Annotated in this window: 98 protein-coding genes, 4 tRNA genes and 1 riboswitch (2 of these 103 cut by a window edge); of the genes, 51 read left to right on the plus strand and 51 right to left on the minus strand. The window is 46.4% G+C overall.

From position 1 onward, the window contains the following. The 3 genes from hemW to serA form a co-directional block, all read left to right on the plus strand. A protein-coding gene (gene hemW / locus DK430_RS03775; protein WP_109077783.1) for a radical SAM family heme chaperone HemW crosses the window boundary here: on the plus strand, window positions 1–833 show its 3' portion. The gene continues 334 nt to the left of window position 1, outside the view; 833 of the gene's 1,167 nt are visible here — the last part of the coding sequence; the start codon falls outside the window, past its left edge; it ends in the stop codon at window positions 831–833. A 99-nt stretch (window positions 834–932) separates the two neighbouring features. Continuing rightward, a complete protein-coding gene (gene rpiA, locus DK430_RS03780) occupies window positions 933–1,589 on the plus strand; it encodes a ribose-5-phosphate isomerase RpiA (protein ID WP_109077784.1) in 657 nt (218 codons plus the stop codon). 19 nt (window positions 1,590–1,608) lie between these two features. Next, on the plus strand, window positions 1,609–2,841 hold the full coding sequence (serA, locus tag DK430_RS03785) for a phosphoglycerate dehydrogenase (protein ID WP_109077785.1): 1,233 nt from the start codon (window positions 1,609–1,611) through the stop codon (window positions 2,839–2,841). Between the two features lie 119 nt (window positions 2,842–2,960). Here the strand turns inward: serA and cysS are convergent, their stop codons facing one another. After that, a complete protein-coding gene (cysS, locus tag DK430_RS03790) occupies window positions 2,961–4,340 on the minus strand; it encodes a cysteine--tRNA ligase (protein ID WP_109077786.1) in 1,380 nt (459 codons plus the stop codon). A gap of 99 nt (window positions 4,341–4,439) precedes the next feature. Between cysS and DK430_RS03795 the strand changes: the two genes are divergently transcribed. After that, entirely contained in the window at window positions 4,440–4,952 is a 513-nt protein-coding gene (locus DK430_RS03795) for a peptidylprolyl isomerase (RefSeq protein WP_109077787.1), read from the plus strand. A gap of 43 nt (window positions 4,953–4,995) precedes the next feature. Further along, window positions 4,996–5,787 (plus strand): TatD family hydrolase, encoded by a 792-nt coding sequence (locus DK430_RS03800; protein ID WP_109077788.1) that lies wholly within the window; start codon window positions 4,996–4,998, stop codon window positions 5,785–5,787. A 28-nt stretch (window positions 5,788–5,815) separates the two neighbouring features. Here DK430_RS03800 and nrdG read toward each other — a convergent pair whose 3' ends face one another. The 4 genes from nrdG to DK430_RS03820 all read right to left on the minus strand — a co-directional run bounded on the left by nrdG (window position 5,816) and on the right by DK430_RS03820 (window position 18,135). Continuing rightward, on the minus strand, window positions 5,816–6,283 hold the full coding sequence (nrdG, locus tag DK430_RS03805; RefSeq protein WP_109077789.1) for an anaerobic ribonucleoside-triphosphate reductase-activating protein: 468 nt from the start codon (window positions 6,281–6,283) through the stop codon (window positions 5,816–5,818). A 565-nt stretch (window positions 6,284–6,848) separates the two neighbouring features. Beyond that, window positions 6,849–8,975: an anaerobic ribonucleoside-triphosphate reductase gene (gene nrdD, locus DK430_RS03810; RefSeq protein WP_109077790.1), complete on the minus strand. Its 2,127-nt coding sequence runs from the start codon at window positions 8,973–8,975 to the stop codon at window positions 6,849–6,851. A gap of 256 nt (window positions 8,976–9,231) precedes the next feature. Further along, the gene (locus tag DK430_RS03815) at window positions 9,232–16,038 is read right to left on the minus strand and encodes a YadA-like family protein (RefSeq protein ID WP_109077791.1); all 6,807 of its coding nucleotides are present in this window, start codon (window positions 16,036–16,038) and stop codon (window positions 9,232–9,234) included. A 309-nt stretch (window positions 16,039–16,347) separates the two neighbouring features. Continuing rightward, entirely contained in the window at window positions 16,348–18,135 is a 1,788-nt protein-coding gene (locus DK430_RS03820) for an AMP-dependent synthetase/ligase (protein WP_109077792.1), read from the minus strand. 190 nt (window positions 18,136–18,325) lie between these two features. Here DK430_RS03820 and dnaE point away from each other — a divergent pair, with 190 nt between their 5' ends. Next, window positions 18,326–21,802 (plus strand): DNA polymerase III subunit alpha, encoded by a 3,477-nt coding sequence (gene dnaE, locus DK430_RS03825; protein WP_109077793.1) that lies wholly within the window; start codon window positions 18,326–18,328, stop codon window positions 21,800–21,802. 95 nt (window positions 21,803–21,897) lie between these two features. On the opposite strand, the gene DK430_RS03830 is transcribed toward dnaE, so the two are convergent. The 7 genes from DK430_RS03830 to DK430_RS03860 all read right to left on the minus strand — a co-directional run bounded on the left by DK430_RS03830 (window position 21,898) and on the right by DK430_RS03860 (window position 27,289). Further along, on the minus strand, window positions 21,898–22,731 hold the full coding sequence (locus DK430_RS03830; protein ID WP_109077794.1) for a class II glutamine amidotransferase: 834 nt from the start codon (window positions 22,729–22,731) through the stop codon (window positions 21,898–21,900). 200 nt (window positions 22,732–22,931) lie between these two features. Next, window positions 22,932–24,281 carry an NADP-specific glutamate dehydrogenase gene (gene gdhA / locus DK430_RS03835; protein ID WP_109077795.1) on the minus strand — a complete coding sequence of 450 codons (1,350 nt, stop codon included), beginning with the start codon at window positions 24,279–24,281 and terminating at the stop codon, window positions 22,932–22,934. A 323-nt stretch (window positions 24,282–24,604) separates the two neighbouring features. Beyond that, on the minus strand, window positions 24,605–25,978 hold the full coding sequence (gene argH, locus DK430_RS03840) for an argininosuccinate lyase (RefSeq protein WP_109077796.1): 1,374 nt from the start codon (window positions 25,976–25,978) through the stop codon (window positions 24,605–24,607). A gap of 114 nt (window positions 25,979–26,092) precedes the next feature. Continuing rightward, window positions 26,093–26,881 carry a glycosyltransferase family 32 protein gene (locus DK430_RS03845; RefSeq protein ID WP_109077797.1) on the minus strand — a complete coding sequence of 263 codons (789 nt, stop codon included), beginning with the start codon at window positions 26,879–26,881 and terminating at the stop codon, window positions 26,093–26,095. 106 nt (window positions 26,882–26,987) lie between these two features. Further along, window positions 26,988–27,063: transfer RNA gene (locus DK430_RS03850), tRNA-Val, on the minus strand. A gap of 37 nt (window positions 27,064–27,100) precedes the next feature. After that, window positions 27,101–27,176 (minus strand) — tRNA-Val (locus DK430_RS03855). 37 nt (window positions 27,177–27,213) lie between these two features. After that, a tRNA-Val gene (locus tag DK430_RS03860) sits at window positions 27,214–27,289 on the minus strand. Between the two features lie 171 nt (window positions 27,290–27,460). On the opposite strand from DK430_RS03860, the gene gltX reads away from it, so the two are divergent. The 3 genes from gltX to DK430_RS03880 all read left to right on the plus strand — a co-directional run bounded on the left by gltX (window position 27,461) and on the right by DK430_RS03880 (window position 30,330). Then, the gene (gene gltX / locus DK430_RS03865) at window positions 27,461–28,897 is read left to right on the plus strand and encodes a glutamate--tRNA ligase (protein WP_109077798.1); all 1,437 of its coding nucleotides are present in this window, start codon (window positions 27,461–27,463) and stop codon (window positions 28,895–28,897) included. Window positions 28,898–28,984: 87 nt separating this feature from the next. Then, a tRNA-Ala gene (locus tag DK430_RS03870) sits at window positions 28,985–29,060 on the plus strand. A 589-nt stretch (window positions 29,061–29,649) separates the two neighbouring features. Then, on the plus strand, window positions 29,650–30,330 hold the full coding sequence (locus DK430_RS03880) for a hypothetical protein (RefSeq protein ID WP_109077799.1): 681 nt from the start codon (window positions 29,650–29,652) through the stop codon (window positions 30,328–30,330). A gap of 20 nt (window positions 30,331–30,350) precedes the next feature. Here DK430_RS03880 and DK430_RS03885 read toward each other — a convergent pair whose 3' ends face one another. After that, window positions 30,351–30,758: a hypothetical protein gene (locus DK430_RS03885; protein WP_162616803.1), complete on the minus strand. Its 408-nt coding sequence runs from the start codon at window positions 30,756–30,758 to the stop codon at window positions 30,351–30,353. A gap of 484 nt (window positions 30,759–31,242) precedes the next feature. On the opposite strand from DK430_RS03885, the gene cspE reads away from it, so the two are divergent. Then, complete coding sequence (gene cspE, locus DK430_RS03890; RefSeq protein ID WP_109077801.1) at window positions 31,243–31,452, plus strand: transcription antiterminator/RNA stability regulator CspE; 210 nt, start codon at window positions 31,243–31,245, stop codon at window positions 31,450–31,452. 97 nt (window positions 31,453–31,549) lie between these two features. On the opposite strand, the gene rbsK is transcribed toward cspE, so the two are convergent. The 5 genes from rbsK to rbsD form a co-directional block, all read right to left on the minus strand. Beyond that, complete coding sequence (gene rbsK, locus DK430_RS03895; protein WP_109077802.1) at window positions 31,550–32,482, minus strand: ribokinase; 933 nt, start codon at window positions 32,480–32,482, stop codon at window positions 31,550–31,552. An 81-nt stretch (window positions 32,483–32,563) separates the two neighbouring features. Continuing rightward, a complete protein-coding gene (gene rbsB, locus DK430_RS03900) occupies window positions 32,564–33,436 on the minus strand; it encodes a ribose ABC transporter substrate-binding protein RbsB (protein WP_109077803.1) in 873 nt (290 codons plus the stop codon). Window positions 33,437–33,453: 17 nt separating this feature from the next. Further along, window positions 33,454–34,422 (minus strand): ribose ABC transporter permease, encoded by a 969-nt coding sequence (gene rbsC, locus DK430_RS03905; RefSeq protein ID WP_109077804.1) that lies wholly within the window; start codon window positions 34,420–34,422, stop codon window positions 33,454–33,456. 11 nt (window positions 34,423–34,433) lie between these two features. Beyond that, window positions 34,434–35,927: a ribose ABC transporter ATP-binding protein RbsA gene (gene rbsA, locus DK430_RS03910; RefSeq protein WP_109077805.1), complete on the minus strand. Its 1,494-nt coding sequence runs from the start codon at window positions 35,925–35,927 to the stop codon at window positions 34,434–34,436. Between the two features lie 10 nt (window positions 35,928–35,937). Beyond that, entirely contained in the window at window positions 35,938–36,357 is a 420-nt protein-coding gene (gene rbsD, locus DK430_RS03915) for a D-ribose pyranase (protein ID WP_109077806.1), read from the minus strand. A 216-nt stretch (window positions 36,358–36,573) separates the two neighbouring features. Between rbsD and rppH the strand changes: the two genes are divergently transcribed. The 8 genes from rppH to hemN all read left to right on the plus strand — a co-directional run bounded on the left by rppH (window position 36,574) and on the right by hemN (window position 42,708). Continuing rightward, complete coding sequence (rppH, locus tag DK430_RS03920; RefSeq protein ID WP_109077807.1) at window positions 36,574–37,173, plus strand: RNA pyrophosphohydrolase; 600 nt, start codon at window positions 36,574–36,576, stop codon at window positions 37,171–37,173. Between the two features lie 2 nt (window positions 37,174–37,175). Beyond that, window positions 37,176–37,973 carry a sulfite exporter TauE/SafE family protein gene (locus DK430_RS03925; protein WP_109077808.1) on the plus strand — a complete coding sequence of 266 codons (798 nt, stop codon included), beginning with the start codon at window positions 37,176–37,178 and terminating at the stop codon, window positions 37,971–37,973. A gap of 8 nt (window positions 37,974–37,981) precedes the next feature. Next, window positions 37,982–38,779, plus strand: a complete 798-nt coding sequence (gene lgt / locus DK430_RS03930; protein ID WP_109077809.1) for a prolipoprotein diacylglyceryl transferase — start codon at window positions 37,982–37,984, stop codon at window positions 38,777–38,779. Further along, window positions 38,776–39,627 (plus strand): thymidylate synthase, encoded by an 852-nt coding sequence (locus DK430_RS03935; RefSeq protein ID WP_109077810.1) that lies wholly within the window; start codon window positions 38,776–38,778, stop codon window positions 39,625–39,627. The genes lgt and DK430_RS03935 overlap by 4 nt, the downstream gene beginning before the upstream one ends. A 70-nt stretch (window positions 39,628–39,697) precedes the next feature. Further along, on the plus strand, window positions 39,698–40,225 hold the full coding sequence (tadA, locus tag DK430_RS03940; RefSeq protein WP_109077811.1) for a tRNA adenosine(34) deaminase TadA: 528 nt from the start codon (window positions 39,698–39,700) through the stop codon (window positions 40,223–40,225). Between the two features lie 90 nt (window positions 40,226–40,315). Then, on the plus strand, window positions 40,316–40,876 hold the full coding sequence (gene yihI / locus DK430_RS03945) for a Der GTPase-activating protein YihI (protein WP_109077812.1): 561 nt from the start codon (window positions 40,316–40,318) through the stop codon (window positions 40,874–40,876). Between the two features lie 12 nt (window positions 40,877–40,888). Continuing rightward, window positions 40,889–41,323, plus strand: coding sequence for a DUF2489 domain-containing protein (locus tag DK430_RS03950; RefSeq protein WP_109077813.1), 435 nt, complete (start codon window positions 40,889–40,891; stop codon window positions 41,321–41,323). A 17-nt stretch (window positions 41,324–41,340) separates the two neighbouring features. After that, window positions 41,341–42,708 (plus strand): oxygen-independent coproporphyrinogen III oxidase, encoded by a 1,368-nt coding sequence (hemN, locus tag DK430_RS03955; protein WP_109077814.1) that lies wholly within the window; start codon window positions 41,341–41,343, stop codon window positions 42,706–42,708. A 130-nt stretch (window positions 42,709–42,838) separates the two neighbouring features. On the opposite strand, the gene DK430_RS03960 is transcribed toward hemN, so the two are convergent. Then, a complete protein-coding gene (locus DK430_RS03960; RefSeq protein ID WP_109077815.1) occupies window positions 42,839–43,282 on the minus strand; it encodes a GNAT family N-acetyltransferase in 444 nt (147 codons plus the stop codon). 173 nt (window positions 43,283–43,455) lie between these two features. On the opposite strand from DK430_RS03960, the gene tpiA reads away from it, so the two are divergent. The 10 genes from tpiA (at window position 43,456) to panF (ending at window position 53,186) form a co-directional block, all read left to right on the plus strand. Further along, entirely contained in the window at window positions 43,456–44,247 is a 792-nt protein-coding gene (gene tpiA / locus DK430_RS03965; protein WP_005704363.1) for a triose-phosphate isomerase, read from the plus strand. Between the two features lie 112 nt (window positions 44,248–44,359). Next, window positions 44,360–45,217: a 1,4-dihydroxy-2-naphthoyl-CoA synthase gene (menB, locus tag DK430_RS03970; protein ID WP_109077816.1), complete on the plus strand. Its 858-nt coding sequence runs from the start codon at window positions 44,360–44,362 to the stop codon at window positions 45,215–45,217. A gap of 77 nt (window positions 45,218–45,294) precedes the next feature. Further along, on the plus strand, window positions 45,295–46,323 hold the full coding sequence (gene menC / locus DK430_RS03975; protein WP_109077817.1) for an o-succinylbenzoate synthase: 1,029 nt from the start codon (window positions 45,295–45,297) through the stop codon (window positions 46,321–46,323). Window positions 46,324–46,428: 105 nt separating this feature from the next. Continuing rightward, entirely contained in the window at window positions 46,429–46,905 is a 477-nt protein-coding gene (gene aroQ / locus DK430_RS03980) for a type II 3-dehydroquinate dehydratase (RefSeq protein ID WP_109077818.1), read from the plus strand. A 123-nt stretch (window positions 46,906–47,028) separates the two neighbouring features. Next, window positions 47,029–47,493: an acetyl-CoA carboxylase biotin carboxyl carrier protein gene (accB, locus tag DK430_RS03985; RefSeq protein WP_109077819.1), complete on the plus strand. Its 465-nt coding sequence runs from the start codon at window positions 47,029–47,031 to the stop codon at window positions 47,491–47,493. Window positions 47,494–47,535: 42 nt separating this feature from the next. After that, entirely contained in the window at window positions 47,536–48,882 is a 1,347-nt protein-coding gene (gene accC / locus DK430_RS03990; RefSeq protein ID WP_109077820.1) for an acetyl-CoA carboxylase biotin carboxylase subunit, read from the plus strand. A 215-nt stretch (window positions 48,883–49,097) separates the two neighbouring features. Then, window positions 49,098–49,961 (plus strand): Slam-dependent surface lipoprotein, encoded by an 864-nt coding sequence (locus tag DK430_RS03995; RefSeq protein WP_109077821.1) that lies wholly within the window; start codon window positions 49,098–49,100, stop codon window positions 49,959–49,961. Between the two features lie 64 nt (window positions 49,962–50,025). Then, complete coding sequence (locus DK430_RS04000) at window positions 50,026–51,465, plus strand: surface lipoprotein assembly modifier (protein ID WP_109077822.1); 1,440 nt, start codon at window positions 50,026–50,028, stop codon at window positions 51,463–51,465. A gap of 21 nt (window positions 51,466–51,486) precedes the next feature. Continuing rightward, the gene (locus tag DK430_RS04005; protein WP_109077823.1) at window positions 51,487–51,762 is read left to right on the plus strand and encodes a YhdT family protein; all 276 of its coding nucleotides are present in this window, start codon (window positions 51,487–51,489) and stop codon (window positions 51,760–51,762) included. Beyond that, the gene (gene panF, locus DK430_RS04010) at window positions 51,759–53,186 is read left to right on the plus strand and encodes a sodium/pantothenate symporter (protein ID WP_109077824.1); all 1,428 of its coding nucleotides are present in this window, start codon (window positions 51,759–51,761) and stop codon (window positions 53,184–53,186) included. Before DK430_RS04005 ends, panF begins: the two co-directional genes overlap by 4 nt. A gap of 63 nt (window positions 53,187–53,249) precedes the next feature. Here panF and DK430_RS04015 read toward each other — a convergent pair whose 3' ends face one another. Both DK430_RS04015 and dpaL read right to left on the minus strand, forming a co-directional pair. Next, window positions 53,250–54,620: an alanine/glycine:cation symporter family protein gene (locus DK430_RS04015; RefSeq protein ID WP_109077825.1), complete on the minus strand. Its 1,371-nt coding sequence runs from the start codon at window positions 54,618–54,620 to the stop codon at window positions 53,250–53,252. Window positions 54,621–54,666: 46 nt separating this feature from the next. Then, window positions 54,667–55,869, minus strand: coding sequence for a diaminopropionate ammonia-lyase (gene dpaL, locus DK430_RS04020; RefSeq protein ID WP_109077826.1), 1,203 nt, complete (start codon window positions 55,867–55,869; stop codon window positions 54,667–54,669). A 157-nt stretch (window positions 55,870–56,026) separates the two neighbouring features. Here dpaL and DK430_RS04025 point away from each other — a divergent pair, with 157 nt between their 5' ends. From DK430_RS04025 to psiE, 8 genes are all read left to right on the plus strand, one after another. Beyond that, entirely contained in the window at window positions 56,027–56,482 is a 456-nt protein-coding gene (locus tag DK430_RS04025) for an Lrp/AsnC family transcriptional regulator (protein ID WP_204352509.1), read from the plus strand. A gap of 52 nt (window positions 56,483–56,534) precedes the next feature. Next, window positions 56,535–57,419 (plus strand): 50S ribosomal protein L11 methyltransferase, encoded by an 885-nt coding sequence (gene prmA / locus DK430_RS04030; protein ID WP_109077827.1) that lies wholly within the window; start codon window positions 56,535–56,537, stop codon window positions 57,417–57,419. Window positions 57,420–57,698: 279 nt separating this feature from the next. Beyond that, window positions 57,699–58,673, plus strand: coding sequence for a tRNA dihydrouridine synthase DusB (gene dusB, locus DK430_RS04040; protein ID WP_109077829.1), 975 nt, complete (start codon window positions 57,699–57,701; stop codon window positions 58,671–58,673). A gap of 4 nt (window positions 58,674–58,677) precedes the next feature. Continuing rightward, entirely contained in the window at window positions 58,678–58,977 is a 300-nt protein-coding gene (gene fis, locus DK430_RS04045; protein ID WP_032092358.1) for a DNA-binding transcriptional regulator Fis, read from the plus strand. 160 nt (window positions 58,978–59,137) lie between these two features. Next, window positions 59,138–63,028, plus strand: a complete 3,891-nt coding sequence (purL, locus tag DK430_RS04050; protein ID WP_109077830.1) for a phosphoribosylformylglycinamidine synthase — start codon at window positions 59,138–59,140, stop codon at window positions 63,026–63,028. Window positions 63,029–63,101: 73 nt separating this feature from the next. Then, window positions 63,102–64,790 carry an AIPR family protein gene (locus tag DK430_RS04055; protein ID WP_109077831.1) on the plus strand — a complete coding sequence of 563 codons (1,689 nt, stop codon included), beginning with the start codon at window positions 63,102–63,104 and terminating at the stop codon, window positions 64,788–64,790. Window positions 64,791–65,272: 482 nt separating this feature from the next. Continuing rightward, window positions 65,273–65,590 (plus strand): transposase, encoded by a 318-nt coding sequence (locus DK430_RS04065; RefSeq protein WP_239496781.1) that lies wholly within the window; start codon window positions 65,273–65,275, stop codon window positions 65,588–65,590. Window positions 65,591–65,705: 115 nt separating this feature from the next. Continuing rightward, on the plus strand, window positions 65,706–66,125 hold the full coding sequence (gene psiE, locus DK430_RS04070) for a phosphate-starvation-inducible protein PsiE (RefSeq protein WP_109077832.1): 420 nt from the start codon (window positions 65,706–65,708) through the stop codon (window positions 66,123–66,125). A 90-nt stretch (window positions 66,126–66,215) separates the two neighbouring features. On the opposite strand, the gene DK430_RS04075 is transcribed toward psiE, so the two are convergent. The 12 genes from DK430_RS04075 to DK430_RS04130 form a co-directional block, all read right to left on the minus strand. Then, on the minus strand, window positions 66,216–67,880 hold the full coding sequence (locus tag DK430_RS04075) for a bifunctional metallophosphatase/5'-nucleotidase (protein ID WP_109077833.1): 1,665 nt from the start codon (window positions 67,878–67,880) through the stop codon (window positions 66,216–66,218). Window positions 67,881–68,024: 144 nt separating this feature from the next. Next, entirely contained in the window at window positions 68,025–68,588 is a 564-nt protein-coding gene (locus tag DK430_RS04080; RefSeq protein WP_109077834.1) for a DUF5358 domain-containing protein, read from the minus strand. Between the two features lie 177 nt (window positions 68,589–68,765). Next, on the minus strand, window positions 68,766–69,554 hold the full coding sequence (locus DK430_RS04085; protein WP_162616804.1) for a DUF8095 domain-containing protein: 789 nt from the start codon (window positions 69,552–69,554) through the stop codon (window positions 68,766–68,768). A 15-nt stretch (window positions 69,555–69,569) separates the two neighbouring features. Further along, window positions 69,570–69,893: a ribosome-associated translation inhibitor RaiA gene (raiA, locus tag DK430_RS04090; protein WP_109077836.1), complete on the minus strand. Its 324-nt coding sequence runs from the start codon at window positions 69,891–69,893 to the stop codon at window positions 69,570–69,572. A gap of 224 nt (window positions 69,894–70,117) precedes the next feature. Further along, window positions 70,118–71,491: an alanine/glycine:cation symporter family protein gene (locus DK430_RS04095; protein WP_109077837.1), complete on the minus strand. Its 1,374-nt coding sequence runs from the start codon at window positions 71,489–71,491 to the stop codon at window positions 70,118–70,120. 103 nt (window positions 71,492–71,594) lie between these two features. Continuing rightward, window positions 71,595–71,717, minus strand: a riboswitch (glycine riboswitch). Between the two features lie 141 nt (window positions 71,718–71,858). Then, window positions 71,859–72,131: a GNAT family N-acetyltransferase gene (locus tag DK430_RS04100; protein WP_109077838.1), complete on the minus strand. Its 273-nt coding sequence runs from the start codon at window positions 72,129–72,131 to the stop codon at window positions 71,859–71,861. Then, window positions 72,131–72,343 carry a DNA gyrase inhibitor YacG gene (gene yacG / locus DK430_RS04105; RefSeq protein ID WP_005540704.1) on the minus strand — a complete coding sequence of 71 codons (213 nt, stop codon included), beginning with the start codon at window positions 72,341–72,343 and terminating at the stop codon, window positions 72,131–72,133. The genes DK430_RS04100 and yacG overlap by 1 nt, the downstream gene beginning before the upstream one ends. Beyond that, window positions 72,333–72,956, minus strand: a complete 624-nt coding sequence (gene coaE / locus DK430_RS04110; RefSeq protein WP_109077839.1) for a dephospho-CoA kinase — start codon at window positions 72,954–72,956, stop codon at window positions 72,333–72,335. The genes yacG and coaE overlap by 11 nt, the downstream gene beginning before the upstream one ends. Before the next feature lie 49 nt (window positions 72,957–73,005). Further along, entirely contained in the window at window positions 73,006–73,698 is a 693-nt protein-coding gene (locus DK430_RS04115) for a prepilin peptidase (protein ID WP_109077840.1), read from the minus strand. Beyond that, a complete protein-coding gene (locus DK430_RS04120) occupies window positions 73,695–74,918 on the minus strand; it encodes a type II secretion system F family protein (RefSeq protein ID WP_109077841.1) in 1,224 nt (407 codons plus the stop codon). The genes DK430_RS04115 and DK430_RS04120 overlap by 4 nt, the downstream gene beginning before the upstream one ends. Next, window positions 74,911–76,320: a GspE/PulE family protein gene (locus DK430_RS04125; RefSeq protein WP_109077842.1), complete on the minus strand. Its 1,410-nt coding sequence runs from the start codon at window positions 76,318–76,320 to the stop codon at window positions 74,911–74,913. The genes DK430_RS04120 and DK430_RS04125 overlap by 8 nt, the downstream gene beginning before the upstream one ends. Window positions 76,321–76,348: 28 nt before the next feature. Further along, window positions 76,349–76,801, minus strand: coding sequence for a pilin (locus tag DK430_RS04130; protein ID WP_109077843.1), 453 nt, complete (start codon window positions 76,799–76,801; stop codon window positions 76,349–76,351). Window positions 76,802–76,926: 125 nt separating this feature from the next. Here DK430_RS04130 and ampD point away from each other — a divergent pair, with 125 nt between their 5' ends. The 3 genes from ampD (at window position 76,927) to DK430_RS04145 (ending at window position 79,555) form a co-directional block, all read left to right on the plus strand. Continuing rightward, window positions 76,927–77,481: a 1,6-anhydro-N-acetylmuramyl-L-alanine amidase AmpD gene (gene ampD / locus DK430_RS04135; RefSeq protein ID WP_109077844.1), complete on the plus strand. Its 555-nt coding sequence runs from the start codon at window positions 76,927–76,929 to the stop codon at window positions 77,479–77,481. A gap of 625 nt (window positions 77,482–78,106) precedes the next feature. Further along, on the plus strand, window positions 78,107–78,652 hold the full coding sequence (locus DK430_RS04140; RefSeq protein ID WP_109077845.1) for a carboxymuconolactone decarboxylase family protein: 546 nt from the start codon (window positions 78,107–78,109) through the stop codon (window positions 78,650–78,652). Between the two features lie 111 nt (window positions 78,653–78,763). Then, window positions 78,764–79,555 (plus strand): formate/nitrite transporter family protein, encoded by a 792-nt coding sequence (locus tag DK430_RS04145; protein ID WP_109077846.1) that lies wholly within the window; start codon window positions 78,764–78,766, stop codon window positions 79,553–79,555. Window positions 79,556–79,628: 73 nt separating this feature from the next. On the opposite strand, the gene nanQ is transcribed toward DK430_RS04145, so the two are convergent. Further along, a complete protein-coding gene (nanQ, locus tag DK430_RS04150) occupies window positions 79,629–80,099 on the minus strand; it encodes an N-acetylneuraminate anomerase (RefSeq protein WP_109077847.1) in 471 nt (156 codons plus the stop codon). Window positions 80,100–80,374: 275 nt separating this feature from the next. On the opposite strand from nanQ, the gene pnp reads away from it, so the two are divergent. The 3 genes from pnp (at window position 80,375) to DK430_RS04165 (ending at window position 85,405) form a co-directional block, all read left to right on the plus strand. Then, window positions 80,375–82,504 carry a polyribonucleotide nucleotidyltransferase gene (pnp, locus tag DK430_RS04155; RefSeq protein ID WP_109077848.1) on the plus strand — a complete coding sequence of 710 codons (2,130 nt, stop codon included), beginning with the start codon at window positions 80,375–80,377 and terminating at the stop codon, window positions 82,502–82,504. 84 nt (window positions 82,505–82,588) lie between these two features. Beyond that, the gene (nlpI, locus tag DK430_RS04160) at window positions 82,589–83,491 is read left to right on the plus strand and encodes a lipoprotein NlpI (protein ID WP_109077849.1); all 903 of its coding nucleotides are present in this window, start codon (window positions 82,589–82,591) and stop codon (window positions 83,489–83,491) included. A gap of 111 nt (window positions 83,492–83,602) precedes the next feature. Next, entirely contained in the window at window positions 83,603–85,405 is a 1,803-nt protein-coding gene (locus DK430_RS04165) for a DEAD/DEAH box helicase (RefSeq protein WP_109077900.1), read from the plus strand. 80 nt (window positions 85,406–85,485) lie between these two features. On the opposite strand, the gene DK430_RS04170 is transcribed toward DK430_RS04165, so the two are convergent. From DK430_RS04170 to DK430_RS04195, 6 genes are read right to left on the minus strand one after another with little or no spacing between them, the layout of a single operon-like run. Then, on the minus strand, window positions 85,486–86,655 hold the full coding sequence (locus DK430_RS04170) for a nucleotide sugar dehydrogenase (protein WP_109077850.1): 1,170 nt from the start codon (window positions 86,653–86,655) through the stop codon (window positions 85,486–85,488). Between the two features lie 37 nt (window positions 86,656–86,692). After that, a complete protein-coding gene (locus tag DK430_RS04175) occupies window positions 86,693–88,975 on the minus strand; it encodes a phosphotransferase family protein (protein ID WP_109077851.1) in 2,283 nt (760 codons plus the stop codon). 22 nt (window positions 88,976–88,997) lie between these two features. Beyond that, a complete protein-coding gene (locus DK430_RS04180) occupies window positions 88,998–90,818 on the minus strand; it encodes an ABC transporter ATP-binding protein (RefSeq protein WP_109077852.1) in 1,821 nt (606 codons plus the stop codon). 23 nt (window positions 90,819–90,841) lie between these two features. Next, window positions 90,842–92,029, minus strand: a complete 1,188-nt coding sequence (locus tag DK430_RS04185) for a glycosyltransferase family 4 protein (RefSeq protein ID WP_109077853.1) — start codon at window positions 92,027–92,029, stop codon at window positions 90,842–90,844. 29 nt (window positions 92,030–92,058) lie between these two features. Continuing rightward, on the minus strand, window positions 92,059–93,309 hold the full coding sequence (locus DK430_RS04190) for a glycosyltransferase family 4 protein (protein WP_109077854.1): 1,251 nt from the start codon (window positions 93,307–93,309) through the stop codon (window positions 92,059–92,061). A 41-nt stretch (window positions 93,310–93,350) separates the two neighbouring features. Next, window positions 93,351–94,529, minus strand: coding sequence for a glycosyltransferase family protein (locus tag DK430_RS04195; RefSeq protein WP_239496782.1), 1,179 nt, complete (start codon window positions 94,527–94,529; stop codon window positions 93,351–93,353). A gap of 273 nt (window positions 94,530–94,802) precedes the next feature. Here DK430_RS04195 and DK430_RS04205 point away from each other — a divergent pair, with 273 nt between their 5' ends. The 3 genes from DK430_RS04205 (at window position 94,803) to DK430_RS04215 (ending at window position 98,449) form a co-directional block, all read left to right on the plus strand. Continuing rightward, window positions 94,803–95,906 carry a sugar diacid recognition domain-containing protein gene (locus DK430_RS04205; protein ID WP_109077857.1) on the plus strand — a complete coding sequence of 368 codons (1,104 nt, stop codon included), beginning with the start codon at window positions 94,803–94,805 and terminating at the stop codon, window positions 95,904–95,906. Between the two features lie 131 nt (window positions 95,907–96,037). Next, the gene (locus DK430_RS04210) at window positions 96,038–97,300 is read left to right on the plus strand and encodes a GntP family permease (RefSeq protein ID WP_109077858.1); all 1,263 of its coding nucleotides are present in this window, start codon (window positions 96,038–96,040) and stop codon (window positions 97,298–97,300) included. A gap of 9 nt (window positions 97,301–97,309) precedes the next feature. Then, window positions 97,310–98,449: a glycerate kinase gene (locus DK430_RS04215; protein ID WP_109077859.1), complete on the plus strand. Its 1,140-nt coding sequence runs from the start codon at window positions 97,310–97,312 to the stop codon at window positions 98,447–98,449. Window positions 98,450–98,520: 71 nt separating this feature from the next. On the opposite strand, the gene hpt is transcribed toward DK430_RS04215, so the two are convergent. Both hpt and pmbA read right to left on the minus strand, forming a co-directional pair. Beyond that, a complete protein-coding gene (gene hpt, locus DK430_RS04220) occupies window positions 98,521–99,060 on the minus strand; it encodes a hypoxanthine phosphoribosyltransferase (RefSeq protein WP_109077860.1) in 540 nt (179 codons plus the stop codon). Window positions 99,061–99,300: 240 nt separating this feature from the next. Beyond that, the gene (gene pmbA / locus DK430_RS04225; RefSeq protein WP_109077861.1) at window positions 99,301–100,662 is read right to left on the minus strand and encodes a metalloprotease PmbA; all 1,362 of its coding nucleotides are present in this window, start codon (window positions 100,660–100,662) and stop codon (window positions 99,301–99,303) included. Between the two features lie 116 nt (window positions 100,663–100,778). On the opposite strand from pmbA, the gene yjgA reads away from it, so the two are divergent. Next, window positions 100,779–101,312 (plus strand): ribosome biogenesis factor YjgA, encoded by a 534-nt coding sequence (gene yjgA / locus DK430_RS04230; protein ID WP_109077862.1) that lies wholly within the window; start codon window positions 100,779–100,781, stop codon window positions 101,310–101,312. Window positions 101,313–101,376: 64 nt separating this feature from the next. Here yjgA and DK430_RS04235 read toward each other — a convergent pair whose 3' ends face one another. From DK430_RS04235 to DK430_RS04245, 3 genes are all read right to left on the minus strand, one after another. Continuing rightward, window positions 101,377–102,768, minus strand: coding sequence for a DASS family sodium-coupled anion symporter (locus tag DK430_RS04235; RefSeq protein WP_109077863.1), 1,392 nt, complete (start codon window positions 102,766–102,768; stop codon window positions 101,377–101,379). A gap of 187 nt (window positions 102,769–102,955) precedes the next feature. After that, the gene (gene rraA, locus DK430_RS04240) at window positions 102,956–103,456 is read right to left on the minus strand and encodes a ribonuclease E activity regulator RraA (RefSeq protein WP_109077864.1); all 501 of its coding nucleotides are present in this window, start codon (window positions 103,454–103,456) and stop codon (window positions 102,956–102,958) included. Window positions 103,457–103,506: 50 nt separating this feature from the next. After that, window positions 103,507–104,412, minus strand: a complete 906-nt coding sequence (locus tag DK430_RS04245) for a 1,4-dihydroxy-2-naphthoate polyprenyltransferase (protein WP_109077865.1) — start codon at window positions 104,410–104,412, stop codon at window positions 103,507–103,509. A gap of 109 nt (window positions 104,413–104,521) precedes the next feature. Here DK430_RS04245 and tsaA point away from each other — a divergent pair, with 109 nt between their 5' ends. The 3 genes from tsaA to DK430_RS04260 all read left to right on the plus strand — a co-directional run bounded on the left by tsaA (window position 104,522) and on the right by DK430_RS04260 (window position 105,828). Next, window positions 104,522–105,238, plus strand: a complete 717-nt coding sequence (gene tsaA, locus DK430_RS04250) for a tRNA (N6-threonylcarbamoyladenosine(37)-N6)-methyltransferase TrmO (RefSeq protein WP_109077866.1) — start codon at window positions 104,522–104,524, stop codon at window positions 105,236–105,238. A gap of 70 nt (window positions 105,239–105,308) precedes the next feature. Beyond that, window positions 105,309–105,551 carry a type II toxin-antitoxin system RelB/DinJ family antitoxin gene (locus DK430_RS04255; RefSeq protein ID WP_109077867.1) on the plus strand — a complete coding sequence of 81 codons (243 nt, stop codon included), beginning with the start codon at window positions 105,309–105,311 and terminating at the stop codon, window positions 105,549–105,551. Next, a complete protein-coding gene (locus DK430_RS04260) occupies window positions 105,541–105,828 on the plus strand; it encodes a type II toxin-antitoxin system RelE family toxin (RefSeq protein WP_109077868.1) in 288 nt (95 codons plus the stop codon). The genes DK430_RS04255 and DK430_RS04260 overlap by 11 nt, the downstream gene beginning before the upstream one ends. Before the next feature lie 36 nt (window positions 105,829–105,864). On the opposite strand, the gene DK430_RS04265 is transcribed toward DK430_RS04260, so the two are convergent. The 6 genes from DK430_RS04265 to DK430_RS04290 all read right to left on the minus strand — a co-directional run bounded on the left by DK430_RS04265 (window position 105,865) and on the right by DK430_RS04290 (window position 114,475). Next, the gene (locus DK430_RS04265; RefSeq protein ID WP_109077869.1) at window positions 105,865–109,029 is read right to left on the minus strand and encodes a type I restriction endonuclease subunit R; all 3,165 of its coding nucleotides are present in this window, start codon (window positions 109,027–109,029) and stop codon (window positions 105,865–105,867) included. 64 nt (window positions 109,030–109,093) lie between these two features. Next, window positions 109,094–109,831, minus strand: coding sequence for a hypothetical protein (locus DK430_RS04270; protein ID WP_109077870.1), 738 nt, complete (start codon window positions 109,829–109,831; stop codon window positions 109,094–109,096). A 113-nt stretch (window positions 109,832–109,944) separates the two neighbouring features. Then, window positions 109,945–110,790, minus strand: coding sequence for an FRG domain-containing protein (locus DK430_RS04275; RefSeq protein ID WP_109077871.1), 846 nt, complete (start codon window positions 110,788–110,790; stop codon window positions 109,945–109,947). Then, window positions 110,783–112,135 (minus strand): restriction endonuclease subunit S, encoded by a 1,353-nt coding sequence (locus tag DK430_RS04280; protein WP_109077872.1) that lies wholly within the window; start codon window positions 112,133–112,135, stop codon window positions 110,783–110,785. The genes DK430_RS04275 and DK430_RS04280 overlap by 8 nt, the downstream gene beginning before the upstream one ends. Further along, a complete protein-coding gene (locus tag DK430_RS04285; RefSeq protein WP_109077873.1) occupies window positions 112,128–113,864 on the minus strand; it encodes a class I SAM-dependent DNA methyltransferase in 1,737 nt (578 codons plus the stop codon). Before DK430_RS04285 ends, DK430_RS04280 begins: the two co-directional genes overlap by 8 nt. A 224-nt stretch (window positions 113,865–114,088) precedes the next feature. After that, the gene (locus DK430_RS04290) at window positions 114,089–114,475 is read right to left on the minus strand and encodes a MerR family DNA-binding protein (RefSeq protein ID WP_109077874.1); all 387 of its coding nucleotides are present in this window, start codon (window positions 114,473–114,475) and stop codon (window positions 114,089–114,091) included. A 97-nt stretch (window positions 114,476–114,572) separates the two neighbouring features. Between DK430_RS04290 and DK430_RS04295 the strand changes: the two genes are divergently transcribed. Further along, a complete protein-coding gene (locus DK430_RS04295; RefSeq protein WP_109077875.1) occupies window positions 114,573–114,785 on the plus strand; it encodes a heavy-metal-associated domain-containing protein in 213 nt (70 codons plus the stop codon). A gap of 195 nt (window positions 114,786–114,980) precedes the next feature. After that, a protein-coding gene (locus DK430_RS04300) for a heavy metal translocating P-type ATPase (protein WP_109077876.1) crosses the window boundary here: on the plus strand, window positions 114,981–115,343 show its start. The gene runs 1,797 nt beyond the window's last position; only the first 363 of its 2,160 coding nucleotides appear in the window; its start codon is at window positions 114,981–114,983; the stop codon falls past the right edge of the window.

A 115,343-nucleotide genomic window follows, 5' to 3' on the forward strand; every position in this document is an offset into this window, starting at 1 on the left:
CCGGCACGGCGGAAGCCGAGCGTTTTTTAGGCTATGTGCAGGCGGGCGTGAATCGAATTTCCATGGGGATTCAAAGTTTTTCCGATGAAAAATTGCAAAAGTTGGGGCGTATTCATAATGCCGCCGAAGCAAAAAGTGCGGTGGGTTTCGCGAGCGTTTCGGGGCTACGCAGTTTTAATTTGGATTTAATGCACGGCTTGCCGAACCAAACTCTCAACGAAGCCTTGGACGATTTGCGTCAAGCCATTGAACTGGCGCCGCCGCATTTGTCTTGGTATCAGCTCACCATCGAGCCGAATACCATGTTCGCTTATCGCCCGCCGAAATTGCCCGATGACGATGAATTGTGGGATATTTTTGAGCAGGGACATCAATTACTCACCGCCGCAGGCTACCAACAATACGAAACCTCCGCCTATGCCAAGCCGGGCTTTCAATGTCGGCATAATTTGAATTATTGGCGTTTCGGCGATTATCTTGCCGTCGGTTGCGGCGCGCACGGTAAGCTCAGTTTCCCGAACGGCGGCATTTTGCGTTACAGCAAAACCAAGCACCCCAAAGGCTATATGCGCGGTGAGTATCTGTATGAAGAACGGGACGTGAGCGCCGAAGATCGTCCTTTCGAGTTTTTCATGAATCGCTTCCGTCTGTTGGAACCCGTGCCGAAAAGCGACTTTGAACAGCTCACCGGCTTGCCCCTAAGTGCGGTGGAAAATCCAATTGTTTGGGCTAAGACACAAAAATTTATCACGGAAACCGACCGCACTTGGCAAGTAACCGAACATGGCAAGTTGTTTTTAAACGAATTATTGGAACGTTTTTTGCCGGAATAAAATTTCCCCGCCACTTGTTTATCCTCAGAAAACTGATTAAAGTAAACGCAAACGTTTACGCGATAGAAAATCGCGTAATTTTGTTACTAAGGAGTAAAAATGGATCAACTCGAAATGAAAAAAATCGCCGCGCAAGCGGCTTTGCAATTTGTAAAGCCGGATATGATCGTCGGCGTCGGCAGCGGTTCCACCGTAAATTGTTTTATTGAAGCCTTGGGCGCGCTAAAAAATCAAATTAAAGGCGCGGTGGCGGCATCGAAAAAATCGGAAGAATTATTGCGCCAACAAGGCATTGAAGTGTTCAGCACCAATGATGTTTCCGGTTTGGATATTTATGTGGACGGCGCCGATGAAATCAATCCGCAAAAAATGATGATTAAAGGTGGCGGTGCGGCATTGACACGTGAAAAAATTGTGGCTGCGCTTGCAAAAAATTTCATCTGCATCGTGGATAGCAGCAAGCAGGTAGATGTGTTAGGCTCTACTTTCCCGTTGCCAATCGAAGTGATCCCGATGGCGCGTTCGCAAGTGGCGCGTAAATTGGTCGCATTAGGTGGCGCGCCGGAATATCGCGAAGGCGTGGTGACCGATAACGGCAATATCATTTTGGATGTGCATAATTTTGAAATTATGAATCCGGTGGCGATGGAAAAAGAATTGAACGACATTGCGGGTGTGGTAACCAACGGTATCTTCGCCTTGCGGGCGGCGGACACCGTGATTGTCGGCACCCCGAACGGCGCAAAAATAATTTAAAAATAACTGGAGAGCAAACATGACAGTCAAAGTTTCCTTGGATAAATCCAAAATCAAATTTGTGTTGTTGGAGGGCGTTCACCAAAGCGCCTTGGACACCTTGCACGCCGCAGGCTACACCAACATCGATTATTACAAAAAGGCCCTGGATGGCGACGATTTGAAAGACGCCATCAAAGACGCCCACTTCATCGGTTTGCGTTCACGCACCAATCTCACCGCCGACATGATTGCTGCCGCGCCGAAACTCATTGCGGTAGGCTGTTTCTGTATCGGAACCAACCAAGTGGATTTAAACGCCGCTAAAGCGCGCGGTATCCCGGTGTTTAATGCGCCGTTCTCCAACACCCGCTCTGTCGCCGAATTGGTGCTGGGCGAAATCCTGCTATTAATGCGCAATATCCCGCAAGCGAACGCGGAAGTGCATCGTGGTTTGTGGAATAAATCCGCCGTAGGCTCACATGAAGTACGCGGCAAAAAATTGGGCATCGTGGGTTACGGTCATATCGGTTCCCAACTGAGCATTATTGCGGAATCATTGGGTATGGACGTACATTTCTACGACATTGAAAACAAACTTCCGCTCGGCAACGCCAAACAAGTGCGCAGTTTGGAAGAATTGCTCGGTTCCTGCGATGTGATTTCCCTGCATGTGCCGGATTTGCCGTCCACCCGCAACTTAATCAGCGCGGAACGCATTGCCCAATTAAAACAGGATTCCATTTTAATTAACGCGGCGCGCGGCACGGTGGTGGACATTGAGGCTTTAGCGAAAGCCTTAGAAGACGGCAAAGTACGCGGTGCGGCAATCGATGTGTTCCCTAAAGAACCGGCATCTATTAACGAAGAGTTCGTCTCACCGTTACGCCAATTCGACAATGTATTACTGACCCCGCACATCGGCGGTTCAACTGCCGAAGCGCAGGAAAACATCGGCTTTGAAGTGGCGGGTAAATTTGTGAAATATTCCGACAACGGCTCCACCCTGTCTTCCGTCAACTTCCCGGAAGTTTCCTTGCCGGAACACGAGGGCTCCAAACGTTTGTTGCACATTCACGAAAATCGCCCCGGCGTACTCAACAGAATCAACCAGATTTTTGTTGAGGCGAACGTCAACATCGCCGCACAGTACTTACAAACCGACCCGAAAATCGGCTATGTGGTCATCGACGTGGAAACGGAAGACACCGCCCCGTTATTGGCTAAACTCCGCGAAATCGACGGCACGATCCGTGCGCGGGTGTTGTTTTAGTCTTACGTGAATAAAAAAGTGCGGTGAAAATTCATTGTGTTTTCTCACCGCACTTATGACGAGTAATAAGAAAAAAGGAAAGTGAATTGCTCACTTTCCTTTTGTTTTTTAATTATCGGTTACTGTTTCCGCCAAGTCGTCCCGTTCGGGCCGTCTTCCAATACAATGCCCATTGCCGTTAAGGCGTTGCGGGCGGCGTCGGCGGTCGGCCAGTCTTTGGCGGCGCGGGCTTCGTTGCGTTGTTTGATAAGCGCTTCGATTTTTGCCACTTTATCTTCGTCGGAGCCGGCTTGCAGGAATTGTTCAGGATCCAGTTGGAGAAAACCGAGAATGCTGGCAAGTTCGCGTAAGCGTGCCGCTAAACCGTTGGCTTTTGCCATGTCTTCGCTTTTCAGTTTGTTTAATTCGCGCGCCATTTCGAACAGCACGGAAAGGGCGTTTGGCGTGTTGAAATCGTCATCCATGGCTTCGCGGAAAGCGTCCACAAAATTTTCGCCGCCAAAAGCCACTGCACTTTTATCGGTGCCGCGTAATGCGGTGTAGAGCCGTTCCAGAGCCCCGTGGGCGAGGTTGAGATTTTCTTCGCTGTAATTTAGTTGGCTGCGGTAGTGGGCGGTGAGCAGGAAGTAGCGCACGCTTTCCGCGTCGTAGTGGCTTAATACGTCACGAATGGTGAAGAAGTTGCCGAGGGATTTCGACATTTTTTCTTTATCCACCATAATCATGCCGGAATGTAGCCAGTAGTTTACATATTGGTTGCCGTGGGCGCAGCAGGATTGGGCGATTTCGTTTTCGTGGTGCGGGAACATGAGGTCGGAGCCGCCGCCGTGGATGTCAAAATGTTCGCCAAGCTGTTTGCAGTTCATGGCGGAACATTCGATATGCCAGCCCGGGCGACCTTTGCCCCAAGGCGAATCCCAGCTCGGTTCGTTCGGTTTGGACATTTTCCATAGCACGAAATCCATCGGGTTTTTCTTGATTTCGTTGATTTCAATGCGAGCGCCCGCTTGTAATTGTTCCAAATCTTGACGGGACAATTTGCCGTAATCTTTGAAGCTTTCCACATCAAACATCACATCGCCGTTATCCGCCACATAGGCGTGTCCGCGCCGGATTAATTTCTCTACAATTTCAATGATTTCGGGAATATGATGGGTGGCTCGCGGTTCAAAATCCGGATGCAAAATGTTCAGCGCGTCAAAATCTTTGTACATTTCCACCACCATGCGATCCACTAATTGATCGCAGGTTTCTTTGTTTTCCAACGCACGTTTAATGATTTTGTCATCTACGTCGGTGATGTTGCGCACATAGGTTAAATCGTAACCTAAATAACGTAGATAACGGGCGATGACATCAAAGCATACAAAAGTGCGTCCGTGCCCGATGTGGCAGAGATCGTACACGGTGACGCCGCACACATACATGCCGATTTTGCCGGCGTGAATGGGTTTGAAAATTTCTTTTTCACGGGTGAGGGTATTGAAAAGTTTTAACATATCAGGATCCAAATCTTTTTGAAAACGCACCGCACTTTATGGCGATTTGGGGCGGATTATGAAATAATGACGCTCTTTAATTCGTATAGGAAAAGCACAATGATTACACTACACACTAATTTCGGCGACATTAAAATTGCCTTAAATCACGAAAAAGCACCGGTAACGGCGGAAAACTTCTTAACTTATTGTAAAAACGGCTTTTATGATAACACAATTTTCCACCGCGTGATTGACGGTTTTATGATTCAGGGCGGCGGCATGGAAAGCGGTATGCGCGAAAAAGCCACCAACGCGCCGATTAAAAATGAAGCCAACAACCGTTTAAGCAACAAACGCGGAACTATCGCCATGGCGCGCACCTCCGATCCGCATTCCGCTACGGCACAATTCTTCATTAACGTTGCCGATAACAATTTCTTGGATTATCGCGCGAAAGAATTACACGGTCGCGAAGTGGTGCAGGAATGGGGCTACGCGGTGTTCGGCGAAGTGGTTGAGGGCATGGACGTAGTGGATAAAATCAAAGGCGTAAAAACCGGCAATAAAGGTTTCCATCAAGATGTGCCGAATGAAGATGTGGTGATTACCTCCGTTACCGTTGACGAATAATGACATAGGCAACTCATTGAGTTGCCTGCTTTTTTAGGTTGCTATGTATTCTTTTTTCGACACTCACACCCACCTTGATTACCTGTACCAATTCACCGGTGAGCCGTTGGCGCAGCTGATGCAAAACGCGCAGGCGGCAGGCGTGCGGAAGATGTTGATTGTCGCCGTGTTGCAGCGGGATTTCAAAACGATTGAAAACATGACCGCACTTTATCCTGATAATCTGTATTACGGTTTGGGTTTGCATCCTTTGTATATCAAAGAACATCAGATCGGCGATTTAGATTTATTGGATCAGGCGTTGGCGGCACGTCCGGCAAATTGCACGGCAGTGGCGGAAATCGGTTTGGAGCGCGCCGTGCCGGAATTATTAAGTGAAGAATTGTGGCGCAAACAATGTGATTTTTTGGAGGCGCAACTGCATTTGGCGAAAACCCATGATTTGCCCGTTAATTTGCATTCCCGAAAATCTCACGAACAATTATTTTCTTGTCTCAGACGCATTGACGTACCAAAACGCGGCGTGGTGCATGGTTTCGCCGGCAGTTATGATCAAGCGAAACGCTTTGTGGAGCTAGGCTATAAAATCGGCGTAGGCGGCACGATTACTTACGAGCGCGCCAATAAAACCCGCCAAACTATCGCCAAATTGCCCCTAGACGCGCTGCTGTTGGAAACGGATTCGCCGGACATGCCGGTATTCGGCTTTCAGGGGCAACCGAACCGCCCGGAACGCGTGGTGCAGGTGTTCAATGCCTTGTGTGAATTACGAAGCGAAACGCCGGAAATCATCGCCGAGACCATTTGGCAACACAGCATCGCAAAATTTGCTTGAAAAAATCACCGCACTTTTGGGCGCCGGATTAAATCTTAAACCGATGAATCACCTGATTCGCGGAACCTCGCCAAACCAGGCTGGGATCCGCCTGTTCCTGAATGAATTTACCGTCAATTAACACGTCGATATAAGGCAACATTTGCCGTTGATAATCATCCAGTTCATCTAATTTGTAGCCCGTCCACACCCAAATGTCTTTATCGGGGCATTCCCGTTTGATGCGTTGTACCAACGGCAACAGCGTTTCCACGTTGCGCGGATGAAGCGGATCGCCGCCGGAAAGGGTTAGCCCTTGGCGTTTAATGCGGGTATCTTTGAGATCCTTGAGAATTTGTTCTTCCATTTCAATACCGAAAGGCACTCCCGCACTGAACGACCAGCTTTTCTGGTTGTAACAGCCTTTGCAGGCGTGGGTACAACCGCTGACGAAGAGAGTGCAACGCGTGCCTTCACCGTTGACGATGTCGACGGGGTAGTATTGGAGGTAGTTCATTTTGGTTTTATTTAGTTTAAATTTTTGTTTTGTAGAAATATCGGATTTCGCCGATGGCGACTTACTTTCTTTTGAATGCACAAAAGAAAGTAAGCAAAGAAAAGTGCACCCCGGATAAGCCGCTATTCTTCGCTTGGTTGCAATTTTCTTCACGGAAATTTTCGAACTCGCTACGCTCAGACAGACGAAAATTTCCTAAAAATTGCAAGTCACTCAGGCGCCTTATACGGGGACCCGTTTGTTTGAGCGTTATTTAAGAAAAGTGCGGTCATGTTTTTAGATGTTTTTTTTGATAGGGAATCTATTCTCCACCCTCGCCCGTTTACGGGCGAGGGTGGAGAAAATCCGTAGGATTTTCGGAGGGAGAGGGGAAAATATTATCCGTTTCCCCTCTCTCTGGCTTCAAGTGCTAAACGCACTTTTCGCCTGTCTCTCTCCCGTAAACGGGTGAGAGGAATGTAATGTAAAACACCTAAAAAAATGACCGCACTTTTCTTAATTAACGCTCACAAAATTCCCCTCTTTAGCAAAGAGGGGCTAGGGGAGATTTGGCAGAACCTTAAGATCACATATGTTTAACTCTACGCTTCACTTCCTCCTGTTTCCCCGCATTAAACGGACGGGCGTCCGGGCTGCCTAAGTAGCCGCAGACGCGGCGGGTGACGGAGACTTTTTCGCTGTCGTGGTTGCCGCATTTCGGGCAGGTGAAGCCTTTGCTGGTGCATTCGAATTCACCGGTGAAGCCGCATTCGTAGCATTCGTCAATGGGCGTGTTGGTGCCGTAGTAAGGCACGCGGTCGTAGCTGTAATTCCAGACATCTTCCAACGCTTTGAGGTTGTGCTGGATGTTCGGGTATTCGCCGTAGCAAATGAAACCGCCGCTGGCGAGTGGTGGGTACACCATTTCAAAGTCCAGTTTGTCGTATGGATTGACTTTTTTCTCTACGTCCAAGTGATAGCTGTTGGTGTAGTAGCCTTTGTCGGTGACGCCGTCGATGACGCCGAACTGTTTGGTGTCTAAGCGGCAGAAGCGGTCGCACAGGTTTTCACTCGGAGTGGAATATAAACTGAAGGCATAGCCCGTTTCGGCGCGCCATTGTTTGGTGGCGTTGCTGAGGTATTCCACGATGGCGCGGCCTTTTTCACGCAACATCTCGCTGTCGTAAATGTGCCCTTGGTGATACAGGGCGTTGACGGTTTCATAAATGCCGATGTAGCCGAGGGAAATGGAGGCGCGCCCGTTTTTGAAGATTTGTGCTACGTTGTCGTCCGCTTTCAAACGTACGCCGCAAGCGCCTTCCATGTATAAAATCGGCGCGACGCGGGCTTTGGTGTGCTCCAAGCGGGCGATGCGGGTCATCAGGGCTTTTTTCGCAATGGCGAGGCGTTGATCTAAAATTTCATAGAACCGTTTCTCATCGCCTTTAGCTTCAATGGCAATGCGCGGCAGGTTGAGGCTCACCACGCCGAGGTTGTTGCGCCCGTCGTGAATTTGTTCGCCATGTTCTTCGTAAGCACCTAAGAAACTGCGGCAACCCATCGGCGCTTTGAAGGAACCGGTGACTTTCACCACTTGGTCGTAATTCAAAATGTCCGGATACATACGTTTTCCGGAGCATTCTAAGGCAAGCTGTTTGATGTCGTAATTCGGATCGTTCGGCTCCAAATTCACGCCTTTACGCTGCGTAAACACCAGTTTTGGGAACACCGGCGTTTTGTGATTTTTACCCAAGCCGCGAATGCGGTTTTGCAAAATTGCTTTTTGAATCAAACGCGCCTGCCAGCTGGTGCCTAAGCCGAAACCAAAGGTAACGAACGGGGTTTGACCGTTAGCAGTGTGCAAGGTGTTCACTTCATATTCCAAAGACTGGAAGGCGTCAAAACAGTCTTTTTCGATAAGTGCCTGCGCGTATCCTTGCGCATCGGGCACATTCCATTGCGCGGCATTTTTCAAATGTTTTTCATAACTCAGCTGAACGTAAGGCGCCAGCACTTCGTCAATACGATTGATGGTGGTGCCGCCGTAAATATGGCTTGCCACCTGCGCGATAATCTGCGCGGTGACTGCGGTAGCGGTGCCGATGGATTTCGGCGGTTCGATTTCCGCGTTACCCATTTTAAAGCCTTGTGTCAGCATGCCTTTCAAATCCACCAGCATACAGTTGAACATCGGGAAGAACGGTGAGTAATCCAAATCGTGATAATGGATTTCGCCTTTTTCGTGGGCTTCTACCACATCGCGCGGCAGAATGTAACGTTTGGCATAATGTTTCGCCACAATGCCCGCCAATAAATCGCGCTGGGTCGGGATCACTTTGGCGTCTTTATTGGCATTTTCATTGAGCAATTCTACGTTGCTTTGTTCAATCAACCCTTCGATTTCTTGGGTTAATTGACTGCGTTTTTCACGCGCCAAATCACGATCGTGACGGTATTCGATATAAGCGCGCGCCACTTGCGGATATTGACTAATCATTAACTGATTTTCGACGATTTTTTGAATGTCGTTAATGTCAATTTCCTGTTGGTAGCGACTGAAAATATCATCACTGACTTTTTGCGCCACGGCATAGCAATAACGATCGTCCGTAATGCCCACTGCCAGCGCCGCTTTTTTAATGGCGTCCACGATACGTTGAAGTTCAAAACTAATGCGTGAACCGTCACGCTTAATAACGAAAAATGTGCCCATTTGAGATGTCCATATTTAGTGTTATAAAAAATTGAACAATACTATATATAGTTATTTCGTGTATTTCAAGACACAAGATGTGGTATTTTTGTGGTTGTTTTGTTAATGCGTTGTTACAGCAAAAGTTTAGTGATTGGTTTCGCTGGAAATTTCATTTGAGGGGGAAAATCAGTCTCTGGAAAATAAAAAAGTGCGGTCGAAAAACATTTTATTTTTTGACCGCACTTTGGGTTAAGACTGCCTCAGTGAGCGCGTTTTACCAGAAGTAACCTGCGCCTGCCGTGCCGCCAACCTCTCCTTGGGAATTGGTGCTGAAGGACACCTTCACGCCGTATTTTCCGTTGTCGGAAATGCGTGAATAGCCCACCGCGACGGCAGTTTCACTTTGATATTGTCCCACTGCCGCAACCAAAGCGGATTGTCCGTCTCTGTGCGGTTGCATTAAGCCTGCGGAGGCGAGGGCGGAAGCCGCGCCTGCTTTGCGACGTTTGTCCATTTTATTGACACGATTGTCGATGTTATCCATTCGTTGGTTGATGGCATTGCCGACTTCTTGAAGCTGGCTCATGTTCACGGCATCTGTCGGGGCTTTACCTCTTGCAACATTGCTGATTTGCTTGCCGCCGGCATTAATGCCTTGATTTGTCATACTTGGGCCGCCGTTGATGGCAACACCGTTATTGTTCACTTTGGTATTACCTACAGTGAGACTACCGTTTGCGCCAAGATTGACGTCTTTCGCCAATTGAACGGTCATTGTGCCGTTTTTGTCTGCTGTTACGCCGATATTATTTTGCGTTAATTTCTTTGGATCTGCGCCGCCGCGAAGGTTGAGTCGTTCCCCTAATTGGCGGTTAACGGTGACGTCTTGGTTATCGCCTTGTAAATTCAGCCCTTTATGCATATTGTCGGCTAAATTCGTCACATGTTGATTGGTTTGATGTAATTGGCTACCGTTTACCGCCTCTTTGCTGTCCGCTGAAATTTCACCGTCTTTAACGCCGGTTATTTTCTTGTTATTGGCATGAATGCCGTCCTTGGTGATGCTTGGACCGCCTGTAATATGAATGCCGTTGTCATCCATCGTGGTATCACCGCTTTTCACGCGGGTGAATTCAACCTCATCTTTGGTTTCGACGGTGTATGTTGTGCTTCCGTCGGCATTCTTTTGCGGGGTAATAGTCATGTTTTTGCCGGCGTTAACACTGGATTTGGCTTGTGCAATGCTTTTATCCAGTTGTGATTTATTCACGGCATCTTTGTCATTTACCCCATCGGCAACGTTAGTGATACGACCATCTTCTAGGAAAGAAACGCCTTCTTTGCCGTCTTTGTCTTTGAGGGTCAATGCGTCTTTACCATCGGCGCTACGCGTAGCGGTAATGGACATACCATTTTGCCCCTCTTTAGCAAACGTAATGGAGGCATCTTTGCCATTAATCGCTACGGCAGATCCATCTTTGCCATTCACTTTAATGGAAGCATCTTTGCCGTTTACGCCGTTAGCCTCTTGTTGACCGAGTTCCAAGTTATCTTTCAGGTTCACTTTAAACGGATTCGCCGTCGAACCGTCGCCTTCAATTTCCGTATTTTTGCCGGCAGCCATGGCTGTTTTTTCCGGTGTCGGAATATTGGCTTTGATTTTATAGGTTTTTTGACCGGTAGCATTATCGGTTTCATCCGTGACGGTAATGGTTCCGTCGGCGGCTTTTACAATGGAGCTTAAATCGGTAATGACTTTCTTGCCGTCATCGGTAATGTTGGACAGATGTCTATTCGCCGCATTATCGATCTTATCTTTTATTGCTTGGGCAAGATCTACCGTAACATCATCGCCGGAAGCGGTAGTCGTGACATATTTTTGGCTGTCTCCGCCCTTAATATTAAATTTGATCCCGCCGGTGTCGGACAACGCTTTTTCTGTGGTGCTACCGCTATTGCCACCTAAAGACACTTTATTATCAAATTTTTTATCGACCGCAGAGAGTTGATCTTCTGTTGCGGCACGACCGCTTGTGGGCGATCCTGTCCAAGTTGTGTTAGTTAAGCCGGTAATGTAACCATCGGTTCCGTTAATCGTAATCGGATGACCGTTTGTCTTTGGTCCGACGGTTAAGCTTGGGTTTAACGCCACTTTGTAGTTTGTATGTCCATCCGTTGCGGTTTCCGGAGTGATTTGGATATTGTTGTCGCCGTTCTCAACGGTGGCTTTGGCTTTTGCCGTTTGTGCGAATAACTGAGCGCCATTCACCGCCTCTTTACTGTTCGCCGCGATAGTGCCGTCTTCAACACCGGTAATTTTCTGATTGCCGGCATTGATACCATGACTATTAATGCTTACCGAACCGACAGATAATTCATCTGTGGTTACCTTAGTAAAAGTTGGTGTCATTGACGTGCCGATGGTAATCTCTTTTCCATTCTTGCTGATTTCAATGTTATTGCCTTTTTTCAAAGTGACTGTATCGCCACCTGAAATTTTTTCAGCAGTGCTACCATCGACTTTTAGGCTCCAGGCAGCGGCACCTTTTGCAATTTCCGCGACTTTATTTTTAGAGACACCTACTTGATATTCTGCATTTGCCGCACCTTGTGTACCTGTTTTTACACTGACATCGGCAATGTTTTCATCACCTGTCGTCGCAACGGCTTTTACTACGCTTTCAACTTGCGATTTGGCGTTGATTGTGTAGGTTGTGTTGTGCTCGGCATCCTGTGTTGCACTCACAGAATCAATATTTGCACCTGCCGCAACCTTAATGATGTCGGCAAGCTTATCTTTGCCTTCATGTGTGATATTGGATACGTTGCTATCTAACGCGTTGTTAATTTTGGATTTGGTATCATCGTTCAAATCAAAGGTAACCGCGCCATTTGCCGCCGCTGTCGCTACGGTCATGGTACCGTTGGTGAAGTTTAAGCCTTCGTTTAAGTGAACGGTTTGGGCATGATTGCCGTTGGCTTTATAGGTTAAAGGAATGGATTTCGCCGCTTCCGTGCCGTTAAAGCTAATTGCATAATCATCTACGCCATTGTTCGTTGTTTTATTGACACTAATTACCGGTGTGCCACTGACTTTAATGGCTTCTTGCACCGCTTTTTGTACCGCTCTTTTGGAAACGGATACTTCATATTTTGCACCCATATCGCCGGCATTTTTACCGTTTGCTACCGTAATATCCGCCAGGTTGTCATCACCGGCTTGTGCTGCTTTTTTCTCAACAATTTCGGTGGAGACAGCGCCCGCAACAATGCCTTTTAATTGGGCGTAGTTAACGGCATCCGTGTCTTCTGTACCTGCGACAACACCGGTAATTTTATTATTCCCTGCGTTGATACCGGTTTTATTTATACTCGGACCGCCGGTAATCGCTAAGCCATCACTGGATAAAGTGGTATCGCCCGTTTTCACACTGGTGAATGTCGGGGTCATTGAGGTCGCGATGGTAATCTCCTTACCGGTATTAGTCATTTTTATATTATCACCGTCTTTAAACGTAACGGTTTCACCGCCCGAAACGGTTTGTTCTGCATTGGTATTGGTTTTGATTTTCCATGCAGCTAAGTCTTTAACTTTCTTTTCGCCCGGAGAAGACAGATTGGATAAATCTTTATTGGCAGCATTATTGATTTTTTGTTTTGTGCTGTCGGTGAGATCGATGTTTACGGCAGAACCTTGTGCTTTAGTCGTCACATAAGTGCCGTCGCCGTTCACATTAAACTTAATGCCATCGGCTTTATTTAAATTTTGTGCATCGGTGTTGCTATTATTATCCGCCCCTAGTTGAATGCTGTTGTTTCCAATTTTGCTATTGATGGTATCTCTCATGTCTTGGGTTAAACCCACTTGGAGACCTTGAGCATTGGCGGTCGTTTCAATGCCGTTTTCACCGTTTATTGCCAATGTTTGATTAGATAGAGTGACATTGCCGACAGTGTTTTTATTACCGGAAAAATTAAGTTTTACTGCCCCGACCGCTTTCTTTACATCAGCAATATTTGCCGCATTGGTATCCACATCACCGCCGCTTGTCACGTTAGTAATTGACTTATTGCCCGCATTAATACCGGCAGTTGTTATGCTTGGACCATTGGTTAAGGTTAAACCACCGGAATTTAGTACGGTATTACCGATAGCAACGCTACCGGCAGTAGTAAGATCTAACGTATTGTTTAAATTAATCTTAATTTTGCCTGCATCAACAGTAGTATTCAGATTGCTGTTACCGCCGACAACCTCAACTTTCTCGCCCGGTTTTTTATTCACATGATTACCGTCTTGAGCCTGTAAGCCAAAGCCTTTCGCAATTTCAGCCGTATTATTGGTGATATTTTGGGTATTGGTCGTAATTTTATCGGCATTATCAGCAATCTTTTGTTTATTATCCGCAATGTCTTGCGTATTTTTATCGAGATGGTTTTTATTCGTAGCAATATCGGTGGTGTGTTTTGTAATGGTGTCTTTGGTGGTTTGTGCCAAATCCACTTCAATGTTATTACCGCTGACTTTCGTTGCGACATCATTTACACCAACAATATCAAAACGTTTATTGGTTTGATTGAAGGAAATGCCTGCTGCATTATGGGCGTTATCGACACCCACGGTGAATCCCTGCATTGCGCTATCGGCTTTCGCCAAAGAGGCTTTGGCGTTCTCTGCCAAGGCAAAGGAGATTTTTCCGTTTTCCGCTTTGGTGACGATTTCATTTGTTGTCCCTGCAAAGGTGGTTTCTGCACTTAATAGATTTTCTCCCTTGCTGGCGTTATCGGCAGCATATTTAAACTTCAAATTATCAACATACTGTTTGTTTACGGCATCCGTATTATCGGTAGGCGAGCCCACACCGGTAACCCGATTGTTACCCATATTGACGACCCCGCCGTTCTGAACGGTAAAATTCTTAACGGTCGTGTTACCGGTTGCGGTGAAATCTTGAGTGGTGACATGAGCAAATGAAACGTTTTCTTTGGTTGAGAACGTAAAGTTTGAACCATTTTGGTGAATATTCAGATTTTTTCCGGCTAACAATTTGACCGCACTTCCCGGTTTGATGGTTTGCGCGATGTTGCTTCCTGACACCGTTCCATCCGTCGCAGCGGCAGAAGAAATATTCCAGCCTTGTTCTATACGGCTCACAACGGAGAATAATTGGGAACCATTGATAGCATCCGTTGAATCGACGGCGATATTACCCGCCGCCACATTTTTAATTTGACGTTCATTGCCTTTGGCGCCGACGCTAACGAAATGACCGGCGTCTTTGACGGTGCCGGCAAAACCGCTATAAGCATGACCGTTAACAACCACACTACTGACATTGGTGGTTGCATGGGATCCCGCTGTTGAAGACGAATCCCCTAAAACCACCGAGCCGTTGGTTGCCGCAGTGATATTTGCACCCAGCGCAATCGTATTATTGCCGGTGACATTCGCATTTAAACCGATAGCAATCGAATTTGTCGCGGCTGTGCCTGCGGCCGCTTTTTCCCCCAAGGCGATAGAACCGACGGCTTGCGCCCCTTTATTGTCGTAGTTGCTCCCCGTTGCCGTATTTGAGCTGTTCACACTCACATAGTTTGTTTGTGCCGCTTCAACTGCCGCTTTGACGTTGTTATAGGCTGTATTTTTGATATTGAATACCGGGGCTTGGTAGCTATGTCCGTCCGCATCGCTATAACCGGTATAGTTGTCCCCGCTGATGGATTTCGCTAGATTTTTATTCACGTATTGCAATTGGGCGACATTGACGGCATCGGTATCATTACGCCCTGCAGCTAAATTGATAATACGGCGTTCTTTGCCCACATTGGCAATCGAGATTACGCCGTTTCCCACATCATAATTTTGTGCGGTAAATTTAGATTGTCCGCCATCCACATGATTAACAATGGTACCAGTACCTAATGCCAATGAATTTTTAAAGGCGGACTGCGCTCCCTGACCGATTGCCATTGAGCCGGATTGTGTCGCCGTTGCGCCTTGACCGATTGCCACAACATTATCTTGTGCCGCCTTTGCATTGGCACCAATTGAAATGGCGTTAACGCCTGAGGCGTTGGCTTCATAACCAAATGCGATGGAGGATTCTTTTTGGGCAAGAGAGCTTGTTCCGACGGCAATGGCTTTATTGGCTTTTTTAGACTGATTAGGAGACATGATATTCTCGTTTAGATAGCTATCATGCTCAATGTTGAACTCACCGGTATGAGCCTTATAACCGATAGCAAAGGAGTCGTCACCGTTAGTTTTGGCTGCCGTGCCCAATGCCATGGAGCGATCACCGTTGGTTTGCGTATTGTCTAAACCGCTGTATTTTGTAATGGGGACGCCCGAACCATCTGCCGATTTTTTTTGTTCCAAACTACCGATTGCAATGGATTGATTGCCTTTTGCCGTAGCGGATGCACCTAAAGCAAAGCTGGATTGACCGGCTGCCCAAGCAACGGAACCAATTGCCGTAGCGTAATCTCCCGTTGCGGCGGATTGACGCATCATCGCAAGAGAGTTAACCCCTGCGGCTCGAGAGGCGGTGCCGATAGCTACTGTGCCGTTTTTTTCTGCACGGGAAAATGTCCCCAATGCCATTGCAAGCCCGCCCGTTGCTCTGGAAAAGTCGCCCACTGCAATCCCATTGGACGCGTAATTAGCATCATAAACATACGTTTGGTTTCCGATAGCAACACCGGAAGCATATCCGTTGTAATACAAGGTCGATGTGCCGGTGTTAGGCTGATCCTTATTTTCATAAGATTTGCTACCGGGATTCATATAGTTATAGGGAGGGGTACCCAGATCGCTTGAATAAGATGCCGCACCGGCGCCTGTTGAAATCGCATACCCGTTATTATCAGTTGAACCAATTGCTACATAGGCGTTGGCAGCGTATGGAACCAGTAATAAAGGGAAAAGTGCGCTGACGGCTTTCAACGAGAAAAAGGGGATAAGTGGCGATTTTTTATTGTTTTGAGCCACAGAAGAAACAGGTTTGATCTTACATAATTCGGAAACGGCAACCCAGGTTTGAGAAGATTTACACCAAATCACTTTAAATATCTTATTCATTATTTTTCCTTTTGGTTTCATTAGGGAAATTACTCAGGAAATGTATTTTTAAGAAATGGTATATAAGGGGAAAAATGTATTTCCTGGTAATTTTATTTATTAATATTCTTTATGATTCGCTGTTGTTTTATATTCAAACAACAAACTGATCTAATGAGATTAGGATAATGTTTTGAATTTTTGGAGCAAGTGGATTTGCATTGCTTTACATAAAGTTACAATATTGATAAATCCTTTAATTATAATAGGATAAGAAAAGTGCGGTGAAAAAATACATTATTTTTTTACCGCACTTTAAGGCTGAAACGTTTAATTATACATTGCTTCAATTTGTGATTTATAACGTTGCAAAATCACTTTTCGGCGTAATTTTAGGGTGGGCGTAATTTCTTCAAGTTGGGTGCTGAAGGCTTGAGGTAAAAGGGTGAAACGTTTAATTTGTTCCCAACCGGCTAATTCTTTTTGTAATTCATTAATGCGGCGTTCTAACATTTGAATAATATCCGAATTGCGTAGCAGTTCCAGGCGATCCTGATATTTAATATTTACCTGTTTGGCGTAGTCCTCTAACGCGGCATAGCAAGGCACAATAAGGGCGGAGACATATTTTTTCGCGTCAGCGATGACGGCGATTTGTTCGATAAATTTGTCTTTGCCGATTTTGCTTTCCAATACCTGCGGCGCGATGTACTTGCCGTTAGAGGTTTTCATCAGTTCTTTTATGCGGTCGGTGATGAATAAGTTGCCGTCGGCGTCAAATTCGCCCGCATCACCGGTCTTCAGGAAGCCGTCGGCGGTGAAAGCATCAGCGGTTTCCTGCGGTTTTTTGTAATAGCCTTTCATCACCATGCCGCCACGCACCAGAATTTCGTTATTGTCGCCGATTTTCACTTCCGCGCCCGGCATTAAGTTGCCGATGGAATTGGCGTTAAAGTTGAAATCGCCCCAACAGGAGACGGTGGCGGTGGTTTCCGTCATGCCGTAGCCGAGTTTAATGTTCAAGCCGATACTGTGGAAAAATAAGCCGATGGTCGGTTCCAGTTTGGCACCGCCGCACGGCATCATACGAATGCGTCCGCCGAGCAAGGCACGTAATTTGCCGAGCACCAGTTTGTCTGCAAGGGCATATTGTTGTTTTAACAGAAAGCCGATTTGCTGTCCGCGGGCTACGGCGTCAAAATGCTTTCTTCCAACGGCAATCGCCCAATTAAAAATCCGTTGGCGCAGTTTCGGTGCACTCTGCACTTTATCTAAAATCGCCGCGTAGATTTTTTCATAAAAACGCGGCACGGCGCACATTAAGGTTGGGCGAATCTCCGTTAAAGCCGACCGCACTTGATTAGTATCTTCAATGTAGCAGTTGGTGGCGCCGCGATGGAGCACATACGCCACCCATGCCCGTTCGAAAATGTGGGATAGCGGCAGGAAAGAGAGGGAGACATCGGTATCATCCACCTGCAACGCTTGATCGTGTGCTTTGAGTTGGTGTGCCAGATTGGCGTAATCCAACATCACGCCTTTCGGCTCGCCGGTGGTGCCGGAGGTGTAAATGAGGGTGAACAAATCGTCGAGGCATTTACCGTCCAGTCGTTGTTGTAACGCCGCCCGATATTGCTCGCCTGCCGTAACGATAAATTCCTGCCAGTGACAGGCTTTGGCATGCTCGTGCAAATGAATGGTGCTTTTCATCGCCACGATTTTTTCCAGTTGCGGGCATTCATCGGCGATCTCCAACACCTGATCATATTGTTCCTGATCGCCCACGAAAATGATCTTCATGTCCGCGTTATTCATAATAAATTGCGCCTGTTTTGCCGTGTTGGTGGCATAAATCGGCACGGTTACCGCACGCACCTGCAACGCACCGATATCGGTGATCGTCCAACGTGGCATATTGTGTGCAAAAATGCCGATTTTATCTTGCACGTCAATACGATGGGCTAACAGCGCGAGGGAAATTTGATCGATTTGTTGTTGTAGCTCCGCCCAGGAAATGTCCAGCCAGTTATTGTCTTTGAAATAGCGAAGTGCGGTGCGATTTGCCAGCGTTTTTGCCTGCTGACGAATTCGGTTGATAAAGTGAAAATTGAGGTCCATGGTTAAAAATCCAAAAATCAGCTAACAGTTGTGCGCTAATATAGCCGATTGAAGATCAAAACTCTAGCAATAAAACCGCGTTTTATGGGGATTTATTGTGTAGCCGCGCCAAGACAAATTATCCCTACAATTCCCCGCAAAATACCGCTAAAATACACCGCACTTTTGTCTGATTTTCCCAAGGATTTTTATGTCGCAGCCACGTTTCGTTCATTTGCAGGTTCACAGTGATTTTTCCATGATTGACGGTATCGCCAAGGTGAAGCCGTTGGTGAAAGCCTGCGTGGAAAACAACATGGTGGCGATGGGCTTGACGGATTTTACCAACTTTTGCGGCTTGGTACGGTTTTACGGTGAGGCGTTGTCTTCCGGCGTGAAGCCGATTATTGGGGCGGATGTGTTGGTGCAAAGCGAGCTGTGCGGTGAGGAAAAATTCCGTTTAACCCTGTTGGCGAAAAATAATGAAGGCTATAAAAACATTACCTTATTGCTGTCCAAAGCCTACGAGCGCGGTTATGCGGATTTGCCGTATATCGATCAGCAATGGTTGGTGGAACACCGCACCGGCGTGATTGTGTTGTCCGGCGGCGTGAACGGTGATGTGGGCAAAAAATTGCTCCGCAGCAATCCCGACGAGCTGAAAAGTGCGGTGGATTTTTACCGTGAATTTTTCCCCGATCATTTTTATCTCACCCTCACCCGCACCGGCCGTCCCGATGAAGAACGTTACATTAAAGCGGCGTTAGATCTGGCGGAACGCGAGCAGTTGCCGGTGGTGGCGACTAACGACGTATGCTTTTTGCAGGCGGAGGATTTTGAAGCCCATGAAATTCGCGTGGCGATTCATGACGGTTTTACCTTAGACGATCCGAAACGTCCGAAACTTTATACTTCGCAACAATATTTTCGCTCCGAACAGGAAATGTGCGAGCTGTTTGCCGATGTGCCGAGTGCCTTGGAAAATACGCTACTCATCGCCCAGCGTTGTAACGTCACCATTCGCTTGGGCGAATATTTCCTGCCGCAATTCCCGACGGGGGATTTAAGCACCGAAGATTATCTGGTTAAGCGTGCGAGAGATGGTTTGGAAGAGCGTCTGAAAGTGCTGTTCCCCGATGAAAAAGTGCGCGCCGAACGTCGTCCGGAATATGACGAACGGTTGCAGGTAGAGCTGGACGTGATCAACCAAATGGGGTTCCCCGGCTACTTTTTGATCGTGATGGAATTTATTCAATGGTCGAAAGATAACGACATTCCGGTGGGTCCGGGACGCGGTTCCGGCGCGGGATCTTTGGTGGCGTATGCGTTAAAAATCACCGATTTGGATCCGTTGGAATTCGACTTGCTATTCGAACGTTTCCTCAATCCGGAACGGGTTTCCATGCCCGATTTCGACGTGGATTTCTGCATGGACGGGCGCGACCGCGTGATTGACCATGTGGCGGAAATGTACGGGCGGGGTGCGGTGTCGCAGATTATTACTTTCGGTACCATGGCGGCGAAAGCGGTGATTCGTGATGTAGGGCGGGTGCTTGGGCAGCCTTACGGTTTCGTGGATCGCATTTCCAAACTGGTGCCGCCAGATCCCGGCATGACGTTGGCGAAAGCCTTTGAGGCGGAGCCGAAGTTGCAGGAAATTTACGATGCCGACGAAGAAGTGCGCGCCATTATTGATATGGCGCGTAAATTGGAAGGGGTGACGCGTAACGCCGGTAAACACGCCGGCGGGGTGGTGATCTCGCCGACGTTGATTACGGATTTCTCACCGCTATATTGCGATTCGGAAGGCAAACATCCGGTCACTCACTTCGATAAAAATGACGTGGAATATGCCGGCTTGGTGAAGTTCGACTTCTTGGGGTTGCGCACGTTAACCATCATAAAATGGGCGTTGGATATGATCAACGCGCGCATGGAAAAAGAAGGCAAGCCCTTGGTGGACATCAGCGCCATTCCGTTGGACGACCAACAATCCTTTAACGTGCTACTTAATGCGGAAACCACGGCGGTGTTCCAGCTGGAATCGCGCGGCATGAAAGATTTGATTAAACGCCTAAAACCGGACTGTTTTGAAGACATTATCGCGTTGGTGGCGTTGTTTCGTCCCGGTCCGTTGCAATCAGGCATGGTGGATAACTTCATCGACCGCAAACACGGGCGCGAAGAAGTGTCGTACCCTGATGCCAATTATCAGCATGAATCCCTCAAGCCGATTTTGGAACCGACCTACGGCATTATTTTGTATCAGGAACAGGTCATGCAAATCGCCCAAGTGCTGGCGGGTTATACGCTGGGCGGGGCGGATTTATTGCGTCGTGCCATGGGTAAGAAAAAACCGGAAGAAATGGCGAAGCAGCGCTCCGTGTTTGAAGAGGGGGCAATCAAAAACGGTGTAGACGGCGATCTTGCCATGAAAATTTTCGACTTGGTGGAAAAATTCGCCGGCTATGGTTTTAATAAATCGCACTCCGCCGCTTATGCGTTGGTGTCTTATCAAACCCTGTGGCTGAAAGCGCATTATCCGGCGGAATTTATGGCGGCTGTGATGACTTCGGAAATGGATAACACCGACAAAATTGTCGGCTTATACGACGAATGTATGCGCATGGGCTTGAAAGTTGTGCCGCCGGACATTAACACCGGCAAACATCATTTCAGCGTGAATGAAAACGGTGAAATCGTATATGGCATCGGCGCCATTAAAGGCGTGGGCGAAGGCCCCATTGCTGCCTTGGTGGAAGCGCGCGAAAAAGATGGCATCTTTAGAAACCTATTTGATTTATGCGCCCGCGTTGATTTAAAGAAAATCAACCGCCGCACTTTTGAAAGCCTGATTAAATCCGGCGCCTTCGACAAACTCGGTCCGCACCGTGCCGCGCTACAACAGAATCTGGAAGATGCCCTGCGTGCCTCCGATCAACACGCTAAAGACGAAGCCTTGGGGCAAGCGGATATGTTCGGCGTGCTGACGGAAACCAACGAAGAAGTGGAAAATTCCTACGCCAACATTCCGCCTTGGACGGAAAAGACCATTTTGGACGGCGAGCGGGAAACTTTGGGGCTGTATCTCAGTAGCCATCCGGTGAGCCGCTATTTGAAAGAATTGTCCCATTACAGTCCTGTACGCCTGAAAGAATTGGTGCCGAATTATCGCGGACAAATGAGCACTGCCAGCGGGTTGGTGATTAACACGCGCATTGCGGTGACGAAAAAAGGCAATCACATCGGCATTGCCACTATTGACGATCGTTCCGGACGGTTGGATTTAACCTTATTCGGCGAGGCGTTGGAAAAATTCGGTGAAAAGCTACAAAAAGACACGGTAATTGTGGTGTCCGGGCAAGTGAGTTTCGACGATTTTTCGCAAGGTTTACGTATGTCCGTGCGCGATTTGATGACCATCGACGAAGCTCGCGCCCGCTATGCGAAAAGTCTTGCCATTTGCCTGTCGCAAGAGCAAATCACCCCGCAATTCATTAAGCAATTCAAAGGTATTTTGCAACCTTACAGTGGCAATTCATTGCCGGTGCATATTTACTACCAGAGCCCGCAGGGCAGAGCCTTAGTGAAAATGGGCGTGCAATGGTCGGTCAACCCGACGGACGAACTGCTCACCGAATTGGTGGCATTGCTCGGTGAAAGTGCGGTGGAATTGGAGTTTGAATAGATAAGTCATAAAAAAGTGCGGTCGATTTTCAGATTGTTTTTCAGTTAAAAAAACACTTGAAATTTCGACCGCACTTTTTGTTTGTTTTGTTTGAATTATGCCGCTTTTGCTGCCGTTCCCAGCGTGCCGTCGTCAATCACTTCCGTTCTTGGTGTGCCGATGACTTCCCAGACTTTATCGCCGTTTTTGAAGAACACAAAACCGCCGTTTTCCATTTTGGTCCAGACTTCGTCTTTGGTGAGCGGCGCGGTGGTGATAATGGTGACTTTGTCGCCGTCTTTGGCGTAGTTACTGAAATCAATCACACCATCGTCATCAATGCGCTGTGCTTTGCCGAAAGGGGCTTGGCGGGTTAAATAATGCAAGTTGGTGGCGCAACGGGCGATCATCCATTCGCCGTTGGAAAGGATAAAGTTAAAGGTGCCGTGCTCCGCCAATCGGTTGCTGATTTCTTGAATAGCTTGGAAAATTTGTGCTTCGCTTGGTTTTTTGCGGAAGCGATTTTTTAATTGCTCCGCCATATAACAAAATGCGGTTTCCGAATCGGTGCTACCGATGGGTTGGCAGAAGGATTCGCTCATGTCGGGTAATTCGGTTAAATTGCCGTTATGGGCAAACACCCAGTTTTCGCCCCAGATTTCGCGAATAAACGGATGCGTATTTTCAATGTTTACTTCCCCTTGGGTGGCTTTGCGAATGTGTGCGATGACGTTGAGAGATTTGATGTTGTATTGTTTGACGCAATCGGCGATAGGCGAAATGTGTCCCGGTTTATTGTCGCGGAAAATGCGCACGCCTTTGCCCTCAAAAAAAGCGATGCCGAATCCGTCGGAGTGGGAATCGGTGAGCCCGGCGCGATGACGAAAACCTTCAAATGAAAACACAATATCCGTCGGCGTATTGCAATTCATTCCCAATAATTGGCACATAAACTTGTTTTAACCTTACTTAGAATAACCATAGAATAGGTGCAGATTTAACACCATAATCGCGCGCATTTCAATATCCGCAAGCCGCCATTTTTAGAACAAAATGTTTGGTTTTATAACGGATTCGGCTTAAAAAGTAACCGCACTTTTCGGCGAACCCAAAAAGTGCGGTCGTTTTCAGCAACGTTTTTTATTATCGATTAATATACGCCTTGCGCCAGCATAGCATCGGCGACTTTTACGAAGCCGGCGACGTTGGCACCCACGACATAGTTGATGTTGCCTTGGGCATCGGAACCGTATTTTTTACAGTTGGCGTGAATGTCTAACATAATGCTGTGTAATTTCGCATCCACTTCTTCGCGAGTCCAGCTTAAACGCTGTGCATTTTGTGACATTTCTAAGCCTGACGTGGCAACCCCGCCTGCATTCGCCGCTTTGCCCGGTCCGAATAATACGCCGGCATCAATGAAGGCGTTGGTGGCGTCGATAGTGGTCGGCATATTGGCGCCTTCCGCGACCACTTGTACGCCGTTGGCGATAAGCGCTTGAGCGTCGCTCAACTCCAATTCGTTTTGGGTAGCGCAAGGCAAGGCGACATCCACTTTTAAGTTCCATGGACGAACGCCGGCAACGTATTTCAAACCGAATTGATCCGCGTAATCTTTCACACGACCGCGTTTCACGTTTTTGATTTCCATTAAGGCAGCGAGTTTTTCGGCGGTGAAGCCTTCTTCATCGATGACGGTGCCGGAAGAATCGGAGCAACTGATTACTTTCGCGCCTAATTGTAAGGCTTTTTCGATAGCGTATTGCGCTACGTTACCTGAGCCGGAAACCGCCACGGTTTTGCCTTTCAGATCCTGACCTTTTTCCGCCAACATAGCTTGTACGAAATACACCAAGCCGTAACCTGTGGCTTCCGGACGGATTAAGCTGCCGCCGAAGGTTAAGCCTTTGCCGGTGAACACACAGCCGGTTTGGTTAGAGAGTTTTTTCATCATACCGGTTAAGTAGCCCACTTCACGGCCGCCTACGCCGATGTCGCCTGCCGGTACGTCGGTGTCCGGGCCGATGTGGCGATAAAGTTCCGCCATCAACGCTTGGCAGAAACGCATCACTTCCGCATCGCTTTTACCTTTCGGATCGAAGTCGGAGCCGCCTTTTGCGCCGCCCATCGGCAAGGTGGTTAAGGCGTTTTTAAAGATTTGTTCAAACCCTAAGAATTTTAAAATGGATTGGTTTACGGACGGGTGAAAGCGCATACCGCCTTTGAACGGTCCGATGGCGCTGTTAAATTGAATACGGAAAGCGCGGTTGACTTGCACTTGTCCTTTGTCATCCGTCCATGCTACGCGGAATTGGATGGCGCGTTCAGGTTCGACTAAACGTTCTAATAGGGCTTCGGAGCGGTATTTCGGGTTTTGTTCGAGAAATGGCCAGATAGAGGTGAAAACTTCGCGAACCGCTTGTAAAAATTCAGGTTGGTTACCGTCACGTTGTTCGACTTTGGCTAAGAATGCTTCTAAGGAAGGAACCGAGCTAGACATAATAAATCTCCTGTAAGTTGAATATTGTTGTTTGCATTTGGGTATCTAAGTTGTGTGTTGCTCAACTATGTTGTTAAGTCGGGTTTCAATATGCAACAGCTAAGGAGATAATTTCAAATATTTTTCCTAAAAATAGCTAAAATATTCTAAATTAAGATGCATAGATTAAATTTTTTTTAATATATCTTGTATTTTATTAAATAATATTTAATTTTGGCTGGATTTTATGGGTTGACGGTAAAGATAAACAAAAGCGCGGTTCTTTTTTCAGGCGAATTTAAAAACATCTGAAAAAAGAACCGCACTTTACGCCATGAATGCGTTTAAGCAAATCGACTTTTCGCGTCGGCAATGGCTTCGGCAATGCGCAACGGCGACACGCCGCCTTTTGCTGCGCGTTTATCCAAGCAGGATTGCAAGGATAGGATGTCGTACACATCATCCGACACTTTTTCGCAGAATTGACGGAATTCCGGAATGGTCAGTTCTTCTAATGCCTTGTGTTGCTTGATGGCGTACACCACAGTTTCACCTACGATGTGATGGGAATCACGGAATGGCACGCCTTTGGCGACCAGATAATCCGCCAGTTCGGTGGCGTTGGAATAGCCTTTTAAGGCGGATTCACGAGTACGTTCCACGTTCACTTTGATGTCATCGAGCACTAATGACGCCATGTCCAAGCAATCCTGCCAAGTATCCAGCGCATCAAAAATGCCTTCTTTGTCTTCCTGCATATCTTTGTTGTATGCAAGCGGTAGCCCTTTTAACGTCATCAACATGCCGTTTAACGCACCGATGACACGCCCCGCTTTACCGCGAATTAACTCGCAAGCATCGGGGTTTTTCTTTTGCGGCATAAGAGAAGATCCGGAAGTCACACGATCGGAGAGTTCGACGAAATTGGATTCGCCGCTGTTGAAAATAATCATATCTTCGGCGAAACGGGACAAATGCACCATGCTGAGGGAGGCGGCGGACAGCAGTTCCACGATATGATCGCGGTCAGATACGCTGTCTAAGCTGTTACGGGTGGCGAAAGCAAAATCCAGATCTTTGGCGAGTTGCTCGCGATCAATCGGATACGCCGTGCCGGCAAGGGCGCCGCTACCCAGCGGGCAACTGTTCATGCGACGGTAGGCGTCGGCTAAACGGGAATAATCGCGATCCAGCATTTCCACATACGCCATACACCAGTGGGCAAAGGTAATCGGCTGGGCACGTTGCAGATGGGTGTAGCCCGGCATCACGGCATCCTGATTATTTTCGGCAGTGAGCACCAATTTGCGTTGTAATTCGCGAATGGAATGTTGTAATTCAGCAACCCGCTGTTTACACCACATTTTGATGTCGAGAGCCACTTGGTCGTTACGGCTACGCCCGGTATGCAGTTTTTTACCTAAATTCCCCACTTTGTCGATGAGCTTACTTTCTACCCAGCTGTGAATGTCTTCCGCGTCATCTTGCAAAATCGCTTGCGGATTTGACCGCACTTCAATTAATAATTCGTTCAGTGCCTGTTCAAGTTGCTGCTGCTCCTGCGTCTCTAAAATGCCGACAGAAACCAACGCTTTTGACCAGCCGATAGAGCCTTCAATGTCTTGTTCCGCCAAACGGTAGTCGAAGCGTAATGAGTCGTTAAAGTTTTTAAAACGCTTATCCGCAGCCTGCGTGAAGCGTCCACCCCAAAGTGCCATAGAATCCTCTGATTGTTATTTGTGAAATCGGTTAAAAAATATATCACAGAAACAAAAAAGGCGATCAACAAAAAATTTGCTTTTTGGTGACCGCACTTGTTGTTTAACGGACGGTTATTTTAATAAATCTTCATTTTTTGCGTGAATCCATTTGCCGCGTTTTTTATCCATATACTGAAAATATTCGTTGGCAAAAGTCCCTTGCGCGCAGGTGAGTTTGTCACGTCGGGTATTCACGTCTTTGTTTTTCAAGGCTTTATTTAAGGTATCCGGGCCGGTCAACACAAACACACCACCGTCGATACGGCGATTTTCAATATTATCAATAATAATATCCAGTGTTTCTTTCAAAAACGGATTGCCTTTGCGGCTTGCCATGAAGAAATTGGTGTAGCGGTCGCGACGGGTAATCAGCACTTCATCGTCTTCCGGATCGATCATGTTGTCCAGATCGCCGACCAAATGACCGTCAATGTCCATATAAATGCCGCCGTCGTGATAAAGCGTAAATAAACGCCAGAAATCCGCCTGTGCCGCGCCGTCCGTGAGTTTGCTATAGGCGGCGAAGGTGCGTGCATCGGCATTTTTTTCGATGTATTCGCTGCGCGCTTCGGTGCTTACGTAACGGTAATCATAACCGGGCGAAAACAAGCGGTTGATCAAATAGTTGCAGTAAATAGGCAAGGTCACTTTGTTGCTGTAATTGGTTTGCCAGATGACTTTATTGATTTTGCCGGGTTTGTTAGATGGGCATCTCGCCGGGCTGAATTCCGGAATAGTGAAGCGTTTTTTCGGGAAAATCGCGTGGAACGGATAACTTAGGATTTTGACAATATTGCCGGCTAAACGTAACAAGCCGTTGGAAATGAAAAGTGCGGTCTGATTTTTTATTGGTTTATTCATTCAATGAATCCGGTTATGCAACTGAAAAATTGGGTGTACTTTATCACTTTACGCGGTAAGAATAAACGTTCTGAAGCTATTGAAATAAAATAAAAAGAGAAATGCGTGGTGGGCGATACCGGTCTCGAACCAGTGACCCCCTCCTTGTAAGGGAGGTGCTCTCCCAACTGAGCTAATCGCCCACGTTAGAATCTTAAAATAGGGAAGTATGTAAAGAAGTGGTGGGCGATACCGGTCTCGAACCAGTGACCCCCTCCTTGTAAGGGAGGTGCTCTCCCAACTGAGCTAATCGCCCACGTTAGAATCTTAAAATAGGGAAGTATGTAAAGAAGTGGTGGGCGATACCGGTCTCGAACCAGTGACCCCCTCCTTGTAAGGGAGGTGCTCTCCCAACTGAGCTAATCGCCCTCAATGTTGTGAGCGAGCATTATAATTGCTCAATGATTTCAGTCAACAAATTTTTGCCAAAAATCCGTCGGTTGTTTCAAAAATAGGCATAAATCGTGATTTTTCCTTATGAATTCAAACAACTCGTAGTACAATGTCGCACAATTATTTGCACAGAAAAAAGGTTATAAAATGAAATTAGAAGCATTATTTGATTTGGATCCGAATGTAAAAGTGCGCACCCGTTTTGCGCCGAGCCCGACCGGTTATTTACACGTTGGCGGTGCCAGAACTGCACTGTATTCTTGGTTGTATGCCAAACATAACAACGGCGAATTTGTCTTGCGTATTGAAGACACCGATTTGGAACGTTCCACGCCGGAAGCGACACAAGCCATTTTGGAGGCCATGGAATGGTTAGATCTTGCTTGGGAACACGGTCCGTATTATCAAACCAAACGCTTTGATCGTTACAATCAAGTCATCGATCAAATGATCGAACAAGGCTTGGCATACCGTTGCTACTGCACCAAAGAACGGTTGGACGCATTACGTCATACACAGGAACAAAACAAAGAAAAACCACGTTATGACCGCCATTGCCTGCATGATCACGCCCATCATTCCGCCGATGAACCCCATGTGGTACGTTTTAAAAACCCGACGGAAGGCACCGTGGTATTTGATGATGCCGTGCGCGGACGCATTGAAATCAGCAACAGCGAATTGGACGATTTGATTATTCGCCGCACCGACGGTTCGCCGACCTACAATTTCTGCGTGGTGGTGGACGACTGGGACATGGGCATTACTCACGTCGTACGCGGCGAAGACCACATCAACAACACCCCGCGTCAAATTAATATCTTAAAAGCTCTGGGTGCGCCAATTCCAGTGTACGCCCACGTTTCCATGATTAACGGCGACGACGGACAAAAACTTTCCAAACGTCACGGCGCGGTGAGCGTTATGCAATATCGCGACGAAGGTTATTTGCCGGAAGCGCTCATCAACTATCTGGTGCGTTTGGGCTGGGGGCATGGCGATCAGGAAATCTTCACCCGCGAAGAAATGATCGAATTATTCGATTTACATTCTGTCAGCAAATCTGCCAGTGCTTTTAATACCGAAAAACTATTGTGGTTGAATCATCACTATATCCGTGAATTACCACGGGAATATGTGGCAAAACACTTGGCGTGGCAATATCAGGATCTGGGCATCGACACTGCCAATGGTCCGGCATTAACGGAAATCGTTGGTATGCTGGCGGATCGTTGCAAAACCTTACGCGAAATGGCGCAGGCAAGCCGTTATTTCTTTGAAGAATTTGATGCATTCGACGAAGCCGCCGCGAAAAAACATTTTAAAGCCGGTGCTGTGGAAGCGCTTGAAAAAGTAAAAGAAAAACTGACCGCACTTTCTCGTTGGGATTTGCATTCTACTCACGAAGCCATTGAACAAACCGCCGCTGAATTGGAAGTTGGCATGGGCAAAGTGGGCATGCCGTTGCGTGTTGCCGTTACCGGTGCAGGACAATCGCCGTCAATGGATGTCACCCTGGTGGGCATCGGGCGCGAACGTGTTCTGAATCGCATTCAACGTGCCATTGATTTTATTAAGGCGTAAAACGCTTAATATTTAATCTGATGACATTGAATTGAAAATTTAATATTGACAGACCAAGGGGCGGAATTTATTATAGCCGCCACTTACGGGGATATAGCTCAGTTGGGAGAGCGCTTGAATGGCATTCAAGAGGTCGTCGGTTCGATCCCGATTATCTCCACCAAATTTTTAAACCTTATCAATGAGTTATCAGTTGGTAAGGTTTTTTGCTTTTTGGTATTGTGCCAATTTTGTGTCAAAAAGTTGAATATTATCTGCATGACTTTTCAAATGCTCAATAGATAGGTGTGCATATTTCCGCACTGTATCTGTTTTAGTCCAACCTCCAAGTTCTTGTAATACATATAATGGATGGCGTGCCTGACATAATATGTCTTGTCGCCCATGTATGTCGCAAGTCATGAAAGTGGAAGTCTTTGATTTTTGCTCGTCGATTAAGGCTTTCCTCAAAGTTCTAAGCCAAATAAAACGCCTTAACGTCCTTAAAAAACACTATTTGCGGGTCGTAATATGCGGAAATTTATCACTTAATGAAAATCTTTTGGGCATTAGCACAATTTATTTATGGTGGATTCTTAGTACCATTGCTATGAGGAAATGAGTGACGTGGAAGAGGTGATTAAGCGGCAGTTAAATAGTGAATTGTCAAAATTGTAAATTATTATTAAACATAGAGAATCTTTGAATTGGGTCACAGACAAAAACCAAAGAAACTCCTATAATTTAAAGAGATTTAGTTATAGGAGTTTTTTATGAAAAAGAGTTTGTTGGTGGCTTTGGTTGGTGCGGTTTTATTGAGTGGATGCGTGAATAAAACAAATACTCTTGATGAGCGAAGTGATTTTTATAAATTGGACAGAACGTGGAATAATTCTCTAACAGGTGATGGGCTTAATAAGTTTAAGTTATTCAAGAAAGATGAGATCTTAATATCCGAGAAAGGCAATCTTAGCATATACGATGACATGTATTCGTTTCGTGTAGACAGTAATGATTCAGCCGGCATTAAAATCCCAACATATAGCGACTTAATTGGTGCGGCTGGCGGTTCGCAGAAGAAAGTTACCGTGGAATCTTATTTGCATATAATGGATGGAGGCAAATATCCTAGAGTGGCGATATATCAAAAACTTTTGGCGAGTAATAATATTGAGTTAAAGGATGGCGAGCGAGTTATTTTGGTTAAGTTTAATTGCCCAACATCTACGCATGATAGAATCACCGGTGAACTGACAAGATTTTACAGCAATGGTCAGTTGGTGTATGGGAAAATATTGGAAGTAATTAACATAAACGGTGGGCAATCTGGAATGATGAGATATTCATCACAAGATGGGAAAAATATTGATATACCGCTGTATGCTTCAAAAGAACAAGCAAATAATAGATCAGATTTGTTTGATAAAGCAAAACAGATTGCTTGTGGATTTTAATCTACTAAGAGCCCGTGAATTTAGCGGGCTTTATTATTGCTATCAAGACAAAATTTGCACCATTTAGACAAGCCGTCAGCATATCTACTGGATGGGTAAAAACTACTTTTCTTTCTATTTTGACCGCACTTTTCACAAACTTTTATGCCGGACATATCATGCGGCATTGGCGCGCCCTCTGTCATACATAAGGAGCACCATTTTGTTAATCCATCAGGCTGATTGGCATTCTTCCCAAATTCGCTTATCGGTTGTACGCGTCGGCAGCCTTGGCATTTTTTAACTGAAATTGATGTCGCCGCTTGGCGTAATTGACTTTGGAGGGAGGTGTTTAATTGCGTTAAGTCGGTGACTTGTCTTTTCAGATCATTAATTTCACCGGTATTAAAAAATACCTCCATTACTGCCTTGTTGAGACTATCTTCCAATTCATGCAACTCGACCGTCTTTTTGTGAATATAGCTGTCTCTTTCTGAAAGTTGGTGTTCGTAGTCTTGTAATTTTGCGACAAGAGCTTCTTTTATTTTGAGGTTGTCTTCATCAATAAAAGAATCTATTGAGGGCTGGCGTTACTAGATATTATGAGACGGTTTGCGGCTGGTGACGAGGTATGTTTAATAAATATTAGTGGTAAGGTTTACACTGATTATCAATGTGCCAATTTTGTGTCAAAAAGCTGATCGGACAAGCGTGTAAATTCAATAAAATAGATTGTATTCAGGTCGTCGGCGTGTTCTAATGTGCCCACGCTAGACAATCACTTCAGTAAGTTAGTTATTTCGGTTCTTCCTCATTCAAGTTTTAAATTTGTGCCTCGAAGATTCAATTTATCCATCTCTGTGTAAGTCAAATCGCTAGCGGTTCGTGCTTAATGTAAGCATACAATTTCATTACTTTAAAAAGGAAGACAACATGTCTAAATTAAACGGCACCGTAAAATGGTTCAATTCAACAAAAGGTTTTGGTTTTATCGCTCCGGCAGATGGTTCTAAAGATGTTTTCGTGCATTTCTCCGGTATCGTCGGTAACAATTTCCGTACCTTAAATGAAGGCGATCGCGTTGCTTTTAACGTACAAGATTCCCAACGCGGACCGACAGCGGTTGAAGTTGAAGTGATTTAATCAAATTTCCAATAAAATAAGCCCTTTATTAAAAGGGCTTATTTTTTATCTGAGGCTTCCCAAGGTTTAAAAAACACTCTGAAAACCCACCGCACTTTTAAGGCTGTTGCGCCAAAAACGTCAGGGTTTCGGCACGGCTTGGGATGGACGGTTGTGCACCTGCGCGAGTTACACTGATTGCCGCAGCCGCGTGGGCAAAACGAATTGCCTCCATCAATGTTTTCCCTTCCAGTAACGCTACCGTTAATGCACCGTTGAACGTATCGCCCGCCGCTGTCGTGTCTTTGGCGACGACGCGAAATCCACGGATTATTTGTCCTCGATTGTTTTCACTCACATAAACGCCATTCGCACCAAGAGTAATGAGCACAATTTGCACGCCCAACTGATGTAACTTTTCTGCCGCCTGCGCTGCCGAGCTTTCATCTTCTACTTTAATTCCCGTCAGAATTTCCGCTTCTGTTTCATTCGGCGTAATCATATATAAATGTCGTAATAATGCCTCCGGCAAAGACTGTGCCGGAGCAGGGTTCAGAATCACTTTCGTACCGTTTTGATGAGCAATGTCCACTGCCTCACAAATCGCCGGCAAGGGCGTTTCCAACTGCATGAGCAAGGCATCCGCTTGACGAATATGATTGGCATAGCGGGCAACGATGTGTTCATCTAAACAGGCATTGGCGCCGGCGGCAATTACAATACTGTTTTCGCCGCTATCCGCCACTTGAATCATGGCGATGCCGGTCATTTCCTGTTCAATACAGCTAATGGTATCGGTGTTTATACCGTCTTGTGCAAAGGCGGTTTTCATCGCCTTGCCGATGTCATCGTTACCGATACAGGCAATAAAATCCACCTGTGTATGCGGATCTTTTAGGCGTGCCGCCGCCACTGCCTGATTAGCACCTTTTCCGCCGTAAGCGATACGATAATCGGAACCACTCAAGGTTTCGCCGGCACGAGCAAAGCGGGGAACGCGAATCACATGATCGACGTTAATACTACCGAGTACAACGAGTTTGGGGCACATAATTCCTCCTGTAAAAAGGAACGCATTAAGCGTTCCTCAAAAACGTTTACGAAAATAACCGCACTTTTATGTGGCGGCACATCATTCGCTGATAACTTTCAGATCCACCGGGATTTTGGCTTCTACTTTTTCACCTTTCATCAGCTTGTCGGCGGTTATCACGCCAAGCTCACCGATAAGTGCGGGCTGTTGAGCGATGGTTGCCGCCATTTTGCCGCTTTTTACCGCTTTCATACCGTCATCCGTGCCATCAAAACCGACCACGAGAACCTTTTTATTGGCGGCGGATAGGGCGCGTAATGCACCGAGTGCCATTTCGTCATTTTGTGCAAATACGGCTTGTACCGTGCCTTTAGATGCAAGCAGATTTTCCATCACATTCAGGCCTTTTGTGCGGTCGAAATCTGCAGGTTGGCTGGCGAGCACCTCAAATTTATGTTCCGCGATTGCCTGCTTAAAGCCTTCCCCACGCTCACGGGCGGCGGAGGTGCCGGCTAAGCCTTCCAATTGAATGACTTTAGCATTGGCGCCGAGTTTTTGCGCGATGAAATCACCCGCCATTTTGCCGCCGGCAATGTTATCGGAAGCAATGTGGCTGACCACTTCACCTTTTGCCGCACCACGGTCTAAAGTGATGACCGGGATTTTATTGCGATTGGCAATGGCAACGGCGTTACTCACCGCTTCCGAATCCGTCGGATTAATCAACAATACTTTTGCACCACGTACCAACAAATCTTCCACATTCGCCAGCTCTTTTGCCGGGTCATTTTGTGAATCCAGTATGACCAACTTGTAACCCAGTTCGTCGGCTTTTTTCTGTGCACCTTCTTTTAAGGAAACGAAAAACGGGTTGTCTAATGTGGATACCGTGAGAGCGATCGTGTCCTGTGCCAGTGCCGAGGTGCTGAAACCCAGTAAAAGTGCGGTGGCTAATGTGGTTAATTTTTTCATATGCTTCTCCTTGAATGTCAATTAACGTTTTTGCTGCCTAAATAGTTATCTGCTAAAACTGCAATCAGAATAACCAATGCTTTTGCTATCATTTGATAGTAAGAGGAAATGTCCAATAAATTCAGGGCATTATTTAAGAAACCGATAATCAGCGCGCCGATGAGTGTTCCCATCACACGTCCTTTACCGCCCATTAAACTGGTGCCGCCCACCACAACCGCCGCGATAGCATCTAATTCGTAAGACACACCGGCAGTAGGTTGCGCGGATGAGAGACGTGAGGTGACGATTAAGCCGGCAAGCGCAGACAAAAAACCGCTGACGGCAAATACGAAAATTTTTACTTTATTCACGTTAATGCCCGACAATTGGGTTGCCGCTTCGTTGCCACCGAGTGCGTAAATATATCGCCCCATTTTGGTGTGTTTTAGCACATACCAAGACACCAGAAACACGATTGCCATGAGCCAAATGGGGAGAGGAATGCCGAACAAATAGCCGGTACCGAGAAAAGCGAAAGTGTCGGCGGTATCGGAAAAGCCGGTGCTAATCGGGCGTCCGTCCGTATAAACCATGGTGACGCCTCGCAATAAGGTCATGGTCACTAAGGTGGCGATGAACGCCTGCACTTTTCCCTTTGCCACAATTACGCCGCTGAGAGTACCGAGTAATGTGCCGATAAGTAATACCATCGGAATAACGAAAATCACCGGCAATTCCGCGCCGATCATGCTTGCTGCGAAGGCACCGGTTAATGCCAGAATAGAACCCACGGAGAGATCAATGCCGGCAATTAAAATGACGAATGTCATGCCCACTGCAATAATCGCATTCACGGACGTTTGGCGCAGAATATTGAGAATATTGTCTACGCTGAAAAAATCGGGATTAATTGCCGATACCACGCCGATGAGCACTAATAAGGCAATAATTGAACGTTGTTCCAGTAAAAATTTGCCTAATTTAACATTGTGTTGCGTAGTCATGTTCTCGCCTCTTATGAATTGAGTTTGCCAATGGCGGCTGCCAATAATTTTTCTTGAGTGGCTTCAGCCCGTTCAAATTCGGCGCTGATACGTCCCTCCCGCATAACCAAAATACGATCGCTCATGCCCAAAACTTCCGGCATTTCGGAAGAGACCAAAATAATACTCATGCCTTCTCCTTTGAATTTGTTAATGAGTTGATAAATTTCCTTTTTCGCACCCACATCTACGCCACGTGTCGGTTCATCTAAAATTAACACCTGCGGGCGGATCATCAAGCCTTTGGCAATGGCGACTTTTTGTTGATTACCGCCGGAAAGCAGACCGACAGGTTGCTCCCGCGTCGGCGTTTTAATGTTAAATAACAAAATAAAATCATCCACCGCCATGCGTTCAGCCGTTTGATTGATATGCAGAGATTTGGCGAAATTGTCTAATGCGGAAAGGGACATATTTTCTTTCACCGACATACCTAAAATCAGCCCATCGCCTTTGCGATCTTCGGAAATATACACAATGCCATTGCGCAGTCCGTCTTGCGGGCAACGGTTCAAAATCGCCCGCTGATTTAGCCGCACTTCGCCCGATTCCCGTGGCAACGCGCCGTAAAGCACTTTCATCAATTCGCTGCGACCGGCGCCCATTAAACCGGAAACACCGAGAATTTCACCGCTACGTAATTCAAAAGACACATCATATATACCGCTGCCACTGAGATTTTTTACGGATAAACGAACATCCCCCGACGTCTGTTCCAAGCGCGGATATTGTTCTTCTAAACGACGACCAACCATCATTTCGATGAGACGATTTTCATCTAAATTTTCTACCGCACTTTCGCCGATAAACTGGCCGTCGCGTAATACGGTGACATCATCGCAAATCTGAAAGATTTCTTTAATGCGGTGGGAAATATACACAATGCCGCGATTGTCCGCCTTGAGTTCGCGGATTACTTTAAATAAGGCTTCCGTTTCCGTGTCGGTGAGGGCGTCGGTGGGCTCGTCCATAATAATCACTTTGGATTCAAAACTAAGGGCTTTGGCGATTTCCACCATTTGTTGTTCACCGATAGAAAGTGCCGAACACAGCGTGTGGCTACTGTGTGTTACGCCTAATCGGGCTAAAAGTTTATCCGCTTCCCGATACATTCGTTGCCAGTCGATAGCACCCCAAGGTTTGGTAAATTCCCGCCCGAGAAAAATATTTTCTGCAATGGTTAAATTGCCTACTAAATTGAGTTCTTGGTGAATAATGCTGATGCCGGCTTCTTGGGAGTCTTTCGGTCCTTTAAATGCCACCGGTTGCCCTAAATATTCAATATTTCCCGCATCTTTGGCGTAAATTCCGGTGAGTACTTTCATCAGCGTGGATTTGCCTGCGCCGTTTTCGCCCATTAACGCCATTGCCCGCCCTGCATATACGGACAAACAGGCGTTGCTTAAGGCTTTCACGCCGGGAAAGGATTTATCAATGCCGCTGATTTTTAACAGAGGTCGCTGCATAATGCCTCCGTCAAAACGGCACGCCGGAGTACAAAATGATATTGGCGTAGGGCGAGCATTCTCCGCTGCGCACGATGGCTTTGCTGTAGGTGGTAGCGCGTTTGAAATCTTCGTGGCTGACATATTCCACGGCGATTTTGTTGCCTTGTTGCTGTTCCAGTTCATGCAGGCGGGCTAAAAGTGCGGTCAGAATTTGGGGATTTTTTTCGTGGATTTCCTGCGCCAGTAACACCCGCTCCACAAACATTTCGCTAAGTATGGCGTTCAGGCAGGCGAGAAAACTTGGGATATTTGGGGTTAAGGCGAGATCAATGCGTTCTATTTGATTAGGGATCGGCAGACCCGCATCGCATAAGGTTAAGCCGTCGGTGTGTCCGAGTGTGGCGATGCAGTGAGACAGTTGCGCGTTGAGAATGACGGTTTTTTTCATTATCCCTCCTTTCGATAAATTGAAAGCAGTGTAGAAGAAATCGCCGAAAAGCGAAAATGGATAAAGCGGGTTTTGTGAAGCAGATCAAAAAACAGTATAGGAATCCGACTGTCCGATCCTGCGGTTTTATAAGAATAAGTTGTGCTAACGGGCAGTTTGTGAAACAATTTGCCGTTATTTGAAGCTAAAAAATTAATAAGATTTAAGGATACGATAGTGATCGATTTCGATGGCTACCGTCCGAATGTAGGCATTGTGATTTGCAACGACAAAGGACAAGTGCTGTGGGCGAAGAGATACGGACAAAATTCCTGGCAATTTCCGCAGGGCGGGATTAATGACAATGAAACGCCGGAGCAGGCAATGTACCGCGAATTGTTTGAGGAAGTGGGTTTAACGCACAAAGATGTGCGGGTGTTGTACGCCTCCAAGCATTGGTTGCGCTATAAATTGCCGAAACGCCTGTTGCGTTATGATTCCAAGCCTATGTGCATCGGACAAAAACAGCGCTGGTTTTTATTGCAACTCATCGGCGACAGTAAAAATATCAATATGCAATGCAGCAAAACGCCGGAATTTGACGGTTGGCGTTGGGTGAGTTTTTGGTATCCCGTGCGTCAGGTGGTGTCTTTCAAAAAAGAGGTGTACCGCAAAGCCATGAAAGAGTTTGCGACGGTATTATTCGATAGCAATAACAAAGGCTTATTGCAATCTGTGGAACAGCGTGAGCCGGAAGAAACTAAGCGCGATTTCCCGTCCAAAAAACATAACAATTCAAAACACGCAAAACGCCCATCATATAAATACAAAGGATAATTATGTTAACCTTTTTTCTCTTTTGCTTACTCGCCGGTTGTATCGCCGGCTTTTTAGCCGGTTTATTCGGTATCGGCGGCGGCTTGGTGATTGTGCCGATGTTGGTTTATTTATTGCCTATCGTCGGCGTGCCCGATTCGTTGTTAATGTCCACCGCACTTGGCACGTCTTTTGCCACCATCGTGATTACCGCATTTTCTTCCGCCCAGCGGCATAACAAGCTCGGCAATGTGGTGTGGTCAACGTTAAAATATTTCGCCCCGGCGTTGATGATCAGCGCTTTTATTTCTGGTCAATATATCAGCAAATTACCGCACGAAATTTCCAGTAAATTATTCGCCTGTTTGGTGGTGTATTTGGCGACGAAAATGGTACTTTCCATTAAACAGAAAAACATCGATCCGAACAAAAAAATTACGCCGTTAGCATCCGTTATCGGTGGTTCGTTAATCGGCATGGCATCCAGCGTAGCAGGCATTGGCGGTGGCGGTTTTATCGTGCCGTTTTTAAACTCGCGCAACGTGGACATTAAAAAAGCCATCGGCACTTCCGCCTTCTGCGGGATGTTGATGGGTATCGCCGGGATGTTGAGCTTTATGGTGAGCGGTTGGAACGCACAAGGTATGCCGTCTTATTCCATCGGTTTTGTGTATTTGCCGGCGGTGTTAGGCATTACCGTCACCTCATTTTTTACCTCCAAACTCGGCGCCAACGCCACCAATAAACTGCCGGTGTCCACCTTGAAAAAAGCCTTTGCCGCCTTTTTAATTGTGGTGGCGATTAATATGTTGTTGAAATAAGGAAAGTTATGAATTCAGATTATCTTGTGTTGCCGCATTTCGATCCCGCCATTTTTGAATTTGGTCCTATCGGCTTACGTTGGTACGGCTTAATGTATCTGCTCGGCTTTATTTTTGCCCGCTGGTTGGGTGTCCGTCGCGCCAAACAACCGAACAGCGGTTGGACTGTCGATCAAGTGGATTCCCTGTTATTTAACGGTTTTATGGGCGTGTTTTTGGGCGGGCGTATCGGCGACGTGTTCTTTTATAACCTCGATCATTTCTTGCAAGATCCGCTGTATTTATTCCGTGTTTGGGAAGGCGGTATGTCTTTCCACGGCGGTTTAATCGGCGTGATTATCGCCATGCTCATCACCTCCAAAGTGCAAAAACGCAGTTTCTGGGCGACGGCGGATTTTGTGGCGCCGTTGATTCCCTTCGGCTTGGGCATGGGACGTCTTGGTAACTTTATTAATCTGGAATTATGGGGGCGCCAAACGGATGTGCCTTGGGCGATGATTTTCCCAACGGATCCGCTCCTGCTGCCACGTCACCCATCCCAGCTTTACGAAGCCTTTTTAGAAGGTTTGGTGCTGTTTTTGATCCTCAATTGGTTCGTTCGCAAACCGCGTCCGATGGGCTCGGTGGCGGGCTTATTCCTTATCGGTTACGGCGTCTTCCGCTTTATTGTGGAATATGTGCGTGAGCCGGACGTAGATCTTTTCCTTGATGTGATCACGCGCGGGCAATTGCTTTGCTTGCCGATGATTCTCGGCGGCATCTTAATCATGCTTTGGGCATACAACAAAAGTGCGGTGAAAAAATGAAACAATATTTAGACTTGTGCCGACGCATTATTGACGAAGGCGTTTGGGTGGAAAACGAACGAACCGGCAAACGCTGTTTAACGGTGATTAACGCCGGTTTAACTTATGACGTGGCAAACAACCGATTCCCGTTGATTACCACCCGCAAAAGCTACTGGAAGGCCGCTATCGCCGAATTTTTGGGCTATATTCGCGGTTACGACAACGCCGCCGATTTCCGCAAGCTCGGTGCCAAAACTTGGGACGCCAACGCTAACGAAAATCAAGCATGGTTAAACAATCCACACCGCAAAGGCAGCGACGATATGGGACGCGTGTACGGCGTGCAGGGCAGACGTTGGCGCAAACCGAATGGCGAACATTTGGATCAATTACGCAAAATCGTCAACAACCTGAGCAAAGGTATCGACGATCGTGGCGAAATTTTGACGTTCTATAATCCGGGCGAATTTGATTTAGGTTGCCTGCGCCCTTGCATGCACACACATACTTTCTCGTTGCTTGGCGATACGCTTTATCTCACCAGCTACCAACGCTCCTGCGACGTGCCGCTCGGTTTGAATTTCAACCAAATTCAAGTGTTCACTTTCTTGGCATTAATGGCGCAGATTACCGGTAAAAAAGCCGGGAAGGCGTTCCACCAAATCGTCAACGCCCATATTTATGAAGACCAGTTGGAACTCATGCGCGACGTACAACTAAAACGCGAACCGTTCCCGTCGCCGCAACTGGAAATCAATCCGGATATTAAATCGCTGGAAGATCTGGAAACTTGGGTCACCATGGACGATTTTAAGGTGACGGGCTACCAATGCCACGAACCGATTAAATATCCGTTTTCTGTGTAACCAAAAAGTACGGTCGATTTTAAAAACGTTTCTAAAACCAACCGCACTTTAACTCCAAATAAACGCAACCATGACCGATTCCCAAAACACCCTTGACGAAAAATTTATGCGCCATGCCCTGATGCTGGCAGACAAAGCCGAAGCCTTGGGTGAAATCCCTGTGGGCGCGGTGTTGGTGAGCGAGGCGGGCGAAATTATCGGCGAAGGTTGGAATCTCTCCATTATTCATTCCGATCCCACCGCACACGCGGAAATCGTCGCCTTGCGCCAAGGCGGGCAAGCGTTGCAAAATTATCGCCTGCTCAACACCACCTTATATGTCACACTCGAGCCTTGCACTATGTGTGCCGGGGCGATTTTACACAGTCGCATTAAACGTTTGGTGTTCGGCGCCGCCGACTACAAAACCGGTGCGGTGGGTTCGCGTTTTCACTTTTTCGATGATTACAAAATGAACCACGTCATCGAAATTACTGCCGGCGTGCTGCAACAAGAATGCAGCGCAAAACTCAGCGCCTTTTTCCAAAAACGCCGCGCTCAACAGAAAGAGGCGAAATTGGCGCAGCAATCGACTTCGGAAAACGTGCCTGACGCCTAAAAAGTGCGGGCGTTTTTCAATACCCCTCGTTAAATTGCCCGCAGAGTGATACAATCGCCGGTCAATTTTATTAGCCAAAAGAGAGAGTCTATGTCCCGTCAGAAAAAGACCCGTCGCCTTACGGATATTATGCCGACCCGAAAATCCGATAAGAAACCGGAGCCGTCGCATTCCGGTCGCAAAGCCACGCGTTATGAACTGGATGCGAAAGCCCGTGAAGAAAAGAAAAAACGCAAACACAAAGGCTTGAGTTCCGGTTCCCGTCACAGCGCGGCGGAAAATAAAGCGACGAATCAAGTAAAGGAAGTGCAGGATCCGCGCCTTGGCAGCCGTAAAAAAGTGCCGTTGATGGTGGAATTTGTGAATAAACCGCAAAAAGATCAAACTATTGCGGCGCCGAAGTCCGAACCGAAAACCAAATTGGATCCGATGCGGGAATTAGAACAATTGGAAAATAACGAATGCCTGAATCAGTTGTTGGATCAGTTAGAGGAAGGTAAAAAACTGTCTGCCGAAGATCAGCAATTTGTGGATGAATGTTTGGCGCGCGTCGAGCAATTAATGACCGAATTGGGTATTGCGGAGGACGACGAAAACACCGAAGATTTATACCGCACTTTCGAGCGAATCGACATCAATCAATTCAAATAACGCCTTTAAACTATGTGGAAAACCTTTTTATTCATTGCGGCAGTGGTGATCATTGCAGGCATGATCGGCTATGCCGTGTATTTGTTGCTTGCCCTGCAAAAACAGAAAAAAGCCTTGCAACAGGCGCGCCGAAACCGCATCAATCGCATTAAAGAAAGCCTTGATATTATCGCCAAAGCCATGCTGAACGGCGATTGTAATTTGTCGGAAGGCGTGTTGCGTTTGAAAATGTTGCTGGAGCCCGTGGGCATGCGTCTTAAAAATTATTCCGCCATGTGGCAACTGTATGAAACGGTGGAGGATATGCCGACGCACGAAGCGCGTAAAGAATTGAAAAAGAACGAAAGAATGCGTTTGGATTTGCGTCGCGAAAGTGCCGAAGCGGAGCTTGAAAGTAACATTAAGTTGGAGTTGAATCGGCTATTGAGCGAGATTCAAACATTATAAAAAGTGGGGAACATTTAATGTCCGAGATTATTTGGGATTTGGCATTAATTCAAAAATATAACCAATCCGGCCCGCGCTATACCTCTTATCCGACGGCGCTGGAATTTAATGAAAATTACACTAACGACAACTTCATCGCCGCGGCGCAACGGTATCCCGAGCGCCCGTTATCCTTATACGTCCACATTCCCTTTTGCCACAAACTTTGCTATTTCTGTGCGTGCAATAAAGTCATCACGCGCCATCAACACAAAGCGGATATTTATCTGGATTTTCTGGAACGGGAAATAAAAGAGCGGTCGAAATTATTTGTAAATCGTGTGGCGACCCAAGTGCATTGGGGCGGCGGTACGCCGACCTATTTAACGGAGGCGCAATCCGCCCGTTTAATGCAAATGCTGCGCGATCATTTCCATATCGCCGACAACGCGGAAATCAGTATTGAGATGGATCCGCGCGAAATCGAGCTTTCCATGTTGGAACATTTGCGCAAAATCGGCTTTAACCGTATCAGCATGGGTGTGCAGGATTTCAACAAAGAGGTGCAGAAAGCGGTTAATCGCGAACAGGACGAAGCCTTTGTCAACGCTCTGTTGGTACGCGCCCGCGAGCTGGGTTTTCAATCCACCAATCTGGATTTGATTTACGGCTTACCGTTCCAAACAGTTGAGAGTTTTATGTTCACGTTGCAAAAAGTGATTGAGCTCAATCCCGATCGCTTAAGCGTGTTCAACTACGCCCATTTGCCAAGTCGTTTTGCCGGGCAGGCGAAAATCAAAGATTGGCAGTTGCCGAAACCGGAAACCAAGCTGGACATTCTGCAAAAAACCATCGAAACCTTAGGCAACGCCGGCTATAAATTCATCGGTATGGATCACTTTGCCAGACCCGACGACGAACTTGCCATTGCGCAACAAAAGGGCGTATTACATCGTAATTTCCAAGGTTACACCACACAGGAAGAATGTGATTTACTGGGCTTGGGCGTATCGGCAATCAGCTTGTTGGGCGACACTTACGCGCAAAATCAAAAGGATTTGAAAGCATATTACACGGAAGTGGATACCCACGGCATTGCGTTGCACAAAGGCTTGGCGATGACGAAAGAAGATTGCTTGCGTCGTGATGTGATTAAACAGTTGATTTGTAACTTTAAACTGGCGTATGCGCCGATTGAGCGGCAATACGACATTCATTTCAAACAGCACTTCGCCGAAGATTTAGCCTTGCTGGCACCTTTGGCTGCGGATGGTTTGTTAGAGATTGGGGACGAGCAAATTACCGTATCCGCCAGAGGACGTTTGTTGATTCGCAATATTTGTTTGTGTTTCGATACCTATTCCCGCGCGCAAGCGAAACAACAGCAGTTTTCTAGGATTATTTAATGTGTAGGGTGGGCTTGCCAGCCCACCATAGAGTAATCTGGTGCTTTCGGTGGGTTAGCAAACCCACCCTACGTCAACAAAAGTGCGGTTGAAATTCACTGTAAATTTCAACCGCACTTTTTTATGCTCATCAACCCGCCAAACTCAATTCAAATACCGATTTCTTCGGATTCAAGCGGAAGCCTTCCTGTTCCAGCAAATGATGTTGCTGATTATCTTGTTCGATCACTAAACGGGTAGATTGGGTGTAGCTCACGAATTCTTTGGCTTTGGCGATAAGTGCGGTGTAAATGTTGTTCGTTTGATTGCCGTTGCGTACGAAAATATCCGTTAATTGCCAATAACGTTGTAATTGAAGCGAGGAAAGACGCGGGTAAAGCTGAATAAAACCGACTGCCTGTTGGGATTGATCGAGGGCGAGAAAAAAAATGCTTTCGCCGAAACGAATACGATTGGAAAGAAAAGTCAGCGTGCGCTCGGGGTTTTCCGCCATGCCGTGGGAAAGACGATATTCTTCAAATAACGGCAGGAGGCTTTCTACGTTCCATTGTTCAGCTTTAAAAATTTTAATCATGAGGCAATCGGTCATTTTTTGTTAAATTTATACAGTAGATTGTATCTTTTTACCCCAAAAGAATCATCTGTTGCAAAGAAAATTTTTTAGAACGGTAATTTTTTTACCGAAAAAGCAGATGTTTTTTGGTATAGTAAGCGCAGTTTTTATTCAATTAAATTAAGGAGAAAAAAATGGCTCGTCGTCCTTTAGTTATGGGTAACTGGAAATTAAACGGTAGTAAAGCGTTCACCAGAGAATTAATTACCGGCTTAAAAGAAGAGTTACACGGCGTGACCGGCTGTGATGTGGCAATTGCCCCGCCGGTGATGTATTTGGCGGAAGCGGAAAAACTATTATCCAACTGCGGTTGTAGCTGCGGTGGCGAAAATATCATTCAATTAGGCGCGCAAAACGTTGATGTGAACGTGAAAGGCGCATTTACCGGTGACATTTCCACCGAAATGTTAAAAGACTTCGGCGCGAAATACATCATTATCGGTCACTCCGAACGTCGCACTTATCACAAAGAAAGCGATGAATTCGTGGCGAAAAAATTCGGTGCGTTAAAAGAAGCGGGTTTAGTGCCGGTGTTGTGTATCGGTGAATCCGAAGCGGAAAACGAAGCGGGTAAAACCGAAGAAGTGTGCGCCCGTCAAATTGATGCGGTGATCAATCTGTTAGGTGTGGAAGCCTTCAACGGCGCCGTCATTGCTTACGAACCGATTTGGGCAATCGGCACTGGCAAATCCGCCACTCCGGCACAAGCGCAAGCGGTACACGCGTTCATTCGCGGTCACATTGCGAAAAAATCCCAAGCGGTTGCCGATCAAGTGATCATTCAATACGGCGGTTCCGTTAACGATGCCAACGCAGCGGAATTATTCACCCAACCGGATATTGACGGTGCATTAGTGGGCGGCGCGTCCTTAAAAGCCCCGGCATTTGCGGTGATCGTAAAAGCGGCGGCAAAAGCCAAAAATTAATTTAATTTTGCCTTTGAAGGGTCGGTATTTGCCGACCCTTTTCATTTTCAGATTTCACAAACTTCCGCTATAATGACCGCACTTTTTTAACCTGAAATTAAAGGAATTTCTCATGCAAAATCCAAAAGATGATGTGCTTTACGCGCCGGTAGAATGGGTCGATCACAGCGCAGGCTACACCGATATTTGTTACCACAAATCCACCGACGGCATTGCCAAAATCACCATTAATCGCCCGGAAGTGCGCAACGCGTTTCGTCCGCAAACCGTGAAAGAAATGATTAACGCTTTTGCCGATGCGCGTTTCGACGAAAAAATCGGCGTTATCGTGCTCACCGGTGAAGGTGAAAAAGCCTTCTGTTCCGGCGGTGACCAAAAAGTGCGCGGCGATTACGGCGGTTATAAAGACGACAGCGGCGTGCATCATCTGAACGTATTGGATTTCCAACGTGACATTCGTACCTGTCCGAAACCGGTGGTGGCGATGGTGGCAGGCTATGCTATCGGCGGCGGTCATGTGTTACACATGATGTGCGATCTCACCATTTCCGCCGATAACGCTATTTACGGACAAACCGGTCCGAAAGTGGGCTCCTTCGACGGTGGCTGGGGCGCAAGCTACATGGCGCGTATCGTCGGTCAGAAAAAAGCGCGCGAAATTTGGTTCTTATGCCGTCAATACAATGCGCAGGAAGCGTTGGACATGGGCTTGGTGAACACCGTCGTGCCTTATGCCGATTTGGAAAAAGAAACCGTGCGTTGGTGTCGTGAAATGTTACGCAACAGTCCGATTGCCTTGCGTTGCCTGAAAGCGGCGTTAAACGCGGACTGCGACGGTCAATCCGGCTTACAAGAACTCGCCGGCAATGCCACCATGTTGTTCTACATGACCGAAGAAGGGCAGGAAGGCCGCAACGCCTTCAATGAAAAACGCACCCCGGATTTCGGCAAATTTAAACGTAATCCTTAAGCGAAAAGTGCGGTTGAAATTCACAGTGTTTTTGACCGCACTTTTTATTTCTCCCGTTCCATCAGGCAAGGTGAAAAATGACTTCCTCAGATAAATTAGATTGTACCGTGCAAAAGCGCCGTTATTCCCTTTATCGCTATTCCATTCCCGTCGATTCCCAACTGATTCTGCGCAACCGCTTTTTGAAAAAGCGCGAAGGCTTGTTGGTGAAAGTGTGCTGCGGGGAACATGAAGGTTGGGGGGAAATTGCGCCGTTGCCGGAATTTAGCCTGGAAACCTTAGACGAAGCGCAGGCGCAGGCGATTGCATGGCTGAAAAAATGGGATGAAGCGCGCAGTTGTAACGTTAAACTTGAGCTAACGGGGTTGTATCCTTCCGTGGCGTTCGGGTTAAGTTGCGCCTTGGCGGAAATGAAAGAAAAATTAGGCGAGGAAGGTAACTATCAGGTGGCGCCGTTGTGTTACGGCGATCCTGACGAGCTCTATGAGCCGTTGAATCAAATGCAGGGCGAAAAAGTGGCGAAAATAAAGGTGGGGATGTATGAAGCCAACCGCGACGGCATGATCGCCGATATGTTGCTGGAAGCCATTCCCGACTTGCAACTGCGTTTGGATGCGAATCGCAGTTGGACGCCGGCAAAAGCGCAGTTATTCGCTAAATATGTCAAACCGGAACATCGCGCACGCATCCAATTTTTGGAAGAACCGTGCAAAACCCGCGACGAAAGTCGTCAATTTGCCCGTGAAACCGGCATTAATATCGCCTGGGACGAAAGCGTGCGCGAGCCGGATTTTCGTGTGGAAAAAGAACCGCACTTGGCGGCGCTCGTGATTAAGCCAACCTTGGTGGGTTCTATCGAACGCTGTGTTGAGCTGATTGAACAGGCGCACGCTTTGGGAATTAAGGCGGTGATCAGTTCCAGTATTGAAAGCAGTTTCGGCTTAACCCAATTGGCACGCATGGCGCAGCAATACACGCCGAATGTGACGCCAGGCTTGGACACCTTGAGTTTGATGGATTATCAAATGGTGAGAACCTGGCCGGGCTCTGATTTGCCGCTGGTCGGGTTGGATTCGGAATTCGTCACCGAAGTGAAATGGGATTAAAGTGCGGTCAATTTTTCCGACGTTTTTTACAGAGGCATTTTCACAGATTAGACCAGCCCAAAGTGAAAAGCCATTATAATGCGCAACAATGAAAAGGAGTACAATATGTCATCAAAATACAACATTTTGCTGTTAAATGGTCCGAACTTGAATATGTTGGGTGTGCGTGAGCCGGCCCATTACGGGCATTTGTCTTTAGGCATGATCGAAGCCAAAATGCACCAACTGGCAGGACCGCAAGGCGTGGCATTAACCTGCTTTCAAGCTAATAGCGAAGAAAAGCTCATCGAACAAATTCACCAAAGTTTTCAAAAAATTGACTTTATCATCTTCAATCCAGCTGCCTACACCCATACCAGTGTCGCTCTGCGCGATGCCTTATTGGCGGTAGCCATTCCCTTTGTAGAAGTGCATTTATCGAACATTCACAAACGTGAGCCGTTCCGTCATCATTCCTATTTCAGCGATGTGGCGGAAAGCGTGATTTGCGGTTGTGGCGCACAAGGTTACGAATTTGCTTTGCAGTTTGCGTTAAATTACCTGGCAGACCATGAAAACTCCACGAAAATTGACGAAAAATAGCAGAATTTTGTCGCCAAAATGATTATTTTCAGGTAATCTCTCGGGCGAAAATTTAAACTTAATCCTGACCGCACTTTTTTCATGAAAAGTGCGGTCGAAATTTGCATCTTTTAGGAAACAATTATGGACATTCGTAAAATTAAAAAATTAATCGAACTTGTTGAAGAATCCGGCATTATGGAGCTTGAAATCTCCGAAGGTGAGGAATCGGTTCGTATTAATCGCGGTTCGCCGGCATCCGTTCAATATACCGTGCCGGTAGCGGCACCGGCACCGGTTGCTACACCGGCACCGTCCGCGCCGGCAGTTAGCGCAGCGCCTGCGGCGGCACCTGCGGCAACGGAAGACGTTGCCGGCCATAAAATCCGTTCTCCGATGGTAGGTACTTTCTACCGCAGTCCAAGTCCTGAAGCCAAAGCCTTTGTTGAAGTGGGGCAAACCGTAAAAGTGGGCGATGCGCTTTGTATTGTTGAAGCCATGAAAATGATGAACCGCATCGAAGCGGATAAAGCAGGTGTCGTTAAAGCTATTCTGGTCAATGATGGTGATCCTGTTGAATTCGATGAGCCGTTAATTGTTATCGAATAATTAGCACAACAGCCCCTGATTTAAACAAAGAATGGATTGATTATGTTAGAAAAAGTTGTTATTGCCAATCGCGGTGAAATCGCACTGCGAATTTTGCGCGCCTGCAAAGAATTGGGCATTAAAACCGTTGCGGTACATTCCACCGCCGACCGTGAATTGAAACACGTTCTGCTTGCCGATGAAACCGTGTGTATCGGTCCTGCACAATCAGCAAAAAGTTATTTAAATATCCCGGCGATTATCGCTGCCGCCGAAGTGACCGGCGCCGATGCGATCCACCCGGGGTATGGTTTCCTTTCCGAAAATGCCGATTTCGCCGAACAGGTGGAAAGTTCCGGCTTTATCTTTATCGGTCCGACCGCCGATGTGATCCGTTTAATGGGGGATAAAGTATCCGCCATTAACGCCATGAAAAAAGCCGGTGTGCCTTGCGTGCCGGGCTCCGATGGTCCGTTAAGTTCCGATATCGCGAAAAACAAAGAAATCGCCAAACGTATCGGCTATCCGATCATTATCAAAGCCTCCGGCGGCGGTGGCGGTCGCGGTATGCGCGTGGTGCGTAGCGAAGACGCGTTGGAAGAATCCATTGCGATGACCAAAGCGGAAGCGAAAGCCGCATTCAACAACGACATGGTTTACATGGAAAAATATTTGGAAAATCCACGTCACGTGGAAATCCAAGTGTTAGCCGACACCCACGGTAACGCCGTCTATCTTGCCGAGCGTGATTGCTCCATGCAACGTCGCCACCAAAAAGTGGTGGAAGAAGCGCCTGCACCGGGCATTACCGAAGAAGTCCGTCGCGACATCGGCTCCCGTTGTGCGAAAGCTTGCGTTGAAATCGGCTATCGTGGTGCGGGCACCTTTGAATTCCTGTATGAAAACGGTGAGTTCTATTTCATTGAAATGAACACCCGTATTCAAGTGGAACACCCGGTGACCGAAATGATTACCGGTGTGGATTTGGTGAAAGAGCAGTTGCGTATTGCTTCCGGCTTGCCGATTTCCTTCAAACAGGAAGACATCAAAGTGAAAGGGCACGCCATTGAATGCCGTATCAATGCGGAAGATCCGAAAACCTTCCTGCCATCGCCGGGCAAAGTGGCACACCTGCACTCCCCGGGCGGTTTGGGCGTGCGTTGGGATTCCCACATTTATGCAGGCTACACCGTTCCGCCGCACTATGATTCCATGATCGCGAAGCTCATCACTTACGGCGATACCCGTGAAGTGGCGATTCGTCGCATGCAAAATGCCTTGTCGGAAACCATCATCGACGGAATTAAAACCAATATCCCATTGCATGATTTGATTTTAGATGATGAAAACTTCCAAAAAGGTGGTACCAATATCCACTATTTGGAGAAAAAATTAGGCATGCACGAATAAGTAGCCGATTTTCATTCAATTTAATCTCATAAAGTGCGGTAGAAATTCTCGGTGTTTTTTTACCGCACTTTATTGATTTTCAATAAACGCGTTTTGTTTATTGTTTTAAACCGTTAAGCGGTTATTTCCACTTAAAATTTCAGCATTTATAAAAAATTTAGTGGCTTTATGGGCATAGTTATGCCGTTTCTTTTTTTATTTCTAAGGAGTTTTTTATGAGTCATTTTAAACGCTCAGTCTCAAAATTAAGTCTTATTGTATTAACTTCATTAACTGTCGCTGCGTGTGGAAGCGGTGGCGGTGGAAACAATTCTTCTCCAAGTCAGCCGTCACAGCCGTCACAGCCGTCACAGCCGTCACAGCCGTCACAGCCGTCACAGCCGTCACAACCACACCCAAGTCCAGTACCTAACCCTGCTCCTGTAGTTAGTACCGGTTTTGTGTTTTCAATTTCCGAACAAGGTGATGCACAAAAAATAGCGATCAATAGCAATTCGGATTTGAAAGCTTTGGATATTGATGGACATAAGATTAATTTACTTGAAAATTCTAAATATTATGTTGTTACCGGAGTGAATGAAACACTTTATCAGTACGGCTATTTATCTTCCCAAGCAGATGAATTACCTAATGATCAAGTATTTTATAATGGCCAAACTGCCAAAGATGTACCTAGTGCAGGTGAAGTGAGTTATTCAGGTAGTGTAGTTATAGCGGGTCAAAAAACTAATGGCGATCCTATCGGTGTTGGTACTGAAGTCACAACGGGTAAGGCACAAATGCGGGTGGATTTTGCTTCCAAAAAATTAGATGGCAGATTTACTTTTGAACCTAATACGTTAGAACGTACAGAAAACCTATTTGATCCTCAAGTGGTTAATATGACAGCAAATATTTCTAATAACGGTTTTACAGGAACAGCTAAATCGAATCATTTATCCGGTGATGCAGTCGTAGAGGGAAAATTCTATGGCGATAATGCGGAAGCATTAGCCGGGGCATTTTATAGATCAGGAGATAAGCCTTGGTATGGCGCATTCGGTGCAAAAAAAGATAACAGCACTAAAGCTAATCCATAATTCTTAGTAAAAAACATAAAGCAAGCTGCGGCTTGCTTTATTCATTTCTACAAATTTATACGCAATGAAACTGAATTATCCTTTTTTCTCTTTTGTTTTGGCAATGACGGCAGCAAATGTTGCATTTGCAGAAGAAAGAGCTGAGCCAAAAAATAACTTGCCGGAAGAGCGGATTCAGGAGGCGAAGCCCCAGCTTGCACAGCCTCAGCCTATTCAGCAAGAGGGCGATAATAAACACACCCTTTCCATCACCAAAGAAGAACTGGCGAAACATCCCGATTTAATTATTCGCGGGTTGATTCCGGCGGTGTTGCAGAATAATTCGGAAGCGGTGGAATTGCTGTTGCCGCTATACAAAAATCTGCCGCAGCAGGATCCGTTTTTGCTCACTTGGGCGGAGGCTATTATGGACGTTAAGCAAGGTGATTATGCCCACGCGGTGCAGGAATATCGTAACCTGTTTGCGCAACGCCCCGACATTTTGCAGATCCGTTATCAGTTAGCCCACGCGTTATTTTTGAATAACGATAACGAAGCGGCGAAAGATCAATTCCAAAAACTCCGTTCAGAAGTCAATGACGGGCAAGCGCAGCAGATGATCGATCAGTATTTGACGGCGATTAACCGACGCGACCAATGGAAAATCAGCGGCGGAATCAGCTTTTTAAATGAATCGAACGTCAACAATGCGCCGAAAGCAGGCACCCGTATCGGCGGTTGGTCGGCATGGCAAAGAGAATCGGCGCATGGGCTTTCTTACTATCTCAGCAGTGAAAAGAAATGGTCATTGCCGAAAAATTTCTTTGCCAAAGTGATTTTGGACGGGCAAGGTAAATATTACTGGGATAACAAAAAATATAACGAATTCAATGCGCGTGTCGGCGCGGGCTTGGGTTACCAAACGGCAAACAGCGAAGTCGTTTTCCTGCCGTTTACCGAACGACGCTGGTATGCCGGCGGTTCTTCCGGTAGCGATGCCTTGAAACAATTTTCTAAAAATTCCGGCGTGCGTTTAGAGTTCAGCCATTGGCTCAATAAAACGTGGCAAATTTCCACCGCACTTGAATACGGTGAACAGCGTTATGTGAAGCGTAAACATTTAAACGGCAATAATTATTTGTGGTCGAATACCTTGTTATTCCTGCCATACAGCGGACAATATTGGTTCGCCGGGGTGGATTACAACCGCGAAAATACCCGCGATCGGGATAACGCCTATCAGCGCAAAAATATCCGTTTGGGCTGGGTGCAGGAGTGGCCGTTGGGTATTTCCAGCCGCATTTCCCTTGCCTATGCCAGACGCACCTATAAAGACATTGATTTCTTTAGCATTCGTCAGAAAAACAATGAATACCAGTCCAATCTCACCCTGTGGCACCGAAACCTGTACTTTTTTGGTATCACGCCGAAATTAACCTGGTCGTACCAAAAAAACGACGGCAATCATCCGTTTTATCGTTATGATAAAAACCGAATTTACTTAGAAATGAGTAAAACCTTTTAGATTTCAACGAAGGATAAGGTAATGGATTTACAACAACGTTATAAACAAGCCACCAAAGAAGCCCGTTGGGCATTAGGTTTAACCTTGTTTTATGTGATCGGTTGGTGCTTGTGCGCCTATTTGCCTAAAGACACGCACGGCCCCATCGGCTTCCCGCTCTGGTTTGAACTCGCCTGCATTTACCTGCCGATTCTGTTTATTGTGGTGGCGTACTGGCTGATTAAAATTGTCTTTCAGGATATTCCGCTGGATGTGGAACAAAAAACACAACATTCGACAACGGAGCGTCACTCATGAATCTTGGGATTGTTTTTCCGCTCATCATTTATTTGGCGTTTGTGTTCGGCGCCGCCATTTATGCTTATGTGAAACGCCAAAAAGGCGGCGATTTTCTTTCCGAATATTATGTGGGTAATCGCTCCATGACGGGCTTTGTGCTCGCCATGACTACGGCTTCCACCTATGCCAGCGCCAGTTCTTTTATCGGCGGACCGGGTGCCGCGTACAAATACGGCTTGGGCTGGGTTTTACTTGCTATGATTCAAGTGCCGGCGGTGTGGTTGGCGCTTGGCGCCTTGGGGAAAAAATTCGCCTTGCTTTCCCGCGAAACCAATGCCTTGACAATCAATGACTTATTGCTTTATCGCTACAAAAACAAATACTTGGTGTGGATCGCCTGCGTGGCGTTGTTAATCGCTTTCTTTGCCGCCATGACCGTGCAATTTATCGGCGGCGCCCGTTTATTGGAAACCACCATCGGCATTCCTTACACCCAAGCTTTGTTGATTTTCGCCTTAACCGTGGGAATTTACACCTTTATCGGCGGCTTCCGCGCAGTAGTGTTAACGGACACCATTCAAGGCACGGTGATGATTTTAGGCACGATTGTCTTGCTGGGCGGTGTGATTTACCAAATAGGCGGCGTGGAAAGTGCGGTCAAAAAATTAACTGAAATTGATTCGAGCCTTGTCAGCCCATACGGACCGAACGACATGCTGGATTTCCAATTTATGGCGTCCTTCTGGATTTTGGTGTGTTTCGGCGTGGTGGGCTTGCCGCACACGGCGGTGCGTTGCATGGCGTTTAAAGACAGCAAAGCGTTGCATAACGGCATGCTCATCGGCACCATCGTGTTGACGATAATCATGTTCGGTATGCACTTGGCGGGTGCATTGGGGCGCGCTGTAGTGCCGGATTTAACGGTATCGGATAAGGTGATTCCAAGCCTGATGTTGCAGGTGTTACCGCCGATCATTGCCGGGATTTTCCTTGCCGCGCCCATGTCGGCGATCATGTCCACGGTGGACGCGCAATTAATTCAATCTTCCTCCATTTTTGTGAAAGACTTGTACTTGGCGGCAAAACCGCAGGCGGCGCAAAATCAAAAACGCATCGGACGGATTTCGTCATTAATTACCTTAATTTTGACCGCACTTTTAATCTTCGCTTCCCTCAATCCGCCGGATATGATCATCTGGCTGAACCTGTTTGCCTTCGGCGGGCTTGAAGCGGCATTTTTATGGGTAATCGTGCTCGGGCTCTACTGGGACAAAGCCAACGCCTTCGGCGCTATCAGCTCTATGTTGGTCGGTTTGGTCTCTTTTATTTTATTAACCCAATTCGGTATTAAACTCTTAGGCTTCAACCCAATTGCCCCAGCGTTAGTGTTCGGTTTGATCGCGTTTTTGGTGGGGAATAAAGTGGGGGAAAAACGTTCATAAAGTGCGGTTGCTTTTTCCGGCGTTTTTTATGTGAAGCGGGCAGTGTTGCCCGCTTTTGTTTTTTTATTTATCCATCACGGCGGATTTGAATTTTTGATATTCGCCGATGAAATCCTTACGCAGTAAGAATAGCGCGATCACATTAGGAATGACCAAGAAACCCACGGCAATGTCCGCCATTAACCAAATCACCGGAATTTCCATGTTGACGGCAATGAGCGGCGGTAAAAAATAGAACCATTTGATGATTCTTTCCCATTTGTCGCCGAATAAATAGTTAATGGACGTGCGATATTTAATGAAGGAGCCCAGATATGAGGTAAACAGAATTAACGCCACGCCGAGGGTGAGAATATGCACGATAAACGGTGGCCAAACTTCCGCTAAGGCGGCAAAGACAATTTGAATGCCTTGGTATTCGGCGTTTTGCCACATTCCGGAAGTGAGCACGGCGAAAGCGGTGAAATTACAGGTAATCATGGACACAAAGAAGACTTCCACAGCACCCCATAAGCCTTGGCGGAAAGCGTAATCGACGTTTGCCGTGGCGTGCACGGTTGCGGATGTCCCCATCCCGGCTTCATTGGTGAAAATACCACGACTTGCCCCTTTGCTGATTGCCATCATGATGGTGGAGCCCACAAAACCGCCAGCGGCAGGCGCGGGAGCAAAGGCGTAGTGAAAAATATCCATAATCACTTGAGGGATGGCTTGGTAGTTATCAATAATCACCCAAGCGGTGCCGATGAAATAAGCGAGGGTAATCGGTGGCAGGGCGAAGGTGCAGAATTTCCCTAAGCCTGCCAAGCCTTTTAAGATGACAAAGGCGCCGACCAACACAATGCCGATACCCACCACAATGGTCGGCGTTTCAAAAGTGTAGTGAATGACTGCCGCCATGGTGTTGGTTTGTACGAAGCAGGCATCGGTGGTGACCAGAATCATTAAGGCGAAGGCGTATAATGAAGCTAGGGGCGCCCATTTTTTACTTAATCCGCGTTTGATGTAGTGCATCGGTCCGCCGTAATACTCGCCGTTTTCGCCTTTTACCCGATAATGGACGGCAAGCGTCACTTCCACCATTTTGGTCAGCACACCCACGGTGGCAATCATCCACATCCAGAAAATCGCTCCCGGGCCACCGATGGCAATGGCGGCAGCCACACCGGCAATGGTACCCGCGCCCAATGAGCCGGAAAGCACCGTTGCCGCCACTTCAATGGATTTCAAGGATTTATTCGAGGTCGCTTCTCCGGTAGTATTTTGTTTATGTTTTCCGGCGAGGGTGCCGATGGTATAGCGATAAATTTTCCCTAAACCAAAAATCTGGAAAAATTTCAGCCGAATACTAAAGTCAAGACCAATACCGATCAGCAAAACAAACAGCGGACCGCCCCATAAAAATTCAAATATGTCTAAGATGTTTTGCAACATAGGATGCTCCTTGAATTACTTGAGAGGGTGGAAGCGGGGATAAGCGCTATTTATTTCTGCCTAACCACACAATTTGTTCATAAATATCCGGTGATGTGTCGCCTTCGGTGCTGACCATAAATACACGGGCGTTTTCATCCAGTTCGAGCTGTCGGCAAAGGGATTGATATTCCGTATTGGATTTCAGTTCATAGAGCAAACCTAAGCCGATAGCGCCGGATTCGCCAGAAATATAAGCCGGATCCGTATGTGGACGTGGCGCGGCGGCAATGCGCATCCCGTTGGCGGCAAGTTGGTCATCGGCAGAAATAAACACATCGGCATAGTCGCGAATAATCGGCCAGCTCACCGTATTCGGCTCACCACACGCCAAGCCCGCCATAATGGTTTGCATATCCCCGCCCACATTGTGCGGTAGGTTGTCATTGGCACAGGCGGATTGGTATAAACAGTTGGCTTGATGAGGCTCAACCACGATAATTTTCGGCATGTTTTCTTTCATCTGTTCAACGAAAAAGCCCATAATCGCCCCGGCAAATGAACCCACACCCGCTTGCAAAATGATATGTGTCGGCAATTGCGGTAACTGTTCAAAGGCTTCATTTGCCAAGGTGAGATAGCCTTGCATAATCCAAGTCGGAATTTCTTCATAGCCATCCCAGGCGGTGTCTTGCAAAATCACCCAACCGTTTTCCTGCGCCAGTCGATTTGCCATGCGCACGGCATCATCGTAATTCAAATCGGTAATGGTGCATTGTGCGCCGTGATTACGGATATTCTGCGCCCGAATTTCAGAGGAGCCTTTCGGCATTAGCACCACGGCTTTCAAACCCAGTTGTTCTGCCGCCCATGCCACGCCGCGTCCGTGATTGCCATCCGTCGCGGTCACCAAAGTAATATCGCCGATTTGCGCTTTCACTTCCGGTGAGGCAAGTTCGGCAAAACTTAATTCGTTAATGTCGCGTCCTAATTTTTGTGCTAAATATTTGCCCACGGCAAAAGAGCCACCCAAGCCTTTAAAAGCATTTAAGCCGAAACGTTCGCCTTCATTTTTCACATAAATCGCTTGAACCCCGAGTTTTTGGCTTAAATGCGGCAAGCTGATTAAAGAGGTGGGATGATAGTTTTCACATTTGCGGTGAAATTGATTGGCTTCCTGCGCAACGGCACGGTTCACAAAATCCAGTTTTGTGCCTTCCGCGTAAGTTTTTTTCATTTGATTAAATTTGATTAGCATTTTTGCGCTCATGATGTGCTCCTGTCAGATAAAAAGGGTTGTTGAGCGGTATTATGCCGAGGGCAAACATAAAATGTGGCGCAAATTTGTTGTGCTATTTGCATTTTTTAGGAAATATTCATGCTAAAATCGCAACAATGTTGCAAGTGTGATGGAGATCACAGAGAAAATGGATTATTTTGATAAAAAAATTCTCACCGAATTACAGAAAGACAATCGCATTTCCCAACGGGATTTAGCCTATAAAATCAATTTATCCGCTTCCGCCATTAACCGCCGCATTGCCGCTATGGAAAAAGCGGGTATCATTAAAAACAGCGTCACCCTCGTGGATGCACAGAAAGTCGGGCGACCGATTACGGTGATTGCCGAAGTGACGCTGGATAACGAACGGTTGGATTTGCTGGAAGAAGCGAAAAAACGCTTTGTAAAATGTCCGCAAATTCAACAGGTTTATTATGTGACGGGAGAATTTGATTTTTTGTTGATTTTCAGCGTGCGTGACATGGCGGAATACGAACAGTTGACCCGCGAATTGTTTTTTGCCTCAGGCAATATTAAACATTTCCGCACGCTGGTGTCATTGCAAAATGCGAAGCAGGAATTGGCGGTAATCGTGGAATAAAAAACACCTCAGAAAACAACCGCACTTTTATCAATTAAACGAAGGAATAAACATGGCTTGGATTCAAATTCGCCTGAATAGTACCAACGAAAAGGCAGAGCAAATCAGTGATTTTTTAGAGGAAATCGGTTCGGTGTCGGTGACCTTTATGGACAGTCAGGACACGCCGATTTTTGAGCCGTTGCCGGGGGAAACCCGCTTGTGGGGCAACACGGATGTGATTGCTTTATTTGATGCGGAAACCGATATGAAAGCGGTGGTGGAGGCGCTTAAGCAGGCGAAACACCTGGACGAGCATTCCGCCTACAAAATCGAGCAAATCGAAGACAAAGATTGGGAGCGCGAATGGATGGATAATTTCCACCCGATGCAATTCGGCAAACGGTTATGGATTTGTCCGAGTTGGCGCGATGTGCCCTATCCGAATGCGGTGAACGTGATGCTTGATCCGGGCTTGGCCTTCGGCACGGGGACGCACCCGACCACCGCCCTTTGTTTAGAATGGCTGGACGGCTTGGATTTACAGGGCAAAACAGTGATCGATTTCGGTTGCGGCTCCGGTATTCTTGCCATTGCGGCGTTGAAACTGGGGGCGAAAAGTGCGGTGGGCATTGACATCGATCCGCAGGCGATTTTAGCCAGTCGTAATAACGCGGAGCAAAACGGCGTTGCCGATCGCTTGCAGCTGTTTTTGTCTGATGAAAAACCGTCGGATTTGAAAGCCGATGTGGTGGTGGCGAATATTCTTGCCGGTCCGCTAAAAGAGCTTTATCCCGTAATCAGCCAACTGGTGAAACCCCATGGCGATTTGGGATTGTCGGGCATTTTAACAACACAAGCGCAATCAGTATGTGATGCCTATGCCGAACATTTTGATTTGGAACCTGTGGCGGAGCGTGAAGAATGGTGTCGGATTACGGGGAAGTTAAAAGCCTAAATCCTATCTAATGACGTAAAAGTGCGGGCACAAAAAACAACGTTTTTTTTGACCGCACTTTTTCTTCTTTTCCTCCAAATCCCATAAAAATTTTATGGACAATGTCAAGGTTTTCCGCCGTTTTTCTTTCAGAAATTTGACCAGCTTAAAAGAATCAAAAAAATTTACAAATTGTCTAAAAAATACACTTTTCAAACGCATTAAAAGTGCGTATGATAGCGCACCTTGTCGGTTGGCAAGGGAGTTTGGTCAAGTCGTTGGAAAGTCGTGGAGTCGTTGGTGCGCATTGGTTCTTATCCGTTAAAAAATCGCATTTTATTGGCTCCCATGGCGGGAATTACCGACCAGCCTTTTCGGCGCATTTGCGCACATTACGGCGCAGGTTTGACCTTTTCCGAAATGATGTCAACCAACCCGCAGGTGTGGCATACCGAGAAATCGAAACTGCGCTTGGCACACCACCGGGACGCAGGCATTAATGCCGTACAAATCGCGGGTTCCGATCCCGATGAAATGGCGCAGGCCGCTCAAGTGAATGTGGAATACGGCGCTCAGATTATTGATATTAATATGGGCTGTCCGGCAAAGAAGGTGAATCGTAAAATGGCGGGTTCCGCCCTTTTGCAATATCCCGAACTGGTTCGACAGATTCTTGAGGCTGTGACGAAAGCGGTTAAGGTTCCGGTAACCTTGAAGATTCGCACAGGTTGGGATACGGAAAATCGAAATTGTGTAGAAATTGCCAAAATCGCAGAACAAAGCGGAATCCAAGCGTTAACCGTGCACGGTCGCACGCGCGCCTGTAAATTTGAAGGCGTCGCGGAATACGACTCCATCAAAGCGGTGAAACAATCGGTTTCCATTCCTGTGATTGCCAATGGCGATATAACTTCTGCCGAGCAAGCCGAATTCGTTCTCGATTACACGGGGGCGGACGGTATCATGATCGGGCGCGGCGCGTTAGGGCGACCTTGGCTGTTTCAAAGCGTGGTCGGTTTAATCGAGCGGCATACGATCGTGACGGAACCAAGTTTAGAAGAAAAATGTCGCGTGATTTTGCAGCATATCCGGGATCTTCATCGGTTTTACGGCGAAGAAAAAGGTTATCGCATCGCACGCAAGCATATCGCTTGGTACTTACAGGATATTCAACCTCATTCTGTTTTTAAGCAAAGTTTTAATGCGCTGACCTCCGCCAAAGAGCAGTTGCGCGCGTTAGAGCAATTTTTTAAGTTAATTGATTTACATGGATAGAACAATGTTAGAACAACAACGCAATCCGGCTGAAGCGTTAACGGTTTCAGTATTAAATTCTCAATCACAAGTAACCAATAAACCACTACGTGATTCGGTAAAACAGGCTTTAAGAAACTATTTGTCTCAATTAGACGGTCAAGACGTGAATGATCTTTACGAATTGGTCTTGGCAGAAGTGGAACACCCGATGTTGGATATGGTGATGCAATATACCCGTGGTAATCAAACCCGCGCGGCGACAATGCTTGGCATTAACCGTGGTACATTGCGTAAAAAATTAAAAAAATACGGTATGGGTTAATTTTTTAACTTATTTTGGCCATCGCCCTTGTCGCTTTGATAAGGGCTTTTTTATTGCTTTTTTCCCGCCTGTTTTTGTTACGCAAACGTTTTCGTTTCACCTGATTTCCTTTATAATAGCCCGCGATTTTTGTTTCAATTTAACCTCAAAGGTAATCCTCATGTTCCAAACTTTCCGTGGCTCTCCCGCCCTTTCCGAATTCCGTATTAACGCCTTAATGCAAAAATTCCAACAGCAACAATTACCGGTCAAATCCGTGTATGCGGAATATGTGCATTTTGTGGAATTAAACGCCGCGCTTTCCGCCGAGCAGGAAGCCAAACTGAAAGCCTTGTTACATTACGGACCGACCCTCGCCGAACACGACGCCAAAGGCGAAAGTTTCATTGTGATCCCGCGCATCGGCACCATTTCTTCTTGGTCTTCCAAAGCCACCGACATCGCCCACAACTGCGGCTTGAACGAAGTGGAACGCATCGAACGCGGCTTGGCATATTATTTTGAATTAAGCCAAGCGTTAGACGAAAAAACATCGGAAAAACTGACCGCACTTTTACACGACCGCATGATGGAAACCGTGGTGCGCACGGCACAAGAAGCGGATGTGTTGTTCCGTCATCAGGAGCCAAAGCCGTTTAAAACCGTGGATATTCTAAACGGCGGACGTAGTGCTTTAGAAACCGCCAACGTGGAATTGGGCTTGGCACTGGCGGAAGATGAAATCGATTATTTGATGGAAAATTTCACCGCACTTGGACGCAACCCGCACGACATCGAGCTTTATATGTTCGCGCAAGCCAACTCGGAACATTGCCGCCACAAAATTTTCAACGCCGACTGGATTATCGACGGCAAAAAACAGGATAAATCCCTGTTCAAAATGATCAAAAACACCTTTGAGAAAACCCCGGATTTCGTGCTTTCCGCCTATAAAGACAACGCGGCGGTGATGGAAGGATCCAAAGCGGGACGCTTCTTCCCGGATCAAGACGGCACTTACCGTTATCACAACGAAGACACCCACATTTTGATGAAAGTGGAAACCCACAACCACCCGACCGCCATTTCCCCGTTTCCGGGCGCGGCAACCGGCTCCGGCGGCGAAATCCGTGACGAAGGCGCCACGGGTCGCGGAGCAAAACCGAAAGCGGGCTTGGTGGGCTTCTCGGTATCCAACCTGTGCATTCCAAACTTTGAACAACCTTGGGAAGCCCCGCTGTCCAAACCGAACCGCATTGCCTCCGCATTAGACATTATGCTGGAAGGCCCGTTAGGCGGCGCGGCGTTTAACAACGAATTCGGCCGCCCGGCGTTGCTTGGTTATTTCCGTACCTACGAACAAAAAGTCAATAGTTTCAACGGCGAAGAAGTGCGCGGCTACCACAAACCGATCATGTTGGCGGGCGGTATCGGCAACATTCGTGCCGAACACGTCCAAAAAGGCGAAATCCCGGTGGGCGCGAAACTGGTGGTGCTCGGCGGCCCGGCAATGAATATCGGCCTAGGCGGCGGCGCGGCGTCTTCCATGGCGTCCGGTAAATCCAAAGAAAACTTGGATTTTGCCTCCGTGCAACGGGACAACCCGGAAATGGAACGCCGTTGTCAGGAAGTGATCGACCGCTGCTGGCAGTTGGGCGACGACAACCCGATCGCCTTTATTCACGACGTGGGCGCAGGCGGTTTGTCCAACGCCATGCCGGAATTGGTGCATGACGGCGGTCGCGGCGGTAAATTCGAGTTGCGCAAAATCTTGAGCGACGAGCGTGAAATGAGTCCGCTGGAAATTTGGTGTAACGAATCGCAAGAACGCTATGTGCTTGCAATTCACCCGGAAAAACTACCGCACTTTGAGGAACTGTGCCGTCGTGAACGCGCACCTTATGCGGTGATCGGCGAAGCCACGGAAGAAGAACATTTAACGTTACACGACGAGCATTTCAACAACGATCCGATTGATTTACCGATGGGCGTGTTGCTCGGCAAAACCCCGAAAATGACCCGCGACGTACAAACCGCAAGCGTCAACGGTGCACTGCTGGAACAAAGCCAAATTCAATTAAAAGACGCGTTGCATCGCGTGCTTCGCTTGCCGGCAGTGGCGGAAAAAACTTTCTTAATCACCATCGGCGACCGCACCGTGACCGGCATGGTCGCACGTGATCAAATGGTCGGCCCGTGGCAAGTGCCGGTGGCTGACTGCGCCGTGACAACCGCCACCTTAGACAGCTATTACGGCGAAGCCATGTCCATGGGCGAACGTACGCCGGTCGCTTTATTGGACTTCGCCGCTTCCGCCCGTTTATCCGTGGCAGAATCCCTCACCAACATCGCCGCCACTAACATCGGCGACATTAAACGCATTAAATTGTCCGCCAACTGGATGTCCGCCGCCGGTCATAAAGGCGAAGACGCGGGCTTATATGCCGCCGTAAAAGCCGTGGGCGAAGAGCTTTGCCCGCAGTTAGGCTTAACCATTCCAGTGGGTAAAGACTCCATGTCTATGAAAACCACTTGGCAGGAGAACGGCGAACAAAAAAGCGTCACCTCACCGCTTTCTTTAATCATCAGTGCTTTTGCCCGCGTGGAAGACGTGCGCAAAACCGTCACCCCGCAACTGCGCACCGATAAAGGGCAATCCCGCTTGTTGTTGGTGGATTTAGGCGAAGGCAAAAACCGCTTGGGCGCCACCGCATTGGCGCAGGTTTATGCTCAACTGGGCGACAAACCGGCAGACGTGGTCAGTGCCGATGCGCTGAAAAACTTCTTTAACGCTATGCAGGAATTGGTGGCACAGGAAAAATTATTGGCATACCACGACCGCTCCGACGGCGGTTTAATCGTCACCTTGGCTGAAATGGCATTTGCCGGACATTGCGGCGTAGAAGTAGACATCAGCGCTTTGGGGGACGACGATTTAGCCGTGCTATTTAACGAAGAGTTGGGCGCGGTAATCCAAGTGCGCGACAGCGATCTCAACTTCGTGCGCGACGTTTTCGCCAAACACAATGTGTTGCATTTGGTGAAAGAACTGGGCGCCGTTACCGAAACCGACGAAATCGAAATCACCCGTGGTACTAAAGTGTTACTCAACGAAAAACGCTCCGACTTGCGCGGCATTTGGGCGGAATTGACCCACCAAATGCAACGTTTACGCGACAACCCGGAATGCGCCGACCAAGAATTCTCCACGAAGAAAAATCCGCAGGATAAAGGCTTCTCCGCCCGTTTAACTTACGACCCGAGCGAAGACATCGCCGCGCCTTACATCGCCACCGGCAAACGCCCGAAAGTGGCAGTGTTGCGTGAACAAGGGGTCAACAGCCATGTGGAAATGGCGGCGGCATTCGACCGCGCCGGCTTTGACGCCATCGACGTACACATGAGCGACTTGCACAATCGCCGTTATGACCTGCAAAACTTCAACGCGCTCGTGGCGTGCGGCGGCTTTTCTTACGGCGATGTACTCGGCGCCGGCGGCGGTTGGGCGAAATCCATTTTATTTAACCCGCAATTACGGGATCAATTCAGTCAATTCTTTGAACGCGAAGACACCTTGGCGCTGGGTATTTGTAACGGCTGTCAAATGCTTTCCACATTGGCGGAAATCATCCCGGGCACGGAAAACTGGCCGCGTTTCGTGCGCAACAAATCCGAACGCTTTGAAGCCCGCGCCGCCTTGGTTCGCATTAACGAAAGCAACTCCCTGTGGTTCCAAGGCATGGCAGGCTCCCACATGCCAATTGCGGTTTCCCACGGCGAGGGCAGAGTGGAATTCAAAACACCTGAAAATTTAACCGCACTTCAAGCGCAAAACTTGATTGTCGCGCAATACATCGACAACAACCTCAACCCGACAGAAGTGTACCCGGTAAACCCGAACGGCTCCGCTCAAGGTATCACCGCCCTTTCCAACACCGACGGCCGCGTCGCCATCATGATGCCACACCCGGAACGCGTCTTCCGTACTGTAAGCAACTCATGGCATCCGGAAGAATGGGGAGAAGATGGCGCTTGGATGCGGATTTTTAGGAATGCGAGGGTGGTTTTTTAGTATTTATATAGGTTATTAGAAATCGGAGTACTGAGAAGTACTGTAACTAAATTTTTATTTCAAGGTGTATAGTATGAGTTTTATTCATATTCAACAAATATCAACAAAAATTAAAGAGTTATTTGAAAAAAAGTTAGATTTGAAAGATATTTCCTATAAATATGGAGAAGATCAAGAATCAAATGTATTGTCTCGATGTTTGGCTGCGTATGCCATTTATCATTTGTCAGGATGCAGTTTAGATGAGGCTGCAAATGCAGTAACTGATGGAGAAAAAGATAATGGAATAGATGCTATATATTATTCAGAATATTTAAAGAAATTATTTGTAGTTCAATCTAAATGGAAAAAGGATGGTTCGGGAGAGCCAGATAAAGGAGATTTATTAAAAATAAATCAAGGGATAAAAGATTTATTTCAATTAAATTTAGATACTTTTAATGAAAAGATAAAGAATAAATACGATAGTATAAATAATGCACTAAATACTTATGGTGCAAAATTTGAGATTGTACTAATCGATACATGCACTAAATCAGATTTAGTCAGCGATAATATTAGACCTATTCAACAGACATTAGATGAAATAAATGAGAATGGAGACTCTAATGCTGAATCGGTGGCGACATTTAAGAGAATGAATCAGAGTGAGATTCATAGATCTTTAATCATGAAGGCTGGTAGGGATTCAATAAATTTAGAACTAGGTTTATCTAACTGGGGGTCTGTGTCAGAACCTTATAAGGCATTTTATGGTTGTATTCCAGCAAATGAAATTTCTTCTTGGTGGGAGGAATATGGAGATAAACTATTTGAAAATAATATTAGAAAAGTTCTAGGAAGAACGGATGTTAATGGAGAAATGGAGAAGACTTTACAAGATTGTCCAAATTTATTTTGGTATTTTAATAATGGAATCACTATTATTGCAGATAAAATTTCTAAAACCTCAGTTGGTGGTGGGGCAAAAACTATTGGCTCCTTTAAATTAGAGAATGTGTCTATTGTTAATGGTGCTCAAACTGTTAGTACAATAGGAAAATTTAAGTCAACCCATAGTGAAGATTCATTAAATAATGTACAGGTTAATATTCGACTTATTGAAGTGACAAAAAATTCTGAATTAGAGAAATCAATAACTAAAGCTAATAATAGACAGAATAGAATTGAAGGTATGGATTTTGCATCTCAGGATATTGAGCAACAAAGAATAAAGAATGAGCTTATTTTAGAGAACATTGAATATAGTATTATGCGTTCTGAATCCTTTAAATCTAGTGATAAATCATTTAATCTACAAGAGGCTACAATTGCTCTCGCTTCAGTAAATAAAAATATTAATCTTGCTGTTCAGGTAAAAAATGCAATAGGTAAATTTTTTGAAGATCTAGATAAAGGAATATATAAAGAAATTTTTAATGCTGGAGTTAATGGTTATCAGGTATATAACTCGGTTTTATTTACTAGAAAAATAGATTCATTATTAAATGAGAAAATTGAATCTCTGAGTAAAAGAGGGGGGCGGTTGTATGGTATTTATACGCATGGCAATAGAGTTATAACACATCTTGTTGCAAAGAAAATTAATATTTATAGTCAATTAACAAATAAAAGTTTGAATATCGATATATATAATGATTTAAACTTTATTATTGAAAAAATATCTAAATTTATTGAAGATAAGTACCCAGATGCTTTTTTAGCATCCTTTTTTAAAAATATGACAAAATGTAAAGAACTTGAAGCTTATATTTTCCCATAAATTTCTGAAAGTCTCTCCCACGATGGTGCACGTTTCCTAACGTGCGCCCTTTTTCTTTCTGTTTAGTTACAAGCACACGCTGTGAAGCGTGCGCTATCAATATAGCTATTAATTTGATTATTCATTTAGTTTTTGAGAGATTAGTTTGTGATTTTGTGAGTTAGATCGAGAAAATAATCAATCTTTATGGATTTTAAAATAAAATTTATTTGATTTTAGGATTATATTGATTTTATATGACTGAGCTGATGAGTAGAAAATATAAATTTTATAATCCGGAAGGTGTTTATTTTGTTAGTTTTGCTACAGTCTTTTGGATTGATGTTTTTATCAGAAAAGTTTATTTTGAAAAGATTATAAAGGCGGTAGAATATTGTCGAAAGAATAGAGGGGTGAAAATTTATGGTTATTGCATTATGCCAAGCCATATTCATTTACTTTTTAAAGCTGAATAGTCCGATCCCGCAGAACTTATTCGAGATTTGAAACATTTTACTGCTACTTCATTAATTCAATTAATAAAAGATAATCAACAAGAAAGCCGTAAAGAATGGTTGCTTTGGATGTTTGAACGTGCCGGAAAACGTAGTTCTAAAGTCACCAAATATCAATTCTGGCAACACCACAACCAACCCATCGAAATCCATTCCGATAAATTTTTTGACGAAAAATTGGAGTATATCCACCAAAATCCTGTAGTAAACGGGTTTGTGTCGGAAGCACAGGATTGGAAATATAGCAGTGCGAAAAATTATTGGCAGGTAACTGATTCTGTTTTAGGCATTGATGTTCTCAGCTAAAAAGTGCGGTAAAAAATCCAAACGTTTTTCCACGTCGGTGCCTATTTACCCACCCTCAAACTTACATTAGAATACGCTCCTTTTTGCATTAATTTCATTAGATTAGGAACGAAGAATGGAAGAATCTCAAGAATTGGAAAAGTTGCCGCGTGTGGTGACGGGCGTGTTGAAGATTGTGTTAAGCACGTCATTGATTGCGTTGGCGGCGGTGTTGGTGATTGCCTTGGTGAAGGTGACTTATTCGCTGGCGATAATGGTGCTGAATACGTCATCTGTGGTGCCTTATGATGTTGCGGAGCAGGCGGTGATGTTTTTCCTGTATTTCGGGTTTATCGGTTTAATCGTGCAATATTTTAAAAGCGGCTATCACTTTCCGTTGCGTTATTTTATTTACGCGGGGATTACCGCCATGTTGCGTTTGATTATCGTGAACCATGAAAGTTCGGTGGATACGATTTTGTTCGCCGGCGCGATTTTGATTATGGTGATTGCGCTTTGTTTGGTGTTGTATTCCAATAAATTACGGAATATTTAATAAAAAAGTGCGGTTGTTTTTAACGACGTTTTTCATAGACAAAAATACCGATGGTTTTCGCCATCGGTATTTTTTTATGGTTAATCAGGTTTATTCTAACCCGATGATTTTCCAGTTGTTGTGAGAAAGCCCTTCGATTTTGCCTTTCTTCACGTTTTGGATGTAGTCGATCATCATGTTTTGGATCGTGCCTTTGTCGCGTCCCATTGCCACTTTAGATTCCCACACCACCGGGATGTCCTGTCCTTCAAAGATGCCGCCTTTGCCGTGCAGTTGGTTGAAGCGGTAGGAGTTCATGCCCACTTTCAATTTCATGTCGTCGGTGATCGGTTTGCCGTCGGCAAGGGTTAAATCCACGATTTTTTGTCCGCTTGGTTTGCGTAAATCAATGTTGAATTTCACGCCGCCGAAAATATCGTAAGTGACATATTTGGATTTTTTACGCTCTGCGTTGTAGCGATACTCGGTGTCGCCCGGTTGAATGGTGTCGAAATAATCCGCCGACCATTCCATGTATTGTTTCAGCTGTTTGCCCGTCATTTCGTAAACGGTCACGTCGCCGCCGGCGTAGCGATAGTTAAAGATGATGTCTTTTTTCTTAATGTCACCTTTGTCCATGCGGGCGTTTTGGTGGTCGAAGGAGAAGGTGACGACATCTGCGCCGCTGTAATGGCGTTCAACATCGTTAATAAAAGAGGACAAGCCGGTGTCTTGCGCAAAGGCGATGGACACGCCGTGTTTTTTGCCTTGCGGCACCATTTCGTTTGCTGTTTGACCGATGACGACGTTGTTTAATTCGCGCAATTTTTCGTGATACGGCTTATAAATTTCAACGATTTTTTCATCGGAAGCCAGATCTTTCACCGATACGGTTTTGGCTTCTTTCTTCAACAATTTCACTTCTTTTTTGTCGTTAATGTCGAAAGTTAAATCCACTTCGGACACCACCGTGCCATAACGGTGCGGTTCGGTGATTAAGGTGTTTTTGATGGTTTCGCTCGGTACGTTTTTGTGCATGTGGCCGGCGATCACCACATCAATGCCGTCCACGGCGTTGATCACATCGCGCATACCGGTGTCGGGAATGTTGTTTTCATTGTCGATGCCCATGTGGCTCACGGCGATAATGGCGTCCACGCCTTTGGCTTTCAGTGCCGCAACTTGCGCTTTGGCTTCTTCTGTCGGCGAGGTGAATTTCATGTCTTTGAGGTTGCCGGTGTCTTCTTCAAATTTGGCGGACATCGGCGTGGTTAAGCCGATAATGCCCAGTTTCACACCGTCTTTTTCGATGATGGTTGTCGGTTCAAGATAGCGTTTGCCGTCTTTGGCGTAGTAGAAATTTGCGGTGATTTTTTGCGCTTCAATATCTTTTAAGATTTCATCTAAGGCTTTCATGCCGAAGTTAAATTCGTGGTTTCCCAACACGAAAATATCATAGTTCATGGCGTTCAAGACTTTTGCCACCGGGTGATCTTTGTAATATTTTTCCTCTTTGGCAAACACATCCACTTGGTTATCTTGAATAGCGTCACCTACATCGACCAGCACCAGATTCTTGTGATTTTTACGGGCTTCGTTCACATAAGTGGCAATTTGCGCATAAGAGCCTGAACGATCTTCAACGTCCGCGCCGTAGCTCCATGGCACGATGCGTCCGTGCACGTCGGAGGTGCCTAAAATTTTGATATTCACTTCCTGCGCCACGGCGGTGCTGAGAGCGGAAAGGGCAAATAATGAACAAATGAGTTTTTTCATGGGGTTTCCTTGTTGTGATAAATCTGCGGCGAATTATAGCGGTTTGCATGGCACAAGCAATATGGTTTCAGCCGGATTTATGCAAAAAGAAAAAACGCACTTAACCGGCGATTAAGTGCGTTTCATGGATGGCGTTGATTTCAACTAGAGCAACAAAGCGGAGCCCCATTTGATGATGTCGAAGAAGAATTTATTTTGGTTGGTTGCCACGCCATCAGCGGTTTTCACTGTGCCGTCCGCATTTTTTTGTACCTCGATCATGCCGTTTCGATATTGACCTTTCACCACTTCCAAATCATCCAGCGCGTTGCGTCTTAACACGTCGCATTGGGCTTTGTCCATGTCTTCCACTTTGTCCTGTCTGAATTTTTTATATTGGTAAGTGGCATAATTCATGGATTTTTCATCTTCCTGAATGATTTTCACATATTTCTCACCAATAATATTTTCTAACGGGTAGAAGAAAATGTATTGCGAGTGAATATACGCGTCTTCTTTCGGGAAATGCTGTTGCAAAATGCGGGTCAAATTCGGATAGATACATTGCTCCGCCTGCTTACTGGCGAACACCCAACGTTGCGCATCGGCATCGGATAACAAATAATCCGCTTGCGCGTATTCGCCCGGAATTGGCGATTGTTTTGTGCCGAACAGCGAACAGCCCGCCATTAATAAGATCATGCTTGATAAAGCTAATTTTTTTAACATGGTTAAACCTTGAGTTGATACATCACAGAAAAATTGTCGCTTATTCTAACAATAAGCACGTCATTTAGAAAAGGTTTGTTTTGCGGAAAGGAAAAGTGCGGTGGGTTTTTAACATGAATTTCGTTGCAAAAACACCGGAAAAAAGCACCGCACTTTTTAAATAAAGTAAAGAGAAGACTAATGGCAAATCACCATCTCGATCATTCGACCTTTTTCAGCAGCATTTGCATTAGGCAATTTATCGCCGTTTTGTTTAATGGATGCCGTATATTTTTCTACGAAAGCTTTGTTTTCGCTTATGATGCCGGCGCTGTACTCGTCAATAATAAATTTGTTTTGAGCATAAATCCCCTTGATTTGGTAGGTTAGATAATCTTCAAGAGGAGAGGTTGCGCCGTCGAGATGGTAATAATTGGTGGCAATATGAAAATTCACGCCTTGTTCTGTTTTGAAATCCCGACAAATGCCATTTGGGGCTGTAAAAATCGCATGACTTAAACGCCCTTGTCCAAATTCATAATATTCAAGTTTTTTGGCATTGGCTAATTTCTTCAAATCTTGTTCTTTTCTTGGGTTCATTGATTTTCCATGGAGTAAATACATAACAGGAATTGTTCTATCCGTACTGGATTTTTGCTGGTAAATTTCTCCAAGGGTTTTGTTGCCACGACGTGCTTTCAGAATGGGCTTTTCAGTGTCGGTATTGGATGTGTCGGCGATTTTTTCAAAAGAAATGGATTTGGTTTTGCTGTCCAAATCAACATAGTGACGTTCATGCACCCCCATAGAAATATCTTGAAGTGCACTCCAATTATCTTTATTTTTGCCGGGCGCGTTGGCATTAGAACAGGCGGTTAATGCCATGATCGAACAAGTAAGAGCAGTGAGTTTCAGGATTTTCATTTTTTCTCCAAAAAATTTAAAGAATCTGCCATTAAAAAACCGCACTCCTAAAAGTGCGGTCATTTTCACAAGTGTTTTTTATTCGTTAAACGAATCTTTCAAGCGTTCTTCGGCGCGGCGGGATTCACTCTTGTGTTGTAATTTATTGAGTTGTCTCTCTAATTTTTCTTCTACGTCGTTGATGGCTTTGTACATGTCTTCCGCTTCGGCGCTGGCAATCAAGTTGCCGAATGGGGTGCCGATAGAAGCATCAACGGAGAAGCCCTTAGGGGTTTTATTTAAAATAAAGTGAGGATTTATCAGTTGGGTATGCCATTTGTCCAGTTTGGTGAGTCGTTCTTCAACGTGGGCGCGGATTGCAGGGGTGATACCCATTTGTTTGCTTGTGATATTTAATGTCATAGCATTTACCTCTTATTGTGAATGGGTCGAAGACCCGGTTGAAATCCTTAGTTACAACATAGTTACCTTGGCGGGACTTTTCAAGCGGTTTTTCGATGGTTGGAGGAGAAAATTTAAAAAATATGATCTAGGTCTGATAATTGAAAAAAGACACTTTTTTTGTGAACCGAAATTGCTATGATTAAGCGGATATTGCATTTGTATATCCGCTTTTACCTCCTCGCTTAAGCCATTTCATCCCGATCGAATTTATGGATTTTCAGACGTGCGAAATAGTCCTTGGTTTCCTCGATCACGACTTTACGCAAGCCGATTAATGCCACCAAATTCGGGAATGCCATTAAGCCGTTGACGATGTCCGCCAAAATCCAAATAAGGTTTAGCTGAATGAACGCGCCGCAGCCCACCAAGGCAATAAAGACGGCGCGGTAAAATTTAATGCCCTTAATGCCCACCAAATAAACAAAACAGCGTTCGCCGTAATAACACCAGCCGAGAATGGTGGTGAAGGCGAAGAATAATAAGCCGATGGTGACGATGGTCGCCCCGACGGAAGACCCCAACCCGTCAGAAAAAGCGAAGTTGGTTACTGCCGCCCCTTCCATGCCCGGGGATTGCCAAGTGCCGGTGAGCACCAACACAATGCCCGTCATGGTACATACGATGATGGTGTCTAAAAACGTGCCCGTCATGGAAATCAACCCTTGGCGTACCGGCTCTTTGGTTTGTGCGGCGGCGGCGGCAATAGGCGCGCTTCCCAAGCCGGATTCGTTGGAGAAAATCCCCCGTGCCACACCCGATTGAATGGCTTTCATTACACTGAAACCGAGCGCGCCACCCAGTGCCGCTTCAGGATTGAAAGCACTGTGAATAATCAACTGAAGTGCGGTCGGAATTTTCTCTAAATTTAACAGGATAATCACGACGGAGGTGGCGACATAAAACAACGCCATAAACGGTACGATGTAAGAAGATACCAAAGCAATGCGTTTTACCCCGCCGAGAATAATCAAACCCACCAAAATGGTGATAATTGCCGCCGTAACGGGAATGGGAATGCTGAAAGTATCATTCATGGCATGAGTGATGGCATTCACTTGTGGGAAGGTGCCGATGCCGAAAAACGCCACCAATACGCCGAACACGGCGAACAGTTTTGCCAACCAGCCCAAGCCGAGCCCGCGCTCAATGTAATACATCGGACCGCCCGCCATAAAGCCGTTTTTGTCGCGCACGCGATATTTAACCGCCAGCAGGCATTCCGCGTATTTGGTTGCCATGCCGAGCAACGCCACCAGCCACATCCAGAAAATCGCGCCGGGGCCGCCCGCCTGCACGGCAGTGGCGACGCCCACGATATTCCCTGTGCCGATAGTGGCGGCAAGGGCTGTACATAATGCGGCAAAAGAGGACACATCACCTTTTTGCTGAAGCCCGGAATCGCGTTTGAATAAATAGCGTAACGCGCGCGGCAATTGTGTGATTTGAATGAAACCCAGACGCAGGGTTAAATATAATCCCGTGCCGGATAATAAAATGAGTAGGGGCGGGCCCCATACGAAAGAATTGATTGCAGATAAAACGTCTTCTAATGACATTTGAGGTTCCTCGTAAATAACCGAATTACAAGGAGGCGAAAAGAATGTTGCGGATCAACAAAATGAAAATTAACTCAATGCCTTGAGTTAATGCTAACCGAATATTCCTGCCCCTGTCCTTTTGCCTGAGCGTTTGAAAAGCGTTAGATATGACGCTTCTTTGCGCCTTCGGCGTCCACGAGTACTTTATTCAAAGTACCTTTTGGATCTCTCCAAGGGTTCGTCCAGTAACAGTCCCTGCCATCGCGCCTGAAAGATTTTACCTCGTCGGCGTGGGGTCAATTCCCCGCTCTCCAGCTACCTTCGTCCGAACAGTTTATGCTTGCGCATAAAGTGCGGTAAATTTTAGCAATATAATTGGGGGATCTCAATCATGCCTTTGGTCGCGTTGCCATTTTTTTGCGATATAGCTGCAACTTGGCACCAGTTTGAGTTGTTTTTCCCCAATAAACGTTACCAACGCCTGATATAACTTATCCGCCACGCCTTGCCCGCGTAAGGTTTCCGAGACGTAAGTGTGATTGGCACTAATGGTATTATCGTCAATGAAAAAATAGGTCATCTCCGCAATGCGTTGCTGTTTTTCGTCTAAGATAAAAAATGCGCCCTGTTCGGCGTGTTGTTCATGCTGAATCTTCATCAGTGTTTTACCCAATCGTTGTCTTCATTTAACAAACCGTCGGCGGCAAAATCGGCGGTTTCGCATGGAATGGCTTTTTCTTCCGCCGCCCATTCGCCTAAATCAATGAGTTGGCAGCGTTTGCTGCAAAACGGACGGTACGGGCTTTGCTCCGACCACACCACCGCTTTGTGGCAAATGGGGCAAGGCACGGTAAAGGTTTCATCGCGCATTAAATTTCTCCGCAAGTTGTAAATAGAGGTGGTGCAAGTCTAGCACTTTTTGTTTTAATTGAGGCAGGCTGAGGGCGAAATCTTCGTCATTATTAATCACATCATCGGCGTGTTTTAAACGCTCCGCGCGGCTCACCTGCGATTGCATAATACGTTTAATTTGCTCAAGTTGATTGTTATCCCGCCGACCGGCACGTGCCAGCTGAGTTTGTTCGGACACATCCACCACCAACACTCGCTGACAAAGTGCGGTCAGATGATTTTCAATTAATAAAGGCACCATAAAAATACAATAAGGTGCACGTTGAGCCGCTAATTGTTTTAACATTTCATCGCGAATGGCGGGGTGTAATAACTGATTCAACCACTGTTTCTGCGCTTCGTCGGCAAACACTTTTTCCCGCAAGGCGGCACGATTGAGCGTACCGTCGGCAAGCAAAATTTCCGCGCCGAAATGCGCTGCGATTTCCGCCAACAGCGGAGAACCCTTTTCCACCACCTGACGCGCCACCAAATCCGCATCAATTACCGGCACACCAAGCTCGGCAAATAACGTCGCAACAGTGCTTTTGCCGCTACCGATTCCGCCGGTTAAACCGACTACATACGTCATATTCTATCCTTCATATCATCAACGATGACGGGATCATACGTCCATGGGATCAATTAAGCAACAAACAGACCAAACCGGAAAGGGAGAGAAACGGACCGAAAGGCACGGCGTTGAGTGTGCGGTTGCGGTATTTTGCGCCGGCGGCGTAGATTAAGCCGAAAAGGCTGGCGAGGAATAAAAAGACGGGAAGCTGTTGTGCGGGGAGATATGCGCCTAAGCCCAGCGCCAACCAATAATCACCGCGCCCCAAGGCTTCTCGTCGGTAATACCATTTTGCCGCGTGGTAGATGGCATAAAAAACACCGAAAAAAATGACCGCACTTTGTAGGCTTTGTGCCAAGGTTAATGGGCTGATTTGCCAATATGCCGCGCCTAAGCCGAGGGCAAACAAGGCTTGGCATAGGGCGGGAGAAATCAGACGATATTGCCAATCTACCAGAGAAATGGCGATCAAGAGGGCGCAATAAAGGGCAAGGCAAAGCGCTTTTAACGGCTCGGCGTGAGTAACATAACAGAGCAAAAATAACGTGGCGAATGACAGTGCATAAAAATACATGGAGCGTTGCCCTTTAAGCGGTTTTAACACGGATTTTTCCGCCATAAAGTGCGGTGGATTTTCCGGGTAAATTTCAACGTAGGCGGTGTAAATTTCACGATTGATCTTGTCAGCGAAATGCTCCACATAATCATGCACACGCCAACCGCACAACGCGCCGCCAAGCAGAAAAAACAGCCACATCATTGCACCAGCGAACCCATGTTGAAAATCGGTAAATACATGCCGAGCATAATCAAGCCGATAAGCCCGCCGATAATCACCATCAACAACGGCTCCAGCATTTGCGACAGCAGATCGATTTGGTGATCCAACTGTTGCTGATGATCATTGGCGATAAATTGCAGCATTTTCGGCAACTGACCGCTTTGCTCACCCACTTGCAGCATTTGTTGAGCCGCCGGCGGGAAAATTTGCCCGCTCACGCTGGCGGAAAACGGGTAGCCTTGTTGAATCCAATGCAGCGCTGATTGTACTTCCGCAATTAACAGAAAATCGCCTTGCCATTGCGGACGGGTTTGCCAACTTTGCTGCTTCGGCAGGAAGGATTGCAATGCCTGATTAAGCGGAATGCCTGCCTGCAACATCAGAAATAAGCTGCGGCTGAACCCCACTAAACGGGAAAGCTGCACGATACGGTTAAGTAGCGGAATTGCATTGACGAGCTTGCTTTTTTGGCGGTTAAACCAAGGGGAATGTTTGAGGCGAAAGCGAACCAACGCCACGCTCAACGCAATAAAAACGAGCAACGCGAACCAATAATCCTGCAAGCCTTGGGAAAGGGTGAGCAAGATTTGCGTAAACGTCGGCAGTTGTGCGCTGCTGTTGTCGTACATAGCGGCAAATTGCGGCACGATAAACAGCAATAAAAGTGCGGTTAAAATTATCGAAATACCGAGCACCAATAGGGGATAAAGCAGGATTTTCTGGATTTTACGCTGCAACGCCAGCGCCTGTTGTTTATGTTGTGCGATTTCATGGCAAACGGCGGCAAGTTTGCCCGTCATTTCCCCCACTTGGATCAGTTGACGTTCCTGATAGGTTAAATATAACCCTTGCTGTTCCAAGGCTTGAGAAAATGCCATCCCGCTTTCGATGTCCCGTAACAAGCGGCGCAGCCAACCATTAAGCGCAATATTGGTGCAGTTTTGCAACAAAATTTGCAGGCTGTTTTTCAGCGGCACGGCGGCTTGTAACAAGGTCGCCAGTTGCGAAAGCAACGTGCAGATTTCGGCATTTTTCGGCTTGTGGCTCAGTTGCCAATTTTGTTGCAATTTGATGTTTTGCAACCCGCGCGCGATTAATTGTTGCTGCGCCATGGCTTCGCTTTCCGCCACTATCAAGCCTTTTTGTTTTTGTTGCAAGCGATTGAGGGCGCGCCAGCGAAAGAGTTTCAATTTAGTCATGGGCTTGTCCTAACACCCGCTGAATTTCGGTTAAATCCGTAATGCCGTCTTTGATTTTTTCCAAGGCGCTTTGCCGTAAATTGACGAAGTCCGTTTGGTAGCCTAGTGGATCTTGCCGGCTCGGTTGCAGGAATTGATACACGCCGATACGTCCTTTATAGCCTTGGTGGCAATCACAAAAACGTGCTGAATTTCCACCGCACTTTTGGCAGCGTTTACGCACTAAACGTTGGGCAATCACCAGTAGCAAACTGCTATCGATTTCATGGCGTTGAATGCCTAACTGTTGCAGGCGGGAAATGACGGAGGGCGCGTCGTTGGTATGTAAGGTGGAAAGCACCAAATGCCCCGTTTGTGCGGCGCGTAACGCCATGGCGGCGCTTTCTTCGTCACGAATTTCACCCAGCATAATGATGTCGGGGTCTTGGCGTAAAAAGGTTCGCAGCAAACGGCTGAAATCCAATCCGATGGCGTTGTTTACTTGGCTTTGAATAATGCCGGGCAGTTGAATTTCAATGGGATCTTCCGCCGTCATAATGTGTTTTTCCGGCGTGTTCAAATGTTGCAGCGCCGTATATAAAGAAATACTTTTGCCGCTCCCCGTCGGACCTGTCACCAGAATCAAGCCTTGCGGTTGGCTTAGCGCGCGGCGGAAAAGCTGTTGCTGGCTTTCGGTCATGCCCAGTTCACCAAATTCCAGTTGAACGGGACGATTTTGCTGTAAACGCAATACGGCTTTTTCGCCGAAATGGGTGCTGAGCGTCGAAAGGCGAAAATCCAGTGTGTCGGAAAACGCGGTTTTAAATTGAAATCGTCCGTCTTGCGGCAGGCGGGTTTCGCTAATATCTAACTTTGCCAATAATTTCAGGCGGGAAATCAACCGATTCGCCATGGACAAGGGCACGGTGTTTTGTACTTGTAATACGCCGTCAATACGAAAACGGGTTTGCAGGCAATCCGCCTGCGGTTCCAGATGAATATCCGAGGCTTTCTTGGCGGTAGCGCTTTCAAAAATCTCATTTAATAGCCGAATAATAGGCTCGTCGGCGGATTGTGTCGGCGGCTCCGGCGACAGGGCGGAATAAAAGAGCGGTTGATTTTCTTCGACTTTTTCACCGCGCGGCGATAAATCCTGCAACGCGGTTTTTAACGTCCGGCTTTCCAGCAAGACCGGCTCGATGGTTTTTCCGGTGAGAAAAGAAAAGGTCTCACAGGCGCTAAGGTTACTCAATGAATCCAGCCCGAGCCATAGCGTTTGTGTGTCTTCTTTTAAAGGCAGCGCAAGGTAGCGCAACAGGACGGTTTGTTGTTGCTGATTTTTAAACCATTGCTCGGGTGAAAGGGTAAATTCCTCACCTTGTCGGCTATGAATCGAATATCCCGTTTCCATCGGATTTTGCATACCGTTCACCGTCCCGTTACATAATGGTTTAAGAACAGAAACCTGCCGGGAACAGATCCGCATTACTGCCGCAGGACGCGCTCCAGCTTACGCCGGTGGCGGCAGTGCCTGATGCAGTGAGGGTGTAGCTGATTTTATCCAGGCTGCCTTTGCCGGTGACGGTAATGGCACCAGCTTTCACTGCGGTGGATTTCACATATTTTTGCGTGGTGACATCAGCCATATCGCCTTGAATGCCGTTTTTGCCACCGGTGCAGTTCTCTGTACCGCCGGTGTTGTAAATGCAGAGTTCCACTTCGGAACGAAGCGGCGCAGAGGCTTGCAATAATTCGGAAACTGCCGCTTTTTTGGTGTAATTTTGATAAGATGGCACGGCTACGGTGGCGAGAATGGCGACGATAGCAATAACGATCATTAATTCGATTAACGTAAACCCTTTTTTAACGGATTTCAGCGAAATAAACGCGGATTGAATTTTCATAAAAATACCTTTGTTAATTAAATATAAAATGCACCGAATTCGGCGCGGGCATTTTGGCTTAGGCGAAAAACACCGTGAAATTCCACCGCACTTTTTTGGGATCCGTATCGCAAAAATAACATCTTATGACGGAAAAACAGTTACACATTCAAGACGGGTGGTTGCTTAATGAAAGACGGGTGCTTTCTCCACACTGTGATCAACGCCCCGATCCGCAGGATATTTCCCTGTTGATTATTCACTACATCAGCCTGCCACCCGAACAGTTCGGTGGTGGTTATATCGATGATTTCTTTCAGGGGAAATTGGATCCGCTGACGCATCCGTATTTTCAGGAAATCAGCCCGTTGCGGGTGTCGGCACATTGTTTGATTGAGCGCACGGGGCGCATTACGCAATATGTGAATTTTAACGACCGCGCGTGGCACGCGGGCTTATCCTGCTTTGAAGGGCGGGAAAAATGCAATGATTTTGCCATCGGTATTGAATTGGAAGGCAGCAACGAGCAGCCGTTTACCGATTGGCAATATGCGGCTTTACAAGCTTTAACGCGGGAAATTATGCGGGCATATCCGCGCATTACCAAAGAACGCATTGTGGGGCATTGTGATGTGTCGCCGGGGCGTAAAATCGATCCGGGGCAATATTTTGATTGGCAGCGTTATTTGCAGGCTATTTAAATTGAACAATAAATGTACAGTACAAAGCGGCATTTTTCATTAACAGAAAAGTGCCGTTTGTTTTTTAGCAAGTTAATGATGAATAAGTGAAATTTTTTTACGCTTTGCACTCCAAAAGGAGTTTCGGCAATTTATCTCAAGTTATACCTTGGCTAAAACACAATTTTATCCACAGAAATACTGGATAACTCACAGTTCGGTTAAAAATACGGCAAAGAGGATTTTCTGAAAAATCCGTTGCTTATTTGCTAAACAGGCGTTGTGCAAAAAATATCAAGAAAACCAAATGGAGTGGGTAACTGATTATTTTTGCTGAAGATTTAAACAGAGATGACTTGGCGGCTTTGCCGTTGTGGGGCAAGAAAAAATAATGTCGGATTATTTTGCGGTTTTCCGAAAGTTATACACAAGGTTATGCACATCATGCGGTGAAAAAATATGGCTACTTTTACTTGCGCCTTAGGAGTCGTCGGCAAAACCGGCGTTTAAAATTCTTTGGATTTTTTGACCGCACTTTATAACTTTTTAATCTATCACATAGCCTTTATTTCTTTTTCAAGGGGAAAAATTCCCAGTAATATGCGCGGGAAATTTTTTACATTGTTTTATTTTATAGGAGTTTAGCATGTCAGTGTTTCCCATTCACACCATCGAAACCGCACCGGAAGCTGCAAAAGAGGCATTAAAAGCCGTACAAAATGCCAATGGTTTTATTCCGAATTTAATCGGTGTATTAGCCAATGCACCGACCGCATTAGAAACCTATCGTACCGTAGGCGGCATCAACGGGCGTAATAGCTTAACACCGACAGAACGTGAAGTGGTTCAAATTACGGCGGCGGTGGTAAATGGTTGCGGTTTCTGTGTGGCAGGACATACCAAAATCGCCTTAAAACTGTTAAAGCTTGAAGAAGACTTGGTGAACCAAATTCGTGCTACGGCGCGCATTGAGCAGGATGCAAAACTGGATACCCTTGCCCGCTTCACCTTGGCGGTGATTCTGCAAAAAGCAAAACTTACGCCGGCGCAGCAACAAGCATTTTATGATGCGGGTTATACCAAAGAAAATGCCATTGATGTGGTATTGGGCGTTAGCTTGGCGACCTTGTGTAACTATGTGAATAATCTGGCGGATACGCCGATTAATCCGGAATTACAGCCTTTCGCTTAATTTTTCATTTTTGTGTTATCAGGGCAGTCTTCGTCTTAATAGACTGCCTTTTTAATGCGCACTTCATTACATTTTGGTTAAAAATACCCCATTAAGAAAAAGAGGAATAATATGCAGCATCGGGATCTCTATCCACATGAAATTTTACAGGATGTCATTGACAAAAGTTATGCGAAATCGTTGGGCAGCTTGAAAACACTCGCCATTTTAAGTTTTTTAGGGGGCGGTTATGTGAGTTTCGGTTATATGGCGTATTTGAAGGTCGTCAGCGGCATTCCGGCTGAGTGGAGCGGTTTGGCGACGTTGTTAGGCGCGGCGGTTTTCCCCATTTGCTTAATTTGTATTCTCATCGGCGGCGGTGAATTGGCGACGGGAAACATGATGATGGCGTTAGGACGGCTGAGCAAACAGGTAAGTTTTAAAAAATTATTGCGTAACTGGGTGATTGTGAGCCTTGGCAATCTTGCGGGTGCGCTGTTTATGGCTTACTTTTTAGGGCATTATGTGGGCTTGGCGGAAGGGGCGGCGGCAAGTAAAACCATTGCCATCGCAGAAGCCAAAATTCACATGGATTTCTCCCGTGCGTTTATTTCCGCCATCGCCTGTAACTGGATGGTGTGCATGGGCATTTGGTTCTATTTCGGGGCGAAGCAAACATCCGGGCGTATTCTTGCTATGTGGTTCCCGGTGATGATCTTTGTGCTGATCGGATTACAACACTTTGTCGCAAATATGTTCATTATTCCGGCAGGGATTTTTGCCGGTGCGAATGTCACCTGGGGCGAATTTTTCTTAAATATGATTCCGGTTTTCTTAGGCAATGTCACCGGCGGTGCGGCGTTTGTGGGCGCGTCTTATCTTTATGCGTATCGTCACTTGCTTAAAGAGGATTATCAAATTTAACGCCGAAAAGTGCGGTTGGATTTTACGGCGTTTTTTAATAAAAATAGGGAATCATGTGGATTCCCTATTTCGTTTATTTAATTAATTCCACCGGCACTTTCACCACCAGTTTTTTGATTTTTGCTGATTTACCGTTTACGTTACAGCAAGGTTTATGCGGCTCGTAAGGATAGAAGACCGCAAACATATTCGGCACTAAGGTGATGGTGCTTTTATTGTCGATCTCCGGTGTCAGTTGGTAATCATCATCTTCGTGATAGGCTTCGTATTTACTTAGGTCAGGATACGTCGCGCCCACTTCAATATTTTCTACGCCGCGAATTAATACCTGCACATCCAAATACTTATGATGTAATTCCGCTTTTTTGCTATCGGCTTCGGCAAGTTCGGGTTCCATCACGTTCATGTAAATTTCATCGGTAATATCATGACGACCAACGTCTAGTTTTTCTAAATCCAAACTTTTTAAATACTCGCAGGCTTCGGCGATAACTTGAGGCAAACCGAGTTTAAAATCGGCGCGGGTTAAATCTCCAATTAACATAATTATTTCTCCTTTTTGTTTTAAAAACTGGAGTGATTTTATCATTAACCTTATTTTTCAGGTAGTCATAAATAGGAATTACGCAAAAAAATTACCCATCAAAGCAAAAGCCTAGTATAATGGCGCGGTTTTATTTTCTGAATTAGCGTGCGGCTAACAAAAGTGATTTTCCGCGTCGTAGCCAATGAAAGTGCGGTCGGTTTTAAGATTATTTTTGCTAGTCGCAAATTGGAAAATAAAACATCGTTATTTTTATTTTCAAAAAGGACAACATTGTGAATCCAATTGTTAAACAATTTAAATACGGTCAACATACCGTCACTTTAGAAACCGGCGCCATCGCCCGCCAGGCAACGGCAGCTGTCATGGCAAGCATGGACGATACCACCGTATTCGTCACCGTGGTTGCGAAAAAAGATGTAAAAGAAGGGCAGGATTTCTTCCCGTTAACCGTTAACTATCAAGAACGTACTTATGCCGCCGGTCGTATCCCGGGCGGTTTCTTCAAACGCGAAGGGCGTCCGTCCGAAGGCGAAACCTTAATTGCCCGCTTAATCGACCGTCCGATTCGTCCGTTATTCCCTGAAGGTTTCTTTAACGAAATTCAAGTGGTTGCCACCGTGGTTTCCGTCAATCCGCAAATCAGCCCGGATTTAGTGGCGATGATCGGTGCGTCCGCCGCGTTATCCTTATCCGGCGTGCCGTTTAACGGTCCGATCGGTGCAGCGCGTGTCGGTTTTATTAACGGTCAATTCGTGTTAAACCCGACCATGAACGAGCAAAAACAAAGCCGCTTGGATTTAGTGGTGGCGGGTACCGATAAAGCCGTGTTAATGGTGGAATCAGAAGCGGATATCTTAACTGAAGAACAAATGTTGGCGGCGGTGGTTTACGGTCACCAGCAACAACAAGTGGTCATTGAAGCCATCAAAGAATTGGTTGCCGAAGCGGGTAAACCGCGTTGGGATTGGGTTGCGCCTGAGCCGAATACGGATTTAATCAATAAAGTCAAAGCATTGGCTGAAACCCGTTTAGGCGAAGCCTACCGTATCACCGAAAAACAATCCCGTTATGAGCAAATCGACGCCATTAAAGCGGATGTCATTGCGAAAGTTACGGCGGAAGACGAAGAAGTCAGCGAAGGCAAAATCGTCGATATTTTCACCGCACTTGAAAGCCAAATCGTGCGTGGACGTATCATTGCCGGCGAACCGCGTATCGACGGACGTACTGTTGACACTGTGCGTGCATTGGATATTTGCACCGGTGTCTTACCGCGCACCCACGGTTCCGCGATTTTCACCCGTGGTGAAACGCAAGCCTTGGCAGTCGCTACTTTAGGTACGGAACGCGATGCACAAATTATTGATGAATTGACCGGCGAACGTTCTGATCACTTCTTATTCCACTATAACTTCCCTCCATACTCTGTGGGTGAAACCGGCATGATCGGCTCACCAAAACGTCGTGAAATCGGTCACGGCCGTTTGGCAAAACGCGGTGTGGCGGCAGTGATGCCAACCTTGGCAGAATTCCCGTATGTGGTTCGTGTGGTATCTGAAATCACCGAATCTAACGGTTCTTCTTCTATGGCTTCCGTGTGTGGCGCTTCTCTTGCCTTAATGGATGCAGGTGTGCCGATTAAAGCGGCAGTAGCAGGTATCGCTATGGGCTTGGTAAAAGAAGACGACAAGTTTGTGGTACTTTCCGATATTTTGGGTGACGAAGACCACTTAGGTGATATGGACTTCAAAGTTGCCGGTACCCGTGAAGGTGTGACTGCGTTGCAAATGGATATTAAAATTGAAGGTATCACTGCAGAAATCATGCAAATCGCATTAAATCAAGCGAAAAGCGCCCGTATGCACATTCTTGGGGTGATGGAACAGGCGATTCCGGCGCCGCGTGCGGATATTTCCGATTTCGCACCGCGTATTTACACTATGAAGATTGATCCGAAGAAAATCAAAGATGTGATCGGTAAAGGTGGCGCGGTCATTCGTGCATTAACCGAAGAAACCGGTACATCCATCGATATTGATGACGACGGTACGGTGAAAATCGCTGCAGTAGATAAAAACGCGGTGCAGGATGTGATGGCACGTATCGAAGACATCACTGCCGAAGTAGAAGCCGGTGCGGTTTACAAAGGTAAAGTTACCCGTTTGGCGGACTTCGGTGCATTCGTAGCAATCGTCGGTAATAAAGAAGGCTTGGTTCACATTTCGCAGATTGCCGAAGAACGAGTGGAAAAAGTCAGCGATTACCTGCAAGTAGGGCAAGAAGTGATGGTGAAAGTGGTGGAAATCGATCGTCAAGGTCGTATCCGTTTAACCATGAAAGATCTTGCGCCTAAACAAGATGCTGTTCAACAACCTTCTGATGACGTTGTCGAACAGGAATAATCTCACTTAGGATTAATGTTACGGTGCGCTGTGCCGTAACATTTATTTTTCAACAAGCAAACCTATGCTTAAGGCTGATAAGAAATGACACAACGTCGGTTGTTTAATTTCGCGGTGTTCCTATCCGGTTTATTTTTTATTCTGCTGTTATCCGGCTGTGTCGGATCAAATCAAAGCTTTGTATCAAAAAATCACATAGTGTTAGCCGATCAAAATCCGAGTCAACATTTCGAACAGGAAGTGATGATTGTTCGGATTAGCCAAGTTTTGCTGGTTGGAAAAATGAGTAATGAAGAACGCGCCTCCCTCCATTTTGAACGGGGTGTGCTGTACGATAGTTTGGGGCTTTGGGCTTTAGCGCGTTATGACTTTACTCAAGCTCTTGCGCTGCAACCGAAAATGACGGCAGTGTATAACTATCTGGGGCTTTATTTATTACTTGATGAAGATTACGACGGGGCTTTGGAAGCGTTTAATGCGGTACTTACCTTAGATCCCGAGTATGAGTACACGATGTTAAATCGTGCGTTGGATTTCTATTATGTGGGGCGTTACAACCTTGCTCAACAGGATTTTCTGGGCTTTTATCAACGCAATAAATCCGATCCCTACCGTGTCTTGTGGCTGTATCTGAATGAATTGAAATTCAAACCTGCTGAAGCACAAAAAAATCTGGCTCAACGTGCCGTTGGGCTTTCTCATGATTACTGGGGTACCTACATTGTCCAATACTATTTGGGCAAATTGTCAGTTCGTGAATTACAGGCTAAAGCACAGCAGTTTGCCACGCAAACTTCGACGCAATATGCGGAAATTCTGACTGAAACCTACTTTTATCTAGCAAAACAAAAACTCAATATGGGACAAGTTGATGAGGCGGAGACCTTATTCAAACTGGCTATTGCAAATCAGGTGTATAACTTTGTGGAGTATCGTTTTGCGGTGTTTGAGCTATTGAAATTAGGACAACAGGCTCAAACGGAATAGCGGTGAGCGCGACTCAACCGACGACGCGTTGTAAGACGCAAAACGACGTACATAATGATTAACCTGAAAGCTGTTATTGAGCTTTCCTTTTATACAATTCGAGTATTTTTAATGACTGAAACTAAATTGACTTTCGCGGATTTAGGCTTGCCTGAATTCATCCTTAATGCTGTTTCCGATCTTGGTTTTGAAACACCTTCCCCGATTCAACAAATTTGCATACCGCACTTATTGGAAGGGCGTGATGTTTTGGGTATGGCGCAAACCGGTAGCGGCAAAACCGCCGCATTTGCTTTACCGATTCTGGCGAAAATTGACCCGAACGAAAAACACCCGCAATTATTGGTTATGGCGCCGACCCGTGAATTGGCGATTCAGGTTGCCGATGCCTGCGAACATTTCATGAAATATGCCAAAGGCATTAACATCGTGACCTTATACGGCGGTCAACGCTACGACATTCAATTACGCGCATTAAAGCAGGGCGCACAAGTGGTTGTTGGCACGCCGGGGCGTATTCTGGATCACATTCGTCGCGGCACATTAAACCTTGCCGAACTCAAAGCTATCGTATTGGACGAAGCGGACGAAATGTTGCGCATGGGCTTTATTGAAGACGTGGAAACCGTCATGGCGGAATTACCGGAAAATCACCAAACCGCCTTATTCTCCGCCACGATGCCGGAACCGATTCGCCGTATTACCAAGCGTTTCATGAACGATCCGCAGGAAATCAAAATCAAAGCGACTCAACAAAGCGCACCGGATATTGCGCAAAGTTGTTGGTATGTGCACGGTTTCCGCAAAAATGACGCACTACTGCGTTTCTTGGAAGTGGAAGATTTTGACGCAGCGATTATTTTTACCCGCACCAAAACAGGCACCTTGGATATAACCGAATTATTGGAAAAACACGGTTTCCGTGCTGCCGCGCTAAATGGCGATATGACTCAACAATTACGCGAACAAACTTTAGAGCGTTTGCGTAGCGGCAGTTTGGATATTGTGGTGGCAACGGATGTCGCCGCGCGCGGGATTGATATTGAGCGTATTAGCCTGGTGGTGAACTACGATATCCCGTTGGATGCCGAATCCTATGTGCATCGTATCGGCCGTACCGGTCGCGCAGGGCGTTCAGGGCGTGCCTTATTGTTCGTGGAACCGCGTGAACGTCGCTTATTGCGTAACGTCGAACAACTCATCAAGAAAAATATCGATGAAGTGGAATTGCCGAATCACGAGGTATTACAAGCCTGTCGTCGTAAAAAATTCAAAGAGAGAATCACCGCGCAACTGGAACACCACGATTTAGAACTTTACCGCGAATTGCTGGAAGATCTGTTTACTGCCGATCAATCGCAGGAAGACATTGCCGCAGCGATGATGATGTTGCTACAAGGCAAACAAAAACTTATTCTTCCGCCAGATCCGATTGTCGAGAAAAAAGCCCGTCGTGATCGTGGGGAACGAGGTGATCGTCGCGAAAACCCGCGTTCATCCGAACGTCGCGGAGAGCGCAAAGGCTACGGTAATCCGCAACCGATGGATTTATATCGTATTGAAGTGGGACGTGGCGACGGCGTGGAAGTGCGTCATATCGTGGGTGCCATTGCCAATGAAGGCGATATTAATAGCCGTTATATCGGTCATATTAAACTGTATGATGATTATTCCACTATCGAATTGCCACAAGGTATGCCGAAAGAATTGTTACAACAATTCGGCAAAACCCGCGTCTTGAACAAGCAAATGCGTATGTCTTTCATCGGTGAAGCCAAGGGCGAACGTGGTGATGATAGTTTCGGTGCCAAACGTCGTGGCGGACGTTTTGAAGAAAAAGGCTTCAAAGGCGATCGCAAATTTAAAGAAAAATCTCACCGCACTTTTAAAGAAAAACGTGAGTTCAGAAGATAATTCGGGCGACCGCACCAAAAAGTGCGGTTGTTTTTTCAGGTGAATTTACGGCTTATCAAATGATAAGCCGTTTTTTATGGTTACAGATCCGTACCTTTAATGTCACGGGTATAAACTTTATCCGCAACGTCTTGGATTTCTTCTGCCATACGGTTCGCCAGAATCACATCGGCGCGTTGTTTGAAATCCTTTAAATCGGTGACCACTTCCGAGCCAAAAAAGTCTTTTTCAGCATATTCAGGCTCATAAATAATCACATTCACGCCGGCTTTTTTGATGCGTTTAATGACGCATTGAATACTGGAACTGCGGAAGTTATCGGAACCGTGCTTCATGGTTAAGCGGTGCACGCCTACCACCGACGGTTTTCTTCTGAGCACTTCATCGGCGATGAAATCTTTGCGTACCGAGTTAGATTTAACAATGGCGCTAATCAAGGTTTGCGGAATATCTTTGTAGTTTGCCAACAGTTGCTTGGTATCTTTTGGCAGGCAATAACCGCCGTAACCGAAAGACAGGTTGTTGTAATGCGTGCCTATGCGCGGATCGAGGGATACCCCTTCAATAATTTCAGCAGTGTTGAAGCCATGGGTGGCAGCAAACGTATCCAATTCGTTGAAGAACGCGACCCGTAGCGCAAGGTACGAATTTGCAAATAATTTGATGGACTCCGCCTCGTTGGCATGGGTTAAAAGAATCGGTGTGTCGGGGCGTAAACTGCAATCCCGTAACATTTCGGCAAATTTTTGAGCAGCTTCACTCTGATCGCCTACCACGATTCTGAACGGATATAAATTGTCATGTAAGGCACGACTTTCACGCAGAAATTCCGGTGAAAAGATAATCCTCTCTGTGTTCAACTCATTGCGCATTTTGTGTGTAAAGCCGATAGGAATAGTGGATTTGATCACCAAATAGGCGTTGGCATTTTGTGCCATTGCTTGTTTTAACACGGCTTCTACTGAGCTTGTGTCGAAATAATCATTTTCCGGATCGTAGTCCGTCGGGGTGGCGATAATCACATATTCGGCATCGTGATAAGCTTCTGACGCATCCACGGTGGCGTGTAGGTTTAAAGGTTTATTGGCTAAATAGTCGCTGATTTCCACATCCTGAATGGGTGAACGCTTGGCGTTAATCAGCGCGGTCTTTTCCGGCGACACATCCAATAAGGTGACTTTATGCTTTTGTGCAAGTAAAACGGCGTTGGATAGTCCCACATAACCTGCGCCGACGACGGTAATTCTCATACATTACTCCTTAAATCTTTCCTAAAAGTCCTTTTATTTATTTTGCTAAACGCATTTCGCAAATCGTAAGCAGTTGTTCTGTGGTGTGTTTACGATCTGCAAATTGTGTACTCAGATAAATATGACGTGCTAAAGAGAGTGTCGTATAAATCGCGACATTTTCTTTTGTTGTGGTTTCATAGGTTAAAAATGTGGTCAGAAATGCATCTTGATGTTGTTGTAATGCGTGGACATCACCATACTGACGTAGGGCGAATTCCTGAATATGCGCCAGATAGTTGCCTGCATCCAGCGCAGCATCGCCCGAGCAAAGTAAATCAAGATCCAACAGCACCATGTTGCCCGGTTGACCGTAGCGTTCCATAATCTGATCCTGATAGAAATCCCGGTGTATGGAAACTAACGGCGTGTCGGTTAATTGTGCTGCCAAAGTTTCGCAGCCGCTCAGCACTTCGGCGATACGCTGTGATAAATGAGGCAGTAGCGTTTGCGCCTGTAGTAAGCGTTCGTGCAGCACCTCTAATTCCTGCCGAACGGTCCAAACAGGTAGTGCCAAATCTTGCGCTACTTGGCTATGATGTAACGCACTGAGGGCATGGGCGACGGATTCACCTAAAAAAGCCAAACGTTCATTGCCTTGGAAAAGTAAATTGCCGACACTTTGCCCGTTAATTTTTCGCTGCAACCAAGTGTGTTGTTCCGCAAGTTTGCCTAACGGCTCGGCGACGCTGATTTTTGCCTCATCGTTAAAACCCGCATCCCACAAGGCTTGTTGCACGTTTAATGAACGTTTATCCAAGCCTTTAAATCGGTATTTGCCGATAATATATGCCTCTCCCGCTTCTGTGCGAATCACATAGTCTATCAACGCACGGCGTTGTGGTTTGTAGCGACGCAACGTTGCTTTTTGCAGCAGACCTTGTTCGGCTTTCGGCAATACCGACATCAGCAAATGTTGCATTTGTTGCGCATCGGTTAGCATCTCAAGCATCGGATCCAATGGGGCGGCGGTGATTGAAGGCGGATTATCCGCAAATAGATTTTCCCCTTTATTTAATAGACCCTCCACCCGTTGCAAGAGTTGCAAGGATTGTTGCTTCCATTGTGGCGAACGTTTACGGAACGGCTCGGTGGCTAAACGTAGCAAGGCTGCGGCAGTGAAGAAGCGCAAACCGCTTAAGTCAGTATCGGTAAGGGATTGATAATGTTGCAGGAAGGTTTCCAGCAACACATTTGTCTGCCAATGGGGCAACACACCTTCGATGACCTGCAATTCCAAACGCGCCTGAAAGGTCGCCAAATCCATCAACGGATTGCCTTGAGTCGCGCGATCCCAATCTAAAATAGCGCATTGATGCTGATCGTTTTGAATCACCTGATCCAATGAAAAGTCGCCGTGAATGAATGCAAGCTGTTCCGGCTGATGTTTCAGTGCCGTTTGAGTTTGTATCGCTAATCGGGAAAACCATTCGCCATATTCGGGCAATATCACCCGAAATGTGTTGAACACACCCTGAATTGCTTTAATTTCATGCAGGGTTGTATAGCGCATCGGGTGCTGATACGCCGTGCGATGAACCTGTGCAAGAGCCTTGGCAACAAGGCGAATGCTGTCTTCCAGCGGGTAAAAACCTTCTTCCGGGCATAAACAATGCCCTTCTTGCCAGTCAGTCACAAGGGTGCAAATAGCGCCGTCCACACCAAGTAATCGCATATTACCCAGTGCCGCACCAAATGTTGCACCGGTCAGGACTCTGCCGAAATCTTTCGGGTTGGAACAACGAATCAGCGCAATGGGGTGTTGATTTAACGTCATCTTCGCGACTAAACGGCGTTCCGGCTTATAGCGTAAAATGTGAATTTCTGCTTTTTCCGCATCGCTTTCGGACAGGTTGCACAAGGTCAGTAAATGACGGCGCGACTTGGCGTCAACCAGCCAGTCGAGATGGCGAATGCCGCGATCGTAAGCGGGGTGTTGCAACAGAATACATTGCTCAAAAAGGGCGAGGGGCGCATGAGGATCCTTTGCTTGCACTAATGCCTGCCGTTTCGGATTATGCCAGGATTGGGTAAAACGTTCGGCGGTCAGTGCCTTGGCGAAATAATATTGCGTCGTGCCGTCGGCGAATTGCACCTGTAATGTGCAGGCGCAGCTGTTTGCCTGTTTGTAACGCAAATATTTAACCTGAATTTCGACCGCACTTTTCAGGCGCGGAAGCCGTTGCAGTTCCGTCAGCAGTAAATCCGCGTCCAATAACAGCGCCAAACCGGGTAGGGCAGTATCGCGCGCAATGAGTTGTTTATCCGCATGAGTCAACATTGTCTATCCTTGTATGAATCTGCTAACTAAGTTGCATTTTCCACCAATTAGCGTAATTTCCACCTTTTGCCAGTAATTGTGCATGGCTACCTTGCTCTTCCACAATGCCGTTATTGACGAAAATAATGCGGTCGGTTCTGGCGGCAAGTGCCAAATCATGGGTGATCATCAGCGTGGTGCGTCCCAACATGAGGTTTTCCAGAGCGGCAATTACATAGGTTTCGTTTTCCTGATCCAAGCCTACCGTCGGTTCATCCAAAATCAACACCGCACTTTGGTTCATTGCCGCGCGGGCAATGGCGATACGTTGTCGCTGACCGCCCGATAAGGAACCGCCGCGTTCGCTTAGAATGGTGTCGTAACCTTGCGGTAACGCGCTGATGAACTCGTGCGCGTTGGCGAGTTTTGCCGCTTCAATAATGTTTTCCTCGGTAACGTGCTCCGGATCGTTAATGGCGCCTAAGGCAATGTTTTCACGTACCGTTAAGCCAAATAGCAGATTATCCTGCGGCACAATGGCGATTTGTGAGCGCAGGCTGGCGATGGTGTAGTCCTGAATGTTGACGTCATCAAGGCGCACTTCGCCGCTTTTAGGCTCATAGAGTCTGAGTAATAAGCTGGTCAGGGTCGATTTCCCCGCGCCGGAAGGACCGACAATGGCGACTTTTTCACCGGGTTTGATGGTAAAGTCGATGTCATTGAGCACAGATGGATTTTCCCCGTTATCGGTTTCATAAGCGAAATTGACGTGATCAAACTGAATTTTGCCTAATGGTTTAGCAAGCACCAAGGCGTTCGGTTTGTCCTTAATTTCCGGTTCTTCATCAAGTAAATTAACCACACGTTCTCCCGCCGCCAAAGCTTTGGAAAGGCGACCGGCATATTTGGCGTATTCCCGCACCGGACGGAAAGAATTGTTTAAATAAGACATGAAAATAATGAGATCGCCGGTGCTCATGCCGCCGTTTAACACAGAGTGGGCGCCGTTGAGTAAAACTAATGCGGTAATTACGGCAACAATCACATCCACCCGACGTTCCAATCCGGCAGAAAGACGTTTGGATTGTACGTTTTGTTGACGGCTGGCGGCATCATCGCCGGCAAAGCTGCGGATGGTTTCGTCTTCTAGGGAAAGTGATTGTACGGTGCGAATAGAAGCGATGTATTCCGCTGCTTTGGAGGCAAGGGAGCCTTCCCGCTTGCGTTGCGCGCGACTCACTTCGTGAATTTTGCGGCTGGCACGGGTGGTGCTCCACCACATCAGCGGAATTGCCAACAAGGCGACGGAGGTGAGTTGCCAGTTCAAATACAGCATCATGCCGAACATCCCCAGCAAGATGAAAATGTTGGCAAGCATTGGCATGAGGGCGGTAATCACCGCTTCGCGTAACATTCCGATGTCGTTAATCAGGCGCATGGTGAGGTCCCCTGTTCTCGCCTTCGAGTGAAAACTTAAAGATAACCGTTGTAAGTGGGCGAATAAGTCGTTGCGCACACGACTGAGGATCCGACTGCCCGCCAAAGCGAGACCGACTGTACTGAAATAACTTGTCGCTGCCGTTAATAACGCAATAACAATGACCGCCGCCGCGCAGCCCCATAATAACTGGGTCATATCTAACGAGGCGAGCAAGGTATCGATGATGCCATGTTGTTTCGTCGTATGCTTCGTGGTTTCAGGCGTCAACACATGATCCACCACAAACGCCAGCGGCAACGGTTTTAATAAACGCATTGCAGTGGTAAGCAAGAGGGCGATTAAAGCGCCACTCACCAGCATACGTTCCGGGCGAATATAGTTTTTCAGTCGATAAGCAACCGACCACCAGGCGTTCTTACTCATGCTATATGCTCCTGCTTACAATCCTATCCACGGCGTTGGCAATCACGGGCAATATGTAAAATGCGATCAACCACAGCCAACCAGCTATGATGTTGTTCGGCGGTTGCACGTGCGTTTGCACCGAGTTGTTGCGCTTCGGAAGGATTATCTAATAATCGGGCAATGCCTTCAGCCATGTTTTGCGGATTGTCGGCTTCTACTAAAATGCCGTTGTAGCCGTTTTCAATGACAGTGCTCAAATGTCCCACTTGAGTGGCGATAATCGGTAGGCCCGCCGCCATGTATTCGTAGATTTTTAACGGAGAGAAATAAAATCCGTCCAGATTCGGGTAAGGGGCAACGGCAATATCCATGCGCGCCAGCCATTCCGGCACCTGTTCGGGAGCGACTGCACCGGTGAAATGCACAAATTCCGATAAGCCTTGTTGGGCGATTTCTTCGCTTAAGGCGGCATGTTGCGGACCGTCTCCGACAATTAACAAATTGAGGGGATAACCGCGTCGGCGCAATAAAGACCATGCCTGCACCAAACCCGATACGCCGTGCCAAGGTTTTAGCGTGCCTAAAAATCCCAATACCGGTGTGGCAACATAATCGCTTGGGCGATGCAGGAATTTTTCTGCATTTTGGCTTGCCGCTGATGCAAAACGGGCAAGATCAACGCCGTTGGCGATAACATGTACACGTCCTTTCGCTGAGGCAAAGGTTTCCAAATAATCCTTCACGCCGGGGGATACCGCCACCATGGCATCGGCATGAGAAAAGACAAATTCGGCAATGTCTTGTGCCTGAGCTTCAAGGGGGAGCTCTCGGTGTTTTTTCTGTTCTTCGATTAGCGGCGCATTGACTTCTAAAATACCGACGCATTGATGTTTGCGGGCAAACGCCATGCCGGCATTGCTCCATAAAGAATAACGCTCGTAAACGAGGTCAAAATCACCCGCACTTTCCAATAGTTTTTCCACTTGGGTATTGGCGGCAAGGGCTGCTGCGGCACGTTCCTGTTGAGAATCATTCGGCAGTTCGGGTAATTTGTGAATGTCGATTTGGCGTAACTCAGGTGGCGTTTCACCGCCTAAACGTTGGGCAAATAACACCACCTCTGCACCGCGTTGTAACATGCCTTTAATGACTTCCTGCACGTGTACTGATGCACCTTTGGTTCCAAATACCGGGATACCCGGATCTGCACAAATATAGGCTACTCGCATAATTTTTCCTTTTTCTTTGCAAGTGGGGTTTAACGAGGTAATGAATCGGTTTCACGTTGAGAGATTGCCGCCGCAAAAAAACGTCTTAGTTCGGCGGCGTTACGATCTTCATCGTATTCCCGCTCAATGAGTGCCCGTGCGCTGTGTGAAAGCTGTTGCCCCAGCGCATCGTCATTCAATAAACGGGTGATGGCATCGGCAAGTGCGGTCGGATTTTGTGGCGGAATGCATAGACCGGTTACTTCGTCTTGTACCAGTTCAGGAATGCCTGCCACCTGTGTGGAAATCACCGGTGTTCCCAGTGCCATAGATTCCAGTAATACAGTCGGTAAGCCATCGCGGTCGCCATCTTCACTGATGACACAAGGCGCGACCATCATTTTGGCTTGGCTTACTAATTGAATGATGTTGGGTTGCGGCATTGGACCGACCATACGAATCATATCCTGAATGCCTAATCGCTCAATTTGTGCCTCCAGCGCTTCCCGTAAAGTGCCGTCGCCAACCAAAGTACAGTAGGCTGAAACACCACGTTGTTTCAAAATAGCCAAGGCATCCAATAATACATTAAAGCCTTTTTTCGCCACTAAACGCCCAACGGCGAGGATATGAGGTTCCCGTTGTTGGCACGGTTGATAAGGGAATTTGCGCAAATCCATTCCGTTGTAAATTCTGACCGCACTTTTGGCGTCTGCGCCATATTGTTCACGCAAATAGGCGAGGTTGTAATCGGAGACGGTAACGGTTGTCGTAGCATCACGCATTTTGCGATCAAGTGCGGTGGAATTTTCGTATGAAAAATAAATATCTTTGGCGTGCGCGGTGAAGCTGTAAGTGATGTCGGCAAAAATTGCCGCCTGTCTTGCCACGGTGGTTGCCTGCGTGCCGAAGTGGGCATGTAAATGTTGTATGCCGCGTTTGCGAATGGCTAAGGCAAGCAAAATACTTTGCCCGATTTCATGCACGTTGCCTTGTGCTAAAGGTAATTTTTCGGCAAAGCGAGGTAATTCCTGAAAACCTTGCTGAATCAAGTCCCAGAAAGTTTCAGCGGTACGCTGTTTGTCCTGTAAGCGGGTGACCGGCGCGCGTACTTGCGAAATGCCGTCCTGAAAATGGGTTTCCATGACCGGTCCAAGGGCAAATATATCAATTTTCGTGCCTGCCCGTTCGTGAGCTAAAATTTCATTTACCACAAAGGTTTCCGAAAAGCGGGGATAGCGTTTTAACACATAACCGATATACATTGGATGGAGTGCTTCTGGGGGTGTTTGAGTATTCATAATTAACCTGCCGGTATTGTTGATTTTTATGCGCGGGAAAACTATCGCGCCACCATGTCCTGAATTTGGCTCACGACATTATCTAAGCCGTCAAAATTCAGAACATCACGGGCGTTGAGTAAAGGTTTTTGTTCTCTCATCCAATGGGTAAGCGCATCGGCGTTGAGAGAATCAGGGTGTAAACAATCAATCACGCCCATTTCCGCCAGGCGGGAGGCTCGGATCCATTGTTCTTTGCGTGGTGTAATACGTGGCACAATAAGCGCCCGCTTATTCAATGACAGAATTTCCGTAGTGGTGTTATATCCGCCCATGGATAAAATACATTCCGCGTGCTGCATGAGTTTGAGCGGTTCGGTAACAAAGTCCAGCACCTGGATTTCCGGTCGTTGCAGCTGCATTTCGTGGAGTTGTTGACGCTGTTCTTCCGGCATTAATGCGCCGGTGATCAATAAACCGTGCCAGCCGTTCGGTAGGTTTGCCTGCATAAAGGCTTTGGCAAGTTGGAAGCCATCTTGTCCGCCACCGACGACACAAAGGGCATAAGGTGATTTTATTGAAGGTAAGGTATCCGAATGATATTCACGCCTGCGCCTTTGATCCAAATAGCCCATGTAACGCATTTTTTCCGCAATATCGGCGGTGAACGGGTATTCTTTTGTGAAGTCAAATAAGCGTGAATCGCCGTAGATCCAAATATCGGAGAAATACAGACGAATAATTTCCAGATTTTGTAATTTATTCCATTGTTGGCAAACGGCGTCCGGCTCATCAATAATATCGCGTAAGCCTAAAACGATGCGCACGCCTTTATTCGCCAACACCGGCAATACGTTATCCAATTCGTTCATCGCGCCACGCGGTACGTTGTCGATGACCACAATATGCGGCTCGAACGCGTCCAGTGCGGCATGAATAATTTGTCTTCGGATGTTTACCAGACGTTCCGTGTCCGTGCCCAAAGAACGGGGAATATATTGTCCCTGAGGGGTTTTGAAATAAGTGGGGAGCGTGACTGAATCGGCGCCTTTCGGCAATTTGAATGCGCCCGACTCCCGCACGCCGGAAAGTAATAACACTTCCGCCTCGGGGTAGGCTTGTAAAACGGATTGCGCCAATAACATATTACGACGAATATGCCCAAGCCCCATGGTATCATGAGAATAAAAGGCAATTCGCACAGGTTGTGAAAGATGAAGCGGTGCTGATGTGTTTCGCATAGCAGGCCTGTCTCCGAGTAAATAAATGTTCCAAAAAAATCATAAATAGCAAAGTTGCTGATAAGACAAAGAAAAAATTTTTTAGTTCACAAAAATATAACATTTTTGACTGGTTAAACCTCCGTGAAGCAAAAAAAAAAGTTCGGTCACAAAAAATAACGTTTTTTGAGCGTCAGCTATGCTGACGGCCCCGAAAGGGGCGAATAAATCACTTCGTGATTTATGAGTAATTTTTTCAGTGAATTTTAGGGTTAAAACATCACGGGTGAGCATATGCAATTAGACAAAATTATTGCGCAAAATATTGTAAAACGCGCCATGAATATTATCGGCTGTTCGGTGAATGTGATGGATCATCGCGGCGTGATTATTGCCTCCGGCAATCCTGCCCGCCTGAATCAGCTACACACCGGCGCGGTGTTGGCGTTACGTCAGAACAGAATCGTGGAAGTGGATGAAAAATTAGCGGAAAAATGGAATTTTGATGCACATCCCGGCATTAACGTACCGATTCAATATCTTGGCAATAATATCGGCGTAATCGGTATTTCCGGTGTGCCGGAGCAGGTGAAACCTTATGCCGAGTTAGTGAAAATGACGGCGGAATTAATTATTGAACAGCATATTTTATTGGAGAAAGAAAGCTGGAATCGGCGCTATAAAGAAGAATTCATTTTACAGTTGGTGAAAGGCAATTTATCGCCAACGGAAATGGAACAACAAGCTCGCTTTTTTTCTTTTGATTTAACCGTGCCGCGCGTGGTCATTATTATTAAGTTATTACAACCGAACACCGACGCGTTACAAAAATTGGTGGGGTATTTGGAACAACCGCAATTTGAGCAGGAGGTCGCGATTTTATCTCTGGATCAAATTATTATTTTGCAACCTTTTGCTATTTTTGCCCAATTCGCCAAGCAGTTAAAAAAATTATTACCGAAAGATTATGCGTTGCAGGATTACAAAATCGCCATCGGGGCACGCCTTGAGTCCCCTGTGGGCGAGCAGTTGCCGCTATCTTATCGCACGGCTTTAAGCACCTTGCAATATGGCTTGAAGCATTATCCGCGTAAAAACCTGTATGCTTTTGAACAATACCGATTGCCGGTATTGTTGGCGGGAATTGCCGACAGTTGGCAGGCGGAAGAGTTGTTAAAACCGTTAAAAACGTTATTTTCTGAAGAAAATGCCCTCCTGTTTAAAACATTGCAACAATATTTTTTGTCAAATTGTGATCTTGCTCTCACTGCGCAGAAATTGTTCATCCACCCTAATACATTGCGTTACCGCTTGGCGAAAATCGAGCAAATAACCGCATTGTCTTTCAATAAGATAGAAGATCGTTTTAGTCTTTATTTAAGCACGGTGCTGACGTAGTTTTTGTATTCGACTACAAAAAATTAGGTATTTTCTGCTGAAATTTTGTATTTTCTTATAAAGCAATTTTTTCGCTAAGGGCGAATAATCTCCCTTGTTGTTTGTATGGTGAAATTACAGGGGAGAAGAATATGACGACAGTCTCAGCCTTAGGTGCGATTATCGCACTTGCAGTGGCAATATTTCTGATTTTGAAAAAGGTGTCTCCGGCATACGGAATGTTAGCCGGGGCACTAATCGGCGGCTTGGTCGGCGGCGCCGATTTAGTGGAAACCGTGAATCTGATGATTGGCGGTGCGCAAGGGATTACCACGGCGGTTATGCGAATTCTTGCTGCCGGTGTGTTGGCGGGGGTGTTGATTGATTCCGGGGCGGCAAATGCCATTGCGGAAACCATCACCAATAAACTCGGCGAAGCCCGCGCTTTGCTGGCGTTGGCGCTGGCCACATTAATTCTCACTGCCGTCGGCGTGTTTGTTGATGTGGCGGTGATCACCGTTTTACCGATTGCCTTGGCTTTAGCGCGTCGTACCGGCTTATCCAAACCGGCGATTTTGCTGGCGATGATCGGTGGCGGTAAAGCGGGTAACATTATATCGCCGAATCCCAATGCCATTGCCGCTTCCGATACTTTCCACCTGCCGTTAACTTCTGTCATGATGGCGGGCATTATTCCGGCGATCTTCGGTTTAATTCTGACGTATTTCTTAGCCAAACGGTTGATCAATAAAGGCGCAAAAGTGTCTTCGGAAGAGGTGATTGTGGTGGAAAAACATGATCTGCCGCATTTCGCTACGGCGATGATTGCGCCGCTCTGTGCGATTTTACTGCTAGCCTTACGTCCGTTATTTGATATTAAAGTGGATCCGTTGATTGCCTTACCGGTAGGCGGCTTGGTAGGCGCGTTATGTATGGGCAAAATTTGTCATGCCAATAGCTATGCTATCAGCGGGTTAGGCAAAATGGCGCCGGTCGCCATTATGTTGCTCGGCACGGGCGCATTGGCGGGCATTATCGCCAATTCAGGCTTAAAAGATGTGTTAATTCAGGGCTTGGAACATTCCGGTTTGCCGGCTTATATTTTAGCGCCGATTTCCGGGGCGTTAATGTCTTTGGCGACGGCATCCACCACAGCAGGCACGGCGGTAGCCTCCAACGTGTTTAGTGGTACGCTATTGGAATTAGGCGTGAGCGGCTTAGCGGCGGCAGCTATGATTCACGCCGGGGCGACGGTATTCGACCACATGCCGCACGGTTCCTTCTTCCATGCCACCGGCGGTAGCGTGAACATGGATATTAAAGAGCGGTTGAAACTGATTCCTTATGAAAGTGCGGTCGGTTTAATTATGACAATTGTTTCTACCTTAATTTTCGGTGTGTTTAATTGGTCCTAGGAGGTCGCTATGAAAATCGTTATTGCTCCCGATTCATTCAAAGAAAGTTTAACCGCCTTAGAAGTGGCAAGTGCTATTGAAACCGGCTTTAAACGTGTTTTTCCGGATGCGGAATATGTCAAATTGCCAATGGCGGACGGCGGCGAAGGCACAGTGCAATCCTTGGTGGACGCTACCGGCGGTAAATTGGTGGAATATGATGTAGTGGCGCCGTTGGGAAATGCCGTGCAAAGTTTCTTCGGGCTATCGGGCGACGGCAAAACTGCCATCATCGAAATGGCGGCGGCATCCGGCTTGCATTTGGTCGACCCGGAACAGCGTAATCCGCTCAACACCACAAGTTACGGCACCGGCGAATTAATTAAACATGCTTTGGATCTTGGCGTACAACATATTATTTTAGGCATCGGTGGCAGTGCGACGAACGACGGCGGCGTCGGTATGTTGCAGGCGCTCGGCATTCGTTTTCTTGATGCACAACAGCAAGAAATCGGATACGGCGGCGCGCAGTTGGCAAACATTGCGCAAATTGAGATGACGAATTTGGATCCCCGTCTGGCGCAGGTTCACATTGAAGTGGCGTGCGATGTGAATAACCCGTTGTGCGGTGAACGTGGTGCATCGGCGATTTTTGGTCCGCAAAAGGGCGCGACGCCGGACATGGTGGCGCAGTTAGATGCAGCACTGGCACATTTCGCCGAGATTGCGCAGCGCGATTGCGGCAAAAATATTAAAGATCAAGCGGGTGCCGGTGCGGCAGGCGGTATGGGCGGCGGCTTGTTGCTATTGCCGAAGGTGGAGCTGAAAGCCGGCGTTCAAATCGTGTTGGATAATTTGCAGTTGGCGGACAAAGTACAGGATGCCGATTTGGTGATTACCGGCGAAGGGCGTATGGATGCGCAAAGTATTCTCGGCAAAACCCCGATTGGCGTGGCGCGTACCGCGAAGCAATTTAATAAGCCGGTGATTGCCATTGTGGGCTGTTTACGTGAGGACTACGAAGTGGTGTACGAACATGGCATTGATGTGGTATTTCCGATTATTCGTCAGTTGGCTCCGTTACCTGAAATCCTGAAACAGGGCGGTGAAAATCTGGTGTCCACCGCACAAAATATTGCGCGTTTGTTAGCTTTACAGGGAAAAATGTAAACCGAGGCGCTAAAAGTGCGGTGGTTTTTTCAGATAAATTTACGGCTTATCCAATGATAAGCCGTTTTCTTTTATTCTTCTAAAATCACTTTGCCGATGTAACCCAGATTGCGGTGTTGTTGCGCATAATCAATGCCGTAACCCACTACGAATTCGTCAGGAATGGTAAAGCCAACCCAATCCACCGGCACTTGCACTTCACGGCGTGACGGTTTATCCAACAGGGTGCAAATGGCTAACGAGGCGGGCTCGCGTAAATTCAGAATCTCGCGCACTTTTTCCAAGGTATAACCCGTGTCGATAATGTCCTCCACAATCAGCACATCTTTGCCTTTGATGTCGCCGTCCAAGTCTTTGCTGATACGCACATCATGATTGGTGGTCATGCCGCTGCCATAGCTGGAAGTGGTCATAAATTCAATTTCCACCGGCAAACGCAATTCACGCACCAAATCCGCCATAAACATAAAAGAACCGCGCAATAAGCCCACCACAATCAGGCGGTTAACGTTTTTGTGTTGATAAAATGCGGTGATTTCTTTGCTGAGTTCGGCAATGCGGGAGCGGACTTCTTGTTCGGAAATCAGTATATCGACGTGGTGTTTTTTCATTTGAGAGTTACCTTCAGCGGATAATGAGGGCGCTATTCTAACAAAAAAAAGACTGAAGTTTAAACTTCAGTCTTTTCAAATACCCTAACGAATTTACTTTCTACTCTACCTGTTTGGAGTACTATGCAGACTTCCAATGACTACCATTCATCTTCATTGCAATACTTAACAGATGTGGCTTATGTTAGCAGAGTTTTTATTTCTGTCAATAAGAATTATTATCATTTTCTTAAAAATATTTTAATTCCCGGAAATTTTCATATTTTCCAATAAGATGGAGCCTGTCTGAATGTTGGAACGATGTTCAATATCGTCCCCGACGGCAACGATATTGCGCAACATTTCAGGCAGTTGTCCTGCGATCGTGATTTCCGCTACAGGATATTGAATCTCGCCGTTTTCCACCCAGAAGCCTGCCGCCCCTCGTGAATAATCGCCGGTGACCATGTTTACGCCTTGTCCCATCACTTCGGTCACCAGCAAGCCGCGATCCATTTGGCGCAAAAGTGCGGTCAGTTTTCCTGATGAATTTGCTTTTACCAACCAGTTATGAATGCCGCCCGCGTGCCCATTACTTTGCATACCGAGCTTGCGTCCGCTGTAACCGGTGAGCAAATAGGTTTGTAAAATGCCGTTGCGGATAATGTCCATATCCTGCGTTCTGACGCCTTCGCTATCAAAAGGTGTGGACGCTAACTGACCGAGCAAATGCGGACGTTCAACGATGTCAAACCAATCGGGCAACACTTGCTTGCCTAAATGATCTAATAAGAAACTGGCTTTGCGGTATAAACTGCCGCCGCTAATGGCTGCCGCCAAATGACCGATTAAGCCTGTCGCCACATCATTTAAAAAAATCACCGGCGCTTCTTGAGTGGCGAGCTTTTGCGGTTGCAAACGGGCAATGGCTTTTTGCGCGGCATTCTCACCAACCCATTGTGGTTGCGCTAATTGGGCAATATCCCGTGCAACGGTGTATTCGTAATCCCGTTCCAGTTGCTCCTGATGGGCGGCAATGATTGAACAAGAAAGGGAATAACGGCTGGATAAATAACTTTGCAGCATACCGTAGCTGTTGCCGTAAACGCGCACGCCGGTGTGCGCGTTGAAAGAAGCACCTTCGCTGTTAACGATACGCTCATCGTGGTCTAGTGCAGCCTTTTCTGTTTCCAAAGCAAGTTGTAGCGCCTTATCCACGTCAATGTCGGCGGCGTGATATAAATCCAAATTCGGTGCATCAAACGCCATTAAATCTCTATCCGCCAAGCCTGCGCAATCGTCGGGCGAGGTATATTTGGCGATAGAGAGCGCTGCTTCCACGGTGCTTCTGATGGCTTCCGGCGTTAAATCGGAGGTGGAGGCGTTGCCTTTTTGTTGCCCTAAATATACGGAAATGCCGAGTGCGCCGTCGTTGTTAAATTCAACGTTTTCGATTTCCTGCAAACGGGTGGAGACGGACAAACCGCCGGATTTGGTGACGCCCACTTCGGCGCTGGCGCCCGCTTTTTGGGCAATGTCAATGGCGAGACTCACGGCATCGCGCAGTTGTTGTTCCTGTTGGCGTAAAAGTGCGGTGGAATGTTCAAGTGTTTTTTGTTGCATTGTGGTTTTCTCAATGGGGCATTTTCGGCAATTTTAGCCTATTTTTCTTTTTAAGGCGAACCGTAGATTCTGTGCTAAAATGCACCGCACTTTTTAGCAGAACAACGGAAAAGAATATGGCAAAACGCAAAAAAGACGATTTTGACTGGCAGGATGAAGAGCAGGAAGAGATTATTTGGGTCAGCAAAAGCGAAATTAAACGGGATGCGGACGCATTAAAAAAACTGGGCGAAAAACTGGTTGAACTGACCAAAGCTAAATTAGATAAAATTCCTTTGGAAGAATCGTTATTGGAAGCGGTAAATTTGGCGCAGCGCCTGCAAAAAGAAGCGCGTCGTCGTCAGTTGCAGTATATTGGTAAATTATTGCGCGGCATGGACGTAGAACCGATTCAGGACGCTTTGGATAAACTGGAAAACAAACATTTGCAGCAACAAGCGATGTTGCACAAACTGGAATTATTGCGCGATGAGCTTGTGGCAAACGGTGATAACGCATTAACACATTTTTTAACGGATTATCCGCATGCCGACCGGCAACATTTGCGTAATTTGATTCGTGCCGCCAATAAGGAAAAAGAACAAAATAAACCGGCAAAAGCCTATCGCGAGATTTTTCAGTATTTGAAGGAAATCGTGTTGGAAGATTAAGAAAAGTCTAAATATTTAGCCCCTTAATAAGCCATTTATTAAGGGGCTGTTTTTTATGGCAGGATTAATTTAGCCAGAATAAATAGCCGACAGTGGCGATTACAAAGATACAAACGATATTCAGGATAAAGCCTGCTTTTACCATTTCACTTTGTTTCACTTCACCCGTACCGAACACAATGGCATTCGGCGGTGTAGCTACCGGCAACATGAAGGCACAAGATGCGCCTAAGCCGATAATCAAGGCTAAACCGATTTCCGGCATACCGAGAGATTGTGCGATAGAGATGAAAATCGGCACTAACAAAGCCGCACTGGCGGTGTTGGAGGTGAATTCCGTTAAGAAAATAATAAACGCGGCGACCAATAACCCGATGAGGTAGAAATGTCCGCCTTCAATGAGGAACACAATACCGTCCGCCAAGATTTTACTTGCACCGGAATTTTTGAGTACCGCACTTAAGGTCAAACCGCCACCAAACAGCATTAATACGCCCCAGTCGGTGTTGTCTTGGATTTGTTTCCAGTTGGCGACGCCGGTCACGCAAATGATCACGGCGGCGGCTAAGGCGATGACACTGTCAAAACTGCCGATTTTACCGGTTAAACCCAATGCGCCTGAAAGCATCGGATTGATTTGGCTGCTGAAAACCCAGCTTAAGGCGATAAAGACGAAAATCCCTAAGGTAATCCAGCGTTGTTTGTTCATTTCCACTTTTTCGAATTGTTGTTCAAAACGAATATTCAATTTTGGTTTGAACACAATATAAAGTGTTCCGATCATGATTGGCATTAAGATAATCATGATAGGCAAGCCGTACCACAACCAATCGGCAAAAGTTAGGTGCAACTGGGTTGCTACAATGTTGTTCGGCGGGCTGCCCACTAAGGTTCCCATGCCGCCGATACTGGCACTATAGGCAATCCCCAACAGCACGAAAACATAGGTGTTGTGCTGTTCTTTACGATCCAAACGGCTTAACACCCCCATGGCAAGCGGTAACATCATCGCGGCGGTCGCCGTATTACTCACCCACATGGACAAGAAAGCCGTCACAGAAAATAAATAAATCACCGCGACAAACAGATTACCTTTTGCCAATGCCATGATTTTATTGGCGATCATTTTATCCAGTTGCTGAATATGCAATGCTGTAGCTAAGGCAAATCCGCCGAAGAACAAGAAAATATTCGGATCGGCGAAGGTGGCGAGCGCAGTGCTCGTGTTCACCAATCCCAAGAAAATCGCGAGAAGCGGAACGATTAAGGCGGTGATGGTGACGTGTAGAGCTTCCGTTAACCATAAAATGGCGACTAAAGCTAATAATGCCAACCCACTATTGGCGTTTCTGTCGAATGGCAGCGTGTAGAGTAAGATAAAAAATAGAATGACGGCAACAATAAAGATAATTGCACTCCTATTGGTCTTACTTTGATTTTGAGTTGTGTCGCTCATAATGTTTATTCCTATAAAAAATCAAAGATCAACATATTGTTCAACGCAAACAATATGGCGAAAAGTTAGCACTTTGTTAATAAAAAGCAACGGTTTTTTTATGGATTTGTGACCTTGCGCAAAAAAAGTGCGGTGAAAATTTTTGATATTTTCACCGCACTTTTAAACAAGACGTTAAATTTCAGGGTTATTCCTGTTCGAAGTCTTCTAAATCTAAGGCTTCTTGCGACAGGATAATCCCGGTTAAATCCGCATAGACAAAATCTTCCGGGAAGAACGTAACACCGCCGAAGTTTACCGGAATGTCCGTTTCGCCTTGGTTGGAACCGTCCGCGCCTACCGGAATCGGTGCTAACGCGTGAATCCCGATGTCGATATTTTCCAATTGCTGAATTTGACGCACCGCACCGTAAACGATAATACCTTCCCAGTTGTTGTCTGCCGCCAATTGCGCCAGTTCGGCGTCGATTAAAGCGCGGCGCACCGCACCACCGCCGTCCACCAATAGCACCCGACCTTCGCCGTTTTCTTCCAAAATTTCAGCAATCAATCCGTTGTTTTCAAAGCATTTCACGGTGGTGACTTTGCCGTAGAAAGTGCTCAGTCCGCCGAAACTGGAGAAAATAGGCTCGACAACATCCACTTGGTCGAGATAAATATCGCAAAGTTCAGAAGTATCAATGTACATAAGAAACCCTATTTTTAAAATGAATACTGCGGGCTAGTATAGTCCGTTTATCAACCCAGAAGCAAGCCAAAACTAAATAGCCCGTTGATAAGTAACGCCAATAGCGACATTTGCGCCAACATCGGACGTAACGCCGTCGGTTCTTTGTGGGTGAAGACAAACAGCGCGTGTTTCAATAACAGCGGGTAAGTCAGCAAAAAGGCAAAACTCAGTGGATTACGTAAGTTCATGGCGGCGAATAAGAGATAAAACAACGCGGCGACGGCAAGCAGCAGGCAATGATAAACTCGTCCGTTATGGGCGCCCAAACGGACTGCAAGGGTGTTTTTGCCGGCTTTACGATCTTGTTCAATATCACGTAAGTTATTGATATTTAATACTGCAGTGGCTAACAGGCCGCTGGCGATAGCGGGCAGTAAAATGACGGTCGAAAAGGTATGTACCTGTAAATAATAGGTTCCGCCTACACCCAGTAAGCCGAAGAAAATCAATACCGAAATATCACCTAACCCCAAATAACCGTAAGGCTTGCTGCCCACGGTGTAAGTGATGGCGGCGATAATGGCAAGCACGCCGAGCACGGAAAAGGCGATTAAATCGCTTAAGTTTTGATATGCCGTACCGATTAACATCGCGCCGCACACAAAACTTAAGCCAATCATGACATACAGCCCTTTTTTCAGCTGTGTCGCGGAAATCGCTCCCTGTTGAATGCCGCGCAACGGGCCGATACGCTCGGCAGTGTCGGAGCCTTTTTGATGATCGCCGTAATCATTGGCGAAGTTGGAAAGAATTTGCAGAAATAACGTGGTGAGTAAGCACAGCAGCGTAACGCCCCAATGGAGGCTTCCCGCCCAATAGGCAAGCGCCGAGCCGGTGAGAATGGTCGCCAAGGCTAACGGCAGGGTTTTTGGACGCGCCGTTTCAATCCACATTTTTATGGTATTTTTTGTCATAATTTCCACATTAACAACGAAAAAACGCGATTTTTCACCGCACTTTTAGCTAAAATAGTGCGCTATTCTACAAGGTTATTCAGCAGATTTTAACTGTTTTAAGGAAAATATGTCCGATTCTCTCACATTGCAGCCCGTCGCCGTTATTCATACGCCTTACAAAGAAAAATTTTCAGTGCCGCGCCAGCCGAATTTGGTGCAGGACGGCACCGGTATCGTCGAATTATTGCCGCCTTATAACCAAGCGGAAGCCGTACGCGGATTGGAACAATTCAGTCATCTTTGGCTGATTTTTCAATTCGACCAAATCCCGCAAGGCAAATGGCACCCCACCGTACGCCCGCCGCGTTTAGGCGGAAATCAACGCGTGGGCGTGTTTGCCTCCCGTTCTACCCACCGCCCGAATCCGCTTGGTTTATCCAAAGTGGAATTGCGCCAAGTGGAATGCAAAAACGGCAAAATCTTGCTACACCTTGGATCCGTGGATTTGGTGGACGGCACGCCGATTCTCGACATCAAGCCTTATCTCGCCTATGCCGACAGCGAACCCGACGCCCTTTCCGGCTTCGCACAAACCGAGCCGAAACCTTTATTGCAGGTAGAATTTACGCCGGAAGCGGAAAGTGCGGTCAAAAAACACAGCGAAAATCGACCGCACTTACAACGTTTCATCATCCAAGTCATCCAACAAGACCCCCGCCCCGCCTACCAACAAGGCAAAACCACAGAACGCATTTACGGCATTTCGTTGTATGAATTTAACGTGCGATGGCGGATTAAGCCGGGGACGACGGATGTGGCGGAGGTGATGAGTCTGTCGGTTTAATTGATTCACTTTTTGACTAAATTGCTTTATTCTGTGTATTACATTTTGCATTACATTAAAGGAGCTACTCATGGCAACATTAAATGTTCGTTTAGATAATGAGTTAAAACAACAGGCTTATGCCGTATTAGAGCAATTAAATATTTCACCAAGTGAGGCAATTCGTCTTTATTTTCAATATATTACGGAAAATCACAGTTTGCCGATAAAATCTGTTGTCGTCACGGATGAAGAGCAAGAATTACTAGAAACCGTGCGCTATCGTTTAGCTAATCCGCAAAAGGGAATCAAGGTTAGCTTAGATGATCTATGAATTAGAATTTGACCCGCGAGCGTTAAAAGAATGGCATAAATTAGATGAGACGGTTCGTCATCAATTTAAGAAAAAATTGGCAGAAGTGCTTGTTAATCCGGAAATCCCGGCAAATCGTCTAAGTGATTTTTCGAATTGTTACAAGATTAAGTTACGAAAACTGGGCTACCGCTTGGTTTACCAAGTACAACATGAGCGAATTATGGTTTTTGTTGTTGCGGTGGGAAAACGTGAACGGGCGGAAATTTATACAAAAGCAAAAGAGCGGATTGAATAAAAAGGGAGATTTATCTCCCTTTTTCCTTTTGTTGTCTTAACAACTTAACTCATCCGCAATCTCTTCCGCCTGTTTCAAAACAAACTCCACTGCGTTTTCCGCCTGATCCGGCGGGTATTTATATTTCTGCAAGGCACGGCGAACAAGCAATCTGATTCTTGCCCGCACGGCTTCCTTGTGTTGCCAGTCGATGCTCACCGATTTACGCAAAATATCGGTAATTTCTTTTGCCAATTTAGAAAGCACTTCATCGTTCATCAGTTCCTTCGCACTGTCGTTTTGCGAAAGAGCATCGTAGAACGCCAATTCTGCCGTGCTTAAGCCGAGTTTTTCGCCACGCGATAAGCGTTCGGAAAAATCCCGCCCCATTTGCACGAGGGCATCGAGAATTTCCACCACGCTCAAATTATGATTGTGATATTGCGTGAGGGCCTCTTGCAAGCGTTGCTCGAAATCTTTTTGTGCGGTCAGATTTCGGCTGGCTTTGGCTTTGATTTCCTGCTTCAAATAACGCTCCATCGCCAGCACCCACAGGCTTTTGGTCTCGCTGTTTTTAATCGCTTGCAAAAATTCGTCGGAAAGCAAATTAATCTGCGTCTGTCCTTTGCCCAATAAATCGAACAAATCAATCGTGCCTTCCGACACAATGCTTTGGTTAATCAAGGCTTTGAGCTGAATCAGGCGTTCGTTTGCGCCTTTGCCTTTTTGTTCACGTTTAGAAAGCACGGCGCGCGCAGCATCGTAAAACGCAATTTCTTGCTGGTATGGCTGGGCTTCTTTCAACGCACCGCACAAGGCGTAACCTTTTTTCAGGCTGCCGACGGTTTTCAAAAAGGCTTTTTTGCGCGGTTCAGGATCATCCGCATTATGCCAATGTTGATCGTGCGCTTTGCCTTCGTTAGGTAGTTGATCCAGCGTGGCGATATGGTTTGCCGCTGTCGCAATGGCTTTTAGCAATAACGCAGGTTCAGATTCTTGAATTGCCGTCTGAACCTCAAACGCTTTGCCTTCAATTGGTGTGGCAAATAAAGTGCGGACAAATTCCAGCTGTTCTTTCATTCTGAAGAACACGCTCTGCACATCTTCTGCCAGTTGCCCTTTGCCCGTGGAGTTGGTGTATTGCAGCGTGGCATCGCGCAACTCTTCCGCCAAACCCACATAATCCACAATCAGCCCGCCATTTTCGCGGCTTTTGTTTGCGAACACACGGTTCACGCGCGCAATCGCCTGCATCAGGTTATGCCCCTTCATCGGCTTGTCGAGATACATGGTGTTACAGCACGGCGCATCAAAACCCGTCAGCCACATATCGCGCACAATCACTACTTTCAGCGGATCGGCAGGGTCTTTAAAACGACGTTCCAGCGTTTGCTTTTCCTGCTTGCTGTAAACGTGTTTCTGTATTTCAGGCGCATCGCTTGCTGAACCTGTCATCACAATTTTTATCGCCCCTTCATTGATGCTGTCTGAATGCCATTCAGGGCGAAGAGCGATAATCTGATTGTACAAATCCACGCAAATTTGACGGCTGGAAACGACAATCATCGCCTTGCCATCTTGCTGCTCATTACGTTTTGCAAAATGCGCAACAAAATCGACCGCGAGATCGTGCAGCCGCGCTTCCGAACCGAGCAATTTTTCCCGCAGGCGTAATTTCGGGTTTTCTTCGCCTTCCAGCAACTCGTCAATTTCTGCAAATAATTCATCGTGATTGGCATTTTCCGCTAGTTTGATTTGGCGTGCTTCGTAAATAATCGGCACGGTTGCGCCGTCTTCCACCGCATCTTGCAAGTCATAAATGGAGACATACCGCCCAAACACATCTTGCGTATCGCGATCTTCAAGGCTGATTGGCGTACCCGTAAAACCAATAAAGGAGGCGTTCGGCAGGGCATCGCGCAAATGGCGGGCATAACCAGCTTGGAATTTGCCCTTGTGCAGTTTTTGCGTAAAGCCATATTGGGAGCGGTGGGCTTCATCGCTAATCACAATAATGTTGGAACGATTATTCAGCACAGGGAATTGGCTCTCTTCTTCATCTAAGCCGAATTTTTGAATGGTAGTGAAGAACACTCCGCCCGATTCCCGCTCGCTCAATAATTGGCGCAAGGCATCGCGATCTTCCACCTGCTGCGGCGTTTGCTTAATCAAGGCTTTGCCGCTGCTGAATGTTTGGAACAACTGACCGTCTAAATCGTTGCGGTCGGTAACGACTAAAATCGTCGGGTTTATTAATTCAGGTTGGGAAAGCAGTTTGCCCGCGTAAAACAACATCGAAATAGATTTGCCCGAACCCTGCGTGTGCCACATCACGCCGATGCGCTTGTCGCCCTGTTCGCTTGTGGCAAAAATGGTGGATTCCACCGCTTCATTTACGCCGTAATATTGATGATACGCCGCGATTTTCTTGATTAACGCACCGTTAGAAGCACGTTCAAACAGCACAAAATAACGCACATAATCCAGCAGTTTTTGCGGGGTGAGCAAACCATTGAGCAGATTTTGCAATTCATCACCAAAATCCAACCGCTTGCTTTGTGCCTTTTCGTCCACCACCTTCCACGGCGTAAAACGCTGAAAATCCGCCGAAAGCGAACCCAGCCGTGCATTCAAGCCATCGCTGATAATCAGTGTTTGGTTATAAACGAACAAATCGGCGATTTCATCTTTATAGGTCTGCAACTGATTGAATGCCTGCAACAAATCCGCCGATTCGCGCAGCGGATTTTTCAGCTCAAACACCACCAAAGGCAAACCGTTCACAAAGCCGATAATATCGGGAATCCGCTTGCCGCCTTTACGACTGCGAATTTCCAGCTGGTTCACCATCACAAAGCGATTGTTCGCCACATTCTCAAAATCCACCAAACGCGCCACATCAAATTTCTGCTCACCATTTTGCTGATATTCCACCTTCACGCCATCACGTAACAGCTGATAAAACGCCTGATTCCGCCCCACCAGATCGCCAATCTCCCCCTTGGTTACCGATTTAACGACAAAATCCACCGCACTTTCAGGCAGCTGCGGATTAAGCTTGCGCACCGCTTGGCGAAGCTGTTCCACAAACACCACCCCGCCCAAATCCCCACGGGCAAAATCGCCTTCGGAAACCGCGAGATCTTTGCCGTAGAAGTGTTGCCAGCCGAGTTTTTCAAGGCGGGAGAGAGTGAGTTGTTCAATATCATTTTCATTGATCATAGGTTTTCCTTTTGATTTGGGGCGGAGCGGTTATTAGTTATGTGCAATTTGTAAATGAATAGGTTTAAAACGTTACAATGGCGGTTATTTCAGTTTCCATTCCTTGTAAGCGCTCAAGAAGCGTTGAACTATAAAGAATGATTGACTCTTGAGATAATTTTTTATCCTCCAGATGATTATTAATTGTATCTATGTGATTACATATTTCCTTAAGCATGCTACGGTCGGCTGTTTTGCTCTTAGCGATATGAAGAAATAAACCGGTAGCTCGTTCAAGTGGCATATTTTTTTCAGATAATTGTTTGAGCAGTTCATTAACGACATCTTCTGAAGAGGCGTTAACATGAACTGCAAAATTTGTTTTGCCATATGTGGTGAAAAAATAATAGAGATCTGCATACATAAGCGGATGACTAAACGCCGCCCACGAGGAGTTAATAATCGCTTCAGCAACTTTTGAACAGAGTTCAATTGAAGAGCTATCAATAAAGCAACCATTAAAATTCATTTCGGGTGACGGATTCGTGCAACCGAAGACAATCACGAAACTTGAAACTGAATTTGCAATTTTCTCCCATTCTTCCTTGGTAAGTTCATCTGAAAGCACGAATACCAAGTCACTGTTAGTTAAGATAGTATCGGTGATCTTATCGATTGAATAAAATTGAGGTTTTAAATACCCTTCGTGTTCGTCATATAACAGATTTAAATTTATATAACTAGCAACCTGTTCGCCGAATTCTCCCTTTTTGATGATAGAAAGATGTGTGCCAATATCTTCGTTAGTTTTTGATTCAGTCATTTTTATGGTTATCCTATGTGTTGTTATTTAAATTTGTCGATTATAGCAACCTCATCTATCAACTCTTTTTTTTAGCAAAGAGGAGTTAGGGGGGAGATTTGGCAGAAGTGAAATCAATCTCGTGGGTAAGGTTTTGCTCTTTCTATATCTTTCTTTAATCTCTCATTTGCCTCTAAAATAGCTCCTTGAATATCTGGATAAATCGTTTCAAATTTAATTCCGATATGTTTTAAATAAACAAGAATTTCATCTCTCAATGTATTAGCAATATAGAATTTCGTACTGCATAAAACCTTTTTTAAATGATCTTCTTCAGTACGTATTTTGTTTTCTAATGTTTCAATACCTTGCTGAGTGATAAACAAACCTTGTTGAGCAGATATTCTTCCTATTGGATCTGCATATGGTACAAAACATTCTGAAACATATGATCCGCCAACGTTAAAAAATTTCATATGGGTTCGATAAACTGCTCTATACTTCACTTTTTTCTCTTTTTCAAAAGCAAAAAATAAAGCTACATAGAAATTTGTCGTCCAATCCAATAATGGCGTTTTCAATCCCAAGTGTTGCCCAACAGCCCATAATTCATTGATATATTCAGTCTCTTGAGTTTTTCTCAGCAAAGATTGTTCAGATAATCTTCCTCTGGCTAGTTGTCTAAAATTTTCATGATGAAAGTATGGATCAATACATTTTCCTTTTGTTTCTCGTTGGAATGTGCTTTCTAATTTCCAATTTGAATCTGCTTGACCACGATATATAAAACCTTCATCTTGTTTTTCGTTTGCATAGATTTCTTTCAGTAGATATTCAAGCTGTTGTAGCGTCCTGATTTTGATACATTGAGAATATCCTACTAAGCCGTCATCAAACTTTTCAATTTGAAATTTTTGTTTAAACAAAGGTTTTCTTTTATCAATAAAAGGAAGTTCTTTTAGATTTGTTAGTTTAGGCATTGATTTCCCCACTCAATAATCTAGGTAACAACAAATCTCTAATTTCTGAAAGTGTCTGTGTGTTCTCATTATTTTTTAAAATGAGAGTGCGATATTCTTCCCATTTTCTATTAAAAAGAGAGATTGTTTTTTCATCAGGAATAATACAATCAATGGATTGAAAATCTTTCAGTTTCAGAGTTTGACGAACAGAACCTGTGCAAAGGGTCTGAATCTTTATCTTAGTTGTTTCTAGGTTGATCATTCTTTTCATAAGCCAATGATATTTATCAGATACGCTAAATACTTCATATACTGGACTAACCGCGCCCAAATACTCACTTTCGTGCAAGCCGATAGATCCGATGTTTATTCGAGCAGGGTTATAGGCAAAATCCCACTGATAAACTTTGAGATACTTATCAATGCTTTTACTGAAAACCTGCTTAGTAAAATACTCCTCGGATTTGACTAATTCTCCGCTAGATACAGCCGATAATACGGTTGCTGGATCGTTTTTTACTTTTTCCCGTCTTGGTTGAGTAATATCTGCAAAAATGCCGACCTCCCACCCCCTCGGCACTTCAACCCCATCAACTTCCCCCATCTCACTCGGAAACGCAGCCGCAATCTCCGCCAATTCCGCATAGCGTTCTGGCTCAAGTGCGGTCAATTCTTCCGCCGTTTTTCCGCTGATTGCCGACATCGCAGCAAGTTCCGCTTCGGCTTGGTTTTTGCCATCAGCAAGGGCGGCGGCTTTGGCGCGTACGGGGTCGAAATCCACAAACCAGCTTTTAAAAATCGCTTGAGCGATCTGTTCTAGGGTTTGGTTGATTTGGGTATTGAGTTGGATTTTATCTATAAAAGCAAAAATTGTTTCTGTAATTTTTTTCTGTTCATTTAAGGGTGGTAATTTAAATTCAAACTTAGACATATCACCTACTTTCATATTAGGTTGTGCAGCTGTTCCGCTTGAAATAGCATTAATATGACTTTTGAAATTAATAGATTGCATAACGCAATAAATAAATTCGGGTGTGGCAAAATTTTTATTTACTCTAATTCTTGCCAATCCATTATTAAAAACGGACTCTAAATCATTTCTTATTAGTTTATTAACACCGATAGAACCGCCAGTTCTAGCAATAATAATGTCGCCAGAAATTAACTTATATTTATCGTAATCAGATTTTTTTGTTTCTGTAAAACCCCATTCATTAAAAGATTTATCTTGAGAAATATCTTGTATTCTCAAGCAACGTAAATTTGTTTTATGTTCAACAATCGGCGCTCTACGAATAGCATCTAATCCTGTATTAATACTTTCGGTTACCTCTTCTAATGTTACCGTTTGCCAATTACTCATACCCCAATCCCCCCAAATTTTTCTTAATCTCCGCTTCCAATTCCGCGCTTTTCGCAAACTGTTCTTTTAAAAGAGCGGTCAAATTTTGCATTTTTTCTGCAAATGGCACACCGTCGTCTTCTTGTTCTGCTGTGCCGACGTATCTGCCGGGGGTAAGCACGAAATCGTTGCCTGCGATTTCTTCCAAGGTGGTGGATTTGCAGAAGGCAGGTGTGTCTTCATAGCCGTCAGATTTTTGCCATGCGTGGAAGGTGCTGGCAATTTGGGCGATGTCGGCGGTGGTGAAATCACGCAGTACGCGGTCTTTCATATAGCCGATTTGGCGGGCGTCGATAAATAGCACCTCTCCTTTGCGTGCTTTGTTGCGGTTTAAGAACCAGATGCACGCGGGGATTTGGGTGTTGGTGAAGAGCTGACCGGGCAGGGCGACCATGGCTTCTACAAGGTCGGCTTGCACGATGGCTTTGCGGATTTCGCCCTCGTTGTTGGTTTGGCTGCTCATGGAGCCGTTGGCGAGCAAGAGTGCCATTTTGCCGTTGGGCGAGAGGTGGTAAATCATATGTTGCAGCCATGCGAAGTTGGCGTTGCCTTTTGGCGGTGTGCCGTATGCCCAGCGCGGATCGTCGGCGAGGGATTCGCTCCACCAGTCGCTGCTGTTGAACGGCGGGTTCGCCATGATGAAGTCCATTTTTTTGTCGATATGCTGTGGCTGGGCGAAGCTGTCGGCATTGTGTTTGCCGAAGTCGTAATCAATGCCGCGGATTGCCATATTCATGGCGGCGAGCTTCCAAGTAGTCGGGTTGAACTCTTGCCCGTAGATGGAAACCTGGTTGATGTTGCCTTGGTGGGCGGTGATAAAGCGTTCGGTTTGCACGAAAAAACCGCCGCTACCCATGGCGGGGTCGTACACGCGCCCTTTGTAGGGTTCGAGCATTTCGACGATGAGGGAAACGATAGATTTTGGGGTGAAATACTGCCCGCCGCGTTTGCCTTCCGCTTGGGCAAATCTGCCGAGGAAGTATTCGTAAACGTGTCCGAGAATGTCTTTCGCGCCTAAATGTACGGGTTCGCCGTTGTAGGTGGGCGCGGTGAAGTTGGTGTCGGAGAAGAGGATAATCAGCCCGCGTAAGATGTTTTCATCTACTGCATAGCCGCTGATGCGTTGCAATACGCCTTTGAGTTTTTCGTTGTCTTTTTCAATGGCTTCAAAGGCATCGTCAATCAAACGTGCCACGCCCGCGAATTTCCCACCCCAAGGCAATTCTGCGCCTGTGTTGAGAATCGAGACTTCCTGCAAGGCTTGCCAACGTGCAGAGGCAGGCACCCAGAACACATTGTCAGCGGTGTAATAATCGCGGTTTTCCAGTTCAACATTTAAGGCTTCTTGATATTCCGCCTCGGTGTCGTAAAAAGTGCGGTCAAGATAGAGCGGATTTTCAGGGGAAGACAAGTCCGCCAAGATTTTTGCTTGCTGGGCGGTGAAGCTGTCGGAGATGTATTTTAAGAAGATAAGCCCAAGAACAATGTGTTTATAGTTCGCGGCATCGAGCTGCTGACGGAGGCGGTCGGCGGACGACCAGAGTTTTTCGTCTAGGTCGTTAAGAAAGGCTTGTTGGTTCGCTAGATTTTCAACATAATCTTGGTGGCTTCTGGCTTCTGGCTTCTGGCTTCTGGCTTCTGGCTTCTGGCTTCTGGCTTCCGCATAAAATCTGTCCTTTGTAAAGTGAATAGATAAAAAATGTGTTTATTTTATAAAAATTGCGGGGCTTTAAAAGATGAAAGTAGCGGATTTTGCCATTATATTTTTATTGAAAAAACGTGGTGAAAATTATGTGTAATCGCTGAAACGATGACTTATGGCTTCGCCATCGTTGGCAAAGCCAACGTTCAAAATTCGTTGGATTTTGTTACCGCACTTTTACTTACTCCGTTGCCGATAATTTACTTATTTGTTCACTCACTCAACCCCGCCAAAATCGAGCATTCCGGGCAGTCGTTGCCTTGGCAGCAGTCGTGCCAGCGTTGGAGTTCGGCGACCATTTTTTGTAATGCCTGAATTTGTGCGTTGAGGGTTTCGATGTGCTGTGCGGTGAGTTGTTTCACTTCGCGGCTGTTGCGGTGCGGGTTGTCTTGCAGTTGAAGCAGTTGGGCGATTTGTTGCAGGGAGAAGCCCACGTCCCGCGAGTGGCGGATAAAGCGCAGGCGGGCGAGATCCTTTTCTTCGTAGTGGCGATAGCCCGCGAGCGTGCGGTTGCCGGCTTTGAGTAAGCCGAGTTTTTCGTAATCGCGGATTTGTTTGGCGGATAAACCGGTGAGTTTGGCGGCTTGACTGATGTTCATAAAAAAAATGTTTGACCTTAACCTGACGTTAAGGTTTATAGTAATCCTACCGACAAAGGTCGGCAAGGGTTAACTTAATTATTGAAAGGAGCAAATGATGCAAAACGTAACCTTAAAAATCGACGGAATGACTTGTGGCGGCTGTGTGAAAAGCGTAACCCGCGTGTTGAGCGAACTGGACGGTGTGGCGCAAGCGGACGTGAGCCTGGAACAAGCGCAGGCGGTGGTCAGCTTTGATGAAAATAAAGTGCAACCTGCGGCGTTGGTGGAAGCGGTGGAAGACGCCGGATTTGATGCGAAAGTGGCGTAGATTCTGTATTCTGTCGGCAGTGGTGGTACAGGCTTTAGCTGGCGCGCGTCTCCTGACGCGTGCCTTTAATAGCAGACGTAAGCACGCGTCGGGAGACGCGCGCTTTAAGCATAAGCACAAGCGAGGACGCCTGCGCGAGCCGTGTTTAGAAAAACATTGCCAAAAACGACCGCACTTTATGTGAAAGAGGATGTTATGCAAAAAGTATCGATTCAAATTGGTGGCATGACCTGTCAGTCTTGCGCCAGCCGTATTGAAAAAGTGTTGAATAAAAAGGATTTTGTGCAGCAGGCGGGCGTGAATTTTGCCAGTGAGGAAGCGCAAGTCACGTTCGATGAAAAGCAAACTTCCGTCGAGCAACTGATCCAAATTATTCAAAAAACCGGTTTCAGTGCGCAGTTAAAGCAGGAACAAGCGGCGTTGCCGCAAGAACGCAAAATCTCTTGGCGCTTGATGTTATTGTGGCTGATTAACGTGCCGTTTTTAATCGGCATGCTCGGCATGATGCTTGGTCGGCATGATTGGATGTTGCCGCCGGTGTGGCAGATGGTGTTAGCC

This window comes from Aggregatibacter kilianii (genome assembly GCF_003129965.1).
Lineage (GTDB): Bacteria > Pseudomonadota > Gammaproteobacteria > Enterobacterales > Pasteurellaceae > Aggregatibacter > Aggregatibacter kilianii_A.

Coding starts and splice junctions, on each gene's coding strand:
- DK430_RS04235 (WP_109077863.1), bottom strand. CDS start 102,768: ATGAGCGACACAACTCAAAATCAAAGTAAGACCAATAGGAGTGCAATT.
- rbsC (WP_109077804.1), bottom strand. CDS start 34,422: ATGACTACGCAACACAATGTTAAATTAGGCAAATTTTTACTGGAACAA.
- DK430_RS04025 (WP_204352509.1), top strand. CDS start 56,027: ATGGATTATTTTGATAAAAAAATTCTCACCGAATTACAGAAAGACAAT.
- DK430_RS03845 (WP_109077797.1), bottom strand. CDS start 26,881: ATGAATAAACCAATAAAAAATCAGACCGCACTTTTCATTTCCAACGGC.
- DK430_RS03925 (WP_109077808.1), top strand. CDS start 37,176: ATGTTAACCTTTTTTCTCTTTTGCTTACTCGCCGGTTGTATCGCCGGC.
- rpiA (WP_109077784.1), top strand. CDS start 933: ATGGATCAACTCGAAATGAAAAAAATCGCCGCGCAAGCGGCTTTGCAA.
- DK430_RS04085 (WP_162616804.1), bottom strand. CDS start 69,554: ATGACCGCACTTTTAGGAGTGCGGTTTTTTAATGGCAGATTCTTTAAA.
- cysS (WP_109077786.1), bottom strand. CDS start 4,340: ATGTTAAAACTTTTCAATACCCTCACCCGTGAAAAAGAAATTTTCAAA.
- DK430_RS04080 (WP_109077834.1), bottom strand. CDS start 68,588: ATGTTAAAAAAATTAGCTTTATCAAGCATGATCTTATTAATGGCGGGC.
- gdhA (WP_109077795.1), bottom strand. CDS start 24,281: ATGTCTAGCTCGGTTCCTTCCTTAGAAGCATTCTTAGCCAAAGTCGAA.
- DK430_RS03815 (WP_109077791.1), bottom strand. CDS start 16,038: ATGAATAAGATATTTAAAGTGATTTGGTGTAAATCTTCTCAAACCTGG.
- rbsK (WP_109077802.1), bottom strand. CDS start 32,482: ATGTGCCCCAAACTCGTTGTACTCGGTAGTATTAACGTCGATCATGTG.
- DK430_RS03960 (WP_109077815.1), bottom strand. CDS start 43,282: ATGATTAAAATTTTTAAAGCTGAACAATGGAACGTAGAAAGCCTCCTG.
- DK430_RS03795 (WP_109077787.1), top strand. CDS start 4,440: ATGATTACACTACACACTAATTTCGGCGACATTAAAATTGCCTTAAAT.
- hemN (WP_109077814.1), top strand. CDS start 41,341: ATGTCCGAGATTATTTGGGATTTGGCATTAATTCAAAAATATAACCAA.
- fis (WP_032092358.1), top strand. CDS start 58,678: ATGTTAGAACAACAACGCAATCCGGCTGAAGCGTTAACGGTTTCAGTA.
- DK430_RS04100 (WP_109077838.1), bottom strand. CDS start 72,131: ATGAAGATTCAGCATGAACAACACGCCGAACAGGGCGCATTTTTTATC.
- DK430_RS04260 (WP_109077868.1), top strand. CDS start 105,541: ATGATCTATGAATTAGAATTTGACCCGCGAGCGTTAAAAGAATGGCAT.
- rbsB (WP_109077803.1), bottom strand. CDS start 33,436: ATGAAAAAATTAACCACATTAGCCACCGCACTTTTACTGGGTTTCAGC.
- rraA (WP_109077864.1), bottom strand. CDS start 103,456: ATGTACATTGATACTTCTGAACTTTGCGATATTTATCTCGACCAAGTG.
- gltX (WP_109077798.1), top strand. CDS start 27,461: ATGAAATTAGAAGCATTATTTGATTTGGATCCGAATGTAAAAGTGCGC.
- DK430_RS03950 (WP_109077813.1), top strand. CDS start 40,889: ATGTGGAAAACCTTTTTATTCATTGCGGCAGTGGTGATCATTGCAGGC.
- DK430_RS04265 (WP_109077869.1), bottom strand. CDS start 109,029: ATGATCAATGAAAATGATATTGAACAACTCACTCTCTCCCGCCTTGAA.
- raiA (WP_109077836.1), bottom strand. CDS start 69,893: ATGACATTAAATATCACAAGCAAACAAATGGGTATCACCCCTGCAATC.
- rbsA (WP_109077805.1), bottom strand. CDS start 35,927: ATGCAGCGACCTCTGTTAAAAATCAGCGGCATTGATAAATCCTTTCCC.
- DK430_RS04290 (WP_109077874.1), bottom strand. CDS start 114,475: ATGAACATCAGTCAAGCCGCCAAACTCACCGGTTTATCCGCCAAACAA.
- DK430_RS04075 (WP_109077833.1), bottom strand. CDS start 67,880: ATGAAAAAACTCATTTGTTCATTATTTGCCCTTTCCGCTCTCAGCACC.
- DK430_RS04210 (WP_109077858.1), top strand. CDS start 96,038: ATGACGACAGTCTCAGCCTTAGGTGCGATTATCGCACTTGCAGTGGCA.
- coaE (WP_109077839.1), bottom strand. CDS start 72,956: ATGACGTATGTAGTCGGTTTAACCGGCGGAATCGGTAGCGGCAAAAGC.
- DK430_RS04130 (WP_109077843.1), bottom strand. CDS start 76,801: ATGAAAATTCAATCCGCGTTTATTTCGCTGAAATCCGTTAAAAAAGGG.
- DK430_RS04015 (WP_109077825.1), bottom strand. CDS start 54,620: ATGTTGCAAAACATCTTAGACATATTTGAATTTTTATGGGGCGGTCCG.
- yihI (WP_109077812.1), top strand. CDS start 40,316: ATGTCCCGTCAGAAAAAGACCCGTCGCCTTACGGATATTATGCCGACC.
- DK430_RS04280 (WP_109077872.1), bottom strand. CDS start 112,135: ATGAGTAATTGGCAAACGGTAACATTAGAAGAGGTAACCGAAAGTATT.
- rbsD (WP_109077806.1), bottom strand. CDS start 36,357: ATGAAAAAAACCGTCATTCTCAACGCGCAACTGTCTCACTGCATCGCC.
- nlpI (WP_109077849.1), top strand. CDS start 82,589: ATGACACAACGTCGGTTGTTTAATTTCGCGGTGTTCCTATCCGGTTTA.
- DK430_RS04185 (WP_109077853.1), bottom strand. CDS start 92,029: ATGCGAGTAGCCTATATTTGTGCAGATCCGGGTATCCCGGTATTTGGA.
- nrdG (WP_109077789.1), bottom strand. CDS start 6,283: ATGAACTACCTCCAATACTACCCCGTCGACATCGTCAACGGTGAAGGC.
- tpiA (WP_005704363.1), top strand. CDS start 43,456: ATGGCTCGTCGTCCTTTAGTTATGGGTAACTGGAAATTAAACGGTAGT.
- purL (WP_109077830.1), top strand. CDS start 59,138: ATGTTCCAAACTTTCCGTGGCTCTCCCGCCCTTTCCGAATTCCGTATT.
- DK430_RS04270 (WP_109077870.1), bottom strand. CDS start 109,831: ATGACTGAATCAAAAACTAACGAAGATATTGGCACACATCTTTCTATC.
- yjgA (WP_109077862.1), top strand. CDS start 100,779: ATGGCAAAACGCAAAAAAGACGATTTTGACTGGCAGGATGAAGAGCAG.
- DK430_RS04115 (WP_109077840.1), bottom strand. CDS start 73,698: ATGATGTGGCTGTTTTTTCTGCTTGGCGGCGCGTTGTGCGGTTGGCGT.
- DK430_RS04195 (WP_239496782.1), bottom strand. CDS start 94,529: ATGCGAAACACATCAGCACCGCTTCATCTTTCACAACCTGTGCGAATT.
- menC (WP_109077817.1), top strand. CDS start 45,295: ATGACTTCCTCAGATAAATTAGATTGTACCGTGCAAAAGCGCCGTTAT.
- DK430_RS04245 (WP_109077865.1), bottom strand. CDS start 104,412: ATGACAAAAAATACCATAAAAATGTGGATTGAAACGGCGCGTCCAAAA.
- nrdD (WP_109077790.1), bottom strand. CDS start 8,975: ATGGGCACATTTTTCGTTATTAAGCGTGACGGTTCACGCATTAGTTTT.
- DK430_RS03935 (WP_109077810.1), top strand. CDS start 38,776: ATGAAACAATATTTAGACTTGTGCCGACGCATTATTGACGAAGGCGTT.
- hpt (WP_109077860.1), bottom strand. CDS start 99,060: ATGAAAAAACACCACGTCGATATACTGATTTCCGAACAAGAAGTCCGC.
- DK430_RS04120 (WP_109077841.1), bottom strand. CDS start 74,918: ATGACTAAATTGAAACTCTTTCGCTGGCGCGCCCTCAATCGCTTGCAA.
- tsaA (WP_109077866.1), top strand. CDS start 104,522: ATGTCCGATTCTCTCACATTGCAGCCCGTCGCCGTTATTCATACGCCT.
- DK430_RS03830 (WP_109077794.1), bottom strand. CDS start 22,731: ATGTGCCAATTATTGGGAATGAATTGCAATACGCCGACGGATATTGTG.
- DK430_RS04095 (WP_109077837.1), bottom strand. CDS start 71,491: ATGTCATTAGAAGACGTTTTATCTGCAATCAATTCTTTCGTATGGGGC.
- DK430_RS04125 (WP_109077842.1), bottom strand. CDS start 76,320: ATGCAAAATCCGATGGAAACGGGATATTCGATTCATAGCCGACAAGGT.
- cspE (WP_109077801.1), top strand. CDS start 31,243: ATGTCTAAATTAAACGGCACCGTAAAATGGTTCAATTCAACAAAAGGT.
- nanQ (WP_109077847.1), bottom strand. CDS start 80,099: ATGTTAATTGGAGATTTAACCCGCGCCGATTTTAAACTCGGTTTGCCT.
- aroQ (WP_109077818.1), top strand. CDS start 46,429: ATGTCATCAAAATACAACATTTTGCTGTTAAATGGTCCGAACTTGAAT.
- DK430_RS04275 (WP_109077871.1), bottom strand. CDS start 110,790: ATGCCTAAACTAACAAATCTAAAAGAACTTCCTTTTATTGATAAAAGA.
- DK430_RS04215 (WP_109077859.1), top strand. CDS start 97,310: ATGAAAATCGTTATTGCTCCCGATTCATTCAAAGAAAGTTTAACCGCC.
- DK430_RS04295 (WP_109077875.1), top strand. CDS start 114,573: ATGCAAAACGTAACCTTAAAAATCGACGGAATGACTTGTGGCGGCTGT.
- DK430_RS04255 (WP_109077867.1), top strand. CDS start 105,309: ATGGCAACATTAAATGTTCGTTTAGATAATGAGTTAAAACAACAGGCT.
- DK430_RS04170 (WP_109077850.1), bottom strand. CDS start 86,655: ATGAGAATTACCGTCGTCGGCGCAGGTTATGTGGGACTATCCAACGCC.
- DK430_RS04205 (WP_109077857.1), top strand. CDS start 94,803: ATGCAATTAGACAAAATTATTGCGCAAAATATTGTAAAACGCGCCATG.
- accC (WP_109077820.1), top strand. CDS start 47,536: ATGTTAGAAAAAGTTGTTATTGCCAATCGCGGTGAAATCGCACTGCGA.
- DK430_RS04180 (WP_109077852.1), bottom strand. CDS start 90,818: ATGAGTAAGAACGCCTGGTGGTCGGTTGCTTATCGACTGAAAAACTAT.
- DK430_RS04190 (WP_109077854.1), bottom strand. CDS start 93,309: ATGAATACTCAAACACCCCCAGAAGCACTCCATCCAATGTATATCGGT.
- accB (WP_109077819.1), top strand. CDS start 47,029: ATGGACATTCGTAAAATTAAAAAATTAATCGAACTTGTTGAAGAATCC.
- menB (WP_109077816.1), top strand. CDS start 44,360: ATGCAAAATCCAAAAGATGATGTGCTTTACGCGCCGGTAGAATGGGTC.
- DK430_RS04005 (WP_109077823.1), top strand. CDS start 51,487: ATGGATTTACAACAACGTTATAAACAAGCCACCAAAGAAGCCCGTTGG.
- yacG (WP_005540704.1), bottom strand. CDS start 72,343: ATGCGCGATGAAACCTTTACCGTGCCTTGCCCCATTTGCCACAAAGCG.
- DK430_RS04055 (WP_109077831.1), top strand. CDS start 63,102: ATGAGTTTTATTCATATTCAACAAATATCAACAAAAATTAAAGAGTTA.
- tadA (WP_109077811.1), top strand. CDS start 39,698: ATGACCGATTCCCAAAACACCCTTGACGAAAAATTTATGCGCCATGCC.
- DK430_RS04175 (WP_109077851.1), bottom strand. CDS start 88,975: ATGTTGACTCATGCGGATAAACAACTCATTGCGCGCGATACTGCCCTA.
- argH (WP_109077796.1), bottom strand. CDS start 25,978: ATGGCACTTTGGGGTGGACGCTTCACGCAGGCTGCGGATAAGCGTTTT.
- ampD (WP_109077844.1), top strand. CDS start 76,927: ATGACGGAAAAACAGTTACACATTCAAGACGGGTGGTTGCTTAATGAA.
- DK430_RS04000 (WP_109077822.1), top strand. CDS start 50,026: ATGAAACTGAATTATCCTTTTTTCTCTTTTGTTTTGGCAATGACGGCA.
- DK430_RS04165 (WP_109077900.1), top strand. CDS start 83,603: ATGACTGAAACTAAATTGACTTTCGCGGATTTAGGCTTGCCTGAATTC.
- panF (WP_109077824.1), top strand. CDS start 51,759: ATGAATCTTGGGATTGTTTTTCCGCTCATCATTTATTTGGCGTTTGTG.
- dpaL (WP_109077826.1), bottom strand. CDS start 55,869: ATGAGCGCAAAAATGCTAATCAAATTTAATCAAATGAAAAAAACTTAC.
- pmbA (WP_109077861.1), bottom strand. CDS start 100,662: ATGCAACAAAAAACACTTGAACATTCCACCGCACTTTTACGCCAACAG.
- dnaE (WP_109077793.1), top strand. CDS start 18,326: ATGTCGCAGCCACGTTTCGTTCATTTGCAGGTTCACAGTGATTTTTCC.
- serA (WP_109077785.1), top strand. CDS start 1,609: ATGACAGTCAAAGTTTCCTTGGATAAATCCAAAATCAAATTTGTGTTG.
- DK430_RS03880 (WP_109077799.1), top strand. CDS start 29,650: ATGAAAAAGAGTTTGTTGGTGGCTTTGGTTGGTGCGGTTTTATTGAGT.
- psiE (WP_109077832.1), top strand. CDS start 65,706: ATGGAAGAATCTCAAGAATTGGAAAAGTTGCCGCGTGTGGTGACGGGC.
- DK430_RS04140 (WP_109077845.1), top strand. CDS start 78,107: ATGTCAGTGTTTCCCATTCACACCATCGAAACCGCACCGGAAGCTGCA.
- DK430_RS03800 (WP_109077788.1), top strand. CDS start 4,996: ATGTATTCTTTTTTCGACACTCACACCCACCTTGATTACCTGTACCAA.
- DK430_RS03820 (WP_109077792.1), bottom strand. CDS start 18,135: ATGGACCTCAATTTTCACTTTATCAACCGAATTCGTCAGCAGGCAAAA.
- prmA (WP_109077827.1), top strand. CDS start 56,535: ATGGCTTGGATTCAAATTCGCCTGAATAGTACCAACGAAAAGGCAGAG.
- DK430_RS03995 (WP_109077821.1), top strand. CDS start 49,098: ATGAGTCATTTTAAACGCTCAGTCTCAAAATTAAGTCTTATTGTATTA.
- lgt (WP_109077809.1), top strand. CDS start 37,982: ATGAATTCAGATTATCTTGTGTTGCCGCATTTCGATCCCGCCATTTTT.
- DK430_RS04145 (WP_109077846.1), top strand. CDS start 78,764: ATGCAGCATCGGGATCTCTATCCACATGAAATTTTACAGGATGTCATT.